Origin of the sequence: [Clostridium] citroniae WAL-17108 (genome assembly GCF_000233455.1) — a bacterium.
In the GTDB taxonomy this organism is placed as follows: Bacteria; Bacillota; Clostridia; order Lachnospirales; family Lachnospiraceae; genus Enterocloster; species Enterocloster citroniae.
This window is the reverse complement of sequence record NZ_JH376420.1, coordinates 885,297-972,458: the sequence shown is the minus strand read 5'-3', so window position 1 is coordinate 972,458 and position 87,162 is coordinate 885,297. Positions and strand designations below refer to the sequence as shown.

Sequence of the window (87,162 nt, the reverse complement as noted above, 5' to 3'; positions counted from 1 at the left end):
AAGCATCGCTATAAGGAGGGGGACTTCGACCAGGTGGACCGCATCCTTTATGACTTAAAGCACAACCCTTAAGCAGGCGGATCATGTCCAATATCTACAACCACCACGACCTGCACGAGATGAACCTCTACCCATGTGCCTACAGCATGACATTTAATGTGTCCGGCCACACGCTGAACGGAATACTGAACCAGCGTTCCCAGGACATGCTTACGGCCAACAGCTGGAATGTGTGCCAGTACGCCGTGCTGCTCCACATGTTTGCCCAGGTAAGCGGTCTTAAGGCCGGAGAGCTGGTCCATGTGATCGCGGATGCCCATATCTATGACCGGCATATTCCCATGGTGGAGGAACTGTTAAAAAGAGAACTCTATCCCGGCCCCACTCTGGCAATGGATACATCCATCACTGATTTTTACCAGTTTACCACCTCCAGCTTCCGTCTGGCGGATTATCAGTATCACACCTTTGAGTTCAAGATCCCTGTGGCGATCTAAAGTATAAAAAAGCAAAAACAGATATGAAGGAAGGTGTTTTTATACCATCAATTTTAACAGAACATGCAAGAAGCAGGCTGAAGGAGCGATGCGGCCTAAATAAATCATCGTTGCAAAAGATGGCGGATCGTGCTTTTGAGGAGGGAATCTCGCATAAAGAAACGGTTGGAACATTGAATAGGTGGATAACAAGCCTTTATATGCAAAATAAAACAGCTAATAATATTAGGCTATATGGGGATAAAGCATATCTGTTTAGGGGGAAAGTTCTTATTACGGTAATACAAATACCATCAAGACTAAGAAATCATCCTAAAAGAAAAAAGGATGCGATTATCACGGAGGAAAATAAACATGAAGCATAAAAAAATAAAAGTTGGAGTTATCACCTGTATTATATTGTTCGCTATGCCATCTAATGTTTATGCTAAGCCAGATGCGCCGCAATTAATTATAGAAGAATTTTTGGAACTATTAGATGAAGCTGTAAAAAACGATCTAGACAATGCAATTGAAGAGATTGGAGGACAAGATGATCCTTCCGAAATAGATAGTACATCCATTGAACCCGAGTATCTTTCTGATACCGAGACTTCCCTTGAATATCTTGGACAGTTTAAAGTTTCTCATTACTGCTGTGAACCGTATAAACATATATGTGGTGATGGAAAAGGTCTTACAAGGACAGGGATGCCTGTGCATCCTGGTTTAATCAGTGTTGATCCCAATGTTATACCTCTTGGTAGTACGGTTGTTATCGATGGAGCCGAGTATCAGGCAGAAGATACTGGGGGGATGATCAAAGGTCACAAGATTGATATGGCTGTAGAGACACACGAGGAGGCTTTGGAGCTGGGGGTATACTGGGCGGATGTATATGTCGTGAAAGAATAAATGATTGTATAGTGAAAACACTGGCTAGAACAAAACTAGTCAGCATTGATAATAGGAGGTGATATTATAGAAGCAATATTACTTACTGTGGAAGAAATGTGCAAATATCTTCACATAGGGAAGACAAAAGCTAGAGAAATACTTCACAACCCCAATAATGGCATTTCTATAAGAATTGGAAATCGCTTGTATGCTCATAAAGTAAAACTAGATAAATGGCTGGAAAATCAAGTTGTATAATTTATTAGCGAACCAAATTGTTAAATGAGACATTTTAAATTGAAAATGCCTGGTACTTATGCTAAACTAAGAAGGATATTTAATATAATATTCTTTCTCGTTACTACATTTTGAAAAGGAGGGTGTATGGGCAGATCTCTAAACGGGAAAGAACTGGGAAAGGGTATTTCCCAAAGAAAAGATGGTTTATACCAAGGTAGATTTGTTAACCGCTTTGGTAAGACCCAAACAATATATGCTCCTACTCTTAGCAAGATAAGGCAAAAACTAAGAGATGAGCAATATGAAGATGATAAAAAAATCAATGTTGTAAAAAAAGATGTAACATTAGATGAGTGGTTTGATGTATGGTTAAAAGTCTGCAAACAGAATTGCCGAGAATCTACAAAAGAAACCTATTCGGTAAATTACAGACGGATTAAGGATGATTTAGGTTGGAGAAAATTGACATCTCTCAATCTTATTATACTTCAAGAGGCGATAAACAAATTATGCAGTGATAATGCAAGAAAGAGCTCAAAGAAAATATTGGTTGATATGTTAAATAAGGCGATTGATACTGAATTAGTCACTAAAAACATTGCCTTGCAGATTAACACTACGATAACCAAGGAGAAGGCAAAGACGAAAAGAGTCTTAACAAAAGATGAGGTTGATATATTCTTACAGTATGCTCATAAATCGTTTTATTATAATCTGTTTGTATTAGCGTTAGAAACCGGAATGAGAGTAGGGGAATTATGTGGGTTACAAATAGAAGATATTGATTTTTTCAACCGGTATGTAAATGTCAGACATACATTATGCTATTTTAGAAAAAATGGTAAATATATATTTGAAATGCATGATACGAAAACTAGTAATGGAATAAGAAAAATACCATTAACCGCCCGTGCTACAATGGCATTAAGGATGCAATTAGCACTAAAAGAAAAAATAAGCGAGAAATACAAGGCAGATAGTGAGTATGCTAATCTTGTATTTGTAACTAAAAAAAATAAACCCACACAAGAATTTATTATACGAGAATGCATACGTTTAATTGTATTCCATATTAATGAGGAGTATGGAGAATTTCAAAACTTGACACCACACACATTTCGACATACTTTTGCTACAAGAGCGATAGAGCGTGGAGTTTCACCAAAAGCGCTGCAAAAAATATTGGGACATGGTAAATTACAAATGACTATGGATTATTATTGCCATGTCACGGAGGATATATTATTTTCAGAAATGGATAAAATGGAAATAGATGACGAAAGTAATAAAAGTGCTCTTGAATGGAATACTAGATCGAACTGTGTAGTATTAGAGCAAACTGTGTAGTAACTGTGTAGTAAAAGCGATTTTTTACAAGAAGATATTCAAAACACATTGAAAACAAAGGAGATTTTTTAAGTATGGAGAGCTATAAGCAGGAATTTATTGAATTTATGGTGGAAAGCAAAGTACTTAAGTTTGGTGATTTCACACTGAAGAGCGGACGCAAGTCTCCGTTTTTTATGAACGCGGGAAGTTATGTTACAGGTACCCAGTTAAAGAAGCTGGGTGAGTACTATGCAAAGGCCATCCATGACAATTTCGGACTGGATTTTGACGTGCTCTTCGGGCCGGCCTACAAAGGAATCCCCTTAAGTGTTGCAACCACCATGGCCATCAGCGATCTGTATGGAAAGGATATCCGCTACTGCTCCAACCGCAAGGAAGTGAAGGACCATGGGGATACGGGGATCCTTCTTGGAAGTCCGGTAAAAGACGGGGACCGGGTGATGATCATCGAGGATGTGACCACTTCTGGAAAATCCATTGAGGAGACCTTCCCTATCCTGAAAGCACAGGGGGATGTTGAGATCAAGGGACTGATCGTGTCCCTGGACCGCTGTGAGCGGGGCAAGGGAACAAAGAGCGCCCTGGCTGAGATCAAGGATCTATACGGATTCCCCACAGCAGCCATCGTATCCATGAAGGATGTGGTAGAACACCTTTACAACAGAGAGTGTGAGGGAAGCATAGTCATCAACGATCAGATAAAGGCAGCCATTGATGCTTATTATCAGCAATATGGTGCACAGGCAGAATAACTGGCAATCAACATGTTGGAAAGGCGATGAATATGGAGAGAGTTTATAAGACAATGCGCAATACGGGAGCCGGATGCATTGCGATCGGAGTCATCATAGCAGTGACCGGACTGACCGTGGGAATTATTTCCATTATAAACGGCGCGCTGCTTCTGAAACGTAAATCAGAGATTGAATTCTAGTAAGCGGGGCTGCCAATGATCAGAAATACAACAAAGCGCCAGAAGCTGGGATGGGTGCTGTTCATATTGTACCTGTGCCTGCTGGCCTATTTTATGTTTTTTTCGGAGAGCTTTGGCCGGACGGATACCAACAGGGGCTACCAGTACAATCTGGTGCCCTTTAAAGAGATATCCAGGTATTTCAGGTATTATAATACCATTGGTCCTTTGCTTTTCCTTATTAATATGGTTGGAAATGTGGCGGCATTCTTACCCTTTGGCTTTTTCCTGCCCATTATCAGCAGGAGGAGCAAGAAATGGTACAACACAGTCATGCTGGGATTTGGTTTCAGCCTGATGCTGGAAACCCTGCAGCTCATCTTCCGTGTGGGAAGCTTTGATGTGGACGATATGCAGCTCAATACCCTGGGAGCTGCTCTTGGTTATGTGATATACCGTTTTGTGCAGTATACACGTGTTAAGATAAGACACAGGAGGTTGACAAAGTGAAGTATGTTGGGGATAAGGTATCTTATGTGAGAAACCCCTTTGCAAGGAACAGCTATTACTGTCTGGTGCTTGCTGTCTTGAGCCTTGCCCTGGCCGGCACCAGTATGTATCTGTCGGTGTCCCAGGCGGGACAGGGCGGCCTGAACACAGGGGCGTTGGGTTTTGCCAGCATTATGGCGGCCCTGATGGGCCTGTGGTACGGGCTGCTGTCATTCCGTGAAAAAGAACGTAATTACATACTGGCAAAGATTGGTATCAGTATTGGCCTGGTGCTGCTGATCATATGGGTAGTTATCATCATTACCGGGCTTATGAGATAGATAGGAGTTGATGCAGATGGATTACAGAATATTATTACAGGAAGAAAATGATGCCGTAAGGGAACGCTACCAGCTTTCCATGGAGCGAATCAGGTCCATGGAAACGGAGGAGATGAGGCTGCCTTACGGCAGTTATTTTAAGAAAACCGCTGCTTTTATAGACCAGATCGGGAAGCTGGTGGAGGGCAGGATGCAGGGGGGCCGGGACAGTATGAGCCTGGAGCAGCTTCAGGCTGAGAACCGGGCCTTGTATCAGGATATCCTGCCCGGATCCTATGGGGAGAGCTATGCGAACCCGGACTATGCCGTGGAGCAGCTGGGGGATGGAGTAGGGCAGCTGCTGTCATTTCTCTATACGGAGATCAGGGCGGATATCGTGTATGCCTATGAGATGCGGCTGACCAATATCACGATCTTAAGTGAGCTGTTCCTGGAGGTATACAACCTGTTTTCCCTTGCCTGGGAGGATGGGGCGGATATTCCGGATAAACAGGCCGTCCAGGACGCGCTGTACTGGTTTGTCAGCGATTACTCGGACCTTACCGTAACATGGCGGGTGAGGGAGGGAGTGGACCCGGGGCTTTCCTTTGCAGCTGACATTATCATGGAAAGTAATCTGAGCGACCTGCGTTACCTTTACAGGTACGGGGAGTATGTGGCGGACAGTGACCTTAAGCTGGCTTCCTTTATGAATACCCTTCCACAGGAGACCATTGACCGGATGGCGGATACCTATACGGAAGGGTATCGCAAGGGATTTGAGGTCATGGGCAGGGACCTGAAGAAGAAAAAGACCGTGGTGGTGGAATTCCAGCTGGGATTTGAGCGCATGATCCGAAGGGCGGCGGCTAGTTTTAAGGCCATGGGCCTGGAGGTGGTTTTCTACCGGGCAGCGGTGGAATCCGTGAACCGGCGGGCCAACGGAAAGCGGGGCTATTACGGCACACCTGCCAACCGTCAGTATGATTACGACCACCGCTACGACAGCGCTTTATATATGGGCAATGCATTTAAGGAGCGCAAGCTCGCCGTGCTGAAAGCAGCCTATGAGGAGTTCCGGGAAGAAGCGTCCTGGTGTGCCGGCCCTGCTTTGGTGGAGACCTTTGGGGAGGAAGGCTTTGCGCCCGTGAACAAGAAGACAGCCCTGAAGCTTAACGCCCATCAGGAGGAGCTGATGGTGGCTTACGCCAATGAATCCAGGCGGATCGTGAACCAGTATATGCCCGGGGACGAAACCAGTTTTACCATCATCGCATTCCCTAAGCCGGATATCGGCCCTGACTTTGAGGAGATCTTCCGGGAGACCATAGAGCTTAACACTCTGGATTACGGGAAATACCAGCGGATCCAGCAGTGCATCATCGATGCCCTGGACGAGGCCGTCCATGTGCTGATCACGGGCAGGGGAGACAATGAGACCTGTATGAAGGTGGTGCTCCATCCTCTGGGGGACAGGAAAAGGGAGAGCAACTTTGAAAACTGCGTATCCGATGTGAACATCCCATTGGGTGAGGTATTTACATCCCCCCTGCTCACAGGCACAGAAGGGCTGCTTCATGTGAGCAATGTCTATGTGGGAGATTACCAGTTTAAAAACCTGCGCATCCGGTTTGAGGATGGGAAGGTTACGGATTATTCCTGCGGCAATTTCACCCGGGAAGGGGAAGATGCCCGGGAGGAGGCTCAGGGCAGGGCGCTTGTGAAGCAGGTGATCATGCAGGGGCATGAGTGGCTGCCCCTGGGAGAATTTGCCATCGGCACCAACACGGTGGCGTATGCCATGGCGCAGAAATTCGGCATTGGTGATAAGCTGCCCATTCTGATCGCTGAAAAGATGGGCCCCCATTTTGCAGTGGGGGATACCTGCTACAGCTTTGCGGAGGATTCACCCATGTACAACCCGGACGGCAAGGAAGTGATTGCCAGGGATAATGAGATATCCCTTCTGCGCAGGGAGGATATGTCAAAGGCTTACTTCAGCTGCCATACGGATATTACCATCCCATACTCTGAACTGGGAGACATAAAGGCAGTGAGGGAGGACGGCAGCGAGATTTCTATTATCTGCCAGGGGCGGTTTGTACTGCCAGGAACACAGGAACTGAACGAGGCATTGGATTAAGACTGTTAAAAGGGATTCAATAGTTCTGCGTCAGAACCGGCTCCTGTGTTCCTCCATAAACCGGGCTGACGCATCCGTTATGGTTTTAATCAATTCTCTCAGAACCGGGTACTGATGATACGCCTGCTTTTCGTAAAACAGACATATGTTAACCTTTGCCTCATAGCCTTGTAAGGGGATGTAGATCAGATCTCCGCTGGCTACGCCGGCATAGCGGTTACAGGCCGGATAACAGGCGATTACGTACCCTTCCGGGTATTTCTGAAGCAGTTCTATCACATTGGACACGGTTTCCACCTGAACCATCTTGTGGGAGGAAATCGTGTTAACGGTGTCTTGAAGCACGGTTGACATAAATCCCGGCTTTTCGACCATTTCCTGAAGATTTGGGGCAATGAAATAATAATGGGTCTTTAACTCCTCCAGCGCAATGGACCGGCGTTTGGCAAGGGGGCCGTTTTTATTGACAAGACATCCATATTCTCCCTGCAGCAGCGGGAGCTGCTCGTATCCCTTCCCACCTATATTCTGGTGTGCTTTGCACGTTTCCCCTTCCTCGCAGATCGCCAGGGCGATTACCGGTTTCCGGATATCGTGGGACAGATATGCTTCCGGACATGGGACCGTGGTGTAATTAATGTTCAAATCTGAATATATTTCTTTAAAATGCAGAATGATGTCCGGAAAGAGAAAGCCCGAGAGGGATGTATGGGCATACACGTCTACTGTTCTTAAAAAATCCTGTTCCGCCAGATTCAGCCATCCATCGTAATATTCCATAATCTGTTTTGCCTCGGGCAGAATCTTTTTACCTGCTTCTGTGAGCGTAATGCCGGACTGGGCCCGGCAGAAGAGAGAAACACCGATTTCCTTCTCAAACAGCTGCAGTGCCTTTGTCAGGCTGGGCTGTGTAATATATAATTTCTGCGCTGCCTCGTTAATGGATTTTGCTTCCGCCAGAGTGATGAAATATTCCAGCACTTTTATTTTCATAATATCCCCTCCCTTGTTCTGTCGTCCATATTTTTTATATCCGATACCTTTATGTTTCTGTCATTATAGATTTTTTTCATATGGCTGGATTTTTTATATATTATACAAAAACTTGTCTATATGATATTATATTTCTGACATATTTGTCAAATAAAATTGAAAAGAGGAGATATTTTATGACCAAACGTGAAAGATTCATGAACTTCTTGGAAAACAACCCCGTAGACCGCGTCCCCGTGGCGTTTTTCCATCATTTCTGTCCTCCTGGCGAGTGGGGCAAAGGCATGGAAAACCAGGAAGCCTTTGAGCGAAATATCATAGGGCACAAACTGGCCAGGGAGAAGTTTGACCCTGATGTGATCAAAATTATGAATGACACCCTGATGATTATGCCTGTAGATGTCTCCTTTGTAAAAACATCAGACGATTTACGTAAGGTTCAGGCGCCTGCTTCCGACTCAGCCTTTGCCATGAAATCCCTGGAGCTTACCAGACGGGTGCGGGCATTCTATGAGGACTCGGACGCTCCTGTATACGCCACTGGTTTTTCCCCATCCGTGGTGCTGCGCAACAGCCTGTGTATAGGAGGCATCCCCGGTGAAGGTGATGAGTCCAGAATGCTGAAGTTCATAGACGAAGACCCGGACGCTGTTGCCGCCGCAATGAAGAACCTGTGTGACGGAATCTCAGCCATCAATGAAATGCTGATCAGAGAGGGGGGCGTGGACGGTATCTACATGAGTGTCAATAACCAGTCCAACTTCTTTAATGATGACTTCTACCGTACCTATGTGGCGCCCTATGAAAAGGAAGTAATGAAAAGCGCCAACAAACTGAGCAAGATCAATCTGCTGCACATTTGCGGCTATCACGGCCGTGCCAACCACCTGGATCTGTTTACGGACTTTGAGGCAGCCGCTGTCAATATCGCCGTGTATGTGGAGGGAGTATCCCTCAGCGAGGGCAAAAAGCTGTTTGGCGGCAAACCTGTCTTCGGAGGCTTTGCACAGGACACTGTCATTTACAAGGGAACGGAACAGGAGGTAAAGGAAGCGGCGTGGAAGATCTTAGATGAATGCGGACAGGTTGGCATTATGCTGGGCGCCGACTGCACGGTTCCCAATGACATTGACGATTCCCGCCTGGAATGGGTACGTCAGGCGGCCATTGAGTACGCGGCAAGATAAGGAGAGAGAAACTGAACAATCATGATTTTGTGAGGAGAATGATCATGCAACAGAAAGAAAAAAACGGTTTCGTAAAAACATTTTCTATTTGGTTTGGTCTTGGCGCTCTTATGTTTGGTACCTTCTGCGGCGCCAATATGGCCTCCGGTGTCTATGCCTCCACCTACATCGTTACACTGGGCGGAGGCTGGGCCCTGGTGTGGCTGCTCATGTTCTTTGCAGCCATGTCCTTTTTCTGCGGTGTTGGGCTGAACTTTGTCCGTGCTTATAAGATCACCAATTACAATGCCTATTATCTGGCCCTTTACGGCCTGCACAAACCTGATGCCAACCCGGTTTTAAAAGGCATTGTCACTGTATTCTTTGACCTTTATACCATGATGATGGGACTAGTGACCGTGGCGGCTACCGTTGCCCTTTTCTCCGAACTGATGAACGTCCTGCTTGGCATCCCTTCCGTGATCGCCAGTATCTTTGGCGTTCTGCTGTTCGCAGTACTGAGCATCTACGGCGCCGCGTTCCTTCGCAGATTCAACACGCTGATGACCGTATCCCTGATTATGTCACTGGTATCCATCCTGGTGGCTGTGATCAGCATCCGGGGGCCCGTGCTGATGGAGCGCATCGGAAATTTTGACATTGGTATGGATTGGACCGGCACGACTGTGACCGCCCATTTTTCCATGTTCTTTTCCTATTGCATGACCTGCTCGTCCTGGGGATCCACTCTTAGCAACTACTCCGACCAGATCCGGGGCAAGAAGGATGCCATTGGCTCCGGCATCACCATCGGCCTGCTGGTTACACTCCTGTTTGCCATGACCGGCGCCATTGTGCTTCCCTTTATGCCTGAAATCATATCGGGTACGCCCATCCTGCTGATCTGCAGGCAGTACCTGCCTGCCGTGCTTACCGCCATCTATTGGGTGGTTGTGGTACTGGCCGTGGTATCCACTGCCCCCAGCTTTACATACAACTTCTCCAACCGCTGGGCCGCTGTGTGGAAAACTGAAAGGTTCAGCCACAAGGCAAAATTCTTTATTCTGTCCATGGGCTTTTTGCTGACCTGCTGGCTGATATCCAGTGTGGGCCTGGTGGCCATTGTTCAGAAGGGATATGTGATGCTTGGCAACGTGGCCCTGTTCGCCGTGGTGATTCCTCTGCTTATCTCCATTTACCGCGTGTGGAAAAAGGACCGCGCCCATGAGGAAAATGGTTTAAATTCTTAATCTTTTTGTTTCAGGCACGTTGAAGATAAAAAGTTGACCTAAAAAATAACCTGCTGGCCCCTAAGGCCCGGAACAGTAGATCGTATATGTTCCAGGTCCTTCCCGGTCGGCAGGTTATCTTTATGTGTGTGGTCTGCCAATCCCCTGTTTACGTTACGCCAGGGGTTACAAGGGCGGAACATGAGCAGGTATTTTGCCGGTATAGCGGGAAGATCAATGGGTTTAATGCCGGCCGGGAAAAGAAGTATTTTATTAGCATTGCACCGGGAGCATTTTGTGTGGATGATCTGAATTTAGTGGGACCTCTTATAGCCGCGGGAATACCGTTCCTCCCTCTTTCCGCAAAAAAGGTGCCTGCTTCTTCGCTGTATCTGATATAATCAAAATAAGATATTTTACAGATTACCCCGAAAGTTAAAAGGTGGCTGCGTATACTACTGTAAATGGAGGTGGCAGTATGGGGGAGGAGCATGGGATCGTTCGTATGGTGCGGCAGGCAAAAAAGGATTCTAAGGCCGCAGATGAACTGATCGCCGCGTATATGAATTTTATACGGTCTGAGACAGCAAAGTTTAACCACAGCACACCCTCAGGCGGGAGGGATGATGAACTGAGCATTGCTATGTTTGCGTTCTATGAAGCGATCCAGGGGTATGAGAAGGGGAGGGGATCCTTTCTTTCCTATGCTGCCGCAGCGATCCGCAACCGGTTGATCGATTACTACCGGAAGGAGGAGCGCCACAAGGGGATTATTTCCTATGATACCCCCCTGGGGGAGGAGGATGGCCCGGCCCTTTCAGATAAGCTTGCAGATGAGGGGGATGCCATGGATGACTGGACCATAAGGGAGGCTACAAAGGAGGAACTGGAAGAATTTGGAAGGAATCTTTTGGAATACGGTCTGACCCTATCGGATGTGGCTGATAATTGTCCCAAACAGGACCGCACTCTCAGTGCCTGCCATAAGGTGCTTAAGGCGGCAAAGGGACAGCCCCAGCTGTTGGACCGCCTGATGAAAAGTAAACGTCTTCCCATGGCTGAACTTGCGGCTGCTTCCGGGGTGCCCAGAAAGACGCTGGAGCGGCACCGGATTTATCTGGTAGCCATACTGCTTGCGTACACCAATGGATATGAGATGATCCGGGGACATCTCTGCCAGATTTCCGGAGGAAAGGAGGAACAGACATGATATATCTTGTAATGGAATGCCATCCCGCTTATGCCATTGTACTGGACCAGGCCGGGCGTATGATCAAAGTTGCCAATATGGGATATGAAGCAGGGCAGAAGGTGGATCATGTGATCGCCCGGCGCACCCAGACCGTTCCTCTGCGCTTCAGACTGGCGCCTCTTATGATAGCGGCCTGTCTATGCGCGGCTATTCTTGGGGGAGGAACCTATGGAGCCTGCTTTATGACCTATGGAACCGTGGAACTCAGGATCAATCCGGACGTGATGATGTCGGTCAGCTATACGGACCGGGTGGTTGGCCTGGAGGGACTGAATGAGGATGGGATCCGGCTGATCGACCAGGTTTCTTATAAAGGAAAGAATTCAGAGGAAATGACACAGCTCCTGGTTGAGCGGGCTGTGGAAATGGGGTATCTAAAGGACGGAGGCACTGTGTCGGTCAAAGCCCAGGGCAGCGCCGGGTGGAAGGATAAAAGGGAAAACGCCATCAGCTCCGGTCTCAGCCATATGCTGGAAGGGCGAATGCGCGTGGAGATAAAGATTGGGGCAGCGGAGGAAGAAACCATACCGGAAACACCGGCCAGCCAGGCACCGGCCTCAACCGCGCACCATCCCACGCCATCCGTGCATCCGGTCGCCGCGCCGGTTGCAACAGAGAGCAGCCGTCAGGAGGAGCGGAATAAAAAACATGATGATGACGGCCTGGATGACGATGACCGTGATGATGACGGCTATAACGATGGGGATGATGACCAAGACGATAGAGATGACGACCGTGATAATGGGGATGATGACCAAGACGATAGGGATGACGACCGTGACGATAGGGATGATGACCAAGACGATAGAGATGACGACCGTGATAATGAGGATGATGACCAAGACGATAGAGATGACGACCGTGACGATAGAGATGATGACCGGGCCGATAGAGACAATGGCCGGGACAATGACCATGAAGAAGACAATGATGATGATGATTAAATAATTTTCAGGAAGAGCAGCCGTGTACAGCTGCAGGAAGATATTTTACAGAGAGGATTTCAGACTTGTCCGGATTAACAGGGTGAGCGCGTATACGGGCAAAAAGAGAGTCATTGTACGTCAGGCAGTTGCCGGATGGAACAAAGACTCTTTTTTGGTATAAGCCGTCTGCGGATCAAAGCGGGAGAGGAATAAAATGGAGGTTTTGGCGGAATTTCAGCGCCAATTTAATTTTTCCCTAAAAAATATTATAAAAAGTTTCTGCTACCCCGTTTTTACAATTTTGTATCCGTAGTCTATGAATGTAAACAGAAATAAAGATCCGAACAAGGAGGAACGATGACTATGTTAGAGGTGAGATTGAAAAAAGCAGCAGTGTTCATGTGTACCGCCATTTTGGCGGCAGGGACCGTGGGAGCAGGAAATGTGGCAATGGGAGCAACATGGCATAAGGCGCAGACAAACCGGAAGGAGGTAAAAGGCCGTATTCTTGTAAGTGCAGGGCCTGATATATCCATTGCATATGACAGAGATGGAGATGTGCTGGAAATAAAAGGGATCGACCGGGCAGGGAAAGACTTTTTAGACGGGCAGGACGGCTATCTCGGTGAGGATTGCAAGGATGCTGTGAAGCGTCTGGTAAGGCGCCTGGATGAAAAGGGATGGTTTGACAGGGAGACAGCCTCCTCTAAGAACAGTCTGGTGATCAAGGCTGAAAAAGGATCCCGGTATCCGAATGATAATTTTATGAAGGAAATAGAAAAAGGGGTTCGGGATGTGGTGGAAAGCAGGGATATTGATGTGTATGTCAAGGTCGTTGGGCTCCATGCGCTGAATGATAAAGGATATATAGATAGGGAGACGGCTGAGAAGATGGTGCTGGAGCAGCTGGGGCTGACCGCAGGTGATCTGAAGATCAAGGAATATGAGCTGGATGACGGCGTGTATGAAATAGAAGTAGTGATAAACGGTGTGGCATATGAGGTTGATTTAAACGCTGTCACAGGAGAAATTGTGGATATGGACCGTGATGATGATAATGATGGCCGTTATGATGATGAAGATGATGACCGCTATGATGACGACCATGATGATGACGATCACAACGACCGTGATGATGACTGATCCCGCTGTAACGGAGCTCCCGTCTCAACGTATGGCACGATAAATGAAGGATATGATTGGATCAAAAGGTGTTAGCAGCAAGGATAGACAAGGGGAGAGGCAGATCGATCTGCTTCTCCCCAGTTTTTTACTATCCTTTCCTTTGCCCCGGGTGTATAATGAGAGAAAGGTGTATTCTTGAAGTCTCCCCGTCACCCACCTTTGCGGCCGATTTCCCGCCAGCCGCACACAAATTGATTCAACGTACACATCGTGTACGCCTCATAAATTTACGCACAACTGACAAAAAATCATCTCGCAAATCTGAGTATCAGGAGACTTCGGGAGCACACAAAGAAAATACGGAGGTATAAAGACTATGAGCCCCATCAGAAGAGACCGCACCCAAGCTCCGTCTGCCTTTCAGGAGAAAATTAAAAAATGGCATGAGGAGGAGCAGTACCAGCAGATCATTGATGCAATTGAGGCCCTTCCCCAGACACAGCAGACGCCGGATCTGATCAGCCAGCTGGCCCGTGCCTATAATAATCTTGCATCGCCGGAGGACAGGGATCTGTTTGAAAAGGCGGCAGCACTTCTTAAATCAGTGGAAGATCAATTTGTGCAGGACCATGACTGGAATTTCAGAATGGGTTATGCCCTTTATTACCTGGACCAGGAGTTAAAGGCCAGATCCTACTTTGAGAAAGCACTGGAACTCAGGCCCGGGGATGAGGATACCCAGTCGCTGATCCAACAGTGCAGCAGGAGCCTTACCCTGCCCAATTCCATGAAGCCTTTCAGTGAGAGGACCCGGGAGGGATGGGAGTCATTCCTGGACGGGGAGGCAGGGCTGCGGGCAATGATAGATGACAGGAAGGATGGGGAGGCTGTGGCAGAACGGTGTCATCAGCTGCTTGCCCCTGCGTTTTACCGGCCGTTTTTTGAGATTGGTTTTAATGGGGACAAATATGACCTGATCCTGTCGCCGGATGGCGATAGGAGCCGGCTGTTTAAGCTGGTGTATTTTAAAAACCATGCACCTGAGAAAGTATTTGACCATTGGAATATCCTGATTGGACGGCAGCCTGCCAAGGGGTTTGAACTGAGGATGTATGACAGGACCATTGGGCTTTCCGATGCCCGGGTTTGGGTGGAGAAACTGAAGGACAAGCAGCTGGGTCTTTCCATATACTGTGAAAAGCTGCTTCCCCTTTTGAAAAAGAATGAGAACCAGGCATATGGTTTGATGACCGTGCTGCTGGACCAGGCCATAGGGGAGATTCCTGCCATCCGGTATATCGGATATATGGACTTGTTGGAGGAGCCGGGGCAGGGGGAGGAGTTCTGCCTGGACGGACTGATGGAGTATATAAGCAGGGACAGGGAACTGGTGACGGCTGATGAACTGTGCACATGGTACAGCGCTTATGAGATGACTCCCTCGGGGGAGGAGGACTGGTCTCTGCGGGAGGATGTGTTCGCAGGTGTCACGTCCTGCCTGCCTATTCCCAGAGCCTATTATCAGGGGGATGATGAGATCATGGAGGATTTTCATATGGATGGGGCGGTTCCTGGCTTTTTCTGGTATCCGCTGGATGGAATTGCCAGGGATCAGATACTGGACCTTCGGGATGAGATGGAGCAGAAGATATCTGCCAAGGCAGGAGATGCAGTGACGTTTACAGGAGGGGCTACCGGCGTTTCCCTGGGTTATCTGGACTTTATTGCCTGGAATCTGGATCAAGTGCTTCAGGCAGCCCTGGAGGTATTGGGGAATGTCCCGGTCAAAGAGGCATTTTTCCATACATACCGCCGCAATGTGGGCAGTATCTGCCTGAAAAAGGAGGAGACATGAGCATACATGCTGCATTCAGCGCCAAGGCCAGGGAAAAAGAAGGGCTGATCAATGCGGTCAGGAAACAAGCATCGGATCAGGGACTGGAAGTTCAGGAAGGGGAGGAGGGCCTGAACCAGGACAGGGAGGAGGAAACAGGTTCCTTTGTTGGCTTTGTCCTGCTGGCCGGTCCCATGTGGGATCGATCCCAATTCAAGTCAGACATGGAGTCAATGTGGGGAATTGAATGCGTGGAAGAGGAGGACGCGGAGGTGAACGCGGAGGAAGATGAGGCGGAGGATGACGCCGGAGGCAGCGATCACGCAGAGGATGTGATGCTCTTTAACGTCAGCAATATGCGGGTGATGGCAGCACTGATGGATGTCCCTGTTCCGGACAGGGAAGCGGAGATACATGCGGCCAACAACTATATGTGGCCGGAGGCAGTGGAGATTGTCAAAACACACCAGGCCCAGCTGATCGTTGCGATTATGGGGAAAGACGCCCCGGTACTGGAGCGGGGAAAGCTGTTTGTCAAGGTGCTTGCGGCCCTGTGCCGGCAGAAGAATGTGCTGGGCATCTATACCAGCGGCACTGTATTCCAGCCTCAATTCTATCTGGGCGCATCGGAGATGCTCAGGGACGGAGGGCTTCCCATCCTTAACTGGATCTATTTCGGGCTGTACCAGACGGAGAAAGGATGGAACACATATACCTACGGTATGAAATCCTTTGGAAAAGATGAGATGGAAATTCTGGAGGCCGGGGCGGATCCCCGGGAACTGCGGGATTTCCTGCTGAATTTGGCCTGCTATGTGCTGGATGAGGATGTGGTCCTCCGGGACGGGGAGACCATTGGTTTTTCCGCCCAACAGAAACTTCCCATTGTCCGCAGCAAGGGCGTATCACTGGATGGCGATACGTTAAAGATCGCCTATCCAACCCCATGAAAAAACTCCTTTTATGCAGGCCGAACAACACTGCGTAAAAGGAGTTTTCTGCCGGTTTACTGCTCTTTCGGCATTTTTACTGTTCTTCCAGCATTTTTATGTCCATATCCTTGGGAAGCACAAGGCTTAAGAACACGGACACCACGAACACGACAGCTACCACGTTGGCTGAGAAGACAGACTGGACAAGCTCCGGGAAAATGTCCCAGATGCCGATCTCACTGGCGGTTGTGAACCCAATACCCACTGCCAGTGACAGGGAGACAATGGTGATGTTCCTCTGGGAAAATCCGGATTTTGCAATCATCTGGACACCGGATGTGAGGATGGATCCAAACATCATGATGGTACATCCGCCCAGCACTGCCTGAGGAAGGGAGGCAAAAAAGTTGCCCACGGGCGGAAGCAGGCCGGCCAGGATCATACAGGCCGCACCGGTCATGATGGTGAAGCGGTTCACCACCTTTGTCATGGCGATCAGGCCCACATTCTGTGAAAAGGATGTGACCGGAGGACATCCGAACAGGGTGGATACTGCGGAACAGTACCCGTCACAGGCCAGGGAGCCGGAGATCTCCTTGCCTGTGATCTCGCGGTTTAAGCCGCCTGATACGAGAGCCGAGGTGTCCCCGATGGTCTCAGCTGCCGACACCAGGAAAATAATACAGGCGGATATGATGGCGCCTGCATGGAACTCAGGCATAAAGGGGAGTATGGTTGGGAAAGCAATGATCCCGCCGGACATGATCAGGCTTAAGTCCACCTTTCCGAGGAAAATGGCGATCACATATCCCACGATCAGCCCTGCCAGGACGGAGAGCTGCTTTAAATACCCCTTTGCAAGAATATTCCATAAAAGACAGGTGAGCAGTGTGACGGTGCCTAACATCAGGTTTTCGGCAGAGCCGAAATCATCTGCATAGCCGCCGCCAAATGACCTGGCGCCCACGGTAAAAAGAGAAAATCCAATGGCTGTTACAACAGAAGCAGCAACAACAGGAGTGATGATCTTGCGCCAGTATTTTGCCAGAAGACCCAGTGTACCTTCAAAGAGGCCGCCTATGAGTACGGCGCCCACAACGGAAGGATATCCGTAATTGGCTGCAATGGTGCTCAACACAGTTACAAAGGTAAAGCTGACACCCATGACCACGGGAAGCTTGGAGCCGATCCGCCAGATGGGATAAAGCTGGACCAGGGTTGCGATACCTGCAACGAACATGGCGTTCTGGAGCAGGAGAGCGGTCTGGGCCTGGCTTAAGGCCGGCTGTGCTGCTCCGCATATGATGGTGATAGGCGCAAGGTTGGAAACGAACATGGCCAATATGTGCTGAAGCCCAAAGGGAATGGCCTTGCCAAGAGGCACCCGGCCCTCCAGTTTATAGATATTGTTGATGCTGCAATTTGCACTGTTGTTCATGATTTTGTTACCCCCTGTTTTTGTTAGGAATTTGTTTTATGGCTGATCTGATATACCTCTTCCACGATTCTCTCCATTGCATTAAGGATATTTTCATATCCCGTACATCTGCACAAATGCCCGGAAATCAATTTCTTTAATTCTTCCCTGTTATATTTTTTGCCTGTTCCCACGATCTCAACCGCGCTCATGATCAGGCCCGGCGTACAGAATCCGCACTGTACCGCGGCTTCCTCGATAAATGCCTTCTGGATAGGAGACAGTTCCCCGTTTGGCCCCTTTAATCCTTCCACTGTCATGACGCTTTTTCCTTCTGCCCACAGAGTCATATAGATACAGCTGTCAATGGCTTCCCCGTTGACCAGCACGGTACAGGCGCCGCATTCCCCGACTTCGCAGCCCTTTTTTACAGATGTGAGCCCCATGCGCTGGCGCAGGGTATCCAGCAGGGATTCACGCTCATCCACTGCCAGCTCCACATCCTTTCCATTTACTTTCATATGCACAATCTTAAGCATTGACCTTACCTCCTGCAATTTTTATAGCTTCCACCAGGGCGCGTTTTGACAGCTCCTCAATGAGCTGAAGCCTGAATTCCTTGGAAGCCCTCCATGAGGAACGTGGGTTTACCTCAGTGAGCGCATCTCTTCCAAATTCAAGGATTGCCTCGCTGTCAGTGACCTCACAGCCCTTTAGGGCTTCCTCGGCTTTCCTGCATCGCAGGGGCGTAGGGCCGGCTACGCCGTAACCCAGCCTCACATCCTCGATCCGTTTCTTATCCTCTGAAAGCTTTACCCTGACCGCACAGCCCAGGGTGGCGATCTCCATGGCCTTGCGCTTTCCGTATTTCATATAATGGCCGGTCCATCCCACATAGCTTTCAGGATGGATCAGAAAGCAGGTACAGACCTCGCACCGGTCGCGGACCGTTCTGCCCGGGCCTGTATAAAACTCACACACAGGCACGATCCTCCGGCCATCAGGGCCTTCCAGCACCACATCCGCTTCCAGGGTCCACATGGTGGAAGCAGAGTCGGCAGAGGTTGCTCCGTTGCAGATATTTCCCCCAATAGTTCCCGTGTTGCGGATCTGGGGACCGCCTACCATGTCCACGGCTTCCCCAAGCATGGGAATGTATCTCTGGATCAGGGGGTCATTGGTGATATGGGAAAATGAAGTGCCTGCCCCGATCCACAGATCGCCGTTCTCCAACAGCTTCACGCCCTTTAGTTCCTCTATATTATGGATGGATACCACGGACCGTCCCGCGTCCTTGCCTTCCCTTACGCGTATCAGCACATCGGTGCCCCCGCTGATGATTTCCGCATCAGGATCCTTCACAAGGGCATTGATGGCATCTTCCACACTCTTTGCCTCATAAAATGATTTAATGTCAAACATAGCTTTCTCCTTATATCAGACCTTTTTCTTTGAATTTCTCGATCAGCCTCTGGGCTGTCATGGGGTTTACATCCATGTGCACACCGGTTGCATTTAAGATCGCGTTCCGGATGGCGGGGGCCACCGGGATCGCGGGGGGTTCACCCAGGGATTTATTTCCGTAAGGTCCGGTGGGGTCTTCCAGCTGGATGAACTCCACGTTCAGGTCAGGTGTGTCCATGGCTGTGGGGATCTTATAATCCAGCAGGTTGTTGTTTAATGGTTTTCCGGTCTTTTCATCCACCAGAAGTTCTTCGGAAAGTCCGTACCCAAGCCCCATGCTCATGCCGCCGTGGACCTGTGCCCGGGCTGTCTGCGGGTTGATCAGAACGCCTGAATCATGGACATTGATGATATCCGTGACCGTCACAAGGCCCAGGGGGATATCCACCTCTATTTCCACAAAACAGCAGCCCGAGGAAAATGTATTCTGCTTGCACTGGTTTGTGACCTCTGCGGTGATATGTACGGAACGCTCCAGGGAATAAAATGCAGTGTCAGCCACCACGCCCACGTCAAAGAGCTCCGGCGCGCCGCCGCATACCACTACCTTACTGTTTACGATATCCAGCATATCCTCAGTGACTTCCTCGTCCTTATGAAGACCCAGCGCTTCCCTGAGCCGGCATCCGGCATCCTTTACGATCTGCGCGTACACGGTCTTTGACAGGTCGGTGATGTCGTGGTTCAGCATGTAAGCTGCATAGTCAAGGATCTTGTGCCTGAACTCCTCGGCGCATTTCTTTAATGCCATGCCGGACACATAGGTCTGGCGGGATGCGTAGGCGCCGGTGTCAAAGGGAGTGGTATCCGTATCCTGGGTGGATACAATGTATACCTGATCATAGGAGATGCCCGTGGTTTCAGATGCCATCTGTGTGAACACGGTATCGGCTCCCTGGCCGATCTCCGTGGCCCCCATGCACAGCTGGATGGAACCGTCCTGGTTTAATACCATACGTGCGGAAGCCGTTTCCAGGGAAATGGGGTGTACGCCTGTCTTATAACAGAAGATCGCCATGCCCACGCCCTTGCGGACCGGACCGGTCTGATTCCTGTACGCGTTCCATTTCTCATCCCAGCGGATATGCTTTCTTCCCGCCTCGATACATTTCTTCAAACCGTAGGAGTGGAAGGTGATACCGTTAGCCGGATCCACAAACCCATCCTCCATGCAGTTTTTTATCCTGAATTCACAGGGATCCATGCCGATGGCCCAGGCCATGTCATCCGCCAGACATTCCGCAAACCACGCTGCCTGCGGGATCCCGTAACCTCTCATGGCTCCCGCGGTGGGAGAGGAGGTATATACAGTGGAACAGTCGATCTCAGCTCCCAGCTCATCTCTGTACAGGTCCTTAAACACATTGCCGCAGTTGGCGCAGATCGCATGGCCATGGGAGGCATATCCTCCGTTGTTGGCATAGGCGTCCAGCTGTCTTGCCAGAACACGCCCTTCTTTTGTCAGGACCGCTTTGCACAGTCCCTTGATGGCGTGGCGGGTGCGGGTTCCGGAAATGGTCTCCTCACGGCTGATCTCCAGCCTCACCGGCCTGCCGCCCACGGAAAGTGAGAGGAACGCGTTCAGGGGTTCATAGAGCACATCCTGCTTGTTTCCAAATCCGCCGCCAATGTATGGCTTGATGATGCGCACTCTGCCGATGGGAACGCCCAGGGCCTGCGCCGTACAACGCCTGACAATGTGGGGGATCTGGGTGGAGGCTACAACGGTGATCTTGCCGTTGGTATCCACATAAGCCCAAGAGACAGGAAGCTCAATATGGCAGTGGGAAATACGGGGAGTGTCATACTCTGTCTCTATGGCAACGATCTGTTCCTGTCCGTAGGTTTCCTCCGCCTTTTTAAGCCCTTCCTTATATGTAAAGCCGCTGGCTCCCATGGTCATGTGGGAGTGGACGATCACATTGTCCTTTCTGAGATCAGGGTGCAGCGGGGGGGCTCCCTCAGCCATGGCTGCTTCTACGGTGACAATGGGCTCGTACTCCTCGTACTCCACCTTGACCAGACGCGCCGCCTGGGAAGCGGCAACCTCGTTTTCAGCCACAATGGCCGCAATATCATCCCCATACAGCCTGATGCGTTCATTTAAGAGCTTGCGGTCACAGATATCCTGATGTTTGGTCTCCACGCTCCATGGATGGCCAGCGGTGGGAAACTGGCAGTCAGGCACATCAAAACAGGTGACGATCTTAACAACTCCCGGCACTTTGTAAGCCTCGGTCAGATCAAAACTTTTAACCCGGCCATTGGCGATGGTAGAGTGCACGACCCTTCCGTGAAGAATGTCCCGGGGCTCCAGATCCGCCGTGTATTTGGCCTCTCCGGTCACCTTTCCGTAAGCATCAACACGTTTCATTTGCTGCCCTACAATATTCATTTTTAGATTTCCTCCTCGCATTGTATTTTGCCAATAGATATATCCTTAGTGAATAAAGGGATATGGATTCTTAACACAAATAGAAAAAAAGAGCTGACTACATAAGATATGTAGTCAACTCTTTTCGGTAGTTGGTAGAGACTCTGGGCCAATCCCCAGGATATACATAATGGCAAAAGATTTATTAAATTGTTATCATGGTATATATTATAATACCTAAAAAATTTTTAGTCTATAGGAAAAATCCTAAAAATTATTTAACATCTATTGTGCATAATTGACAAAAATATATGGGCATAAATCGTATACTTTTGCCAAAAACTTGACATCATGGAAACAAGGAATATAATATAAAATAGAAATCAATTTCAAATTCAGAGGTGGATAATGGGAGAGAGAGGCAGATACAGGACAAAGCAGCAGATCACGATCTTAGATGTCTTAAAACAGCAGAAGTCATGGTTCCTTACCGTGGACCAGTTGATGGACCTCCTGCGGCAGGAAGGGGTACAGGTGGGGCAGACCACCGTATACCGGGCCCTGGAGCGTTTGGCTGAGGACGGGAAGGTGATGAAGCTTCCCATGGAGGATGGATCCAAGATACGGTACTGTTACGCCGGTGATGAAGAGTTGAGAAAACCGGGAAAGCTGGTGTGTTTAGGGTGCGGCCGGTTTATTCCACTGGAATGTTCTAAACTGGATGATTTTATGGAACATATCTGCAGGGAACACGGGTTTGAGCCGGATATACGCCGCTCGGTCCTGTTTGGCTATTGTGAGGGATGCAGGAGAACCGACCTGTGTAAAAGGGATTGACAGGATAAAAAAACTGTTATAATATGAAAATGATTTTAATTTCCAAATTAGAACCGGGAAAGGAGGAGAGAAAATGGCTCAGTTCAGAAAAAACAAACAGATTTATGCATTGCTCACAGCAATCCTTCTGACTGCAGTGCTGTTTCTCTCCGTTTTCTTTATTGCCACACATGCAAAACACCAGTGTACCGGTGAGGGATGTTATATCTGCGCAGAGATGGAAGCCTGCGCATCCACACTGCGTCTGCTGTCGGAAGCCGCAGGCGGGGGAACTGCTGTTATTTTTGCAAATATTGTGGTACAAAAATTCTTGATTTCTTATAGGACCGGACTTTATCTGCGCCCGGTTTCTTTGGTCAGCTTAAAAATCCGTTTAGATAATTGAATGTATTTGGCACCAGGACAGGATTCCATGACTTAATACCTCCCGGTAACCGGTCTGCCCCCATGGGGACGGACCATCAGGTGTCTGAGAGGGAATGGGGACAGGAGGCTGTCTTGTTTTTGTGCACCCATTTTTAGTCTGTCCCTGGGGCAGAGATAAAGTTTATTTTATCATATAATCAAATACAGTTGGGAGAATCAAATCATGAAGAAAATGAGAAATCGGATAATGGGCCCGCTGGCTGTGCCGGCTCTGGCCCTGGTACTCATGCTGTCCGGCTGTGCCGGTTTGGCCGCCGCTTCAGACAAACAGGCAGAACCAACCGCCGAAACAAAGGCACAGGAGGAGAACGGGAAGAAAATAAAGGTGATGGCAAGTTTTTACCCCATGTATGATTTTGCGGCAAAAATTGGCGGTGAACGGGCGGAGGTCACCAATATGGTTCCGGCCGGTACGGAACCCCATGACTGGGAACCGGCGGTCAGCGACATTAAAAACCTGGAGGAAGCGGACCTGTTTATTTACAGCGGGGCGGGAATGGAGCACTGGGCTGAGGATGTGCTTGCAGGCCTGGAAAATAAAAAGCTGATCTCAGTGGAAGCATCCAAAGATATTGTTCTTAGAGAGGGGCATGAGAGGGGGACATATGATCCCCATGTGTGGCTCAACCCCATGAATGCCAAAGTAGAGATGGAACACATCAGGGATGCGTTCATAGAGGCGGACCCGGAGCATCAGGAAACCTACGAGGCAAACTATGAGACTTATGCCGCCGGACTGGATGAACTGGACCTGAAGTTCAGGGAGAACCTGTCCGGACTGGAAAACAAGGATATTGTGGTATCCCATGAAGCATTTGGCTACCTATGCGATGCCTACGGTTTAAACCAGGTGGGAGTTGAAGGCCTGTCCCCGGATTCCGAGCCAAATCCGTCCAGGATGGCACAGGTGATTGATTTTATAAAAGAGAGGGGTGTGAGATCCATTTTCTTTGAGGAACTGGCAAGCCCCAAGGTCGCTGAAGCCATTGCAAAGGAAACAGGCGTTTCTGTACGGGTTTTAAATCCCCTGGAAGGTCTCAGCGATGAGGAACTGAAAGCAGGAGCGGATTATTTTTCCGTGATGGAGGATAATCTGGAGCAGCTAAAGGCAGCATGGGAGTAAACGACAGGTCAGGCAACAGGTAATATAACAGGTAATGTAACAGAAAAAGAAACAGGATAAAGGAGTAAGAACATGGATGCCATGACAGTCAGGGGGCTCAGCTTCTCTTATGGAAGCGTCCGGGTGTTGCATGAGATAAATATTGCCATTCCACAGGGAAGGTTTGCGGTACTGCTGGGCCGGAACGGGGCTGGAAAAAGCACGCTTTTGAAGCTGGCTCTGGGAGAACTTTTTCCGGACAGCGCCCAGGGGCGGATAGAGATCCTGGGGCAGGATGTAAGGCAGTTTCACAACTGGCGGGAAGTGAGCTATGTTCCCCAGGGCGGCATGGCGTCCTATTACAGATTTCCCGTTTCCGTAAATGAGATCGTCCAGGCCAACCTGTACTCTCAGATCGGAAGATTCCGGTTTGCAGGAAAAAAGGAAAAAGAAAAGGTGCGCCAGGCCCTGGCACAGATTGGAATGGAAGAGTACGGAAAAGAGCTGATCGGACGGCTGTCCGGGGGCCAGAGACAGAAGGTCCTTTTGGCAAGGGCTCTGGTAAACCGGCCGCGCTTGCTGATATTAGATGAACCTACATCCGGTATGGATGAGAAAAGCACAGCTGACTTTTACCAGCTGTTGAGAAAGATCAACAGGGAAGAGCAGGCGGCGGTCCTGATGGTCACCCATGACCGGAAAGGGATCCTGCCGTATGCGGATGATCTGTGGCTCTTGGAGGATGGACGGGGCAAACGTATGGAGGAAGGCCGGGAGGAAAACAAAGATGGAAATATTTAATTATGCGTTTATGCACAGGGCCTTTATGGTTGGGATCTTATTGGCCGCGGTGATCCCCTGTATTGGGATCGTGATCGTATGCAAGCGCCTGTCCATGATAGGAGATGCCTTATCCCACTGTTCTCTTGCAGGGGTGGCTGCAGGGCTGATCCTGGGAGTGAATCCCGTGGTGGCTGCCGCTGCCGCCTGTGTGATCGCTGCCTTTGGCATAGAGGCGGTCCGCAGAAAGCTGCCGGTATTTTCAGAAATGTCCATTGCCGTCATTATGTCCGCAGGGATTGGCCTGGCAGGCGTATTATCTGGATTTGTAAAAAATGCCGCTAATTTTAACAGCTTTCTGTTTGGCAGCATTGTGGCGGTCGGCGATGGGGAGTTATACCTGGTGATGGGAGTCAGCGCTGCGGTCCTGCTGGTGTTTTTGCTTTTTTACAAGGAATTATTCTATGTTTCCCTGGATGAGCAGGGGGCCAGACTGGCAGGAGTGCCTGTGAAGACCGTGAATTTCCTGTTTACGATCCTCACTGCACTGACCATTTCCGTTGCTGCCAGAACCGTGGGTGCCCTCATTGTTTCCTCCATGATGGTGGTGCCCGTGGCATGTGCCATGGAATTGGGGAGAAACTACCGCCAGACACTTTTGTGCGCTGTTGTACTGAATGTTGTTTTTATGGTAATAGGGCTGTTTGCCGCGTATTATCTGGGGTTAAAACCGGGAAGCGCCATTGTGCTGGTGGGAGTGGTCTGCCTGGTCCTGGTGCTGTCCGTAAAACGTCTTCTGAGAAAAAGTTGCAGCTAAAGGAAAGCATGTTCAAATATGCCCCAGGGCGGAAGAATGGAGTTTATATGACTGATATCTATATTATATCCGGGTTTTTGGGATCCGGAAAGACAACGCTGATTAAGACCATGGTCCGTTCCGTATTCAGGAACAAGGCGGTTATGGTGATTGAAAATGACTTTGGGGAAACAGGGATCGATGCCGGGCTCCTTCGGGAATATGACCTGAATGTGACCAGTTTAAGTGCAGGCTGTATCTGCTGCAGCCTTACAGGAGACTTTGCGGCGGCCCTGAATGGGATCTTAAAAGATTACTCGCCGGATGTGATCCTGGTGGAGCCCTCGGGCGTGGGCAGACTCTCTGACATACTTAAGATCTGCTTCCGGCAGGAGGACAAAGGCAGGCTTCACATTCGGAAAACAATCACGGTGGTGGATATCCGGACCTTTGATAAATATCTTAGAAACTACGGTGAATTTTTTGAAGATCAGATCATCTACGCAGACCTGGTCCTTCTGAGCCATCAGGAGGAGTGTCCGGATCGGATCAGAGCCATAGAGGAGAAAATACAAAGGATCAGCCCCGAGATCAGGATAGAAGCGGATTTCTGGGATTCCATCCCCTTGTCCGTGTTCCGGTTCGGTCCGCGAAACAGTAATGTGATCAAGATGGAGATGGAGGAGGCCGTGGCAATAAGGCCCGTGCGTATCCGGCGGAATGCGTGCGGGGAGGGTGGGCAGAAAATGAACTTTGTCCGCCGCTATTTTGCCAGGGATGTTTTTTCCTCCGTCACACTAAGGTGGGAGCCGCCCCTTACTGAGGAGCAGCTGGGGAAAAAGGTACTCCATGTGGTGAAGCATGCGGACGGTGAGATCCTGCGGGGGAAAGGGATCGTGCCTGGGGAGAACAGCGGTCTGGTCTTTCATTTTATTCCGGGAAGCCTGAGCATTGAACCCACAAGTGCGGCCGGAAACCAGGTATGCTTTATCGGCACAGGACTGGACGAACGGCAGATACGGACATTATTCAGCGAGGAGGAAAAGGATGGGGATACCTGTATGGGTCATAACCGGTCTGCTGGATTCGGGAAAGACAACACTGATCAATCAGCTGATTGAACGGGAATTGGATGGGCTGGATCTTCTGGTGATCCAGTTTGAATCAGGAGAAGTAACATGCGCCCCGCAGCTGACCGGAAGCAGGTCGCATACACGGGGAAAACAGGCCGGCCGGGTGGAAAAATTGGTTTTTTCAAAAGGCCGGCTGGAGCAAAGCCCCTTTTTTATCGTTAACTCCATACGGAACTGTCTGAAACAGCGCGGTCCCGGCCAGGGACCTGATCTGATCCTGATGGAGTGGAACGGTATGGAACATTTTCATAAACTGGAAGAAATGTTCCTGCAGTTTACTGCCAAAACAGCCATACATATCAAGAAAGTGGTCTACGTGACACAGGAAAGCGGTCTTACAACTGGAATTCCAAATGCGGGTGCGGCTGCATTTTCACAGATAGGGGCAAGCGACTGTGCCTTTATCAGCCGCAGGGGACGCCGCCATATGGGGAGGATGACCGGCATCCTGTCCGGCTGTAATCCCGGCATAAAGGTATTCCACCAAAGAAAATGGGACAGTTTTGTCTCGGAAATGTTCAGATCCCCCATTCCACCATGCTTCTGGTTTTTGACCGCAGCGGCTGCCGCAGGAATCTATGGAGGGATATGTTCCGGGCTGAATGGACTGGATTTTCCGGCGGGACGGTTTGTAAGCACATTTCTTGGAGTGTTTTTGCAGGCAGCCCCTTTTCTTGCCCTGGGCGCCCTTCTCTCATCCCTGATCCAGGTATATGTGCAGCCATCATGGATACGGAGAACGTTCCCGAAAACAGTTCTGGCCGGCCAGCTTTTTGCAGTGGCTGCCGGATTCTGCCTTCCGGTCTGCGACTGCGCATCCATACCTGTTTTTAAGGGTCTGGTAAAAAAGGGGGTTCCCCTGCCTGCTGCGGTTACATTTATGCTGGTATCCCCTGTCATCAATCCGGTGGTGGTCCTGTCCACCTGGTATGCGTTTAACGGGAATTACCGGATCGTTGCGGCCAGGTGCGTCCTGGGGATCGTGTGTGCCGTACTCTGCGGACTGACCTTTCTGATCAGGACGCCAGGGGACTGTCTGTGTGAAGATCCCGTGCCTGTACAGGCGGGCTGCGTGGATTACCGCATACCTGCATGGAAGGGAACAGGGCAGTCACGCCTCGGACTGGTGATCCGGCATGGGCAGAATGAATTTTTTTCAGTGGGTAAGTTCCTTCTCATAGGGATTTTTGTATCCTCACTGTTTCAGAAGATGGTCCCAGGAGGACTGCGGGCAGGGGAAGGGACGGATCCATGGATCGCCCTTCTTTTGATGATGGGAATGGCTTTTGTACTTTCCCTCTGTTCCTCCTCCGATGCGGTGGTGGCCGGGAGCATGGCCGGAAATCTGCCCATGGGAGCAATCCTTGGATTTTTAGTATTTGGCCCGATGATGGATATAAAAAATGCCGCCATGCTGCGGTCCGGCTGCCGGCCCGGATTTGTGGTGCGGCTGCTTTTCACCACATTCCTTGTGTGCTTTCTGGTGACGGCCCTGTTTATGGCGTGCCAAAAGGGAGGAGTGCCCATATGGATTTGAGAGGAAAAGGGCTTGACCTCCAGGCATTGGCGGAATGTGTCTGCTGCCTGCTCCTTGGCATCCTGCTGTTTTGCCTCACCTATTCGGGCAGGTATTTAAACTATGTGACACCTAAGATGAAGCCTTACCTTTACGGTTTTTCTCTTCTGCTGTTTCTGTGGGCAGGTATGCAGGCCAGATATTTACCCACACCCCGGTACCGGATCAGCCTGTCACGTTCTTTTGTAATGCTCATTCCCATCCTGATGCTGGCAATGCCTTTGCCTGCTTCTGAGGGGAGAGGCATTGCCCAAGATTATGGCAGTTCCGGCATTTCCAAAGTGCTTTCAGGCAATGAAAACGGGAACAAAAATGAGGATGAAAGAGAAGACAATGGTGAGGATGAAAGGCCATGGTATGATCTGAAGGGACTGGATAAAGAAACAAAGACCATAACCATTGGGGATGAGGATTATTATACATGGATCTATGAACTGGGCAGTTTCTATGAAACCTATATTGGATACACTGTTGTGATGAAAGGGTTTGTTTACCGGGCTCCGGATATGGATGAAAAATGCGGTTTTGCCCTGGTCCGCCTTTCCATGTGGTGCTGCTCAGCTGACTTAAGTCCCCTGGGATTTCTGGTGGACTGCAATGGAGACCTGGACCTTCAGGATGGGGATTGGGTGGTTGTAAGGGGAATATTGGGAGTTACAGAAGACGGCGGCTCCCTGTTACTAAAGGCTCAGAGTATTGAGGCGGCTGAGAAACCGCAGGAGGAATATGTATATCCTTATTTTTAATCAGGTCATTGACGAAAAAGACATAATATTTGAAAAGAATGACATATTAAATATATCGTAACTGTTCAGGACATCCATTGTGAAAATGGGTGCAATCTATCACTCTAAGCTCAGATCAAGGATCATTCATATGGAGGAAACTATGCCTGTAACACAGAAACAAAAAGGAATCATATATATGATACTGTCGGCTCTATCCTTTGCAGCCATGCAGGTAGTGGTGCGCCTGACCAGGGAGATTCCCACCATGGAACAGATCTTTATGCGCAATCTGTTTATCCTGATTGCCGCATGTTATATGATCCATCGCAATGGGGGATCCTATTTTGGGGAACGGAAATATCAGGTGGGTCTGTTTGGACGTTCCGTTTCCGGTTTCCTCGGCCTTGTCACCCTGTTTTATGCGTCCAGCCATGCGGCGCAGGGGGATGTGACCATACTGAACAAGCTGTCGCCCATTTTTGTGACCCTTCTGGCAGTGGTCTTTATGAAAGAAAAGATGCTGCCCATACAGGTGCCCGCCCTGGCCCTGTCTGTTCTTGGGGCGAGTATTGTGTTCCGGCCCAGTTTCCAGTCAAATCCCCTGCCCCTTGTAATGGCGCTTTTGTCAGCCCTCACATCGGGGATCGCCTATACGCTGCTGGGATATCTGAAGGATAAGGTGGACGCTATGACGATCATCATGCACTTTTCCACCTTCAGCGTAGTGGGCTCCCTGCCGTTTATGATCGGTAATTTTGTAGTGCCCAGCCTGTCACAGCTCCTGTTTCTGATCCTGATCGGAGTGTTCGGTTCCCTGGGACAGGCGTTTATTACCTATGCGTACCGGTATGCTCCGGCTTCCGAGATCAGCATCTATAATTACTCCGGGATCCTGTTCAGTCTCCTCTTTGGACTCATTGTTTTAGGGGAGCCGGTCAAATTCACATCAATGATAGGGGGTGCATTGATAGCAGCCGCATCACTGATGGTTTTCGTTTACAGCAGCAGGATCGGTAAAAAAATATAATTGCCCTATAAAGAAAGCCATGCTATAATGTCGTTGACGGTGTGGTGACATAACACCTTGGCATTTTCCAGTGTCTGAATAAAAGGAAAGATAGGGAGAGAGGGGTAGTAAATGATAACTGAAGAAAATAATTCGTATGTTCCAAAATATGTTCAGATACAGAATTATATCCTGCAGAAGATCCAGGATGGTGTGTTTACCGTAGGGGACAGGATTCCATCGGAAGCAGAACTTTCCAGACAGTTCGATGTGAGCCGGATCACGGTGAACGCGGCCATCAAGGAACTGGCAAGCAGCAGGGTGGTGGAACGGATTCAGGGAAAAGGAACCTTTGTCCTGTCACCTGAAAAGGGCGCGGGCAGGCAGTCCATTGCTTTTGCCAGCGGTATAAAGATCGCTCCCTTTGAGTATTTTTCCAACAAGCCGCACAAACTGATTGAGCATGGGATCATACAGGCAGGTCCGGTGCTGTGCGCAAAACTGAATCTGGAGCAGGATTCCTATGTGTATAAAGTCGTACGCTGTGTCTGCGTGGACGGTCAGACCAATGAACTGGATTACAGTTATATACCGCTTTCTGTATGCAGCAATCATACCTTTGACTGCGAGGCCCTTGAGAAGATCTTTCTGCACGATTATGTCTGTAAATATTTCCAGGATAAGCCAACCCACCTTAAGATATTCATTAATACACAGATCACGGAAGATATGGATATCACATCTTTGAACATAGAAGACCAGGGAAATGTACTTACTTGGGATACCTTTGTATATAAGGAAGAGAAGGTTCTGGCCATTACCACCACGGTATGCGCATCACAGACCAATAAACCGTTTATTGCACTGGAGTTTTAAATTTTGATTTAATCATTTTAGCTGAAAAGGCAGGGGCCAGACAGGTACCTGCCCTTTTTCTGTCCTTTACACGTGGTTTGGGCATTTTTCTGTTCTATATAGGAAAATTTCAAGAATTATATTGACTACTCAAATATTTCCTAGTATTATAGTTATAAGTAAATAGCAAGCGTAAAAAGATATTTATAAGAATAACTAATAATAATTATCCTCTGTGGTAATGAATTTGGAAAAGGAGATTGAACAATGGCAAAAGTAGGAATTGTAATGGGAAGCGACTCTGATATGCCGGTTATGGCAAAGGCGGCGGAGATCCTTGACAAGCTGGGGATCGATTATGAGATGACGATCATTTCCGCTCACAGGGAACCGGACATTTTCTTTGACTGGGCAAAGGCAGCTGAGGAAAAGGGCTTTAAGGTGATCATTGCCGGTGCGGGCAAGGCTGCCCATCTTCCGGGTATGTGTGCTGCTATTTTCCCCATGCCGGTGATCGGTATTCCCATGAAGACCTCTGATCTGGGCGGCGTGGATTCCCTGTACTCCATTGTTCAGATGCCAAGCGGTATCCCGGTGGCAACCGTGGCAATCAACGGCGGAGCCAATGCAGGCATTCTTGCTGCCAAGATCCTGGCAACCTCAGATGGGGCTTTGCTTGGCAGACTGAAGGAGTATTCAGAGGGCCTGAAAAATGATGTTGTAACAAAATCTGAGAAACTGGAGTCCATTGGCTACAAGGAATATCTGGCACAGATGAAATAAGGGTCCGGGAGTTGGGACCAGGTCTAAATAATGCGGAGGATGATAATACAATGATGGATTACAAGAAGGCCGGAGTTGATATTGAGGCGGGATATAAGTCGGTTGAACTGATGAAGGAATATGTAAAAGGAACCATGCGCCCTGAAGTGTTAGGGGGAATCGGCGGATTTTCAGGAGCATTTTCCATGGCCGCCTTTAAGGGGATGGAGGAGCCAACCCTGCTTTCAGGCACGGACGGTGTGGGCACCAAGCTGAAGCTGGCATTTCTCATGGACAAGCATGACACAGTGGGGATTGACTGTGTGGCCATGTGCGTCAATGATGTTGCATGCGCAGGCGGTGAGCCGCTGTTTTTCCTGGATTATATTGCCTGCGGCAAAAATGTTCCGGAAAAGATCGCAACCATTGTAAAAGGCGTGGCGGACGGATGTAACCAGTCCGGATCAGCCCTTATTGGCGGTGAGACCGCAGAGATGCCCGGATTTTATCCCGAGGACGAGTACGACCTGGCCGGTTTTGCGGTGGGTATTGTAGATAAGAAGGATCTGATAACAGGTGAGAACCTGGCGTCAGGGGATGTACTGATCGGTATGGCATCCTCCGGTGTGCACTCCAACGGTTTCTCACTGGTTCGCAAAGTATTTGAAAAGGAAATGACATCCCAGGGGCTGAACACCTATTATGAGGAACTGGGAACCACCCTTGGCGAGGCCCTGATCGCTCCCACCAAGATCTATGTGAAGGCGCTGCGAAGCGTCAAGGATGCGGGCGTGACCATCAAGGCGTGCAGCCATATCACGGGCGGCGGTTTCTATGAGAATGTCCCGCGTATGTTGAAGGACGGGGTCCGGGCAGTGATCAAAAAGGACAGCTACCCCATTCCTCCCATCTTCGGCCTGCTGGCAAAGAAGGGACAGATTGAAGAAAAGATGATGTACAATACCTATAATATGGGACTGGGAATGATCCTGGCCGTGCATCCCGATGACGTGGATAAGACCATGGAAGCCATCAGGGCGGCCGGCGAGGCGCCCTATGTGGTAGGTTCCGTTGAGAGCGGAGAGAAGGGCGTGGCCTTATGCTGAATGTGGGTGTGATGGTGTCGGGCGGCGGCACCAATCTTCAGGCAATACTGGATGCAGTGGACAACGGAGCCATTACCAATGCGCAGATCCGGGTGGTGATCAGCAACAATCCCGGCGCCTACGCTCTGGAACGGGCAAAGAACCATGGCATTGAGGCCGTGTGCATTTCCCCAAAGAGCTATGAGACAAGGGATGGGTTCAACGAAGCATTTCTCGCAAAGGTGGATGAATACGATCTGGACCTGATCGTTCTGGCCGGTTTCTTGGTAGCGATCCCGGAAGCCATGACAAGGAAGTACGAGGGAAAGATCATCAACATCCATCCGTCCCTGATCCCTTCCTTTTGCGGAAAAGGGTATTACGGCCTGAAGGTTCACGAGGCGGCTTTAAAGCGCGGCGTGAAGGTGACCGGGGCCACGGTGCATTTTGTGGACAGCGGTATGGATACCGGCCCTATCATCCTCCAGAAGGCAGTGGAAGTGCAGGCCGGCGATACGCCGGAAATGCTTCAGCGGCGGGTGATGGAAGAAGCGGAATGGGTGATCCTTCCCAAGGCCATCCATATGATTGCAAATCATCTGATATAAAAGCAAAGACAGGGAGGGGCCCCGCGGGGGTTCCGCCCTTTTAGGGTTATTAAGATAGTACACCAAGGGTAAAAGGAGGACATAGTATGAAGGTGTTGATAGTAGGCGGCGGCGGACGTGAACATGCCATTGCGTGGAAGGCGGCACAAAGTCCCAGGGTGGAGAAGCTGTACTGTGCTCCCGGCAATGCGGGGATCGCCCAGGTGGCGGAGTGTGTGGATATAGGCGTGATGGACTTTGACGCCCAGGTTGCATTTGCAAAGGAACATGGGATCGATCTGGTAATCGTGGGTCCTGACGACCCGCTGGCAGCAGGGGCGGTGGATGCATTTGAAGCAGCCGGGATCAGGGCGTTCGGGCCAAGGAAAAATGCGGCCATCCTGGAGGGATCCAAGGCGTTTTCCAAGGACCTGATGAAAAAATACAATATTCCCACGGCCGGATACGAGACATTTGACTCCCCTGAGAAAGCCCTTGCTTACATTGAACATGCGCCAATGCCCATTGTGCTCAAAGCGGACGGCCTTGCGCTGGGAAAGGGCGTATTGATATGCAATACCAGGGAAGAGGCAAAAGACGGCGTCAAGACCCTGATGCTGGATAAGCAGTTCGGCTCTGCAGGTGACCGGATCGTGGTGGAGGAATTTATGACAGGCCGGGAGGTGTCCGTGCTCTCCTTTGTGGACGGAAAAACCATCAAGATCATGACATCCGCCCAGGACCACAAGCGGGCAAAGGACGGCGACCAGGGCCTGAATACGGGCGGCATGGGAACATTTTCCCCAAGCCCCTTCTATACGGAGGAAGTGGATTCTTTTTGCAGGAACTATATCTACCAGCCCACAGTGGATGCCATGAGGGCAGAGGGACGGGAGTTTCAGGGGATCATTTTCTTTGGGCTGATGCTCACGGAGCAGGGCCCCAAGGTGTTGGAATACAACGCCAGGTTCGGTGATCCCGAAACCCAGGTGGTGCTGCCCAGGATGAAGAACGACATCATGGACGTGTTCGAGGCATGTGTGGACGGCACGCTGGATCAGGTGGAGCTGGAGTTTGAGGACAATGCGGCCGTATGCGTGGTCCTGGCGTCCGCCGGATATCCGGAGCACTACGAAAAGGGATACAAGATGACCGGGTTTGAGAACTTTAAGGACAAGGACGGCTATTATGTGTTCCATGCAGGGAGCAAGTTTGACGCCGAGGGCAATATTGTGACCAACGGCGGACGGGTGCTGGGAGTGACGGCCAAGGGGGCTACGCTCAAGGAAGCCAGGGAGAACGCATATAAGGCAACGGAGTGGATCGAGTTTGGGAATAAGTATATGAGGCATGATATTGGGAAGGCGATTGATGAGGCTTAAGCATAATAATGTTAATTATTTTTGGCTGCATTTCGATATTCTTTCGGTGTGCAGCCGGTTTTTTCTTTGAAGCATTTTCCAAACCGGCTCATTTGATGAAATCCAACATTGGAAGCAATGTTTCCTACGGACTCATTCGTCTGTCTCAACAGCAATGCTGCTCTCGAAAGACGATATTCCATCAGATATTTATAAGGTGTGATTTGCATACTGAGTTTGAAGCAGCGAATACATTCGGATTTGCTGACATTGGCGCTTTGCGCCAGGCTCTCCAGCGTGACATCATCCCCATAGTGTTGTTCAATATAATGTAAAAATATTCTCATTCGCAAAGCTATAGTATCATCGGGTTTCACCTGTGAAAGAACATGGTTTTTTCGCGTCAGCAGCACAAGTGTGAAAAGCCGAATCATCACTTCGCACACATAAAACTCGTTTTTTTTCTTTTCCAATGTGGTAAGTTCCTGCATTATGAACAGTATCTGCTCACACCATGTTTGACGTTTGGAAAAATAACAAAAAGGAATGCACTCTTGTCCGATCAGGTTTTCCACCAGCGAATTGGCTGGGCATCCGGCATAAAATTTTAAAATATATTCGGGAAATACAAAACTCATATAATGACAATTGTTTGTCTGTTTTACAAGATGAACTACATTTCTGTTGATGAATATACCTTCGCTGCTTTGAAGTTCCACTTCATTGTTCAGCGTTTGAACGTGAACGGTGCCTTCCAAAACATAGATGAATTGCACGTCTTCGTGCCAATGCATTACACGAAAACCAGGATTGAGTGGATAACTGTGTCCGTTGACAACTTCAAGAACGAGATATGGGAAGTCTGCATCAGTATTTAAGTTGATTGAATTAATATAATTTTGCTGCCCTTTTTCCACGTTGAATTCTCCTGACTGCTGAAACTGCAATATTTTAATAATATTTGGAACTTTAATTATATTTTTTATAAATATATACGATATAATCATAATACAAATGAGAATGTTATGTCAAGTCAGGAGGTTTCATGTTTTTTCAGTATGGGGCGGAGGAAACAGAATATTTAAAAAAGAAAGACAAAATCCTTGGGCAGATTATTGACCAGATCGGTCATATTGAACGGGAGGTCCGACCTGACCTGTTTTCAGCAGTGGTCTATTCCATTATCGGTCAGCAAATTTCTACAAAAGCGCATAATACCATCTGGCTCAAGATGCAAATGGAACTTGGTGAAATTAATACGGAAAGCATCCTTGCCGCAGGCCGTGACAGGCTGCAGCAATTTGGCACCACTTATCATAAGGTAGACTATATTTTAGACTTTGCCCGAAAAGTCAAATCCGGAGCAGTGAATCTAAACCATCTGTCACAGCTGCCGGATGAGGAATTGATCGCTGAGTTATCTCAACTGAAAGGAATCGGTGTTTGGACGTCCGAAATGATTTTACTTTTTTGTCTTCAACGGCCGGATGTATTCAGCTATGGAGATCTCGCTATTTTACGTGGTATTCGTATGGCCTATCATCATAAAGAAATCAGCAGGGAGCGTTTTCAAAAGTACCGACAGCGTTTCAGCCCTTATTGCAGTGTTGCGAGCTTATACTTTTGGGCGGTTGCCGGCGGAGCTATTCCGGAAATGAAGGACTATGCACCAAAAAAACAGTAGAAAGGATAACAGATATGGATTATACAATTCATTACGATTCACCTCTGGGCGGAATCACTTTAGGCAGTGATGGCAAAGCCCTGCTGGGCTTGTGGTTTGATGACCAGAAATATTTTGCCGATTCCCTTGCAAAGCAATATGAAGTAAAAGAACTCCCGGTTTTTGAAGAAACAAAACGATGGCTCGATATTTATTTTAGCGGTGGGATTCCTGATTTTACTCCTCCGCTTTTGATGAAATGTTCGGACTTTAGAAAATCTGTGTGGAAAATCATGTTGGGTATTCCCTACGGTCACACTATGACATACGGTGAAATTGCAGATAAAGTTGCAAAGGAACGTGGACTTGAGAATATGTCTGCGCAGGCCGTTGGCGGTGCTGTTGGGCATAATTCCATCTCGCTCATTATACCCTGCCACCGCGTAGTTGGATCAAGTGGCAGCCTGACTGGCTATGCGGGTGGCATTAACAAAAAGGTACAGCTGCTCACACTTGAAAAAGCAAATATGGAGCACTTTTTTGTGCCTAAAAAAGGAACGGCGTTATAAAAAAGGGAGACAAACAGATGGTTAACCTTAAAACAGAAAGACTTATTTTAAGAAATGAAAAGCTGGAAGATGCAGAAACGTTATATAAATTTCTTGGATGTGATGCGGAAATGTCAAAGTACACCGGATGGAATCCCTATATCACGTTAGATTCTGCTAAAAAAAAGATAGAACAAGATATTCAAAATTCCGAAGATAAGAATTTTTACAGTTGGGTTATTCAATTCAAGGATGAAATAATAGGAACGATCGGCGCCTATGATTATGAGCCACAAACCAACAGTATTGAAATAGGATACAGTATTTTTAGGAATGCGTGGGGAAAGGGATATGCAACGGAGGCACTTTCTGAAGTGATCAGATATCTATTTGAGGACAAATCCATTAGTAGAGTGCATGCATGGAGTCATATGGATAATACCGCTTCACAAAAGGTTTTAGAGAAAGCAGGAATGAAAAGGGAGGGTATTAAAAAGAATTTGGATGGAATTGCAATAGAGCAAGTGATTTATGGAATCCTCCGAGATGATAGGAAATAATTTGAGTGTGCAAAAAATGAAAAGTGGATGCTGTAATATTCAATAGTAGGAGACGCTCAGAAAATGGGCGTCTTTCATATTGCAAACACTTGTTTGGAATGATAGAATGAATAAGTAGCTATCGGGGACACTTCTGATTAAAACTTGGTAATGGGGGTGTGATGTGAGAAAACTTGGAAAAAGCCTGAGGAGCAGAATCTTTTTAAGTGTTACATTCTTTGTTGTGATCCCTCTTATTGCTGCCATGAGTGTCATATGGAAAAAGACAAATGAGCAGATGATTGAAAGGCAGATCCAGTCATATGAGGAGAATACTTTATATATGTCAAGATTATGTGATGGCTTGTTTGACGATATAAAGGACAAATCCCTGCTTATTTATAATGATCAAAAGACAATGGAGATCCTTAACAAAGGATCGGGAATAAGCGAAGATGAACAAAAATTGTTAAATGGAAAAGTGAGTGCGATTTTTTTCAGTGATGATAAAATAAAATCACTTACATTCTATGTGGAAAAATCGAATTTAATGATTTACAGAAAGAGAAATGAGAGCAACAGGTTCTACCGAATTGAGAATGAAAAGGAACAGGAGTCTTATTTTATAAATCCCTATTATGCAGAGGATGTCAGATACCATATCAGCACGGTGAAGGATCAGGTAACCGGGGAGTATCTGGTTGTTTTGGATCAGAATATCATGGATCTGAATTACCGTTCTCTGGTACGTATGGAAATTGTATATGGAGATGAGATATTTGAACCTATTTTTTCAAATCCCGCAAAAGGCGGTGCGGACGGAAACTATGTGATTGATGACGATGGTCAGTTTTTATATGGAGAATTCGGAGAATATTTCCCGGATAAGATCAGGACATCATTGCAGTCAGCTCCCCAGGGAGTTTCTTATATGAATGAAGACGAGCCATACGTAGTCATAAAGCAGAAGCTGGCTGATTTTCCCTATGATGTGGTCAAATGCATATCTATGCAGGTGCTCATGGATGAATTGCTGCCTTATAGAAACGGTCTAATCCTGATGTTCATACTGATCATGATCATTATTGCTGTGCTGGCTCTTATTCTGTCCCGCCTTGTCAGCGGATCTATCAGGAAGTTTACGCAGTCGATCATCAGCTTCAGGAATACAACGGAAAATGTGGAATTGAAAATAGAGCCGGAACTCGATGAGATGAAAGAACTGGCAGAAGAATTTTCCGGTATGATGCATGAGATCAATCAGCTGATAGAAGAAAAGAGCGATGCAAGGTATAAAGAGAAAAAAGCATACCTGATGCTGCTGACCATGCAGATAAATCCTCATTTTTTGTATAACTCTCTGCAGACACTTCAGTTTATGGCATTAAAACGAAAAGCATTTGAAATGAACGCAATGCTGACATCACTGGGGAAGATCCTGCGCTACAGTCTGGATTGGGATAAGCAGCAGGTGACTTTGGAGGAAGAGGTGGAAAATGTATTGGAATATCTGAATATCCAGAAATTCCGGTATGTTGATGAGTTGGATCTGCAGTTGGACAGGCCGGAGACAGGCCTGGACTGTATGGTTCCCAAGATGATTCTCCAGCCGCTGGTGGAAAACTGCTTTGTACATGGCTTTAAGGGTAAAACAGGAGATTATAAAGTAAGGATAGATATATGCCATAACAACGGGGATATTACGGTCCTGATATGCGATAACGGGAAGGGCATGGAGTCTGCGCAGATGGAGAAGCTGAACGCAGAGATGGAAAAAGGAGAGAATTATATTGCATCAGGTCATACAGGGCTTTTGAGTGCAAGCTGCCGGTTAAAGGAGAAGTATCCGGGGGCATATGTGCGGATTGAGCAAGGCCAATGGTTTTGTGTGAAGGTATCAATACCGGGAGGTTATCATGAAGGTTCTGATCATAGATGATGAGATAAGTACAAGAGAGAGCATAAAGATATTAGCCGGCATGACATCGGAATCCGGGGATGAGGTTTATGAGGCAAGAAATGGCCTGGAAGGGTACCAGATGATTGAGAAAGTGCAGCCGGATCTTATCTTTTTGGATATGAATATGCCGGTTCTGGATGGAGCCGATCTTCTTAATATATTGGATGAGAATACATTCCAGGCAAAGATCATCATTGTCAGCGGATATACGGATTTCCGGTATACCAAGGCAGCTATTATAAAAAAGTATGTGGTGGATTATATTCAAAAGCCGATCGATGAAAAGCAGATCAGAGATGCCATACAAAAGGCCACGGGAAGGGCACAGAATGAGAGGATAGATACAACAAAGATTCAGACGAAAAAGGTACAGACGGGAAAGGGAAATGGTCATAAGGAAAATGAAGAACAGAAGGAGATTATGTTTGGGATTTTCATTGAAGATTTTCAAACAGTTTTAAAGAAAAATTATAATGGCTCGGTTGAAGTGCTTCAGTATTTTGTCATGTGTCAGGCGGAGCATCAGATACCCAACCTCACACCATATGCACCTAAAGAGGAAATTTACCAGTATGCATGTTTCTTTACGGTAAACAGGACAGAGTCACGAGGGCTGAACGAAGCGTTAAACCGTGTGACCCACAGATTAGAGAACCGATATGGCCTTAACGCTTACGCTGTGTATAGTGATGAATCAAAGACGGATCTTTATCAGATGTATATGGAAATATGCGAATTTATAAATTATGCTGATTTAGGTGAAGATGGACGGGTGGTGCGGACGGCCAGGCCGGAACCTGTGCCGCAGACAAGATCAGAGACGGCTTATTGGGCAGGGGAACTGCTATATTGTGGTAAAAACCGAAACAGAGAGCAGTTTGAAAAAACGGTACATTATATGTTTGAGAATATGGAAAACAGCGGGATCAGGACCATTTACGAGAGAAAGATATTCATATCAGGCCTTATTTTTGAGATTGGCAGAAGACTGAATGAGAAAGGCCTTCGTATGGAAAAACGTGTTTCAGAAAAGATGGAGGAGCTTTATTCAGGAAAACTGATGTTTACAAAGAAGTTTGCTCAACGCTGGATCAAGGAGTTTATGGAAGAAATATGGGAGATCTCGGGAGCAGAGGCAGTAGAGATACCGGATAAGCTGCGGGAGGTCCTGTATTATATTCAAAAAAATTATAATAAAAAAATAAGCCTTTCAGAGGTTTCTGATCAGTTTTATTTCAATGCTTCTACAGTAAGCCGTATGTTTGTAAAATATCTTGGAATCAACTATATTGAGTATGTAAATACGCTCCGCCTGGAAAAGGCAAAGGAGATGCTTGGCAATTCAAAAATGAATGTATCGGAGGTGGCGGAGAGGACTGGCTTTGAAAGCCTTAGTTATTTTAGCAAGCAATTTAAGAAAAAATATGGGGTAAGCCCGCAGGATTTCAGGAAAAACAAATAACAGAAGGGAACTGCTTCATTGTGCTGTTTGCATGTGGAGCAGTTATTTTTGTAATATTTTCTGTGCAGTTAATAGGTAAATGAGGCAAAATATTACAACTGACAGTCAAAAATGAGCATTTTAAAACGCACCTTAAGCCTGTATTATGTGAATATAACAAAAGAACTGAGAGCACTCAAACAATAAGGAGGATCATATGAAACGGAGAAGTATAATGGCGGCTATGATGGCACTTATCACAGCTGGGGGACTGCTGACAGGCTGTGGGGCAAATGGGGCAAAAGAAAATCCAGGCGCGGGCCAGAACAGTGTACAGGGGGAAAGCCATGCAAAAACGGAATTGACCTTTTTTCACTATCTGGAACAATATCAGGATCAGTTCGATAAACTTGCAGAGATGTATGCAGAGGCGAACCCTGATGTGGAGTTGAAGATAGAATGTATTGGTTCGGATTATGACAAGATCCTTCAGACAAGAGTGGCATCAGGAGAGGTCCCGGATATTTTTATCAGTGGGCCGTATATGAAAAATCAAAATTACGCATCGGTAAGCTATGATCTTTCCAATGAAGAATTTGTAAAAGAAGTGGAGATCGGGCCGGAATTTAAAGCATCCAACGGGGAGTTGACAGCCATTCCTTTTGTGACCCAGGCTTGGGGTGTCCTTTACAATCAGGAGGTATTTGAGAAGCTTGGTATTACTGAAGCGCCAGAAACACTGAAAGAATTGGACGTTGTATGCAGGAAGATACAGGATGCGGGCATCATTCCTTTTGCCATGGGATATAAATCAGATTATGTAAAGAAACAGCTGTTTGGTTTTACCTTTGGTGTAGATGAAAATTATAAACAAAATATTGAACAGCTGGCCAATAAAGAAAAAGAATTAAAGGATTTTGAATTTATCTATAAGATTTTTGATGGAGCGGAGCTTGTGGGAAAATATCTGCAGCCCAATCCATTTAATGATGATTTCGCCACTGCAGGAGCAAAACTGGGAACAGGGGAAGCTGCAATGATGATTTGTGGGGATCAGATCGTACAGAATGCCAGGAAAGCAAACCCGGACAGTACGATTGGGCTTATGCCTTACCCTCTGAGCAATGACCCAGCAGATGCCAAGATCTATACATGCGCCTCAGCCGGTCTGCATGTGAGCAGGGATTCGGCTAACAGAGATGCAGCGCTGGAGTTTATCAACTGGATGGTTACTTCCCAGGAAGTAAAGGATTGGCTTTCAAATGATATGGAGATTTTATCTGCGATTAAGGGCGTAACACCTACGGGCTCCCAAGTTATGATGGATGCACAGAAATGGACGTCCGAGGGCAAAGCATCAGCATGGGCAAGCAATCTATTTCCACAGGGCGTGGAGACAGAACTGATTTCAGCCATGGACAAATTTCTGCTTGGGGACATTTCCAAAGAGGAAGCAATTGATGAGATGAACACCGCCTGGACAGAGTTTGAAAATTAGTGAAAAACCCATAGAATTCAGGAGCCAAAGCCATGAAGAAAAGTTATATAAGGAGAAAAGAAAATGTCTGGCTGATGATTTTTGTCCTTCCTGCATTGATGCTGTTCAGCATATTTGTAGTATATCCATTTATCAGCGGAATTCACTATTCCCTATATGACTGGGACGGGATCAGCCCGGATAAGTTATATGTGGGAATAGAGAACTATAAGAAATTATTTAGAGATAAACATTTTATGTCAGCCTTATGGTTTACGGTTAAGTTTACAGTACTGACAGTGATCACACAGAATTTTGGTGCACTGATCGTGGCCAGTCTGCTGGACAGCACTAATCGGTTAAAAGGTTTTTTGAGAGGCGTGTTTTTTATACCAAATGTTCTTTCAGGTGTAATCGTGGCATTTATATGGGGATTTATCTTCACTAAGGTCCTGCCGGCAGCGGGACAGCAGATGGGGATGGAATTGCTGGAACGAAGCTGGTTCAGCCAATCCGGGACAGCGTTCTGGTCAACGATCATAGTCTCGTTCTGGCTGGGAACCGGATATTTGACAGTGATTTATCTGGCAGGCTTAAGTACAGTGGATGCAAATGTGGTGGAATCTGCCATGCTTGATGGAATCAGTCCCCTTCAGATGTTGTTCAGGATAAAGGTGCCGTTAATTCTCCCATCCATTATAGTAGGTGTTTTTCTGATCACTATGAATGGGTTAAAACAGTTTGAAATCGTATTTTTGATGACGGGAGGGGGACCGTACCGTTCTACCGAGACCCTGGCATTGTTAAGCTATAATACCGCCTACCAGAAGAATAATTTTGGTCAGGCCATCGCACAAGCAATTATTATGTTTGTCCTGGTCGCAATTGTCACTACCGTGCAGTTGGCCGTATTAAAAGGAAAGGAGGTGGAAAGCTGATGAAAAGAAGGCAGAGCCTGGTGCTGATCATAACGATCCTGCTGGCTGTATTATTTGCAGTACCGATCTATTTGATCATCATAAACTCATTTAAACCGTATGGGGATATTTTTGCTGACCCTCTGAAATTTCCTTTCCATCCCACCTTTGATAACTTTAAAAATGTTTGGAAACAAGCGGATTTTATCAAATATTTTCTAAACACCGTCATATCTACATCCGTGGGGCTTGGAATCGTAGTGGCAGTAAGTTCCCTTGCATCCTACAAGCTTTCGCGGACAAAGACAGGGCTGAGCAGGCTGTTATTCTTTTATTTTACAGTTTCCATGCTGCTGCCGTTTGAAGTTATCATGCTTCCGCTGGTGCAGCTGCTTAAAAAATGGCATATGCTGAACAATCTGGCTGCATTAGGATTAATAGAAGCAAGTACAAAGATTGCATTTTCCATATTTTTGTATCATGGATTTATAAAATCCATTCCGGTTCAGCTGGATGAGGCGGCCAGAATCGATGGATGCAGTGAGGTGGGACTGTTTATTAAGATCATATTCCCGCTGATGAAGCCCATAACATCTACAGTGATCGTGCTGAATATCCTTACGTTTTGGAATTCATTTCTGCTCCCCCTTCTTGTGCTGACAAAAAAGGAGGTAAAAACGCTGCCTCTGTTTGCTTACAGTTTTATTGGGCAGTACAGCAGCAATTATGATCTGCAGCTTCCGGCTGTTATATTAACAGGGCTTCCACTGGTTATATTTTATCTTATAATGCAAAAAAATATTGTAAAAGGACTGACAATGGGAAGTGTGAAAGGATAATATGATGGATGAAAAAATTAAAGTCCGTGTACAGGGACAGGATAAAAAGGTTTATTATAAGGAGCCAAGCCCTGACAGGATCAAGATGTATTATGAGTATACACAAGATAACTTCCGAAAGGGGAAAGATTATAATCTGAAGCTAAAGAAGTTTGCCAGAATAACGAACTGGAAGAAGATGACATGGGGGCTGCTTCTTGATATAGAGGGGGATTGTATACATAATACCCAGATCGACTGTGACGGTGAATTAAGGCCTATTATAGATGAGACTGTGGAAACAGAACATTTTAAAGGCTTTCTCAGGCTAGAAGTGTACGAAAAGGGTATTTTCCGCCTTCTTGCAGGCGAGGGCGGAGAGAGGCAGCATCACACCGTTATGCTTGAGGGGGTTCCGCCCCTTCAAACGGACCAATATGAGGTAAAAGAAGAAGGTGACATGCTATGGATTACCACGGATACATGTAAGGCCATGGTAAATCTGGCGGAATTTGGTTTTTCCATTTATGGCAGGGATGGAAAAAAGGTCTACTGCCAGGAAAACAATGATAAGGTCCTCCGGTTTACCCATGAAAGCTTTCCCTTTGGATTTGTGGAGAATCCAGCTACCGGTGAGCGGATCGGCGTGTGCTCAAGCAGAATGGAACATGATGAGCATTACTTTGGTTTTGGTGAGCAGTATTCACCGGTGGATAAGAAAATGCAGGAAGTGGATGTGTTTATTACAGATCCGCTGTCTGTAGGATCACCCAGAACGTACGTGTCTCTACCTTTTTATTTTAGTACCCGTGGGTATGGTATGTATGTAAATACACATTACAGAAGCAAATTTTTTATGGGGAACCGTTCCAACCGCTGTGCAAGCTGCCATATTTACGGTGAATCCCTGATTGATATTTTTTATATTTACGGTGAGGAGCCGAAAACGATCCTGAAGCGGTATACGGACATTACCGGGAAAAGCCCGATGATTCCCAAGTGGTCCTTTGGGCTTTGGATGAGCCGCTGTTCTTATAAAACCGAGGATGAAGTTCTTGAGGTGGGCAGGGAGATGAGGAAAAGGGATCTTCCGTGTGATGTGATCAATATTGATACGGACTGGTTTGAAATTCCCTGGGCCTGTGACTGGAAATTTGGTAAACATAATTTCCCGCATCCTGAAGAGATGATAAAGGAACTTGATTCCATGGGAATTAAGCTCAGCCTTTGGCAGAAACCATACGTTACTTCCGAATGTCTTCCGGAATTAAGGGATCAACTGCGGGAAAAAGGATGGATCCCTCTGAATCCATATGGGGAGGACGCGCGCTCCAATCCGGTCATTGATCTATCAAACCCGGACTGCTGCCAGTGGTATAAAGAACAGCTGAAAAACCTGTTTCAGATGGGAGTTAGTGTTATAAAGACAGATATGGGAGAGGGAGTTCCTGTTGAAGGGAAATATCATGGCTATGACGGGGATGAAATCCATAACATATATCCTTACCTGTATTCAAGGGCAGCATATGAGGCGTCCCGGGAGTCTATTGCAGAGCCGATATTATGGGGCCGTTCCACCTATGCGGGCGGGCAGAAATATCCGATCCATTGGGCCGGGGATCCGTTTACTGATTTTGATGGATTGAGATTCAGCATCAGAAGCGGATTATCCATGGGAATGTCGGGCTTCACGTTCTGGAGTCATGATGTGGGCGGCTTCCTGGGAAGGCCTTCCGAAGAGGTGTACATCAGATGGATGCAGGCGGGAATGTTCTGCTCCCATGTAAGGTGTCATGGAGCCAATAATCCGAGGGAGCCATGGACCTTTGGTGAAAGGGCGGAAACTATTTTCAGAAAGTTTGACAAACTCAGGTATGAGCTTATACCGTATATTTACTCAACCGCTTACACCAGAGGAAAACAGGGGCTTCCAGTTATGGAACATTTGTATCTGTCTAACCCGGATGACAGGAACTGTCTTAGTGTTGAGGATGAGTGGATGTTTGGGGATGCATTTTTAGTGGCTCCCGTCTTGAATGAAGGCGGTGAGAGAGAGGTCTATTATCCGGACGGCCAGTGGTATCATTATTTCTCAGAAGAAATAAAGCAGGGAAAGCAGTATGATGCGGTTAAAATGGAACTGGATAATATGCCTTTATACGTAAAGGCCGGCAGCATTGTGCCGACAGGTAAGGCGGAGGACCATATTACCGGGGCAGATGATGCGTTGACAATCTGTGTATATGGTAAAGAATCAGGGTATACGGAATTTTTATACTATAACGGAGAAGAACACCTCATTAAAGCCGCATTTGATATGGGAAGTGTACAGGTAGAAACCGGAGGTTTAAAAGGAAATATATCTGTAAAATTAATCACCAACAGAGGAATAGAGATAAAGACAGATGTCCGGGAGCACTGCACATTTGAGGTATAAGGTGTAAGGCCGGGGAAAATTAGAGGTAAGAGTATGCTGTTTATTGAGGACAGGAACAGAAAGCTGATTTCATGCATCCAAAGTTTGATCTATTCAGACACAATTCCAGTTAAGGATATATGGATCCTAAAGACAGAAGAACGGATCGGAAACCTGGAAGAACTGGAAGGACGGCAGTGGAAGCGGTTGGAGCAAGGACAGCTTTGGGGCGGTCATAACGAGTATTACTGGTTTGGGTTCATTGTAACCATACCGGATCAGTATAATGGTAATACCGTTGTCCTGGAACTGACAACAGGATGTGAAGGGCAGTGGGATGCTACGAATCCACAATTCCTGGTATATTTAAACGGATATCTCAAGCAGGGGCTGGATGTGAACCATCGGGAAATACTGCTGACAGAACAGGCCCAGGCAGGCGATGTTTACCAAATTGTATTGTCCGCATTTACCGGGGTGCAGAATTTTCATTTGCAGATGAATTGGAAAATGAAGGTTTTACACAGGGACATAGAGGCATACTATTATGACATCAGTGTCCCCTTCCAGGTCATGGAACTGCTGGATCAGGATTCACAAGAGGCATTAACGATCTCAGAAGCACTTACCGAATCTTTAAACCTGCTTGATCTCCGCAAAGAATATTCCGGGCTTTTTTACGAAAGTCTGGAAAAAGCCCAGAGATATATGGAAGAATTTTATGATAAGCAATGCGGCAGGTCCAGGGAAACAGTTTATGCGGTGGGGCACACACACATAGATATCGCGTGGATGTGGACCCTGGGGGTGACTAAGGATAAGGCGGTGAGAAGTTTTTCCACGGCATTGGAACTAATGAGACAGTATCCTGAGTATGTGTTTATGTCAAGCCAGCCATTGTTATATGAATATGTGAAGGAGAACGCTCCGGGCCTATACCGGGAAATAAAGGATAAGGTAAAAGCGGGGCGCTGGGAAGCAGAGGGAGGCATGTATGTTGAGGCGGACTGCAATCTTACTTCCGGTGAATCTCTGATACGCCAGCTTATGGCAGGAAAACGTTTCTTTAGGGAAGAATTTGGAGTTGACAATCATATTTTATGGCTTCCTGATGTGTTTGGATATTCTGCGGCATTGCCCCAGATCATGAAGAAATGCGGCATTCATTATTTTATGACAACAAAGATCAGCTGGAATGAAGTGAATAAAATGCCTTATGACACATTCTTGTGGGAGGGGATTGATGGAACGGAACTATTAACACATTTCATATCTGTTCGGGATTACCATGCTTCCCTTGTGGTGGAAGGTAAGAAAAGGCCAGCCCATTTTACGACATATAACGGATATCTGAACCCATCCCAAGTAAAGGGGACATGGAAACGGTACAGTCAAAAGGAATTGAACCGCAGTGTTTTAATGTGTTTTGGATACGGGGACGGAGGCGGTGGTACAACAAGAGATATGCTGGAAAACCAGAGACGTCTGTCCAGAGGGATTCCCGGATGCCCGCGAACTAAAATCTCCGGTGTATCGGAGTATTTTCAGGAATTGGAACAGGAAGTGGCAGAAAAAAGGAATCTGCCAAAATGGGTCGGCGAACTGTATCTGGAGTATCACAGGGGAACCTACACATCTATGGCCAGGAATAAAAAATACAACCGAAGATCTGAATTCCTGTTACAGAATATTGAATTTCTGTCGGCCCTGGGCAAAAGCAAATGGGGGCAGCAGTACCCCGATCGGGAGTTGGATCATCTGTGGAAGATCGTCCTAAAAAACCAGTTTCACGATATCCTTCCCGGTTCATCCATTGAGGAAGTTTACGAGGATTCACAGCGGGAGTACAATGAAGTGCTGGCAACGGGAACTGTTTTGGAGGAGGAACGGATCAGACATATTCTTACCAGGATCCATGCAAAAAGAGAGAGCCTGGTTGTCTTTAACCGGAACAGTTTCGTTTCCCGGGGATATGTATGTCTGGAGTACTCTGATCTGCACACCCCTAACCTGCGAAATCCTGTAGCTGTATATGCAGACATAGAATACCCGATCCAGAAAACTTATGATGGGAAGGGCGTTTTTCTGGCTGAGGGGGTTCCCTCAAGAGGATACAGGACATTCTGCTTGATGGAGGGAACAAAAGAGCCGGAAGATGCATTTGACATTTTAGAAAACTCCATTGATACGGAGGAACTGCATGTTGCTTGGAACAGGAAAGGGCAGTTTACATCCATTTATGACAAAAATGAGCAACGTGAAATTCTAAAGCCGGGCAGCTGTGCCAATGTGTTAGTTACATATGAAGACCGGCCGCATAATTATGATGCTTGGGATATCAACAGCTATTACACGGAAAAACCGTGGGTGCTGGAAGATGAGGCTGAGATTGAAGTGATTGAGAGAGGACCGGTGCGGGCGGTTCTCAGAATCTCCGGAACTTATCTGGACTCCAGGATCCAACAGGACGTGATTGTTTATTCCAAGGGGACAAAGATTGATATTGTCAATCGGGTGGACTGGTGTGAGAAAAACCTTTTACTGAGGAATTATATACCGGTTAATATCCATGCCGACCAGGCCAGCTATGAAATCCAATATGGAAATGTACAAAGACCTACCCATTATAATACCTCCTGGGACCAGGCAAAATTTGAAGTATGTGCACATAAATGGATCGATATATCGGAAAACGGATACGGAGTCAGCATCCTAAACGATTGTAAATACGGATGTGACATACATAATGGGGTGATTGGTCTGACTATGCTGAAATCAGCCTGCTATCCTAATCCTGCTGCAGACAAAGAAAAGCATGAGTTTTCCTATTCTATATTCCCCCACAGAGATGGATGGCGGGAAGGCAATACCATTCAGAAAGCATATGAATTCAATAATCCGATGATCGCACGGTATAAGGGAAAGGATAGTAAAAAGGATAGCAGGGATCTGCCGCCTGAAGAGTATTCTTTTGTCAGTGTAAATAAAGATAATATAATGATCGAAGTGATAAAGAAGGCAGAGGATAGCGATGCATTGATCCTGCGCATGTATGAGGCGTTTAACAGGAGAACTCAGGCAATGGTCAGGTTTGACCAGAATGTGCAGGATGCCTGGGAGTGCAGCATGCTGGAAGAAGATGAAAGACGCCTAAAAATAGAGAAGCATTTTGTTTATGTGGATTTAAATCCGTATGAAATCAAGACGGTCAAAGTTGTTTTACAAAGATTAATATAATGAGAAACTGCATAAAAACAAGAGGCAAAGCTACCCAAGCTTTGCCTTTTGAATGTTACAATATTTGCAGCACTCTCTACAAGAGCGGCGGCCGATGTTAGCTTATGATGCTCAAAAGTTCATAGGCACTGGTGGATAAACGGATTGCCTCCCGTTTTTTTGCATCCCCCAGCAGGTCCACCAGTTCCTCCAGGACCTTTATGTGGGCTGTGTTATGATTTGACAGGAGCATGACAATTAAATCCACCGGGTCATTATCCGCATGGTTGAAGCGGACCGGCTTATCCAGGGTAATTACGCTCATGCATGGGCCAGAAAGCTCCGGTGCAAGAAGATGAGGAAGCGCTACTCCCTTGTCAATTACCATATAGCCGCCCAGCTTCCGTTTAATGCGTATCATCTCGTCAATATGCCTCTGGGTGATATATCCTTTTTTCTTTAACAGATCTCCGGCCAGTTGGATAGCGTCATAACAATTCCTTGCATGTACATTCACCGCCACCAGAGATTCGTCAAGCAGATTCCTCACGGCCGGCTTGTGGCTCTTGTCCAGCCCTTGTACCTCCTCTTTGATATCCCGGGTTAGCTCGATGGACAGCTTGATACGCTCCTCCGGCTTCAGCTCTAAGGAACGGGCTACTATGTTAATGGTGGCGCTGATATACTTGTTGAAGTCCACATTCTGCATCCTTAGCATGAACATTCCCATGAGCTTGTTGATATCTTCCAGCTTAAGAAGGGGATTTACTGTGACGCATTGGTATTGTGTGCTTTCTAAAGGCAGAGTAGAGATGATAAGGTCACAGGAGAGTGGCTGCGCAGCGCTGATGAACTCGTGGTAGGATATGGATTTTACTACATTTACATTGGAAAATATGGATTTCAGGCGGTTCTCCAGTATCCTGGACGTTGCAACTGTACTGTTGCACACGATGATTACATCTTTCTTTACCGCGGCCTCCAGCGGATTCTTGAGAATGCAGGCAACAATATACATAGAAATATATACCGCTTCCCGGCTGCACACTTCCTGGTTTACAGTTCCCAGCCGTTCTTTGAGGATGGCACATAGCTTCTGCCTGACCACCTGGCAGACATCGGGGAATGTTTCCTCTATCTCCTGCAGCGCAGCATTATGCTCCGCGGGTATATTGAGGAACAGGCGGTACTGCATGACGCTGAGGTGGGCAGCCAGATCCAGAACAGTATCATCCCCTTCTTCAAATTCGATTTCCAGGGAGTCCTTTACTTCGGCAATCAGTTCCTTTGCGATCAGGACATGCTCTACATTGATTTCCTGGGAGGAACCAAATTTACGCAGCGACATCCACTCTGCATGGATCAGGAACATCTCATTTTCATCCGCATCCAGTCCAGTCTGATCCAGAATCATGTCATGGATCCGGTTATAGTCAAATCCGGATGGTACCTCAATGTGGGGAAATGTCTGTCTTTTCACACTGATTGGATGCCCTCTATCCATGCGTGTGAATGCGGTGAGAAGATATAGGAACATGGCGCAAAATCCATTGTCCGATATGGTCACATGGGCGCTATCCTGAAGTTCCCTGATTATAAACAGGATTTTCTCCCTCCATGCATTTAATACATTGCAGAAAGAGGTCATCTGATACTTCCGCAGCAGGCTCTCAGCCTGTGTGAACCTCATACCTATCAACTCCTGCTGGTGCGTTCCCGTCTCCAGCATCTCTCTCAGAACCATGATGCATCCCCTGCGGATGTTATTTTCCGTATCCCGCACCGTAATTCCCATGTGCGGCTTGGATACCATATGGATGCAGGACCGGTCCATCCAGGATTTCACCTTCTGCAGGTCATTAGAAACTGTGGCAGCGCTTACCTGCAGCTTTTCCGCCATTTCGGCAATGCTGGTGGAGGAGCCTTCTGCCAGGAGCCATCCCGTGATGGAACGGACCCTCTCGGCAGAGGACATTACATATCCTCCTGTCCCTTTTTCCCTCAAATGCATTTGGATCTGCCCATTGATGTCCTTTAACAGTATCCCTATTCCCGGAATCCTCACCACCGGTTCATGCGAAAATCCCCCCAGCCACTCATCGATAACATCCAAATCGCTGCGAATGGTCCGGGAACTCACTGACAGCAGGCTGGCCAGCTCTCCTGTTGTCATGGCCTGCCGTGACTGAATCAGTATTTCAATTATACGTACACATCGTTCATAGAGCATAAAACCATTCCTCATCCCTGTTTTTGTAATAACACCGTTCCTCAACTGATTCTTCATCCGACAGATATCTATGGCTTGAATGTGCCAGTGTAAAGCCGCAGTCACAGGCCCATTGATCCAGAACCGGCACAAGTGCGCGGTATGTACTTTTGTAGCTGAACATAATCATCCCTCCCGGATTCAGATATCCGGGCAGGTGTATCAATATATCTTCGCAATCCCTGATGTTATGTAATACCATGAAAAGGCAGATCAAATCATAATATTTCCCGGACAGACATGCTTCTTCAGAGATAAAATGAATGTTTTTCCGGCTGAACACGCGGCTCGCAAACTCAATGCGCTCCTGGTCCGGGTCATATGCCGTAACCCGGCGGCAGTGGCAGGAGAGCAGATAGCTGCCCCATCCATAGCCGCAGCCATAGTCCAACACGTCTTTCCCAGCCGTGCTGCCAGCAACATTTTCATATGAAGCCAGCATCGCACGGAGGAACGGGTCCCTGCGGATCAGTTCCAGGTACTGTTCGGATTCCTGCATTTTTCCCTCCGATCCAGAAACAGGCAAGCCTGCATTTTCTGTTACGGAATGCGTGGCCTGCCATATATTTTTATTTAGTGGAACAGTGACATGAGCTTTGCAATCAAATATCCGATTGTATTAAAGTCCATAGCTTCATATGCTCCTCCTGTTGCCATGAGATGTCCTGTCATGGGGAAGGTAAGAGCCACTGCAAACTGGAGTATAAAGCCTGTTATAAGAGCGCTTAATATACAGTTTTTAAGGCCTCCCCTGGCATTGGCGTACACGCCGACCAGTGCTCCTTCAAAAAAGTTGATCTGGACTCCAGGTACCGCAACCGGTGAGAAACCGGTAAAAGCCATAACCAGAGTAGCCAGGATGGAACCTAAAAGGCTGAATACGAAACCCAGCATCACAGCAGTGCCGGCGTAAGGGAATACCGTAGGATAGTCGAGGCCCAGGACCGCGTTAGGCAGCAGCTTTTCAGCAACACCGGAGAATGCGGGAATCAGTTCTGCCAGCATCATGCGCACGCCATAGAGGATGACTGCGATTCCTCCTCCAAAGGTGAGTGACTGTATTAGGACATATAGAATCCAGGGAGTTCCTTCGGCCAGCTCTCTTACAACCGCGGGGCCGGCAATAAAGGTGAAAATAAAATTCATTACAAGCACGGCCATGCAGGTTGCGATTATACTGTCCTTGAGCCAGTTAAGCGAACTGGGAAATTCAATCTCTTCTGTGGATTTTCCACCCTTCTTAAACAGCCTTCCGGCTTCTCCGGCAATAACGAGCGCAATGGCACTGGGGACAAAATTAGCATGCTCCGTAGTCACAGGCTTTAAGTAGTGGGCGGAAATGGTGGTGGCAATCCAGTAATACACGCCTGAAATAAGGCCGCCGATTGCTATCAAAGTGATTCCGGAGAATCCGAAGCCCGCCATAATGCTTGCCATGAAGCCTGCCCAGAAAAGCTGAAGGTGTACGGTCATGGCCAGATTCTTCCATGGCGTAAATTTGGCAAGCAGGATATTAATGACAAATCCAATGATGAAAATTAATGCGGCTTCCGTTCCAAATTTGGCCATGGACTCGGCATAGACCACCCAGTACAGAGGCAGCACGCCGTCCACGCCCAGCCCCCGTTGCACAAGGGTTGTCAGCAGGGTGATAGGAGTACCAATAATAGTTGTACCTGCGCTTAGGATCAGATATCCCATCATAGTCTTTACAGTTCCCATGACAATATCACTGACATTCTTTCTTAAAAACATCAAACCAATACATGCTATAATACCCAACATTACCGTGGGATTACCAAGCACGTTGGTAATAAAATCAATTGCAAAGTTCATAGTATCCCCCTCTCCATCCTACGTTCCTTTACAGTTTCCAGGCTGCCGTGGGCGTCTGGGTTGCCCATATTCCTCCATCCAGTCCTATGGTCTGTCCTGTAATATAGCTCGCCTGATCCGAGCAGAAGAAGCTGACCAGGTCAAATGCATCATCGGTTTCCCCAAACCTGCGAAGCGGTATCTGGCATAGCTTGCTCTCTGCCCTGTTTTTAATCACGTCTTCTGCCATTGGGGTGTTTAATACGCCCGGCGCATAGCAGTTTACGCGGATCTTGTATGGGGCTAATTCAGCTGCCCAGACCTTTGTAAGTACAATCATGCCAGCCTTGGCCGCCCCGTAGGCCCCTGAACCCGTATTAGGGAATGTTGCCAGGATGGAGGATACATTGATGATATTTCCACCATTTTCCTTCATATAAGGCACGCTGGCGTGAGTACAGTACATGGGACCCATGAGGTTTACATCTACCATGAGCTTCATATGCGTATCCGTAGAGCTCTCAATCATACCCTTGTGAAGAATCCCGGCATTATTAATCAGTATATCGATCCGGCCAAACCGTTTGCCTATATCATCGATGGCTGATGTCACTTGTCTGTTGTCGCTGACATCTACCGCGTAGGTCAAAAAACGGCCGGTATCCGGGTTCACTTCTCTTACTACGGCATCCAGGTTCTGGCCATTAAGATCCAGGAGGCCGACCACGGCGCCTTCTTCATAGAAACGGATCGCAAGTTTCTTTCCTGCCCCCTGACCGGCACCCGTGACAATTACTACTTTATTCTCAAATTTCCCCATGTCCGATTCCTTTCTTAATTATGAATTGCTCCCAAAGTCCTTACAATTTCTGTTTAATTCCATTTGCTTCGCAATATTCCCGCAGCTTGTCCTTTATTTCCTGCTTATTTACAAAGCTGGTAAGCTGTATGATCGGTTTATCAATGTCCTGCACAAGATAGGCCAGTTCCCTTCCTATCAGCACCAGATCCGCAGTGCGTGCCGCGCCCTTCCCTGTTGTAATATCACTGACCTCAAGTCTAGCCTCTATACCCAGGTCCTTAAGCGCCTTCTCTGCATTCATCTTCAGGATTACGCTGCTCCCCATGCCGCATCCACAAATCGTAACAATATGTAACATTATTCCTCCACCTCCACATCATTGAATATCCTGGCAACCATCTCCCGGCGGTCACACGCTGTAATCCGTTCCAGCATCCTGTCATCTTCAAATATGGTGGCAATAGCCTGCATGATTTTTAAATGAAGATCATCATTGCTTCCCGCCAGTCCGATTAACAGGTAGACCGGATCATTGCTCTCATTGCCAAATTCCACAGGCTGGGACAATGTCATGATACTAATGCCGCTCTTTATGACGCCGTTGGTACTTCTTGCATGAGGCATTGCCAGTCCCGGAGCCACCACGATATACGGCCCAAGGTTTTTGACCGTTTGGACCATGGCATTCACATATTCCCTGGTCACATAGCCATTATTTAAAAGTATGGTTCCTGATTTTATGACCGCATCCTGCCAGTCAGCTGCAGACACATTTAATTCTATATCATCCAAACTTACCAGTTTCTGCATCCCGATCCTCCGCCTTTTTACAGGCCACCAATGATTTCCTCTCCAGCACTGGCGCCGATTCTTGTAGCCCCTGCCTCAATCATGGCAAGGGTATCCGCGGTGGTGCGGATTCCTCCAGCCGCTTTGATGCCTGTCCCAGGCTTTACGCTGCTGCGGATTAGTTTCACATCATCCACAGAAGTGGAACGCGGCAGCATGGCCGAAAATCCGGTGGAAGTCTTGACTATGTCCACACCATGCTGCTCCGCAAGGCCACATGCTTTTACAATCTGGTCATTCGTAAGCAGCGGGGTCTCAATAATCAGCTTAACGATTGCCCCCCTGGCATGGCTGGCCTTTACCACGCCATCCAGTTCCTCAATTATGATGTCGTATCTCTCAGACTTTAACGCAGATACATTCATTACCAGGTCAATTTCCTGGGCTCCCTTGTCAAGGGCGTCCTCTGTCTCATGGATTTTCACATCCGGCCAATCAAATCCCAGAGGAAAGCTGATAACCGTGCACACCTTTGTGTCGGAATCCTTCAGTGCCTCGGCTGCCGTTTCTATCATATTGGGCAGTATGCAGACACTGGCAAAATGGTTCTCCTTTGCATTCCGGCAAAACTTGGCGACATAGTCATGGTTCATTCCAGGTTTTAATGTTGTCTGGTCAATATAACGCGCCAATTCATTTCTATTCATTTTTCTGTCCTCCTCAATCGTTTCAATCCTGAAAGCTGTCTACAATTTTGAATGCGGAACTGGTTGCAATCCGTTCTGCTCCAGCTTCTATCATGGCAATAGCATCTTCCTTGGTCCTGACGCCGCCAGAGGTCATAACCTTTATTGCATCATGGTAGTGGTCTTTGATGAGTTTTACCTGATCTGTGGTGGTGACAAACCCGAAGCCTGTATTTGTCTTAAGATAGGGAATTCCCAATTCAATTGCCATCTCGGCAGCCCGCAGCTGTTCGTCTTCGGTTAAGAGACTGGCAAAATAAATCATTTTCATGATTCTGCCTTCCATCATATCCACAAAAGGCTTCAGATCTTCCTTAACATAATCATACCTGCCTGATTTAAAGGCGCTGACATCCATGGAGATGTCCAGTTCATCCGCTCCGTCCTTAAGTGCCTGTTTCGCCTGGTATAGTTTTGCTTCATGGGTCATACCGCCCAGGGGATAGGAGATTACGCTGACCAGTTCCTTGCCTGCCTGGTGAAGTATGTCTGCATTTCCCCGGATGAAAAATGGTTCTGTCAATGTGGTGGCAAAGTTATAATTCAGTGTTTTTCGCACAAACTCCTCCACCTGTGCCAGGGTAGGCGCCGGCGTTGCACCCAGGGAAGCATCGATCATCCGTTCCACATCGTTTCTTGTTACATCCATGCCTTATTCCTCCTCGAGATTGTTGTTTTATTTCGTCTTCATTCTAAGGTCATGTATGTTGGAAGTCAATTTGAAATACCCCCTCCCAGTTGTGGAACTTTTATAATTATTTGGCAATATTCCATGCGTATCTTGTTGGATTTTACCATTATTTTATTCGGATTTCCACTATTATTTATATACATTTATCACTCCATTTGTTAATCCTGTCTTTCGCTTTGTACCACTTTTTGCATCAAAGATTTCAATAATGTTAAGGTAGCGGTTCTTCGATAGCCGCCGGACGTTTTTTCTCTCTTTTTATACTGGGTCCACCATTTACATCAGCCTGGAAAAATACTTTTGTAATTGTCATTCGGATTAAAATCATCAGCAAGGTGCTTCTTGCGTACAATAGTGAGAAAATAGCATAATAACACATCTTACAAATTTCAAAAAGTAGGGAACTTTGTAAAATGTTTATTACAAACTTTACAAAAATGAGAAGATATGTTATTGTTGGTTTATAAAAACTATGGGGAGGCGTAACAAATGATTGAACGAAATGATTATCTTGAAAGTTTAATTAGTTTTAAAGATAAAAACCTAATAAAAGTAATAACCGGAATTCGCCGCTGCGGTAAGTCAACGATGTTTGAATTGTATCAGTCCTATTTAAAAGAGAATGGAGTAGAAGAGGAACAAATCATAACCGTTAATTTGGAGGACGGTGATTATCGTGGTATTCGCACATCAGAAAAGCTATATCAATATGTGGAAAGTAAACTGGTAAAGAGCAATAAGAACTATGTATTTTTAGATGAAGTACAGCAAGTTGAAAATTTCCAGGAAGCAGTAGACTGGCTTTATGTAAAGAAAAATGTAGATTTATATATTACGGGGTCTAATGCGTTCCTGCTTTCCGGAGAACTTGCCACATTGCTCTCTGGCAGGTACGTTGAGATAAAAATGCTTCCTCTTTCTTTTAAGGAATATATATCAGCATATCCTGGAAACACAAATACAGGTGCACTGTATATGAATTATTTACAAAACAGTTCTTTTCCAGGAACACTTGAACTTGCAAGAAAACAAGATATCAGAGTTTATCTTGAGGGAATTTACAATACAATCTTGCTCAAAGATATCGTTACCAGAAAGAAAATATCTGATCCATCTATGCTTCAAAGCGTGGTGGAATTTATGTTTGATAACATTGGAAATATGTGTTCCGCCACTAAGATTGCAAATGCAATGACATCGTCAGGGAGGAAAATCAGCGTACCTACTGTGGAAAACTATCTTTCTGCTCTTTGTGACAGTTTTATTCTATATAAGGTAGGAAGATATGATATAAAAGGGAAGCAGTATCTCGTTACAGGATCGAAATATTATGCAGCGGATATAGGGCTTCGTTATTTTATATTAGGCACGAAACAGGCAGACATGGGGCATATCTTAGAAAATATTGTTTACCTGGAACTTATAAGACGAGGTTATGAAGTTCATATAGGAAAAGTTGGAGATGCTGAGGTTGATTTTATTGCCATTGGCGCCGAAGGGGAAGAATATTATCAAGTATCTCAGACCGTATTGGAAGAGCAGACACTAAAGCGGGAACTTTCATCACTGGATGCAATAAAAGACCATAATCCCAAGTATCTTCTTACTATGGATTATACGCCACTGACATCCTATAATGGTATCAAGCAGATTAATGTTTTGGAATGGCTTCTAAAGAAATAGACAGAAATATCTATTACTAATGAGACATATGAGTTTGTGGAGGATTTTGTGCTGAATAGGATAAGGGTCCTATGTATGCTGTTTTTACGCCGAGGAGGGAAGGTTTTTATGGAATGGCGGTTTTTTAAAAAAAATTGGAAAAAAAGCCAACGGCTGAAGATCAGCCAGCTATAAAACAGGATATATTGTTTGAATTCCCTGGTCTGGGTATTGGATTAGGGGATTTTTTTATTTCTAAAAAAGGATATCCGGTATCCTGATACAGGATACCGGATCATACATGGCGGCTTTCGTTAGATACTGGATGAATCTGCGGAGAATAAAACCTCCAGACATACATTAATGGGCCTGGTAATTATAAATTTGCCGCGACATTGCCGCGGCAGCTAACCGCATATCATGTATCAGGTCGGTATTTTGAAGCTTGTCCAGAATTCTGCCCGTTGCCCCGGAAATACTGATGGCAAAGCCAGGCTCCTCAAAGCTTTTGAAAACCGGAAAACCTATGCATGTAAGGCCTATTTCTATCTCTTCATTGTCCATAGAATATCCGCGCTCTCTGCTCAGTTTCAGTTCATGTAAAAGCGCATCTCTCTGGGTGATCGTATTATAAGTCTTAGCCTTAAGTGGAAAAGACAGAATCTGGTCAATTTGTGCTTCCGATTTATAGGACAAAAGACATTTTCCTACACCGGTACAATACATGTAGTTTTTAACACCCATTTGAGTGTTGATAAAAATAGATGAATCCGATTCTACTTTGTCCAGATAAATGACACTGTTATCAGACTGTACAGCGCTGTGTACTGTTTCATGATATTTATGAGAGAGCTGTTCAAGAAAAGGATGTGCAATCCGTATCAGGACATTATTCATCTTTAGGGCATTGGATAGAGATAATATCTTAGGCCCCAGGCAATACTTCTGATTCTCTTCATTTTGCAATAGATACCCAAGGGAGGACAGACTGTTTACAAGGCCAAAGGTAGTACTTTTATTTAATTCCAGCCTTTCAGAGATATCCTTTAAACTTAATTCTACCACATTATTCTGGAACAGTTCTAAGATGGACATGGCCCGCTCTAAAGACTGTATGATTTTTGTTGTTGCCATAACATTCCTCCTCGTAATAGTAATTTAACATTTTACTTAGAATATTTCAACCGTTTTCTTTTTCTGCTTATACAAAATACACAAAAACTTGTATGGAATTTGTATTGATTTGTTATTGACGTGTAAAATAAAATAGGATATTATTACAATATAGAATAAAGTTCTATAATATAGAACAAATTAAAGCTTACTTAATAGGAGGATAAGAATGGAATTTAGAAGCAATGAAATCATGCACGGCGAGGACAGTCCCTTTTACCGCTCTCTTTTTAAATCCATGGGATATTCTGATTATGAACTGGATCATAAACCACTTATAGGGATTGCCAATACATGGAATACCTGTGTTCCCGGACATTTTAACCTGAACCAGGTAAATGAATTTGTTAAAAAAGGAATTTACAGTGCAGGTGGAACTGCAGTAGAGTTTGGCACCATTGGATGCTGCGATGGTGTGGCACAGGGGCATATAGGTATGAATTATATACTTCCGTCAAGGGAAATCATCTGTAATTCCATAGAGGTCATGGTACAGGCTCACAGGCTCGATGGTATTGTCTTGCTGGCTTCCTGTGATAAGATCGTTCCCGGCATGTTGATGGCTGCCGCACGTCTTGACATTCCTGCGATTGTATGTGTCGGCGGCCCTATGTTAGGGGGGATCGAGTTTGACGGAAGAAAGTCAGACTTGACATCCATTGATGAGGCAAAAGGAATGACCCGTTCCGGGAAGATCACAGAGGATGAGTACCGTTCACTGGAGAATACGGCTTGTCCCGGATGCGGATCCTGTTCTTTTTTAGGAACCGCTAATTCCATGTGCTGCGTATCGGAAGCAATGGGAATGAGTCTGCCGGGAAGTGCTTTGATACCCGCTCCTTATGGGGAACGCCTGAAGTCTTCTTTTGAGGCCGGGCGTGCTGTTGTGAATCTGGTGATGAACAACATCACAGCAAAACAGGTTATAACAAAGGAGTCCATACGTAATGCAATTAAGGTTACTATGGCGATCTGTGGATCCACGAATGCTGTTTTGCATATTGCAGCCATTGCGAATGAGGCAAAATTGGATATGAATGTGGTGGAAGAGTTTAGAACGCTGAATCTTACAACGCCTCAGATTGCCAAGGTAAACCCGGCGGCAAAGTGGGATATGGAAGCGTTTTACCGGGCAGGCGGCATTCCGCGGGTGATGGACCGTTTGGGAAGTATCATAGACCGGAGTGCAGTCACATGTACTGGAAAGTCTGTGGACGAAAACCTTAAAGATCAGGTGTACTGGTATCCGGAGAACCGTGAGATCATCAAGACAGTGGATGAACCATTTTCCAGGACAGGCGGTGTAGCCGTATTGTCGGGAAACCTGGCACCGGATACGGCAATTTCCAAACCGGGTGCCATTGATCCGGCTCTTCACCGTTTTACCGGGAAGGCCAGATGTTATAACTCGGAGGAGGAGGCGGAATCAGCCATTCTGAGTGGTGAGATCCAGAAGGGAGAGGTAGTAGTCATCCGTTATGAAGGACCTAAGGGAGGCCCCGGCATGAGGGAGATGTTTAAGGCTATGAAGTATATGTATGGCATGGGGCTTGCAAAGGATACGGCTTTGATCACGGACGGACGTTTTTCGGGAACAAATAATGGATGCTTTGTGGGGCATATCTCACCTGAGGCAGCAGAAGGCGGTCCCTTGGCCCTTGTGGAGGATGGGGATGAGATAATGATCGATGTGACAGAAGGAAAACTTGAGCTTCACGTTTCTGATGAGATTATCAGTGCGCGCAGAAAACATTGGGTAAAACCGGAAAAAGAGATACCCAACGGCTATTTAAAACTCTATTCCAAAGTGGCATCTTCGGCAGACAAAGGTGCAATCATTCAGTGTTGATCAGACAGATAATAAGATGGGGGTATATTATGGCAACAATAAGTACATTAGGCGCTGTAGCCGGACTTGTTATAGCGATTGTATTGATCATTTTAAAGGTTCCGCCCGTATACGGCATGATGCTGGGAGCATTGGCAGGCGGAATGATCGGAGGAGCAGGATTGACGGAAACAGTCAGTCTGATGGTATCCGGCGGCAGCGGTATGGCGTCAGGGATCCTGCGTATCATTGCGGCAGGAATGCTGGCCGGTTTCCTGATCGAATCCGGATCAGCGGAAACCATTGCTCATACAATTGTGAAAAAGATGGGCAGCCGCTTTGCACTTTTGGCAATCATTCTGTCCGCATGGGTCCTTCAGGCAGTGGGAACGTTTGGAGATGTGGTGGTGGTGATCGTTGCTCCTATTGCTTTGGATATTGCACTTTCCACCAGATATTCCAAGGCAGCTGCATCCATTGCACTGATCGGCGGTATCCATGCCGGGAATATCATTTCGCCCAATCCCAATACCATTGCCTTGGCTGAGAATTTGGGCATTCCCATGACTTCTGTGGTGCTTGGAGGAATGATACCTGCTTTGGCCGGAATTGCATTTACCTACATATTCATGGTCATGCTTAAGAATAAGGGGGAAATGGTGGATTCCACAAAGCTTACCAATCGTACGGTTGCTGAGACAAGGCAGCTTCCATCCATCGGCTGCGCCCTGGCAGGACCATTCTGCACGATCATTCTGCTGATGCTTCGCCCGATCTGCGGAATTACCATTGATCCCATTGTAGCCCTGCCCATTGGAGGAGTGATTGGAGCCATCGCCATCAGGCAGCCCAAAGAAATGCTGAAGTATGCAAATACAGGCCTTCAGAGGATGAGCGGCATTGTGCTTCTGCTTCTGGGAACAGGGACCATATCGGGTATCATTTCCAATTCCGGATTAAAGGATACGCTCATTAGCCTTGTTGAGGTATCAGGGCTTCCTGGATATATCCTTGCGCCATTGTCAGGCATTGTTATGGGTGGAGCCACCGCTTCCTGTGTGGCAGGAGCTACCGTGGCATCCCAGGTTTTCGGTCCAACCATCCTTTCATTTGGAGTGACTGCAGTCCAGGCAGCTGTAATGATTCATGCGGGCTGCTGTGTGTTTGACTGTCTGCCTCACGGGAGTTTCTTCCATATCAGTGCAGGAACGCTGCAGATGTCAATCAAGGAAAGGCTTAAGATCATTCCATATGAGTCTCTGATCGGATTTGGCATGACGGCGGTGGCAACGATTGTCTATGGTGTATTAGGGTTTACATTTTAGTTTTGGGAGGCATTTTCATGGAAAAAATTAAAGTAGGTATCATCGGTCCGGGCAATATAGGAACGGATTTAATGTATAAGGTCATGAAGAGCAGCAGCTTGGAAATGAAGCTGATGGCCGGTATTGTGGAATCAGAAGGGATCAGGCGGGCCGCAGGACTGGGATTTGATACTTCAATTGAGGGCGTGGATGCAATAGCTGCAGATACTGAAATCCGCATTGTATTTGATGCAACCAGTGCAAAAGCACATTTACATAATGCCCCTATATTAAAGAAAGCAGGGAAGATCGTTATGGATATGACACCGGCTGCGGTTGGTCCTTATGTGGTACCGTGTGTCAATATGGACAGCCTTCCGTTTGATACGGATAATTTCAATATGGTGACCTGCGGAGGCCAGGCCACGGTTCCTATCGCTTATGCAATTAATCGTGTCGCTGATTCGGAATATACCGAAATCGTGTCCGCAATTTCTTCAAAGAGTGCAGGGCCAGGTACCAGGGCCAATATTGATGAATTTACAGAGACCACATCCAAGGCATTGGAGATAGTGGCGGGATCTGATAAAGGAAAGGCCATTATTGTATTGAATCCGGCCAATCCTCCGTTGATGATGACTAACACAGTCTATGCATTGGTTAAGAATCCCGATGAGGCAAGGATAAAGGATTCAGTAGAAGCAATCGTAAAGGAAGTAAAAAGTTATGTTCCCGGCTACCGCCTGCGGGTGCCGCCGGTCCTTGATGGAAATAAGGTTACGGTTATTGTGGAAGTGGAAGGTGCGGGCGATTTTCTTCCGGCCTATTCCGGGAATCTGGATATTATTAATCAGGCTGCTGTGGCAACAGCTGAAAAGGTGGCAGGCAGGCTGTTGGGTGGAAAGAGGTAAAATGGTATGATCAGAAGAAAGGTTAAGCTTATAGATACAACCTTGCGGGATGGCAGCCATGCCGTAAGCCATAGTTTTACCGTTGACCAGGTAAAAGCAGTGGCAGAAGGATTAGATAGGGCAGGGGTAGATTTCATAGAATTGAGCCATGGAGATGGAATTGGCGGTTCCTCTATTAACTACGGATTTTCTGCTGTGGATGAACTTACACTGCTGCGTGCGGCAGGGGAAGTAATCAAAAATGCAAAACTTACAGTGCTGCTGCTGCCTGGAGTAGGCACTATAGAGAACTTAAAGCGGGCAGAGGAAACAGGAATCGGCGCGGTGAGGGTGGCAACTCATGTTACTGAAGCGGATGTATCGGTCCAGCATATACGGTATGCTAAAAGTAAAGGCCTGTTTGTCGTTGGATTTCTGATGATGTCCCATATGGCAGAACCTGAGAAGATTGTGGAACAGGCCAGAATTTTTGAAGCAGAGGGAGTCGATTATATTAATTTGGCTGATTCTGCCGGATATATGTTGCCAAATGACGTGCACAGGCGTATTGCAGCCTTAAAGGAATCGGTCAGTGTTCCAATCGGATTTCATGCCCATAATAATATGGGATTGGCCATGGGGAACAGTCTGGCTGCTCTTGAGGCAGGAGCAGAGTATCTTGACGGAACATGCAGGGGGCTGGGAGCCGGTGCGGGAAACACCCAGATGGAAGTGTTATGTGCGGTTCTTAACCGCATGGGTTATGATATTCATGCGGATATTTATCAAATGATGAATGTGGCTCAGACAACAGTGGAGCCACTGATGCATCGCCCGCAGGCAATCCGTACGGATTCCCTTATGCTGGGGTATGCAGGTGTCTATTCCAGCTTCCTGCTCCATGCGCGCCGGGCTGCTAAACAGTTTGGTATCGATATCAAAGATATTCTCATAGAATTAGGGCGCCGCGGCATGGTGGGCGGTCAGGAAGATATGATTGTTGATGTTGCTTACGAATTATCAAAAAACAGGTTTTGATTTTATAAAAATATAAAACAGACGGCTGGAAGAACACCGGCCGTCTGTTTGTCTGGTTTATGCCGAAAGCGGTGGCGGTATGAGGAAGGCCGGGATTTACCATGGGACTATGAAGCCATGTATCCACTGAATTCTAACAGAACCGCCCGCTCCCTACCCCCGGCACCCCCCGCATGCCGCACATCCCGAAGGTGTGACCGCGCATCCTCCCATGGCTGTTTCCCTGAAATCCGGAGAGAGCCGTCTCCCCACATTGTACATTGCGGCCAGCATCTCATCAAAGGGGATCAACTGCCGGACACCGCTTAGGGCCAGCTCTGCTGATGTCAGGGCATTGGCTGCGCCAATGGCATTCCGGTTCTGGCAGGGGTATTCCACCAGTCCGCCAACCGGATCGCACACCAGACCCAGAAGGTTCATCAGTGCGGTGGAGGCGCTTTCCAGGCACTGGGCCGGGGTGCCGCCCATAAGCTCCACTGCCGCGCTGGCAGCCATGGCCGAGGCTACTCCGACCTCCGCCTGGCAGCCGCCCACTGCTCCTGACACGGTGGCATTCCGCATGGCGAGATACCCAATGGCGCTGGCATTATACAGTGCCGGAAGGATGGCGCTGTCAGGGAGGTCGTGTTCCTCTGAAAGGGCTAATAGGACTCCGGGCACCACTCCTGAGGAGCCGGCTGTGGGAGCTGCCACGATCAGTCCCATGGAACTGTTAATCTCCAGCACAGCCATGGCATAAGAGATTGCCCTGGAAAGAAGTCCGCCGCAAATGGATTTTCCTTCCCGCAGATGGCGTTCCACCAGCCCGGCTCCGCCGCCGATCAGTCCGCCCATGGAAGGGCGCGGCCTTTGGATGGGCTCAGATGCCGCATTTTTCATGATAGTGAGAACCTGCTTCATCCTTTCGTCCAGCGCTTCGCGGGTGGTATCTGTCTGGCTGCACTCCCTGTGTTTCATGATTTCAGAAACAGGGCACCCGTATGTATCGCAGAGCAGGATCAGCTCCGCTCCATTTTTAAAATCCATCATCCCACCTCCCGTATCTGTATCAGCATGACATTTTCAACATCCTGATTCTCTTTGATCCTCTGCTGTGTGGCCTCCGGAAGCGAGCCGTCAAACTCCACAATGCTGTAAGCCCGGTTCCCCCTGGCTTCCCGGAAGAGTTTCATAAAAGCAATATTGACCTTTCCTTTGCTTAAACAGCTTGTGATATGAGCAGCCATGCCAATACAGTCCCTGTGGACCACGATCAGGGTATTGTATTCGCCTGAAAAATCCACTTCAATGCCGTTTATGCGCACGATCCGTATTTTCCCGCCGCCAATGGACTCGCCTCTCAGTGAAACCGTCTTTCCACTGACACCGGTCATATGGATGTCCACTGTATTGGGGTGGAGCTCCGTCTCAATCTCATTGCGGGTAAATGTCCATGTGATGTTCTGTTCACCGGCCAGATCATATGCGTTTGGGATGCGTACGTCATCTGTGGAAAAACCCATGATCCCCCCAAGCAGTGCCCGGTCCGTGCCATGGCCTTTATATGTTTTTGCAAAAGAACCGTAAAGGATAAATTCCACCTCCTGCGCCGGCTCGCCCAGCAATTTTCGGGCCATAAGGCCAATGGAGCAGGCTCCGGCGGTGTGGGAACTGGAAGGTCCCACCATATTAGGACCCAAAACGTCAAAGATACTGATAAAAGACATAAATTTCCCCTCTTTTTCATTAAATTGAAGTGTCTTGTGCGCATGGGACAACTTTATGTACCTATTGTAGCATGGAAAATAAATAAATCAATTTCATAGATTTTATGATATAATTGAAATAAATTAATAACAAAGGAGGAGAAACGTGGAATTCAGGCAGTTAAAAACCTTTGTCACGGCGGCCCGTCTGGAAAGTTTCTCAAAGACCGCGGAGCTTTTAGGTTATTCCCAGTCCGCAGTGACGGTGCAGATACGGCTGCTGGAGGAAGAACTTGATACCAGACTGTTCGACCGTCTTGGCCGAAAGATCGCACTGACCGCCCAGGGACAGCGTTTTCTTGAGCAGAGCCAGCTGATCCTTCAGGACATCAACCAGGCAAAGGAGAGCGTCAGGGAAGAGACAGACCTGAAGAACCCGCTGCACATCGGTACGCTGGAGTCTTTATGCTTTGCAAAGCTGCCGCCCGTGCTCGGCTATTTCAGGGCAAATCATCCCCGGGTCCCGATCAAGGTCACAACAGCGCCGCCTGGGAAACTTTATGAGATGCTGGAGCAGAACCAGCTGGATCTGATATACCTTCTGGACAGGGCCAGGTATAATAAAAATTGGATCAAGGCCATGGACCGGAGGGAATCCATTGTATTTGTCACATCCCCGTGCTATTGGGGAGACCGCCCTAAAAGCATCTGCCTTAAGGACATGATAGGAGAACCATTTTTTCTCACTGAAAAAAACGAGAATTACAGGAAAGAGCTGGATTCATTTCTGGAAACACAGGAATTGGAACTGATCCCTTCCGTGGAGATCAGCAATACTGATTTTATCGTTAAGATGCTAAAGGAGAATGGGGGGATTTCCTATCTTCCGGGTTTTGCCGTTGAGGAGAGCATTGGCAGGGGAGAGCTGATCCGGCTGGATGTTCGGGACCTGGACGTTATCATGTACCAGCAGATATTTTATCACAGATGTAAGTGGAAGACCCAGGAGATGGATGTGTTCATCTCAAGACTTGGGGGTGTCTCAGAAGATAAAACGTGGGGAGGGGATATTTATGGAGATCCAGTTAAAACGGGGCAGTAGCACTCCGCTGTACAGACAGCTGCGCAATAATATAAGGGATCAGATACTGTCAGGCCGGCTGGCGGACGGATTTAAGCTGCCTTCGGAGCGCCAGCTGGTGGAAAAACTGCAGGTCCACCGCAACACGGTTAAAAAGGCTTATGAAATGCTGATACAGGAAGGTCTGGTGTATGCCTCATCCAAAGCTCCCAGGGGATACTTTGTGAAAAACAGTCCGGCAGAGGCAAAGCCGGATCCTGTCCCTGAGACAAGACGGACCTTTTCCTCTCTGGACAAAAACTTTAACTACTCAGTGCGGGGACATTAAACGGGACAACTAATGCGGTGATCATGACAAGCCGTACGGATACGCCGGAGGACAAGTATGATTCTATTTTGACGGCTGTTTTAAAGGCAATGTGATCAGTTTGTGCGGGGAGCCGGGTCTTTTGGGACCTGGCTCATTTTGCGTGTTGTGAGATGGGATAAAAACGGATAATATGACAGTAAAATGCATATTTGAAACAGGATTCTACCAGAAATACCATATCCGGAAATGGTATCATTATCATGTGAAACAGATGATAATAGTTGGCCATACATTATCAGAATTGATGAAAGTGCAGGAGAAGGAGAATCAACATGAAGTCAATCGATGTATTCTGTCACCTTATGCCCAGGCGGTATGCAGAGCTGGCGATGAAAGAATCGCCCAATAAGTCACATATGTTTTTGAGAGCGTTAAAGATGCGGGCCATGTCTGATATGGAGTATCGTCAGACCGTCATAACAAAATTTCCGGAATATAAACAGATCCCCAATATTGTGTCACCGCCCGTGGAGCTGTTTGCAGGCCCGGATCAGTCGCCGGGGATTGCTGCGGTTGGCAATGATGAGATCAAGAAAATCACGGATGAACATCCGGAAAGCTATGAGGGGTTTATTGCAGGAATACCATTTAACAATGTTGCAGCTTCTATCATGGAAATTAAAAGGTGCAAAGACATGGGGGCAAAAGGAGTCCAGATTTATGCACATATGAATGGAGAGGCAATCGACCAGGAGAAATTCTGGCCTATTTATGAAATATGTGAAACGTTAGATCTTCCCATACTGATCCATCCGGTGGGAGGGCAGAAAGTACCGGAATTTCCCGCGGAGGATGCGTCAAAGTATGAACTTTGGTTTCTGATTGGATGGCCGTATCAGACTACAGTTGCCATAAGCAGGCTCGCATTTGCAGGGATCTTTGAAGATTTCCCAAATTTAAAGATAGTTACGCACCATGTGGGCGCAATGATTCCCATGTTGGAAGGGAGAATTGAAAACGGGTTAAAGATGTATGGCGGAAGGACCGCTCCGGAACTGAAAGAAAAGCTTACAAGGACCAGGATGAAAGGCAATCCCCTGGATACCTTTAAGAAATTTTATGTAGATACAGCTTCTTTTGGTTCAGCTGCCGCCATACGGTGCGGTATTGAGTTTTTCGGAAAAGATCATGTCCTGTTTGCCAGCGATATGCCTTTTGACCCGGAACAAGGGCCGGGTTATATTGACCGTACTTTAAAGGCAATAGACAGCCTGGATCTCTCGGCGGAAGATCAGTCGGCCATTTTATTTGGCAATGCAAAACGAATATTTCATGTATAATATAGGGGGAGGGTTTGACAAATGTTAAAAACCGTTAATTCGATTCTGACGAATCAGTTTTTTCTTATGTTTCTTTCAATTGCAACAGGGCTTTTGATTGGAAGGATCAAGATCAAAAGTTTTTCTCTGGGAGTGTCCGGCGGCATATTTACAGGGATTGTCATCGGATACCTGACTACCAGATGGGCTCATACGGTCTCAGAGGGCGGAGTGGGATATGCGAACGCGAAAAGGATTCTGTCCACAGGCGTTGTAGCGCAGGTGTTCTTTACCTTTTTTCTATTGCTGTTCTTGGTTTCTATCGGGCTGAAGGTGGGGAGCAGCATTGGGACGATATTTAAAAAATACGGAATGAAGTTTGTGGTGATCGGCATTTCCATTCCGGTTGTATCCATGCTTGTGGCATGTGTTCTCTATGGAAGTGTATTGTCCTCTAATCAGTCCATCACACCATTTGAGACAATTGGAATGTATGCCGGTTCCATGACAACAACCCCGGGCTACGGAACTGCTTTGGATGCAGCCGGGCATGTTGATTATGGAACTCTTTATAAAGAAGCATCGGAGGAAGATAAGGATAAAATGCTGCTGAAGATCGACCCGTCAGGCACGCTGTCAAGAACAGATACGGCAGCGTTAAACGAGGAACAGATTGCAGCGTACAAGGAAGCTGCTTCATCCGCAATCAGCCTGGGCTATACGGTTGCATTTCCTATGGGAGTATTGGTCATCGTTGTCATGCTTTCGGCCCTCCCCAAACTGTTCCGTATTGATATGGAGCGGGAAAAGGAAAATTATCAAAAAGAAATGAACGAAGTGTCCGGGGGTGGAAAGACTGCCAAAGAGCCGCCACTTAACTTTATGGTGATGTCTCTCGTTGCTGTGATTGGTATTATTGTGGGGAGCATCACGATCCCGCTGGGCAGCTTTGGCAGTTTTTCAATGGGAGCAGCCGGCGGAGTGCTTCTGGCAGCCCTGATCTTAAGTTATATTGGCCAGATCGGTCCCGTGAATTTCAGGATGGACTCCAAGGCTCTCGGAATCATGTACCAGATGGGGCTGACATTTTTCATGGCAGTAGTCGGTCTGCGCTATGGGTACGATGTAGTTACATCCCTGATGGGTTCCGGCCTGGCTCTTGCAGTGGCAGCGATTTTTGTGGAAATGACCGCAGTGCTTGTAAGCTTTTTCATTGGCCGCAAATTATTTGGTTTAAACTGGATCATTTTGAGCGGTGCAATCGCAGGCGGGTGCACCTCTGCTCCCGGTCTTGGCGCTGCCATCAGTTCCATTGGCTCAGAAGAACCGACTGCGGGATATGGTGCCGCACAGCCATTTGCAATCCTTGCAAATGTTCTGCTTGCAACTATATTTTTTAATATTATGTTGTAAAGGTATGTTACAATGATTTTTGTATATAGAAAAACCGTGTGCTCTCGGATACGCCGGGAGTACACAATTATGTAAGGAGGTTCCTATGGAGGATTTCTGGATTGAACATCGCTATAGTTCTTGTAATTATACACTTCCGCACCATTATGAACATACATATCAGATACTGTTCCTTTTGTCGGGAAGGATCGAATATCAGGTAGGGGAAAAGACATATGAAGCTGGAAGAGGCGGGATCATTGTGCTCAATACATTGGAAGAGCATACACTTACGGTTCTGGAATATCCATATGAACGCTATATTATTCAGATTAATCCCACATTTTTCCAGAATGAAGTGCGGTATCCGGAAATCATATCCGTCTTCATAAAACGGCCCGCAGATTTTTCACATCTGCTGCACCTGACTGATCCTGTCTGGAACTATTTATATGAATTAATACTTGAGATGGAAAAGGAGTACCTTGGGAAGCGCCAATATTGGGAGATGTATGTTGGCGCTGATCTGCGCCGGATGTTTATTACCATTTTCAGAGAGTGTGCGGATATTCTTTCTGCGATGAAGATAGGAGCGGGCGCAACCATAGCATACAAGGTGCTCAATTATCTGGACCACCACTATGCCGAGGATATTTCGGTTGATAAGGTAGCATCTGCCCTATATATGAACAAGCACTATATTTCCCATGTTTTTAAGGACGAGACGGGATACAGCCTTATGGATTATGCAGTTTCTCTGCGGATGAATCGGGCTAAGGCAATGCTTACAGAGACAGACAGGAGCATTTCTGATATTGCATCCGATTGCGGGTATACAGATTTTACATATTTTTCTAAAAAATTTAAAAAACATACAAATTTATCACCGAGTAAATTCAGAAAACAATTTTACAGGAAGGAAAACAATCATGGCACATGAAAAGTTCCATTATGGATGCTTGGAAGATTTAATAAATAAGCTGAATGAACTGGATCTTTGCCTCCCCTTTGCAGAGGACACCGGTATTCTTGCAGCACCGCTTAAGGTGAGACATATAACCATGCCTAACCGCCTGGGGATCGCTCCCATGGAGGGGGCGGATTCAATGCCGGACGGATCGCCATCTGATCATACCATGCGCAGATATATAAACGAAGCAATTGGCGGCAGTGCCGTCATCTGGTTTGAGGCAATCTCCATTGTGCAAGAAGGGCGCTCCTCAAAGACACAGCTGCTTCTTTCAAGGGATAATCTGGAGAACTATAAGGCCCTGACTGAAAAAGTGAAAGAGGCCGGCAGGAAGAAAAACGGATATGCACCGTATTTGATCATGCAGGCAAACCACAGCGGACGTTATTCTAATCCGGATAACAGACCGGCGCCAATGACCGCCTACCGCCATCCGTACCTTGAACAATACAGGGCTGCCGATGACTCCTGTATTGTCACGGATGATTATTTGAAGGGACTGGAAGAAGCGTTTGGTGAAGCTGCAAAGCTGGCCAAAGAAGCTGGTTTTGATGCAGTGGATATTAAATGTTGCCACGGATATCTTCTGGCCGAACTTTCTTCCGCCTACACGAGACCGGGTAATTACGGCGGCAGTTATGAGAACCGCACCAGATTGCTGAAACATAGCATACAAGCTGCAAAGGTTTATGAGAACGATACATTCCAGGTGACCTCCAGACTGGGAATTTATGACGGATATGCATATCCCTATGGATTTGGCGTGAGTCAGACCTCCGGGCTGAGTCCAGATCTTACTGAACCGATCCGCCTTGTAAAAGAGCTGTATGAGGATTATGGATTAGCCATGGTCGATCTGACAATGGGAAATCCTTATGCTACGACCCATGTGACCAGACCTTACGACATGGGAAAATATGTACCGGATGAACATCCTTTAACAGGGATTGCCAGGATAATCCAGGGGATTGGAACTGTTAAAAATGCTGTTCCGGGAATGGTGGTATATGGCTCTGCACCTACTTACCTGAGACAATATGCGGATCTGTTTACCGCAGGCGCTGTGAAGGAAGGTTTTTGTGACGGCATGCTTTTTGGAAGAATGGCCTTTGCGGATCCCGATTTTGCAAATGAGATCATCAGATATGGAAGGATTAATCCAAAGAGGGTGTGTATGACCTGCGGTAAATGCGGGGACCTGATCAGGGCACATAAGCCAACTGGCTGCGTGATCCGTGATCCTGATATATTTATGCCATTCTACAGGGATTTTCAGGAAAATAAGAAGTATCAGCCCGCTGATTTCAGAGGCTGATTTCAGAAAAAGGGAGGGAAGATCACATGAAGAAGACAGCGGTAATAACAGGCGGAAGCCGGGGGATCGGATATGCTGTGGCAAGACAGTTAGGGTTAGATGGATACCAGATCGTGATTCTGGCCACAGGAAGCCGGACGGTGTATCAGGAAGCTCTGGATCAGCTTACAAAATGTGGGATCACATGGCATTATGTACAGGGATCCATTGCCCTGGCAGAAGACAGGGAACGGCTGGTGAAGGAAAGTGTGGGACGCTTTGGCAGGATAGATATTCTTGTAAACAATGCAGGGGTTGCTCCCAGGGAGAGGAAAGACCTTCTTGAGATGACAGAGGAAAGCTTTGACAGGGTAATTGGAATTAATACAAAGGGAACTATGTTTCTGACCCAGCTTGTGGCAAAGCAGATGATCAGCCAGGAGCAGGTATTTGAGAATAAGGGGCATATCGTGAATGTGGGCTCATGTTCAGCAGAAGTTTCCTCCATTACAAGAGGAGAATATTGCATATCCAAGGCAGCGGTTTGCATGCTGACAACCCTCTTTGCAGACCGTCTGGCATCAGAGGGGATTGTTGTGAACGAAGTGCGTCCGGGCGTGATCGCAACAGATATGACCAGCGCCGTTACTGATAAGTATGACAGGATGATAGCCAATGGAGGGATGCCCATTGCGCGTTGGGGAAAGCCGGAGGATGTGGCACAGATGGTGAGCCTGTTTTGTTCAAACAAGGTTCTTTATACAACGGGCAATTATATTGACGTGGATGGCGGTTTCCATATAAAACGTCTGTAAGGGGAACAAATATGAATGTACAGGAACTTATAATTGAACATATCGTTATAGGAAGCGGAGCAGCAGGCTTTCAAGCCGCATTAAAGCTTCACCAGGCAGGAGAGACAGATCTTGCGGTTATAACAGAAAATATAAAAGCTGGGACTTCAAGGAATACCGGCTCAGATAAACAGACCTACTATAAACTGTCCCTTGCGGGTGCGGATCGGGATTCAGTCCGCACCATGGCAGAGGACTTGTTTGCCGGCGGATGTGTGGACGGGGATCTGGCTCTCTGTGAGGCCGCGTTGTCCACAAGATGCTTTTTTTGCCTGGCTGATCTGGGAGTTCCGTTTCCCTGTACGGAATATGGGGAGTTCATGGGCTATAAGACAGATCACGACAGAGGAAGAAGGGCTACCACTGCCGGACCTTATACTTCCAGGCTTATGACGGAATGTCTGGAAAACGCCGTGAAAAGGCAGGGGATCCGGATCCTGGACGGTCTGCAGGTGATCCGTCTTCTTGTAAGGGAGAAGCGGTTATATGGGATTTTATGCTTAGACAAGAACAATAAAATGGAAGTCTCCTACCTAATCATCTGGTGCAGGGATGTGATTTTAGCAACAGGCGGGCCTGCCGGCATGTACCACGACAGTGTATACCCCATGTCACAGCTTGGAGCCAGCGGTATGGCGTTTGAAGCTGGGGCGATAGGCAAGAACCTGACGGAGTGGCAGTTTGGAATGGCGTCACTGAAACCTCGATGGAACGTCAGCGGGACTTATATGCAGGTACTTCCCACATTTATATCCACAGATGCCGAAGGAAAAGATGAAAAGGAGTTTCTTCTGGATCATTTTGAGACACCGGAAGAAATGCTTTCCCTTATTTTTCTAAAAGGATATCAATGGCCCTTTGATGTGGATAAAATGTTTGGCGGATCCTCACTCATTGATCTGCTGGTATATCAGGAGACCATATTAAAGGGAAGACGGGTATATCTTGATTTTACAAGGAATACAGGGGGACACCCAATCCGATATGACCAGCTGGCGCCGGAGGCATATGCGTATTTGAAACAGGCGGGGGCATTGGCAGGGACACCCATTGAGAGGCTGAATCAGATGAATAGGCCGGCAATCGGTTATTATGGGGATCATGGGGTGGATCTATATCAGGAGAGACTGGAGATAGCTGTCTGCGCCCAGCACAATAACGGAGGGATTTCAACGGATTTTCATTGGGAAACCGATATCCACGGACTGTTTGCAGTGGGTGAAGTCTGCGGCAGCCACGGAGTCACAAGGCCGGGAGGGACTGCACTGAATGCCGGTCAGGCCGGAGCTGTGCGGGCAGCGGAGTGGATCCGTCAAAGGAAGCTTTATGATCTGCGTCAGGGAGGATGGCCGGAGAAAGATGGGAACAAGCAGAGAGAGGCGGAACATGCTCTAAGAGGAGATGCATACCGGTTCATAAAAATCCCGGAGCTTGCATGCGGAACGGAAACCCTTCAGGATTTATGGCTGAAGGCAGCAAAACGGATGAGCGCATACGGAGGAATGATACGGGAAGGGAGACAGATCCAGGCGGCGCTTTATGATACAAGGAGAGAACTGACAGAATACCTGCACCTTGTAAAACGGCCTGGGATGAACCAGCTGCCTTTGTTCTACAGACTGCGGGATATGCTCATATCTCAGATGGTATACCTGTCGTCCATGCTGGACTACTGTAAAAGCAGCGGAGGAAGCAGGGGGTCGGCCCTGTATACAGATGGAAATGGCAGGAAACCGGACAGCAGACTGCCGGATCTGTTCAAATGCACCCTTGATAACGGATCCCATGCAGGCATGATTCAGGAAGTTATCTGTCAGGGTACTGAATGTGAGATTGAATGGCGTCCGGTCCGGCCTGTTCCGGAGGTGGACTATTTCTTTGAAAATCAGTGGAAACTGTACCGTGAGAGGATAATGTTGTGAATACGATTTCCGGTAGAAATAAAATACAAAATTTGATATACTTTCCTCAAACACGTTTGGGGGATTCATATGAAAAAGAGAATGGAATTGCCGCAAAAAATGCGGTTTAAAATATTGATCCTTTGTCTGGCCTGCACCATGACGGCCCTTCTTTTGCAGACCTGGCTGTTTAACAGGAAATCCTCCACTCTGATCTACAATCAGGCGAAAAAGGAGAGCTTCAGTCTGCTGCGGAATATGCAGGATGATCTGTTCACGATCCTCAAATCCATGGAAAATAATATCATAAAGGTCTACAACCGCCAGCAGCTGATCCGGGATTTAAAGGAAAAGGAATCCATTTCCCTGCTGAGGGACAAGTATTACAGGGAGTCCTATAACATTGCCATGGAATGCTTTGACACCTCCGATGGAGTGGTTGCTCTGTATCTTTATAACGGGGAGGATGAGATCATCAGCACATACCGCAGGGCCGTAACCCCGCGCCATAATTATCCCCTGGATATTTACGAACATGCAGAGGAGAACAATGCGGATCTGGTCAGGCAGTATGCCCATTCGGACGAGACAACCATGCTGGTTTCCAGCTATTTTAACCCATACCGTGATACGGATATTATCCGGCTTGTGATGAAGCTGTATAATAACAGCAATACAAGCCAGATGATCGGTTACATTGCATGTGATGTGGACAGCAAGATATTCCGGTACAGGATGGAGAAATTCATTACGGACAGCGATATGTTTATGTGGCTTCAGCCCGTGGGGGACCGGGCGGCCGTATCCGTGGGCAGTCTGGGGGAAAATGACCGGAAGCTTTTTGACGGGATATCAGACCATTTACGCCGGGGAGAACAGGATTTCAGCCTTCCCACAGGCGGCAGCCAGAGAGTCTTTTTCCAGGTGGAACAGAACAAATATAACTTAAGTGCGTATGCGCTGATGCCCCAGGCACTGCTGGCAGCCAATCAGCGCACTCTGACGGCCAGCCTTTTCACCATAGCGGCCGTGATGCTGGTGATCACCCTGGTGTTCACCTTCCTCTGGTCCAAGAGCCTGACCCGTCCCTTGGAGGAACTGACGGAAATGACGGACCGGATCAAAAAAGGGGAGACAGACCTGCGCGTAGCGGTGAAAAAACATGATGAGATAGGGGCGCTGGGGCAGAGCTTTAACGAGATGCTGGATCAGATCGAAGCTCTCCTTGTCAGGGAGTATGAGACAAAGCTGCTTTTGAACCGGGCGGAGTATAACGCACTCCAGGCCCAGATCAATCCGCATTTTCTGTATAATACCCTGGATACCATGAGCAGTATTGCCCAGGTCCGCCACTGTGATGAGGTAAGCCATCTGTGCCAGTCCCTGTCCAATATTTTTAGGTACAGTTTGGATATGAAGAATCCATTTTCCACGGTTGCCAAAGAGATCGTGCACCTGAAGAATTATATCTATGTGATGGATGTGAGGATGAGGGATCATGTGGCCTATGAATTTGATATAGATGATGAAGTCCTAAAGGACACGGTCCCAAGGATCTGTGTACAGCCGCTGGTGGAAAATGCCTTAAACCACGGACTGCGCAATGTGAGAGGGGAAAAACACGTTGTGATCCGGGCCAAGGTACAGGAGGATAATCTGATCATTGCCGTGGAGGACAACGGAGTGGGGCTGGAGAACGCGGAGGAACTGAACCAAAAGATGAAGGAAAATGATCTGGATCTGGTGGAGCGGGGCAATTCCATCGGTCTGATCAATATAAACGCAAGGGTAAAGATGCTGTACGGCGATTCCTATGGAATACGGGTGGAGAGCGCGCCGGGGACAGGGACACGGGTGTACCTGACAGTAGCAAGACTGACAATGGGGGAGGTTGAACAGTGGAAAAAGAAGTCTATAAAGTCCTGATAGCGGATGATGAATACTGGACCAGGGAAAAGCTGTGTTCCATGATCGACTGGTCCAGATATTCCCTTTGCTGCATGGAACCGGCAGCGGATGGGGAAGAAGTGCTCAGGCGCATTGAAACAGATGAGCCGGATATTCTGATCACGGATATCAACATGCCTTTTATGAATGGGGTAGAGCTTCTGGAGATCATACATGATAAATACCCGGATATTATTACTTTTGTGGTCAGCGGTTATGATGATTTCCAGTATGTAAAGGATACGTTCATGGCCGGATCCATCAATTATCTGGTAAAACCCATCACCAGGATCGATCTGGTGAATGCCCTGTCCAGGGCATTGGAGATCATCAGCACCAGGAAGGCTCATGCCAGGGCCCGGGAGGAGCAGCAGATCCAGCTGTTAAAAGCAGCCTCCCTTTTGCAGGACAGGGAGTTCAGCCAGCTTCTTGAGCGGGAGGGTTCCTCCTTCACCCCGATCATCACCATCAACAATGACATGGACTTTGCAGGGATGAGCCTGATGCTGGTGAAGATCCACGATATGGGCAATCTGGTCAAACGGTATGGGCATGATATGAACCTTTTGTCCTACTCTGTGAAAAAGGAGATACGGCGGTGCCTGAAAAGCGATGCCCCGTTTGTGTTCAACCATATATACCGCCCCAATGAATTTGCCATTGTGTCGGAGCTGGACAACCGGGAGCTGACCGACAAGGCCAGATACCTTATGGTCCAGCTAAAGCCCCTGCTCCAGTCAACCATCACCATCATGCTCAGCGGCCACTCCTATTCCATGGACAGTATCCATGAGGCATATATCCAGGATATCTCCATGCTGATGACGCGTACCTACACGCCGGAGGATGTGCTGCTTGTGCCGGGGCGCTCCGGGATTTCCGGTGGAAACCGTAATATAAGCAGCCGGTTCGGCGACAGCCAGGTCAGGGAACTGAAGGAACTGATACGAAAAAAGAACCGGGCAGCCATTGAGAACCTGGTGTTCCAGGGAACCGGACTTGACTGCTGCGCCCAAGATAAGTGGGAATATCTGGAGGTAAAGCAGACGGTCAAACGTATACTGAATACATTTCCTGAGACGCTGGGCAGCAGTCTGTCCGCGGAGGAGACTGCTGTTTTGGAACATATGATCCACATGTCGGACCGGACGGTGGAGCGCCTGGATGCAGGCATTCTATGCGATGGGGTGCGCGATGTGATCGAGTACTGCATGTCTGTGGGATATGAGGAAGCAGTCCATACGGTGTCCGACATCATGCGCAGAGCCGCCGCGTACATAGATGAGCATTACAACGAGGATCTTAGTCTCTCCGCCCTGGCAAAACAGTTCGGAATGGAGAGCACCTATTTTTCCAAAACATTCCGACAGGAAACAGGGGAGAACCTGATGCTGTATATCACCAGGAAAAGGATGGAAAAGGCCGACAGCTATATCCGTGAAAGCGAGATCAGCCTGACTGAGATCGCGTTTATGGTGGGATATGATGACTACGCATATTTCAGCAGGGTGTTCAGAAAATATTTTGGACGAAGCCCGAGAGATTACAGGAACGCGGTGCAGTGTCCGGAACCATCGGGCCACACCATAGCAAATTCCGGCGATATACGGAGGGATTAGATTGGAAGGGAAGAACAGCATTGGATCACCGGTGCATGTGTATGGGCGGCGACCGCAGGCGGCCGGCAGGACAGGAACGGCCGGCAGGATGAGTGCGGCCGGCCGGACGATGGCAGTCAGCCGGATCATAACAGCCTGCATCATTGTATCTTTGTTTTTGTCAGGCTGCGGAAAAAAGGCGGAGGCCGTTGCAAAGGAGTCGGATGCGGTAATCCTGACCGTGCTGGCAGGTCAGTCCACCTCAGATGCGGGCATGGAGGACATGATCGATGAGTGGATGGAGGAACATTATCCCGATGTCAAGCTGGAATGGGAATGTGTGGACTGGGGAGAGAGCTTTGATGCGCAGGTTCGCTCCAGATTTGCGGCAGGGGATGTGCCTGATATCATTGTGGGAAAAGCGCAGGATGTAAAAGCGTATGTGGGGACCGGCAATCTGGCTCCTATTGCAGAGTCCTGTTCGGCTATGATCAAACAGGATGCCCTGGACCTGGTTACGGTGGACGGCACGGTATATGGACTTCCTTTTAATGCATGGTATCAGGGGGTACTTTACAATAAGAAGATTTTCAACACATATGGACTGGAAGTGCCTCAGACCAGGGAGGAACTTTTAAAGATACAGGAGATATTAACGTCCCGCGGTCTTACCCCCTTTGCCGGACATTTCCAGGAGAGCTGGAACCTGGGCAATACCACCATGCAGTTTATGATGAATGAGGTGTTCTGCGATGAGCCGGACTGGGGAGAACAGTTCCGGAAGGGAAAGGTGAATTTCTCGGACAGTCCGGCTATGAGGCGGTGTCTGGAGAACAACCGGAATATTCTGGAACATTCCTGGGAGGATGCACTGAGTATTGACCAGTATGAGAGTGATAACCGGTTTGCCGGCGGACAGGCGGCTATGTACCTGACCGGCTCCTGGTCTTTGCAGTTTGCCAACCAATATAACCGTGGTGATGAATTTGGGATATTTCCCTATCCCAATGAGCACGGGGACGCCAGGCTTTTGCGCGAAACCAATATGACTTTTATGAAAAGTGCCCGTACCGGATACGATGAACTGATCACTGAATTGTTCATGGGCATATTTTCCGATCAGCAGCTTCAGAGTGAGATCCTTGACTATACGCAGACGCAGCCCACCGTAAAAGGATTTGAGCCTGAATACAGGAGCTGCATTCAGGATGATATCGATTATTACGAACAGAGCGGTCAGGTGCTGGATGTGACCATTGGCAATAACCAGCTGGTGTGGTCCTACCAGAATGCGGTCGCAGCCCAGCAGCAGCTTTGGCTGCAGGGAAAGAAAAGCCTGGAGGAGGTTCTGGAATTTGCGGATGATAACCGGGCGGAGAGTATGAATGAGTGATATCTATATAAATACGGTCAATATAAGCGGAGTTGTACATTTCACAAAAATGTGCAACTCCTTTTTCAATTTAGTCCTATTTGTTCATGTCGGAAAAAAAGTATACTTGGTATATCAAAAACATCATGTGCAAGCGCCCAAAGGACGGACGCTAAGTGCTCATAACGAGCCACTGCACTAAGTTCGAGGGAGACCTCACTAAGTGCCAGTGACATGTATCGCACGTAAGCGCCCAAAAGACGGACGCTAAGTGCTCATAACAAGGAGGAACGTTCATGAAAAGAAAACAGGTATTGGGTGTATTGGCAGCAATTACGGCGTCCTGTGTATTGGCAGGATGCGGGGGGAGTTCCGGCGGGACACAGACCGCGGCACCGGAAAAGACTGAAGGGGCACCGGCCGCAGAGGCAGGAAGCAGCGAAGCGGCGCAGCCGTCCGGATCTGATGAAAAGGTTACGCTGACCGTGCTGGCGGGGCAGTCCACCACGGACGCCGGTATCGAGGATATGATCGATGAGGCCCTGGCTGAAAAATATCCCAACATCACCCTGGAGTGGGAATGTGTGGACTGGGGAAATGATTTCCAGCCAAAAATGCAGCAGTACCTCCAGTCGGGGCTTCCGGACATTATGATCGGAAAAGCGCAGGATGTGGCGACCTACGCTCCTTTGGGAGTGCTTGGTACCATTGATGATACATATCTGGACCGTGGCCTGGACGCAGCCAGGGAAAATGTGACGGTGGATGGAAAGACATACGGAATGGTTTACAATGCCCTGTATCAGGGAGTTTACTACAACAAGGCCATGTTTGAGGAAAATGGATGGGAGATCCCCAAAACACAGGATGACCTGCAGAAGATCATAGATGACTGCAACGCAAAAGGGATTACGCCATTTGCAAGCCATATGGTAGATACCTGGTCCATCGGCAATGTGACCATGCAGTTTGCCATGAACGATGTATTTAACAAGGACCCGGAGTGGGGAGATAAGTTCAGGGCAGGAGAGGTATCCTTTGCTGACAGTAAGGAGTTTCAGACCGCTTATGAGTATAATAAGCTGATTTTTGACAATACCTTTGCCAACACATTCAGCATGGAGCAGACTGACTGTGATGCCAGGATGGTGCAGGGGGAAGCGGCTATGAAGGTTTCCGGTTCCTGGTCCATCCAGAACTTCCTGGATATTGATGATGCCTTTGAGTTTGGTATCTTCCCGTTTCCCAACCAGACAGGGGATTCCAAGCTGATATTTGAGCCCAATATTACCCTGATGACAAGTGCAAAGACCGAACATCCGGACGCTGTTAACTGTGTTCTGGATCTGCTGACCTCCGACAAGGAGCTGGCTGTGGAAATCTATGATTATACCAAGACTGCCTCCATGCTGAAGGATGTGACACCGACCTTTGAGAATCCCAGTCAGGAAGATATTGATAAGTATGCTGCCGATGATATGATCGTGGACGTTACTCTGGGCAACAACCAGCTTGTATGGGGAGGATTCCAGGAAGAGAACGCAAAGGATATCGCCGCATGGCTTCAGGGCGATGAAACCTTTGAGGATGTTCTGGCCGCATCCGATGCAAGGGTGGATGCCAGTTCCGCAACCAAATAACATACCAGCGTTGCAGCCAAATAAAATGAAAGGCGCGGTTATAATAACTGCGCCTTACTATGTACTCGCGCTGAACTGTACTGATCTGTCTGGCATGAAAGGGGATAATGAGGATGCCTAAAAATAAAAGCGAAATAATGGGCAGAAAGCTCTTTTTGCAGTATCTGCTTCTGGTTCTTCCCGGCTTTATCATATTTACGATCGGGTTGATCCTTCCGCTGCTTCTGTCGTTCCGGTATTCGGTGACAAGCTGGGACGGAATCTCACCGGAAAAGGTATTTGTAGGATTCAGGAACTACATGGATCTGTTTCAGGATGATAATTTCCGAAGCGCATGGTGGTTTACCATTAAATTCACCATAGGGAACACTCTGATCCAGAATGCTGCAGCCCTGCTGTTTGCAGTGGCCCTGGACAGCGGGATCCGCTGCAAGAAAATATACAGGGCAGCTTTTTTTATTCCCTGTCTCATCAGTGCCGTGATCGTGGGCTTTGTGTGGCTTAAAATGTTTTCCAACGTGCTTCCGGCTGTGAATGACTGGCTGGGAACCAATTTTAATTTTATGCTGTTCGGAAGCGGAAAAACCGTTCTCTGGGGGCTTTTGATCGCCAACAACTGGCAATGGATCGGATACTGGATGTTGATCTATCTGGCCGGCCTCCAGTCTGTGCCCTCCGATCTGTATGAGGCCGCCAAGGTGGACGGAGCCGGAGCAGTAAAACGGTTTTTTAACGTAACCATCCCCATGCTGGCACCCGCCATTACCATCTGTGTGGTGGGCATTACCACCGGCTCCCTGAAGGTATATGACCTGCTGGTATCATCCACCAAGGGAGGCCCGGGGCGGGCGTCCACATCCGTGATCTACCAGACTTATACCACGGCCATCAACGGCAGGCAGTATGGATACGGTTCCGCAATGACAGTTACCCTGGTGGTGGCCCTGCTTTTGGTGGCCCTGATCCAGGTGAAGGGACTTAAAAGTAAGGAGGTTCAGGCGTGATGAAAGGATTGAAAAAAGACAGAACGGAAAAGGAAGAAAAGATCCGCCAGCCCTATACCAAAACAACCGCTGTGGTCCAGGTGCTCATGACCATGCTGGCGGCCCTTTTCCTGGCCCCCCTGTTTATTATTGTCAATTACTCATTTAAGACAAAAAAGGAGCTGTATATCAACAGCCCTCTGTCGCTTCCGCAGTCATTTCAGCTGGATAATTATGTGAAAGCCATCGATAAGCTGAATATGGGAACTACCTACATCAACACCTTTATCTATACGGCGGTCAGCGTATTCGTGCTTGCCATGCTGTGCGGCATAACGGCGTGGGCCATTGCGCGCTGCAAGCACAGGTTCTTTAAATTCTGCTACATATATTTTATTGTAGGAATCCTGATACCCTACCAGGCATTGTTCCTTCCCATCTATACCATTGGTTTTAAAATGCATTTGACCAACACAAGATTCGGCATTATTTTCATGTATGTGGCAACGGGCATTTCCTTTGGCGTATTCCTCATGAACAGTTTTATGTCCACGGTTCCGGTGGAACTGGAGGAAGCGGCCAGGATTGACGGGTGTTCTGTGTTTAAAACGTATTTTTCAATCGTGCTTCCCCTGCTAAAGCCAGCCATGGCAACGCTGATCATCATGCAGGCCTTTCAGATCTGGAACGATTACCTGCTGGCCAGTCTTTATGTGAGCAAAAAACAGCTGAAAACCCTTACCGTGGCGATCCAGTCCCTGTTTTCCGCCCAGACCAGCGATTATACAACGGCCATGGCCGCGATCGTACTGTCGGTGCTGCCCATTGCAGTCCTGTTCATGTGTCTGCAAAAGTATTTTATCAAAGGAATGACCGTGGGCGCCGTTAAGGGATGAGTGCGCCGCGTCAGGAGCATTTCCCGTCAGGAGCATTTCCTATCAGGAGCATTTTCCATCAGGAGGATATCAGAATGGATACAATATTAAAAGAATACACACTGGGAGACATGACGGCGCGTTATCTGCTGGATGAAGAGCAGCACGCGGGCCTGGAGCTGTATCCAACCCATATGCCGGTCCCGGCCTACAGAAAGAAGAAGGCAAAGCTGGACGGTATGGTGCAGCTTAAGCTGGCCGGAGACGTCTACAACGGAGCATATGCGCCGGGCAATACGCTACGCAATGGCGGGAGCGTGGACCAGCTTCATTATAAAAGCCAGGAAACGGTGGAGGAGAGGGATGGCCTGACCATCATTACGCATCTGAGGGATGACCGGGGCTGCGGGATCAGGCATTTTCTGCACTGGGAACAGGGCATGCCCTGGGTCAGGATGTGGAATGAGCTGACCAATGAAAGCCGGGAAACCATTTTGCTGGAGATGATCTCCAGTTTTTCCCTGACCGGTATCTCGCCGTATCTGGAGGGAGATTGCCACGATCAGATTCAGGTACACCGCCTGATGAGCCGGTGGAGCCAGGAGGGAACCCTCCTCACCCAATCCATGGAGGAACTGCAGCTGGATACGTCATGGAACATGGAGTCGGTCCGGTGTGAGCGGTTTGGTCAGGTGGGATCCCTTCCGGTCAACCACTATTTTCCGTTTCTGGCCATGGAGGACAGGAAAAACCATGTGTTCTGGGGCGTTCAGCTGGCGCATGGCGCATCCTGGCAGATGGAGGTTTACCGCATTGATGAGAATATTGCAGTCAGCGGCGGACTTGCGGATCGGGAGTTTGGGCATTGGATGAAACAGGTTGGCCCGGGCGGACATTTTACAACGCCGGAATCAATTGTCACCGTATGTAACACGGACTCCATCGACATACTCACCGGACGGCTGACAGAGGCAGGACAGAAGGCGGCGGACAATGGGCCCGGAATTGAACAGGAACTTCCCATGGTATTTAACGAATACTGCACCACATGGGGATGTCCGTCCCATGAGAACATTGTGGAGATATTGCAAACAGTCAGGGAAAAGGGCTTTACCTATTTTGTGATCGATTGCGGGTGGTACAAGGAGGACGGTATTCCCTGGGATATCAGCATGGGGGATTACAATATTTCAAAGACACTGTTTCCGGGAGGGCTGGAACAGACCGTGAAGGCGATCAAGGAGGCAGGGCTGAAGCCGGGAATCTGGTTTGAGATTGAAAATGTGGGAAAGGCGTCCATGGCCTACCAGATGGAAGAACACCTCCTTCACCTGGACGGCAAAGTGCTGACCACCACCAGGCGCAGGTTCTGGGACATGAACGATCCGTGGGTGGAGGAGTACCTGAGTGAACGGGTGATCGGAATGCTTAAAAGATATGGGTTTGAGTATATGAAGATCGACTACAATGACACCATAGGAATGGGCTGTGACGGCTCAGAGTCCATCGGGGAAGGCCTGCGGAAAAATGTGGAAAAAACCTATGAGTTTCTGGATAAGATCAAAAGGGAGATCCCCGGCATTGTTCTGGAAAACTGTGCGTCCGGCGGACACAGGCTGGAACCGCGCTTCATGGCAAGTACCAGCATGGCATCCTTTTCCGATGCCCATGAATGTGAGGAGATCCCCATTATCGCAGCCAACCTCCACCGGGCGATCCTGCCAAGACAGAGCCAGATCTGGGCCGTGATCCGGGAACAGGATTCCGGGAAACGGATCGCGTACTCCATTGTAAGTACATTTTTAGGGAGATTATGCCTGTCCGGAGATGTGACAAGGCTGACGGAAAGCCAGTGGGAAGTCATTGACCGCGGAATGAAATTTTACAAAAAGCTGGTGCCCATCATCAAGCATGGCCAGTCGTACCGCTTCGGACCTGCCGTAGGCAGCATCCGCCATCCAAAGGGATGGCAGGCAGTGGTGCGCGTGGGAAGGGACGGCGGGCAGGCCTGTGTTATCCTTCACACATTTGACGGCAGCCTGCCGGAACGGATCAGCATAGACCTGCCCCAGGGATGCCCGGAGACTGTACAGGACATGTATTCGGATACGGATGAGGCGGTCACTGTGGAACAAGGCTGTCTGTGCTGGGTGCCTTCTGATAACAGGAAGGCGGCGGCGGTGCTGCTTGGGACGTAATGATTAATAAGTGTACTCTCGGAGTCTCCTCGGCACCCATGTTTGCGGCTGATTTTCCGCCAGTCACACACAAATTTAATCAACGTACACACCGTGTGCCCTTCATAAATTGGTGCACAACTGACAAAAAATCATCTCACAAATCTGAGTACCGGGAGATTCCGAGAGTACACATAAATGCTTAGTAACAAAAACACATACCATTCCAGGGATATCTGTGCGGAATGATATGTGTCTTTTTATTGCCAGCATGACCAAACTTGAAAGGCTTTTTAGATAATCCCTCCATCTTCCCTATCTGTCTTATTTACAAAATCCAAGTGATATAGTTTTTCCCAATGGTTAATATTTAAGGTTCCCCTTGTGAGATGAATTGCTAAAATACAGCAATTTTCATCCTTTTCATTGTTCGCCATATCGTACCAGTTAGCAAAAGCTGTACGAAGTTTTGTTCTTATTTCTGCATTTTGGGGGTCAAGTACCCAACCAAGGCTTTCCCCTACTCCCATAGCAGTAAACATCTCCGAGGAGAGCGCAACCGCAACCTCGGTATTTTGTTCTATTTGCAACATTTTATTTGATTTTCCATATGTAACAATATAAAATGTGCAGTCTTCATAATAGGCATCCACACAACGGACAACCGGGCGAGGCTTTCCGTTAGTACCCGATTCCCGGGCGATCGTTGCAAGGGAAATAAGATTATCTTTTCCGTTACCAAACTTCTCATCAAGTAATTTTAATCCTTCTTCGTACATACTCGTCATTATAATCTCCATTCCGCGCGCCTTCGGGCGCGGCACAAATAGTAATGAAAGATTTTCAAAACCTCTACTCCGTGAGATAATGCTTCTAAGAAGCTATACTACAAAGCACGGGAGGAGGAGTTGTAAATTCTTTCTCGTTTTAGACAGCATTATAATCAGTGTAAGTCCTGCCTTTTCAAGCACAAATAAGTGGTACTACGAGTCCGTACACTAAGAATTGTTTTAACGCCTTGGTTAAATTGTGTGGCAGTTCAGTCAATGGCTTCTTATCTTACTTTAGAAAGGAGCATGACTATGAAAGTTACTTACCAAACCTGTTGTGGTGTCGATGTTCACAAATCTTTTCTCGTCGCTACAATCATCAAAACTTCTGGTAGAATAGAACCTGACTACCTGAAAA

General features: G+C 47.5%; 78 protein-coding genes, 1 pseudogene and 1 riboswitch. Of the genes and pseudogenes, 61 read left to right on the top strand and 18 right to left on the bottom strand.

Annotated elements, in window-relative coordinates; translation table 11 throughout:
* The 10 genes and pseudogenes from thyA to HMPREF9469_RS04230 form a co-directional block, all read left to right on the top strand.
* A pseudogene (gene thyA, locus HMPREF9469_RS04270) lies at positions 1-497 on the top strand (thymidylate synthase); the annotation flags it as partial.
* 23 nt (positions 498-520) lie between these two features.
* Positions 521-862: a hypothetical protein gene (locus tag HMPREF9469_RS04265; protein WP_227884023.1), complete on the top strand. Its 342-nt coding sequence runs from the start codon at positions 521-523 to the stop codon at positions 860-862.
* Positions 852-1,391: a 3D domain-containing protein gene (locus HMPREF9469_RS32770; protein WP_007859483.1), complete on the top strand. Its 540-nt coding sequence runs from the start codon at positions 852-854 to the stop codon at positions 1,389-1,391. The genes HMPREF9469_RS04265 and HMPREF9469_RS32770 overlap by 11 nt, the downstream gene beginning before the upstream one ends.
* Before the next feature lie 87 nt (positions 1,392-1,478).
* Positions 1,479-1,631 (top strand): helix-turn-helix domain-containing protein, encoded by a 153-nt coding sequence (locus HMPREF9469_RS33705; protein WP_227884027.1) that lies wholly within the window; start codon positions 1,479-1,481, stop codon positions 1,629-1,631.
* A gap of 126 nt (positions 1,632-1,757) precedes the next feature.
* Positions 1,758-2,960 (top strand): tyrosine-type recombinase/integrase, encoded by a 1,203-nt coding sequence (locus tag HMPREF9469_RS04255; protein WP_007859481.1) that lies wholly within the window; start codon positions 1,758-1,760, stop codon positions 2,958-2,960.
* Between the two features lie 74 nt (positions 2,961-3,034).
* Positions 3,035-3,715: an orotate phosphoribosyltransferase gene (pyrE, locus tag HMPREF9469_RS04250; RefSeq protein ID WP_007859479.1), complete on the top strand. Its 681-nt coding sequence runs from the start codon at positions 3,035-3,037 to the stop codon at positions 3,713-3,715.
* A 32-nt stretch (positions 3,716-3,747) separates the two neighbouring features.
* Entirely contained in the window at positions 3,748-3,897 is a 150-nt protein-coding gene (locus HMPREF9469_RS32325; RefSeq protein ID WP_040415522.1) for a hypothetical protein, read from the top strand.
* A gap of 15 nt (positions 3,898-3,912) precedes the next feature.
* Entirely contained in the window at positions 3,913-4,386 is a 474-nt protein-coding gene (locus HMPREF9469_RS04240) for a VanZ family protein (protein ID WP_007859473.1), read from the top strand.
* Positions 4,383-4,706: a DUF6142 family protein gene (locus HMPREF9469_RS04235; RefSeq protein ID WP_007859471.1), complete on the top strand. Its 324-nt coding sequence runs from the start codon at positions 4,383-4,385 to the stop codon at positions 4,704-4,706. The genes HMPREF9469_RS04240 and HMPREF9469_RS04235 overlap by 4 nt, the downstream gene beginning before the upstream one ends.
* 16 nt (positions 4,707-4,722) lie before the next feature.
* A complete protein-coding gene (locus HMPREF9469_RS04230; protein WP_007859469.1) occupies positions 4,723-6,828 on the top strand; it encodes an aminopeptidase in 2,106 nt (701 codons plus the stop codon).
* Between the two features lie 30 nt (positions 6,829-6,858).
* On the opposite strand, the gene HMPREF9469_RS04225 is transcribed toward HMPREF9469_RS04230, so the two are convergent.
* Positions 6,859-7,821 (bottom strand): LysR family transcriptional regulator, encoded by a 963-nt coding sequence (locus HMPREF9469_RS04225; protein WP_007859467.1) that lies wholly within the window; start codon positions 7,819-7,821, stop codon positions 6,859-6,861.
* 176 nt (positions 7,822-7,997) lie between these two features.
* On the opposite strand from HMPREF9469_RS04225, the gene HMPREF9469_RS04220 reads away from it, so the two are divergent.
* The 7 genes from HMPREF9469_RS04220 to HMPREF9469_RS04185 all read left to right on the top strand — a co-directional run bounded on the left by HMPREF9469_RS04220 (position 7,998) and on the right by HMPREF9469_RS04185 (position 16,303).
* A complete protein-coding gene (locus HMPREF9469_RS04220; protein WP_007859465.1) occupies positions 7,998-9,008 on the top strand; it encodes a uroporphyrinogen decarboxylase family protein in 1,011 nt (336 codons plus the stop codon).
* A 44-nt stretch (positions 9,009-9,052) separates the two neighbouring features.
* On the top strand, positions 9,053-10,237 hold the full coding sequence (locus tag HMPREF9469_RS04215) for a hypothetical protein (RefSeq protein WP_007859464.1): 1,185 nt from the start codon (positions 9,053-9,055) through the stop codon (positions 10,235-10,237).
* A gap of 457 nt (positions 10,238-10,694) precedes the next feature.
* Positions 10,695-11,426 carry a sigma-70 family RNA polymerase sigma factor gene (locus tag HMPREF9469_RS04205; RefSeq protein ID WP_007859462.1) on the top strand — a complete coding sequence of 244 codons (732 nt, stop codon included), beginning with the start codon at positions 10,695-10,697 and terminating at the stop codon, positions 11,424-11,426.
* Positions 11,423-12,412, top strand: a complete 990-nt coding sequence (locus tag HMPREF9469_RS04200) for an anti-sigma-I factor RsgI family protein (protein ID WP_007859461.1) — start codon at positions 11,423-11,425, stop codon at positions 12,410-12,412. The genes HMPREF9469_RS04205 and HMPREF9469_RS04200 overlap by 4 nt, the downstream gene beginning before the upstream one ends.
* Before the next feature lie 345 nt (positions 12,413-12,757).
* Positions 12,758-13,537, top strand: coding sequence for a PepSY domain-containing protein (locus HMPREF9469_RS04195; RefSeq protein ID WP_007859459.1), 780 nt, complete (start codon positions 12,758-12,760; stop codon positions 13,535-13,537).
* Between the two features lie 358 nt (positions 13,538-13,895).
* Positions 13,896-15,374, top strand: a complete 1,479-nt coding sequence (locus HMPREF9469_RS04190) for a hypothetical protein (RefSeq protein ID WP_007859458.1) — start codon at positions 13,896-13,898, stop codon at positions 15,372-15,374.
* Positions 15,371-16,303 (top strand): DUF4261 domain-containing protein, encoded by a 933-nt coding sequence (locus HMPREF9469_RS04185; RefSeq protein ID WP_007859457.1) that lies wholly within the window; start codon positions 15,371-15,373, stop codon positions 16,301-16,303. Before HMPREF9469_RS04190 ends, HMPREF9469_RS04185 begins: the two co-directional genes overlap by 4 nt.
* A 76-nt stretch (positions 16,304-16,379) precedes the next feature.
* On the opposite strand, the gene HMPREF9469_RS04180 is transcribed toward HMPREF9469_RS04185, so the two are convergent.
* Genes HMPREF9469_RS04180 through xdhA form a run of 4 tightly spaced genes read right to left on the bottom strand, consistent with a single transcriptional unit; the run spans position 16,380 to position 21,561 of the window.
* On the bottom strand, positions 16,380-17,723 hold the full coding sequence (locus HMPREF9469_RS04180; RefSeq protein ID WP_007859456.1) for a uracil-xanthine permease family protein: 1,344 nt from the start codon (positions 17,721-17,723) through the stop codon (positions 16,380-16,382).
* A gap of 23 nt (positions 17,724-17,746) precedes the next feature.
* A complete protein-coding gene (gene xdhC, locus HMPREF9469_RS04175; protein ID WP_007859455.1) occupies positions 17,747-18,241 on the bottom strand; it encodes a xanthine dehydrogenase subunit XdhC in 495 nt (164 codons plus the stop codon).
* Entirely contained in the window at positions 18,234-19,124 is an 891-nt protein-coding gene (gene xdhB / locus HMPREF9469_RS04170; RefSeq protein WP_007859454.1) for a xanthine dehydrogenase subunit XdhB, read from the bottom strand. Before xdhB ends, xdhC begins: the two co-directional genes overlap by 8 nt.
* Before the next feature lie 10 nt (positions 19,125-19,134).
* Positions 19,135-21,561 carry a xanthine dehydrogenase subunit XdhA gene (gene xdhA, locus HMPREF9469_RS04165; protein ID WP_007859453.1) on the bottom strand — a complete coding sequence of 809 codons (2,427 nt, stop codon included), beginning with the start codon at positions 21,559-21,561 and terminating at the stop codon, positions 19,135-19,137.
* Between the two features lie 91 nt (positions 21,562-21,652).
* Positions 21,653-21,749, bottom strand: a riboswitch (purine riboswitch).
* Positions 21,750-21,948: 199 nt separating this feature from the next.
* Between xdhA and HMPREF9469_RS04160 the strand changes: the two genes are divergently transcribed.
* The 14 genes from HMPREF9469_RS04160 to purD all read left to right on the top strand — a co-directional run bounded on the left by HMPREF9469_RS04160 (position 21,949) and on the right by purD (position 34,595).
* Positions 21,949-22,377, top strand: a complete 429-nt coding sequence (locus HMPREF9469_RS04160) for a Fur family transcriptional regulator (RefSeq protein ID WP_007859452.1) — start codon at positions 21,949-21,951, stop codon at positions 22,375-22,377.
* Positions 22,378-22,450: 73 nt separating this feature from the next.
* Entirely contained in the window at positions 22,451-22,762 is a 312-nt protein-coding gene (locus tag HMPREF9469_RS04155) for a hypothetical protein (RefSeq protein WP_007859451.1), read from the top strand.
* A gap of 204 nt (positions 22,763-22,966) precedes the next feature.
* Positions 22,967-23,926, top strand: coding sequence for a metal ABC transporter substrate-binding protein (locus HMPREF9469_RS04150; protein WP_007859450.1), 960 nt, complete (start codon positions 22,967-22,969; stop codon positions 23,924-23,926).
* A 72-nt stretch (positions 23,927-23,998) separates the two neighbouring features.
* Positions 23,999-24,706, top strand: a complete 708-nt coding sequence (locus tag HMPREF9469_RS04145; protein WP_007859449.1) for a metal ABC transporter ATP-binding protein — start codon at positions 23,999-24,001, stop codon at positions 24,704-24,706.
* A complete protein-coding gene (locus HMPREF9469_RS04140; RefSeq protein WP_007859448.1) occupies positions 24,693-25,502 on the top strand; it encodes a metal ABC transporter permease in 810 nt (269 codons plus the stop codon). Before HMPREF9469_RS04145 ends, HMPREF9469_RS04140 begins: the two co-directional genes overlap by 14 nt.
* A gap of 47 nt (positions 25,503-25,549) precedes the next feature.
* Positions 25,550-26,602: a CobW family GTP-binding protein gene (locus HMPREF9469_RS04135; RefSeq protein ID WP_007859446.1), complete on the top strand. Its 1,053-nt coding sequence runs from the start codon at positions 25,550-25,552 to the stop codon at positions 26,600-26,602.
* Positions 26,529-28,151 carry a permease gene (locus tag HMPREF9469_RS04130; protein ID WP_040414951.1) on the top strand — a complete coding sequence of 541 codons (1,623 nt, stop codon included), beginning with the start codon at positions 26,529-26,531 and terminating at the stop codon, positions 28,149-28,151. The genes HMPREF9469_RS04135 and HMPREF9469_RS04130 overlap by 74 nt, the downstream gene beginning before the upstream one ends.
* On the top strand, positions 28,142-28,936 hold the full coding sequence (locus HMPREF9469_RS04125; protein WP_007859443.1) for a TIGR03943 family putative permease subunit: 795 nt from the start codon (positions 28,142-28,144) through the stop codon (positions 28,934-28,936). Before HMPREF9469_RS04130 ends, HMPREF9469_RS04125 begins: the two co-directional genes overlap by 10 nt.
* A 142-nt stretch (positions 28,937-29,078) precedes the next feature.
* Positions 29,079-29,945 carry a DMT family transporter gene (locus tag HMPREF9469_RS04120; RefSeq protein WP_007859441.1) on the top strand — a complete coding sequence of 289 codons (867 nt, stop codon included), beginning with the start codon at positions 29,079-29,081 and terminating at the stop codon, positions 29,943-29,945.
* A 111-nt stretch (positions 29,946-30,056) separates the two neighbouring features.
* Positions 30,057-30,800 carry a GntR family transcriptional regulator gene (locus HMPREF9469_RS04115; RefSeq protein WP_007859439.1) on the top strand — a complete coding sequence of 248 codons (744 nt, stop codon included), beginning with the start codon at positions 30,057-30,059 and terminating at the stop codon, positions 30,798-30,800.
* A 246-nt stretch (positions 30,801-31,046) separates the two neighbouring features.
* Positions 31,047-31,562, top strand: a complete 516-nt coding sequence (gene purE / locus HMPREF9469_RS04110; RefSeq protein WP_007859436.1) for a 5-(carboxyamino)imidazole ribonucleotide mutase — start codon at positions 31,047-31,049, stop codon at positions 31,560-31,562.
* A 50-nt stretch (positions 31,563-31,612) separates the two neighbouring features.
* Positions 31,613-32,647 (top strand): phosphoribosylformylglycinamidine cyclo-ligase, encoded by a 1,035-nt coding sequence (gene purM, locus HMPREF9469_RS04105; protein ID WP_007859434.1) that lies wholly within the window; start codon positions 31,613-31,615, stop codon positions 32,645-32,647.
* Positions 32,641-33,234: a phosphoribosylglycinamide formyltransferase gene (gene purN / locus HMPREF9469_RS04100; protein WP_007859431.1), complete on the top strand. Its 594-nt coding sequence runs from the start codon at positions 32,641-32,643 to the stop codon at positions 33,232-33,234. The genes purM and purN overlap by 7 nt, the downstream gene beginning before the upstream one ends.
* 86 nt (positions 33,235-33,320) lie before the next feature.
* Positions 33,321-34,595, top strand: coding sequence for a phosphoribosylamine--glycine ligase (purD, locus tag HMPREF9469_RS04095; RefSeq protein WP_007859430.1), 1,275 nt, complete (start codon positions 33,321-33,323; stop codon positions 34,593-34,595).
* Between the two features lie 11 nt (positions 34,596-34,606).
* On the opposite strand, the gene HMPREF9469_RS04090 is transcribed toward purD, so the two are convergent.
* Positions 34,607-35,491, bottom strand: a complete 885-nt coding sequence (locus HMPREF9469_RS04090; RefSeq protein WP_007859429.1) for an AraC family transcriptional regulator — start codon at positions 35,489-35,491, stop codon at positions 34,607-34,609.
* 128 nt (positions 35,492-35,619) lie between these two features.
* Here HMPREF9469_RS04090 and HMPREF9469_RS04085 point away from each other — a divergent pair, with 128 nt between their 5' ends.
* The 10 genes from HMPREF9469_RS04085 (at position 35,620) to HMPREF9469_RS04040 (ending at position 49,590) form a co-directional block, all read left to right on the top strand.
* Positions 35,620-36,258, top strand: a complete 639-nt coding sequence (locus HMPREF9469_RS04085; protein WP_007859428.1) for a DNA-3-methyladenine glycosylase family protein — start codon at positions 35,620-35,622, stop codon at positions 36,256-36,258.
* A gap of 14 nt (positions 36,259-36,272) precedes the next feature.
* A complete protein-coding gene (locus HMPREF9469_RS04080; RefSeq protein ID WP_007859427.1) occupies positions 36,273-36,806 on the top strand; it encodes a methylated-DNA--[protein]-cysteine S-methyltransferase in 534 nt (177 codons plus the stop codon).
* Between the two features lie 17 nt (positions 36,807-36,823).
* Entirely contained in the window at positions 36,824-37,345 is a 522-nt protein-coding gene (locus tag HMPREF9469_RS04075; protein ID WP_007859425.1) for a GNAT family N-acetyltransferase, read from the top strand.
* 163 nt (positions 37,346-37,508) lie between these two features.
* On the top strand, positions 37,509-39,263 hold the full coding sequence (locus HMPREF9469_RS04070) for a sensor histidine kinase (protein ID WP_007859423.1): 1,755 nt from the start codon (positions 37,509-37,511) through the stop codon (positions 39,261-39,263).
* The gene (locus tag HMPREF9469_RS04065; RefSeq protein ID WP_007859421.1) at positions 39,241-40,746 is read left to right on the top strand and encodes a response regulator transcription factor; all 1,506 of its coding nucleotides are present in this window, start codon (positions 39,241-39,243) and stop codon (positions 40,744-40,746) included. The genes HMPREF9469_RS04070 and HMPREF9469_RS04065 overlap by 23 nt, the downstream gene beginning before the upstream one ends.
* A gap of 196 nt (positions 40,747-40,942) precedes the next feature.
* Complete coding sequence (locus HMPREF9469_RS04060; protein ID WP_007859419.1) at positions 40,943-42,223, top strand: ABC transporter substrate-binding protein; 1,281 nt, start codon at positions 40,943-40,945, stop codon at positions 42,221-42,223.
* A gap of 32 nt (positions 42,224-42,255) precedes the next feature.
* Entirely contained in the window at positions 42,256-43,140 is an 885-nt protein-coding gene (locus HMPREF9469_RS04055) for a carbohydrate ABC transporter permease (protein ID WP_007859416.1), read from the top strand.
* Positions 43,140-43,958 (top strand): carbohydrate ABC transporter permease, encoded by an 819-nt coding sequence (locus tag HMPREF9469_RS04050; protein ID WP_007859414.1) that lies wholly within the window; start codon positions 43,140-43,142, stop codon positions 43,956-43,958. The genes HMPREF9469_RS04055 and HMPREF9469_RS04050 overlap by 1 nt, the downstream gene beginning before the upstream one ends.
* 1 nt (position 43,959) lies before the next feature.
* Positions 43,960-46,374, top strand: coding sequence for a glycoside hydrolase family 31 protein (locus HMPREF9469_RS30525; RefSeq protein ID WP_050814433.1), 2,415 nt, complete (start codon positions 43,960-43,962; stop codon positions 46,372-46,374).
* A gap of 33 nt (positions 46,375-46,407) precedes the next feature.
* Positions 46,408-49,590 (top strand): alpha-mannosidase, encoded by a 3,183-nt coding sequence (locus tag HMPREF9469_RS04040; protein ID WP_007859410.1) that lies wholly within the window; start codon positions 46,408-46,410, stop codon positions 49,588-49,590.
* A gap of 97 nt (positions 49,591-49,687) precedes the next feature.
* Here HMPREF9469_RS04040 and HMPREF9469_RS04035 read toward each other — a convergent pair whose 3' ends face one another.
* The 8 genes from HMPREF9469_RS04035 to deoC (HMPREF9469_RS04000) form a co-directional block, all read right to left on the bottom strand.
* A complete protein-coding gene (locus HMPREF9469_RS04035; RefSeq protein WP_007859409.1) occupies positions 49,688-51,799 on the bottom strand; it encodes a BglG family transcription antiterminator in 2,112 nt (703 codons plus the stop codon).
* A complete protein-coding gene (locus HMPREF9469_RS04030) occupies positions 51,789-52,337 on the bottom strand; it encodes a class I SAM-dependent methyltransferase (protein WP_007859407.1) in 549 nt (182 codons plus the stop codon). Before HMPREF9469_RS04030 ends, HMPREF9469_RS04035 begins: the two co-directional genes overlap by 11 nt.
* A 74-nt stretch (positions 52,338-52,411) precedes the next feature.
* Positions 52,412-53,674: a PTS ascorbate transporter subunit IIC gene (locus tag HMPREF9469_RS04025; protein WP_007859405.1), complete on the bottom strand. Its 1,263-nt coding sequence runs from the start codon at positions 53,672-53,674 to the stop codon at positions 52,412-52,414.
* Positions 53,675-53,702: 28 nt separating this feature from the next.
* Complete coding sequence (locus HMPREF9469_RS04020) at positions 53,703-54,473, bottom strand: SDR family NAD(P)-dependent oxidoreductase (RefSeq protein WP_007859403.1); 771 nt, start codon at positions 54,471-54,473, stop codon at positions 53,703-53,705.
* Between the two features lie 40 nt (positions 54,474-54,513).
* Complete coding sequence (locus HMPREF9469_RS04015; protein ID WP_007859402.1) at positions 54,514-54,813, bottom strand: PTS sugar transporter subunit IIB; 300 nt, start codon at positions 54,811-54,813, stop codon at positions 54,514-54,516.
* Positions 54,813-55,265, bottom strand: coding sequence for a PTS sugar transporter subunit IIA (locus HMPREF9469_RS04010; protein ID WP_007859401.1), 453 nt, complete (start codon positions 55,263-55,265; stop codon positions 54,813-54,815). The genes HMPREF9469_RS04015 and HMPREF9469_RS04010 overlap by 1 nt, the downstream gene beginning before the upstream one ends.
* Before the next feature lie 17 nt (positions 55,266-55,282).
* Entirely contained in the window at positions 55,283-55,951 is a 669-nt protein-coding gene (gene deoC, locus HMPREF9469_RS04005; protein WP_007859400.1) for a deoxyribose-phosphate aldolase, read from the bottom strand.
* 22 nt (positions 55,952-55,973) lie between these two features.
* Positions 55,974-56,639, bottom strand: coding sequence for a deoxyribose-phosphate aldolase (deoC, locus tag HMPREF9469_RS04000; protein ID WP_007859399.1), 666 nt, complete (start codon positions 56,637-56,639; stop codon positions 55,974-55,976).
* 531 nt (positions 56,640-57,170) lie between these two features.
* Between deoC (HMPREF9469_RS04000) and HMPREF9469_RS03995 the strand changes: the two genes are divergently transcribed.
* Positions 57,171-58,364, top strand: a complete 1,194-nt coding sequence (locus HMPREF9469_RS03995; protein ID WP_007859398.1) for an ATP-binding protein — start codon at positions 57,171-57,173, stop codon at positions 58,362-58,364.
* Between the two features lie 339 nt (positions 58,365-58,703).
* On the opposite strand, the gene HMPREF9469_RS31065 is transcribed toward HMPREF9469_RS03995, so the two are convergent.
* Entirely contained in the window at positions 58,704-59,477 is a 774-nt protein-coding gene (locus HMPREF9469_RS31065) for an IclR family transcriptional regulator (RefSeq protein WP_007859397.1), read from the bottom strand.
* A gap of 208 nt (positions 59,478-59,685) precedes the next feature.
* On the opposite strand from HMPREF9469_RS31065, the gene ilvD reads away from it, so the two are divergent.
* From ilvD to dmpG, 4 genes are read left to right on the top strand one after another with little or no spacing between them, the layout of a single operon-like run.
* Positions 59,686-61,365: a dihydroxy-acid dehydratase gene (gene ilvD / locus HMPREF9469_RS03985; protein WP_007859396.1), complete on the top strand. Its 1,680-nt coding sequence runs from the start codon at positions 59,686-59,688 to the stop codon at positions 61,363-61,365.
* Between the two features lie 29 nt (positions 61,366-61,394).
* Positions 61,395-62,669, top strand: a complete 1,275-nt coding sequence (locus tag HMPREF9469_RS03980) for a GntP family permease (RefSeq protein WP_007859395.1) — start codon at positions 61,395-61,397, stop codon at positions 62,667-62,669.
* A 17-nt stretch (positions 62,670-62,686) separates the two neighbouring features.
* Positions 62,687-63,559, top strand: coding sequence for an acetaldehyde dehydrogenase (acetylating) (locus HMPREF9469_RS03975; RefSeq protein ID WP_007859392.1), 873 nt, complete (start codon positions 62,687-62,689; stop codon positions 63,557-63,559).
* Between the two features lie 6 nt (positions 63,560-63,565).
* Positions 63,566-64,576 carry a 4-hydroxy-2-oxovalerate aldolase gene (dmpG, locus tag HMPREF9469_RS03970; RefSeq protein WP_007859390.1) on the top strand — a complete coding sequence of 337 codons (1,011 nt, stop codon included), beginning with the start codon at positions 63,566-63,568 and terminating at the stop codon, positions 64,574-64,576.
* Between the two features lie 153 nt (positions 64,577-64,729).
* Here dmpG and sdaAA read toward each other — a convergent pair whose 3' ends face one another.
* Together sdaAA and sdaAB are read right to left on the bottom strand one after the other, a co-directional pair.
* A complete protein-coding gene (gene sdaAA / locus HMPREF9469_RS03965; protein WP_007859388.1) occupies positions 64,730-65,602 on the bottom strand; it encodes an L-serine ammonia-lyase, iron-sulfur-dependent, subunit alpha in 873 nt (290 codons plus the stop codon).
* Positions 65,602-66,282, bottom strand: a complete 681-nt coding sequence (gene sdaAB / locus HMPREF9469_RS03960) for an L-serine ammonia-lyase, iron-sulfur-dependent subunit beta (protein WP_007859382.1) — start codon at positions 66,280-66,282, stop codon at positions 65,602-65,604. Before sdaAB ends, sdaAA begins: the two co-directional genes overlap by 1 nt.
* A 145-nt stretch (positions 66,283-66,427) precedes the next feature.
* Here sdaAB and HMPREF9469_RS03955 point away from each other — a divergent pair, with 145 nt between their 5' ends.
* From HMPREF9469_RS03955 to HMPREF9469_RS03880, 15 genes are all read left to right on the top strand, one after another.
* Positions 66,428-67,363 (top strand): LysR family transcriptional regulator, encoded by a 936-nt coding sequence (locus HMPREF9469_RS03955; protein WP_007859381.1) that lies wholly within the window; start codon positions 66,428-66,430, stop codon positions 67,361-67,363.
* On the top strand, positions 67,335-67,670 hold the full coding sequence (locus tag HMPREF9469_RS03950) for a GntR family transcriptional regulator (RefSeq protein ID WP_007859380.1): 336 nt from the start codon (positions 67,335-67,337) through the stop codon (positions 67,668-67,670). The genes HMPREF9469_RS03955 and HMPREF9469_RS03950 overlap by 29 nt, the downstream gene beginning before the upstream one ends.
* Before the next feature lie 314 nt (positions 67,671-67,984).
* Positions 67,985-68,992: an amidohydrolase family protein gene (locus HMPREF9469_RS03945; protein WP_007859379.1), complete on the top strand. Its 1,008-nt coding sequence runs from the start codon at positions 67,985-67,987 to the stop codon at positions 68,990-68,992.
* Positions 68,993-69,013: 21 nt separating this feature from the next.
* A complete protein-coding gene (locus HMPREF9469_RS03940) occupies positions 69,014-70,384 on the top strand; it encodes an aspartate-alanine antiporter-like transporter (protein WP_007859378.1) in 1,371 nt (456 codons plus the stop codon).
* Between the two features lie 85 nt (positions 70,385-70,469).
* On the top strand, positions 70,470-71,303 hold the full coding sequence (locus tag HMPREF9469_RS30520) for a helix-turn-helix transcriptional regulator (RefSeq protein ID WP_007859377.1): 834 nt from the start codon (positions 70,470-70,472) through the stop codon (positions 71,301-71,303).
* Positions 71,293-72,648 (top strand): oxidoreductase, encoded by a 1,356-nt coding sequence (locus tag HMPREF9469_RS03930; protein ID WP_007859376.1) that lies wholly within the window; start codon positions 71,293-71,295, stop codon positions 72,646-72,648. Before HMPREF9469_RS30520 ends, HMPREF9469_RS03930 begins: the two co-directional genes overlap by 11 nt.
* A 26-nt stretch (positions 72,649-72,674) precedes the next feature.
* Positions 72,675-73,442 carry a 3-ketoacyl-ACP reductase gene (locus HMPREF9469_RS03925; protein WP_007859375.1) on the top strand — a complete coding sequence of 256 codons (768 nt, stop codon included), beginning with the start codon at positions 72,675-72,677 and terminating at the stop codon, positions 73,440-73,442.
* Positions 73,443-73,453: 11 nt separating this feature from the next.
* Positions 73,454-75,403, top strand: coding sequence for an FAD-dependent oxidoreductase (locus HMPREF9469_RS03920; RefSeq protein WP_007859373.1), 1,950 nt, complete (start codon positions 73,454-73,456; stop codon positions 75,401-75,403).
* 69 nt (positions 75,404-75,472) lie between these two features.
* Positions 75,473-77,308 (top strand): sensor histidine kinase, encoded by a 1,836-nt coding sequence (locus HMPREF9469_RS03915; RefSeq protein WP_007859371.1) that lies wholly within the window; start codon positions 75,473-75,475, stop codon positions 77,306-77,308.
* Positions 77,281-78,948, top strand: coding sequence for a response regulator transcription factor (locus HMPREF9469_RS03910; protein WP_007859370.1), 1,668 nt, complete (start codon positions 77,281-77,283; stop codon positions 78,946-78,948). Before HMPREF9469_RS03915 ends, HMPREF9469_RS03910 begins: the two co-directional genes overlap by 28 nt.
* A gap of 1 nt (position 78,949) precedes the next feature.
* Positions 78,950-80,320, top strand: a complete 1,371-nt coding sequence (locus tag HMPREF9469_RS03905; protein ID WP_007859368.1) for an ABC transporter substrate-binding protein — start codon at positions 78,950-78,952, stop codon at positions 80,318-80,320.
* Between the two features lie 275 nt (positions 80,321-80,595).
* Complete coding sequence (locus HMPREF9469_RS03895) at positions 80,596-81,939, top strand: ABC transporter substrate-binding protein (RefSeq protein ID WP_007859366.1); 1,344 nt, start codon at positions 80,596-80,598, stop codon at positions 81,937-81,939.
* Between the two features lie 113 nt (positions 81,940-82,052).
* The gene (locus tag HMPREF9469_RS03890) at positions 82,053-82,943 is read left to right on the top strand and encodes a carbohydrate ABC transporter permease (RefSeq protein WP_007859364.1); all 891 of its coding nucleotides are present in this window, start codon (positions 82,053-82,055) and stop codon (positions 82,941-82,943) included.
* Positions 82,943-83,818, top strand: a complete 876-nt coding sequence (locus HMPREF9469_RS03885) for a carbohydrate ABC transporter permease (protein ID WP_007859363.1) — start codon at positions 82,943-82,945, stop codon at positions 83,816-83,818. Before HMPREF9469_RS03890 ends, HMPREF9469_RS03885 begins: the two co-directional genes overlap by 1 nt.
* 74 nt (positions 83,819-83,892) lie before the next feature.
* A complete protein-coding gene (locus HMPREF9469_RS03880) occupies positions 83,893-85,995 on the top strand; it encodes a glycoside hydrolase family 36 protein (RefSeq protein WP_007859362.1) in 2,103 nt (700 codons plus the stop codon).
* 272 nt (positions 85,996-86,267) lie between these two features.
* On the opposite strand, the gene HMPREF9469_RS03875 is transcribed toward HMPREF9469_RS03880, so the two are convergent.
* Entirely contained in the window at positions 86,268-86,762 is a 495-nt protein-coding gene (locus HMPREF9469_RS03875) for a hypothetical protein (protein WP_007859361.1), read from the bottom strand.
* Positions 86,763-87,162: the final 400 nt, after the last annotated feature.

Excerpts from the sequence above, each read along its gene's own strand:
- HMPREF9469_RS03995 (WP_007859398.1), top strand. The coding sequence starts at position 57,171 with ATGATTGAACGAAATGATTATCTTGAAAGTTTAATTAGTTTTAAAGAT.
- purM (WP_007859434.1), top strand. The coding sequence starts at position 31,613 with ATGATGGATTACAAGAAGGCCGGAGTTGATATTGAGGCGGGATATAAG.
- HMPREF9469_RS03975 (WP_007859392.1), top strand. The coding sequence starts at position 62,687 with ATGGAAAAAATTAAAGTAGGTATCATCGGTCCGGGCAATATAGGAACG.
- HMPREF9469_RS03890 (WP_007859364.1), top strand. The coding sequence starts at position 82,053 with ATGCCTAAAAATAAAAGCGAAATAATGGGCAGAAAGCTCTTTTTGCAG.
- xdhC (WP_007859455.1), bottom strand. The coding sequence starts at position 18,241 with ATGCTTAAGATTGTGCATATGAAAGTAAATGGAAAGGATGTGGAGCTG.
- HMPREF9469_RS04190 (WP_007859458.1), top strand. The coding sequence starts at position 13,896 with ATGAGCCCCATCAGAAGAGACCGCACCCAAGCTCCGTCTGCCTTTCAG.
- HMPREF9469_RS04010 (WP_007859401.1), bottom strand. The coding sequence starts at position 55,265 with ATGCAGAAACTGGTAAGTTTGGATGATATAGAATTAAATGTGTCTGCA.
- pyrE (WP_007859479.1), top strand. The coding sequence starts at position 3,035 with ATGGAGAGCTATAAGCAGGAATTTATTGAATTTATGGTGGAAAGCAAA.
- xdhA (WP_007859453.1), bottom strand. The coding sequence starts at position 21,561 with ATGAATATTGTAGGGCAGCAAATGAAACGTGTTGATGCTTACGGAAAG.
- HMPREF9469_RS04030 (WP_007859407.1), bottom strand. The coding sequence starts at position 52,337 with ATGCAGGAATCCGAACAGTACCTGGAACTGATCCGCAGGGACCCGTTC.
- HMPREF9469_RS04040 (WP_007859410.1), top strand. The coding sequence starts at position 46,408 with ATGCTGTTTATTGAGGACAGGAACAGAAAGCTGATTTCATGCATCCAA.
- HMPREF9469_RS03895 (WP_007859366.1), top strand. The coding sequence starts at position 80,596 with ATGAAAAGAAAACAGGTATTGGGTGTATTGGCAGCAATTACGGCGTCC.
- HMPREF9469_RS03920 (WP_007859373.1), top strand. The coding sequence starts at position 73,454 with ATGAATGTACAGGAACTTATAATTGAACATATCGTTATAGGAAGCGGA.
- HMPREF9469_RS03940 (WP_007859378.1), top strand. The coding sequence starts at position 69,014 with ATGTTAAAAACCGTTAATTCGATTCTGACGAATCAGTTTTTTCTTATG.
- HMPREF9469_RS03875 (WP_007859361.1), bottom strand. The coding sequence starts at position 86,762 with ATGACGAGTATGTACGAAGAAGGATTAAAATTACTTGATGAGAAGTTT.
- deoC (WP_007859400.1), bottom strand. The coding sequence starts at position 55,951 with ATGAATAGAAATGAATTGGCGCGTTATATTGACCAGACAACATTAAAA.
- purN (WP_007859431.1), top strand. The coding sequence starts at position 32,641 with ATGCTGAATGTGGGTGTGATGGTGTCGGGCGGCGGCACCAATCTTCAG.
- HMPREF9469_RS04180 (WP_007859456.1), bottom strand. The coding sequence starts at position 17,723 with ATGAACAACAGTGCAAATTGCAGCATCAACAATATCTATAAACTGGAG.
- HMPREF9469_RS04075 (WP_007859425.1), top strand. The coding sequence starts at position 36,824 with ATGGTTAACCTTAAAACAGAAAGACTTATTTTAAGAAATGAAAAGCTG.
- HMPREF9469_RS04085 (WP_007859428.1), top strand. The coding sequence starts at position 35,620 with ATGTTTTTTCAGTATGGGGCGGAGGAAACAGAATATTTAAAAAAGAAA.
- HMPREF9469_RS04145 (WP_007859449.1), top strand. The coding sequence starts at position 23,999 with ATGGATGCCATGACAGTCAGGGGGCTCAGCTTCTCTTATGGAAGCGTC.
- HMPREF9469_RS04215 (WP_007859464.1), top strand. The coding sequence starts at position 9,053 with ATGCAACAGAAAGAAAAAAACGGTTTCGTAAAAACATTTTCTATTTGG.
- HMPREF9469_RS04155 (WP_007859451.1), top strand. The coding sequence starts at position 22,451 with ATGGCTCAGTTCAGAAAAAACAAACAGATTTATGCATTGCTCACAGCA.
- HMPREF9469_RS04065 (WP_007859421.1), top strand. The coding sequence starts at position 39,241 with ATGAAGGTTCTGATCATAGATGATGAGATAAGTACAAGAGAGAGCATA.
- HMPREF9469_RS04060 (WP_007859419.1), top strand. The coding sequence starts at position 40,943 with ATGAAACGGAGAAGTATAATGGCGGCTATGATGGCACTTATCACAGCT.
- HMPREF9469_RS04125 (WP_007859443.1), top strand. The coding sequence starts at position 28,142 with ATGGATTTGAGAGGAAAAGGGCTTGACCTCCAGGCATTGGCGGAATGT.
- HMPREF9469_RS04230 (WP_007859469.1), top strand. The coding sequence starts at position 4,723 with ATGGATTACAGAATATTATTACAGGAAGAAAATGATGCCGTAAGGGAA.
- HMPREF9469_RS04240 (WP_007859473.1), top strand. The coding sequence starts at position 3,913 with ATGATCAGAAATACAACAAAGCGCCAGAAGCTGGGATGGGTGCTGTTC.
- HMPREF9469_RS03880 (WP_007859362.1), top strand. The coding sequence starts at position 83,893 with ATGGATACAATATTAAAAGAATACACACTGGGAGACATGACGGCGCGT.
- ilvD (WP_007859396.1), top strand. The coding sequence starts at position 59,686 with ATGGAATTTAGAAGCAATGAAATCATGCACGGCGAGGACAGTCCCTTT.
- HMPREF9469_RS04200 (WP_007859461.1), top strand. The coding sequence starts at position 11,423 with ATGATATATCTTGTAATGGAATGCCATCCCGCTTATGCCATTGTACTG.
- HMPREF9469_RS03915 (WP_007859371.1), top strand. The coding sequence starts at position 75,473 with ATGAAAAAGAGAATGGAATTGCCGCAAAAAATGCGGTTTAAAATATTG.
- HMPREF9469_RS03930 (WP_007859376.1), top strand. The coding sequence starts at position 71,293 with ATGGCACATGAAAAGTTCCATTATGGATGCTTGGAAGATTTAATAAAT.
- HMPREF9469_RS04220 (WP_007859465.1), top strand. The coding sequence starts at position 7,998 with ATGACCAAACGTGAAAGATTCATGAACTTCTTGGAAAACAACCCCGTA.
- HMPREF9469_RS30520 (WP_007859377.1), top strand. The coding sequence starts at position 70,470 with ATGGAGGATTTCTGGATTGAACATCGCTATAGTTCTTGTAATTATACA.
- HMPREF9469_RS03945 (WP_007859379.1), top strand. The coding sequence starts at position 67,985 with ATGAAGTCAATCGATGTATTCTGTCACCTTATGCCCAGGCGGTATGCA.
- HMPREF9469_RS04205 (WP_007859462.1), top strand. The coding sequence starts at position 10,695 with ATGGGGGAGGAGCATGGGATCGTTCGTATGGTGCGGCAGGCAAAAAAG.
- deoC (WP_007859399.1), bottom strand. The coding sequence starts at position 56,639 with ATGGATGTAACAAGAAACGATGTGGAACGGATGATCGATGCTTCCCTG.
- xdhB (WP_007859454.1), bottom strand. The coding sequence starts at position 19,124 with ATGTTTGACATTAAATCATTTTATGAGGCAAAGAGTGTGGAAGATGCC.
- HMPREF9469_RS03885 (WP_007859363.1), top strand. The coding sequence starts at position 82,943 with ATGAAAGGATTGAAAAAAGACAGAACGGAAAAGGAAGAAAAGATCCGC.
- HMPREF9469_RS03950 (WP_007859380.1), top strand. The coding sequence starts at position 67,335 with ATGGAGATCCAGTTAAAACGGGGCAGTAGCACTCCGCTGTACAGACAG.
- HMPREF9469_RS04195 (WP_007859459.1), top strand. The coding sequence starts at position 12,758 with ATGTTAGAGGTGAGATTGAAAAAAGCAGCAGTGTTCATGTGTACCGCC.
- HMPREF9469_RS04160 (WP_007859452.1), top strand. The coding sequence starts at position 21,949 with ATGGGAGAGAGAGGCAGATACAGGACAAAGCAGCAGATCACGATCTTA.
- purE (WP_007859436.1), top strand. The coding sequence starts at position 31,047 with ATGGCAAAAGTAGGAATTGTAATGGGAAGCGACTCTGATATGCCGGTT.
- HMPREF9469_RS04035 (WP_007859409.1), bottom strand. The coding sequence starts at position 51,799 with ATGCTCTATGAACGATGTGTACGTATAATTGAAATACTGATTCAGTCA.
- HMPREF9469_RS30525 (WP_050814433.1), top strand. The coding sequence starts at position 43,960 with ATGATGGATGAAAAAATTAAAGTCCGTGTACAGGGACAGGATAAAAAG.
- HMPREF9469_RS31065 (WP_007859397.1), bottom strand. The coding sequence starts at position 59,477 with ATGGCAACAACAAAAATCATACAGTCTTTAGAGCGGGCCATGTCCATC.
- HMPREF9469_RS04050 (WP_007859414.1), top strand. The coding sequence starts at position 43,140 with ATGAAAAGAAGGCAGAGCCTGGTGCTGATCATAACGATCCTGCTGGCT.
- purD (WP_007859430.1), top strand. The coding sequence starts at position 33,321 with ATGAAGGTGTTGATAGTAGGCGGCGGCGGACGTGAACATGCCATTGCG.
- HMPREF9469_RS03925 (WP_007859375.1), top strand. The coding sequence starts at position 72,675 with ATGAAGAAGACAGCGGTAATAACAGGCGGAAGCCGGGGGATCGGATAT.
- sdaAA (WP_007859388.1), bottom strand. The coding sequence starts at position 65,602 with ATGGATTTTAAAAATGGAGCGGAGCTGATCCTGCTCTGCGATACATAC.
- HMPREF9469_RS04150 (WP_007859450.1), top strand. The coding sequence starts at position 22,967 with ATGAAGAAAATGAGAAATCGGATAATGGGCCCGCTGGCTGTGCCGGCT.
- HMPREF9469_RS03980 (WP_007859395.1), top strand. The coding sequence starts at position 61,395 with ATGGCAACAATAAGTACATTAGGCGCTGTAGCCGGACTTGTTATAGCG.
- HMPREF9469_RS04055 (WP_007859416.1), top strand. The coding sequence starts at position 42,256 with ATGAAGAAAAGTTATATAAGGAGAAAAGAAAATGTCTGGCTGATGATT.
- HMPREF9469_RS32325 (WP_040415522.1), top strand. The coding sequence starts at position 3,748 with ATGGAGAGAGTTTATAAGACAATGCGCAATACGGGAGCCGGATGCATT.
- sdaAB (WP_007859382.1), bottom strand. The coding sequence starts at position 66,282 with ATGTCTTTTATCAGTATCTTTGACGTTTTGGGTCCTAATATGGTGGGA.
- HMPREF9469_RS04265 (WP_227884023.1), top strand. The coding sequence starts at position 521 with ATGAAGGAAGGTGTTTTTATACCATCAATTTTAACAGAACATGCAAGA.
- HMPREF9469_RS04130 (WP_040414951.1), top strand. The coding sequence starts at position 26,529 with ATGGGGATACCTGTATGGGTCATAACCGGTCTGCTGGATTCGGGAAAG.
- HMPREF9469_RS04120 (WP_007859441.1), top strand. The coding sequence starts at position 29,079 with ATGCCTGTAACACAGAAACAAAAAGGAATCATATATATGATACTGTCG.
- HMPREF9469_RS04020 (WP_007859403.1), bottom strand. The coding sequence starts at position 54,473 with ATGGGGAAATTTGAGAATAAAGTAGTAATTGTCACGGGTGCCGGTCAG.
- HMPREF9469_RS04135 (WP_007859446.1), top strand. The coding sequence starts at position 25,550 with ATGACTGATATCTATATTATATCCGGGTTTTTGGGATCCGGAAAGACA.
- HMPREF9469_RS32770 (WP_007859483.1), top strand. The coding sequence starts at position 852 with ATGAAGCATAAAAAAATAAAAGTTGGAGTTATCACCTGTATTATATTG.
- HMPREF9469_RS04015 (WP_007859402.1), bottom strand. The coding sequence starts at position 54,813 with ATGTTACATATTGTTACGATTTGTGGATGCGGCATGGGGAGCAGCGTA.
- HMPREF9469_RS04025 (WP_007859405.1), bottom strand. The coding sequence starts at position 53,674 with ATGAACTTTGCAATTGATTTTATTACCAACGTGCTTGGTAATCCCACG.
- HMPREF9469_RS04225 (WP_007859467.1), bottom strand. The coding sequence starts at position 7,821 with ATGAAAATAAAAGTGCTGGAATATTTCATCACTCTGGCGGAAGCAAAA.
- HMPREF9469_RS04115 (WP_007859439.1), top strand. The coding sequence starts at position 30,057 with ATGATAACTGAAGAAAATAATTCGTATGTTCCAAAATATGTTCAGATA.
- HMPREF9469_RS04255 (WP_007859481.1), top strand. The coding sequence starts at position 1,758 with ATGGGCAGATCTCTAAACGGGAAAGAACTGGGAAAGGGTATTTCCCAA.
- HMPREF9469_RS04185 (WP_007859457.1), top strand. The coding sequence starts at position 15,371 with ATGAGCATACATGCTGCATTCAGCGCCAAGGCCAGGGAAAAAGAAGGG.
- dmpG (WP_007859390.1), top strand. The coding sequence starts at position 63,566 with ATGATCAGAAGAAAGGTTAAGCTTATAGATACAACCTTGCGGGATGGC.
- HMPREF9469_RS04080 (WP_007859427.1), top strand. The coding sequence starts at position 36,273 with ATGGATTATACAATTCATTACGATTCACCTCTGGGCGGAATCACTTTA.
- HMPREF9469_RS04140 (WP_007859448.1), top strand. The coding sequence starts at position 24,693 with ATGGAAATATTTAATTATGCGTTTATGCACAGGGCCTTTATGGTTGGG.